Raw genomic sequence first — 107787 nt, 5'->3', positions numbered from 1 at the left:
CCCAGCAAACTCTAGAATTTATAGGTTCCAGTTATGGTGAAGCTTCGCGGTGCTCCGATCAGATTGGCATTATCCGTATAGCCAACGCTTTTGTAATAATACTTATCAAACACATTATACACGTTAAGCCTGAAATCGCTATTTTCCGTCGGGCTGTAAGCAACCACCAAATCTAGAAGACCATAGGCATCCTGCTTTGCGTTCACATAGCCATTTACGTTACCTTCGATTGAACTTTGAAAGCGACCAGACGCCCCCACACGCCAACGGTTGAAATCTTCGGGGAGCGTGTAAACCGTTGAAAGCGTGAGCAGATGCTGCGGTTTGTCTCTCCCATATCGGTCACCCGCTTTACCACCCGTTGAATCTTCAAGATATTTTGCGTTGATGTAGGTGTAACCAGCAAAGATGCGCCAGTCCTCTGTGATCAGACCAGAAACTTCAGCCTCAAATCCGCGACTACGAACCTTCCCAGCCGCAGAGTAACACTCAATGCCTCCGTCACAGGGCGGCAGCTGATCCGGCAAGTTTTTCTGGTCGATCTGAAATGCAGCTAAGCTCGCATTAAGTCTACCACCAAGAAATTCACCTTTGATACCTGCCTCATAATTCGTGCCGGTCACGGGATTAAGCAACGAACCATTTGTTCCCGTATAATTCTGCGGTTTAAAGATAGAGGTTACGCTGCCATAGACCGTGAATATATCGTTCAGATCATAGGTTGCAGCAACATAAGGTGTGAACCTATGTTCAGCCTCAAACGCTGTGGATTCTGTATAAGTGCCGCTACGGAAAAAAGTATTCGTTTCGTACCAGCTCAGTCGCCCCCCAACAAACACGTTAAGAGGATCAGTCACATTAAATTTGGCTGTTCCATAAAGACCATAGTTAACTTCTTTAGACTGTCGCTCCCACATATAATTGAAATCGGGCATAGGAACGTCAACTGATTGCTGCCAATTGAACGGATCAAATTGATATGGAAACTCGGATGGCCAGCCACCAGGGCCATCATCGTTGATATTACGCCTGTAGTTACCACCCAACGACAGTTCATGAGTGCGGCCAAGCAAGTCAAATGAACCTTGAGCATTTACATCAAAAGCAGTCTGCTTGTGATGATAATCGTATTTGCCAATATTGTATTGCAATTCGTCACTGGCGGGATCTAGGCGATACAGTGAAGCGCCAAGCATATCCATCTTAGCGTCAAGATAGCTTCCTTTGAGTTTAATCACCCAATCATTGTCGAGCTCATGCTTAATTTCACCGAAGACATTGGTGTTCGCCTTGTTCCAGTAGGTCCATGATGGGCTTGAACGAACAGAGCGATCAAAGTCGTAAAAACTGCCATCAGGACGGGTTGGTAAGCCATTCCAATCCGCACCCGGGCTTTTCTCACGGTTATAATAACCGCCCAATGTCAGCATCGTATCTTCAGTCAGATCAGCTTCAAGGATCCCGTAGTATAGCTGACGCTGTCGTTCGTAATCCTGCGTGAATGTATCCGAATCCTGCAGCGATGTGACCATACGCCCGCGGAGTGTGCCTTCAGCATTTAAGGAACCACCGGCATCAAGCGTCCCCATGTAGTTATTCCAGCTACCCGCTGTTCCCGTCACGATGATCTGTCGCTCTGCTGTCGGGCGCTTCCGAACCAGATTAATAGATGCCGATGGGTTTCCCGCTCCCTCAAGCAGACCTGTGGCCCCTCGTACAACCTCAACCCGATCATACATTGCAAGTGTTGAAGAGCCGACAACGTCTGAATCCTGGCTAATGGTAAGGCCATCGACCATGATATTGTCGACCTGAAATCCGCGCGCAAAATAATTGCTTCGCTCGCCACCCGTTGCGCCAACGGTGATGCCTGTCGTATTCGCTAAGGCATCTTCAACCGTGACCATACCCGCGTCCCGTATCCGCGCATTTGTCACCACACTGACTGACTGCGGCGTTTCTCGAATTGAGAGGTTTAGCCCCGTCGCCGTCGACATTTCGCCCGTTGTGTAAGAGCCGGAGCCTTCCGTAACTGATCCCTGTCCGACGACTGTAATGGTGTTCAGAACAGTCGTACCATCAGGCGCACTAACTACGCCCGATGATGTAGACGCTGGGTCAACGATTGTAACTGTATTCGCATTTGTAAATCGCCAGTTTAAGCCAGTTCCGGCCAAAGCTGTAGCGATTGCCTGAGACGTGGACATTGATCCACGGACTGTTTTGGCAACCTTGGACGCTAAGGCTGTCTCATTGAAAACCACGGCTACCCCGGAAATACGGCCAATATCATTCAGTGTCTGGCGAACAGATTTCGACTGAATATTGAAGTCATGAACTTTTTCAGCAGCCGCCTGAGCATATGCGTTCGTGAGAAACACTGAAGCATCAGTTGCCACTGACAGAACTGTTGTCGCAAGCAGCAACGCAAATCTGCGTGTCCCGGCGCTGATATTCATGATTATGCCTTTCCCGTATCCATTCTGGTGCGGGCGCATTGATTTCGCGCCCCTCTCAATGGACTTAACGGTCGGGATGACAAGCCACCCTCATAAAAAGATGAATTATTTTATCCTATTTATGAAATCGATCATCATGGCCCAATGACGACAAGGCGTTCGCTCAATTTGCGCATGTTGAAACCGACTGAGGTTTGCAACGACGACAAAGCTGCATCCGTATCTTTGAGCGAAAAACTACCGCTGATGCGTCGCGCACCCAAGGCTGACCCCATGACGATTATACGGCCATGACGATAACGCTCAATCTTTTGCAATACATCCTTCAGTGTCGCATCGTTGAATACAAATCGTCCCTCATGCCAAGAAAGCGCATCACCTATGTCAACATCATGCGGTGTGGATAGCCCTTTATCGCTATATCCGACAGCTTCACCGGGCTTAAGAACGACCTGATCCGACGAATTGATCACTTCTACGCGCAAGCTGCCATGTTCAAGTGTCACTTCGACACCAGCTTCATTGAGAGCGACGTCAAAGGCAGTGCCAAGAACGCGCGAGCGTCCATTTTCTGCCTCGACGATGAACGGCACACTGGAAGGTGTGACCTCAAAATAGGCCGTTCCGCGCAACAATTTCACCTGACGGGCGTGATCGTCAAGGCGAACGTCGATAGCAGTATCAGCATCAAGTAAGACCAACGAGCCGTCATCCAGCCGAACCTGGCGCGTTTCACCGCGTGCAGATACGTAATCTGCATTGAAGTCTTGCCAGAGATTGGGCTTTTCCAACCATATCCAGCCACTTCCAAGTGCAAACAGCAGGACTAGCATCCCTGCAACGCCTTTGTTGCCCGACTTTCTGCGTTTGCGTATATCTTTAATACGACTGAGAGGGCCGGCCAGCGACGATGCTTCTTCGCGGGCAATTTCCGCGCCGGGCGCAATACTGGATGACCAAAAAGCACTGATTGCGCGAAAAGCGGCTTCATTCTCTGGATTAAGCTTCTGCCACGCCAAGAAATTCTGTTTATCGGAACGCGACGGCTTACCATTCATACGCGTAAACCAAGCTATAGCCTCTTTTTCAGCTTGAGCTTGATCAGATATGTCAGCGTTATGCTCTTCCATGATCACCAAGTATCTCACGCGTATGAGGCAGCGCTCCGCATAGGGCCTCTCCGATATAACGATTATCCAGCACTCTACCCCTCAGCCTTTTATTCGGCAGCTTGTCGACAGGCAAGAATGGCCTTTGCCATATCTCGTTCTACCGTGCTGTACGAAATATTGAGCGCTTCAGCGATTTCGTCATAGGAACAGCCATGAATTCGATTGAGAAGGAATATATGTCTGACACGCTCGGGAAGTGAACGGATTGCCTTATCTATCTGGCGAACATCGTTGATCGCAATGACAATCTGCTCAGGCGTTGCGACAGGTGCAGCATATTGCTCTTCCGTCAACATTTCTGGCAGTTTTTTGTGTCGGTTTTCAACCCGTATCAAGTCGATTGCCGCATTGCGTACACACCGGCTAAGATATGCAGGCGTCAGAATGATATGCTCTCTGGTCTTACCCCAAAGACGAGCAAACACATCCTGAACAACATCGGATGCGTTCGGTGCGCCTATTTTTCGAATGACCATACGCTCAAGACGCTGACGCTCAGCCCTGTAAAGAGTATCTATCTCGTCAGACTTGGCGTCCATTAGAAGTTACAATCCGTAAACAAGCGACATTATCAATAAACCTTATCATTGCTCATATAAAACATGACCACAATAGGCAAGAATAGAAGCCAGTTTGGTTTTCTACAAATTGCGAGACGTATTCAAATTAGCGCCAATCTGTAAAATTTGCAGAAAAAGCCACTATTTGGCCACTTCACCAATTACCTCACCCAACTATCACATTCGCTCCCTTTTTAACGGGTGTTGCTAAAAAGCATCTACATTGTTCGAAACCGAGACAGCACGGTGGAAACACCACAAGCCACAGTTGAACGGAAAACAAAATGATATATTGAGCCAATCACTCAACTTTAGCCAGCAAGTCCCTTAGGCAAGCCAGCAAACGCGCAACGCTTATTTGGGGAATATCAAATGCTGCGGCCTTCAGTCTTCAAAATATCTGTCAATCGTAAATTGCTGGTAGCTCTTTCTGCCTCTGCCACTCTACTGGCTTATACCGATGCCCATGCTCAAATAGCACCTGAAACGCAAAAGCAGCAGCAGACCCAGAAAAAAGACGACGAAAGCCCAGAAACTATCCGGCTACAGACAATCACTCTCTCGGCAGAGCGTGCAGCCAAAAACCTGCTTGATGTACCAATGTCGATCAGCGTGATTGATCGCGACACGCTTGATCGACACCAAGTCCGCGATATTCAAGATCTGGTGCGTTATGAACCGGGTGTGAGCGTCGATCGTCAAACTTCGCTTACCAATCCTTTTGGTCAGCTTAATAGCTTCAACATTCGTGGCGTTGGCGGAAATCGGGTGCAAATTCTCGTTGATGGCGCACGCGTTCAGGAACGCATTACTGATGGCAGTCGCGATTTCGTAGACCCCTTCAACATGAAATCGGTTGAAATAACACGCGGCCCAAATTCAGTGCCCTGGGGTGCCGATGCCTTGGGTGGCGTTGTGTTCTTCAGAACGATGGATCCGGACGACTTGCTGGATGGCACCAAACCGTGGGCTGTCGAAACAAAGTTTAGTTATGACAGTTTTGACAAATCATTTCGCAAACAAATTACCGGTGCCGCAGAAGCAGGCGATTTCAAGGTTTTGGGTAGCTTCGGACACATCAATGCATCTGAACCAGATATGCGCAAGGCACGTGCTGATGGCGGCATATGGGGCTGCCCACGCGAGTCTATATGGCCATGCAACAAAGCATTCCCTATGGACACGGACTCTTATAACGGACTCATGAAGCTTCAGTGGAACCCATCGGCTGATCATGAATTCAAACTGACCGGGGAGTGGTTTGAACGCAACACGGATGTCGATCAGAAATATGATTCCGGCGCCGCCAATCCGGCCTATCTGAACATACCCAGCTTTTATTATGAAAATGAGAGTTGGGATCGATCTTTGAAAATGCAGCGGGCGCGCTTTGCGCTGGACCACCGCTGGACAGTCGGCGCTTCTTGGCTGGATGAAGTGAAGTGGAATATTTCCTATTCGCCGCAAAAGCGAGATACCACGAGCAACCAAATTCGTAACTACTCGCGTTATGCAACGCCGCGGCGTGAGGATCGCATTCAAATTCGCAATTACAGCGAAGACTTCTTGCAGGCCGATGTACAGTTGACATCGTCATTTGATATTGGCCAGACAAGCCATAAACTCATTTATGGTTTTGCAGGTGACATCACCAAGAGCAACTATGATGGCAAAAACATTACAACAAATCTGAATACCGGCATCACCACAGTTGCTTTGCGACAAGGGTTTAATTTCCCTAAGGTGGACACGGTTCGCGCAGATTTTTATGTACAAGATGAAATCAAGCTGCTGGACGATCGCTTGACCCTTACGCCGGGTTTGCGCCTTGCTACTTATTCCATCGATCCGACCAGCGATGACGATTACGTTCCGCTAGACGGCTTTGAGCCTGAGAAAATGGACAAGACCCGCCTGATCAAGCGCCTTGGCGGCATCTATAAACTGGACGACACTTATTCGCTTTTCGCTTCATACGGCGAAGGCTTCAAGATGCCAACTGCCCAGCAACTCTTTATTTCTTCATCGTCAATCGGTGCAACGGGCATGGTGGAAGTTATTCCAAATCCAAACCTCAAGCCTGAGTTTGTCCGCAGCTATGAAGCCGGTTTGCGTGGTGAGTATGATCGCGGATATTTCAGTGCCTCTGCATTCTATTCCGATTACAAGGACTTTATCCGCAGCTTACAGCGGGTTCCGGGTACAGCGGATAAATATACATCTGATAACGTTGAGAGCGTAAAGGTCTGGGGAATTGAGTTCGCTGGTGAGTATGAGGTCTATAATAACCTCTTTGCCAACGCTGCACTGTCTTACATGCGCGGCGACCAGCGTGTCGATGCAGGCTCGGAAAAGACCCCGTTTGATGGCGCTGTTCCACTAACGACAGTTCTGGGGCTACGATACATCATCCCGGATTGGAATCTTGAAACAGAATTTGTCGGCACTTTTGCATCTGGAGTGAAGCGCCGCGCGGATGAGAATGCTTTCAAGCCTTCAAACTACTCGGTATTTGATGCTTATGCCAAGTGGAAGCCGACCAAACATATCGACGTGAACTTCGGGGTCGAGAACATTTTCGACAAGCGCTATTTCCCGAATACACTCACCGGTTACGCCAATACTCCGGACTCTTCTTCGGTAGCGAACGTGAACCCACTGGAAATGCAGATCGCACCAGGCCGCTCCTTTAAAATCGGCGCAACAATGCGTTTCTAAACGTCTTCGATGATCAACATGCCGGAGGAGATTAAAAATCCCCTCCGGCTTTATCATGTCTGTGTGGGTTGTTAATGCTTACGGTACTTAAACAATTTTGGCAGTTACTCAAATATTGCAATTCGGGATCAGGCACCGTTCTGAATTTATCGCTGCTCGCTGTTATCTTCGCTCTACACCTTGTGGGCATCTACATGGGTCTGTGGCTTATCAGGTGGACAGCAGATTTTTATAATGCGCTGGAGCAGCGCAATATTTCGGTCACCATTAGCCAGATCGGCATTTTTGGTTTAATCGTGCTGATCAATACCTGTCTCACGCTCACAGGGCAGTATTTGCAAGGCGCCCTCAATATCCGCTGGCGCCAAAGACTCACCGAGACGGCCATAACCTTCTGGATGTCGAATAAGGCCTATTGGCATCTTTCCATAGGTCACAGCGACCCTGTGCCGGACAATCCTGATCAGCGTATTGCTGAAGACTGCGACCTCTTTGTCAAACACACATTAGAAGAGGGAATAGGGCTTATCACAAATATTATAGCTCTATTTTCCTACATTGTAGTGCTTTGGGGCCTCTCAACTTATGCGCTGAATTTTAGCCTCGCGGGAATAGAGTTTACGATACCGCGCTATATGCTGTGGGCTGCGTTTGTTTACGTGTTTATCTCTTCGTTCGTGACGCACCTGTTCGGACGGCGGCTGAAAGCCACATTTGTTGAGCAACAGAAGAAGGAAGCAGATTTCCGCTTTGCGATGGCGCATATTCGTCAGCATGCGGGTGATATTGCCATATTGAACGGCGAAAATCAGGAAAAAAGAATACTTTCAGACAAGTTTGCCAAAGTTCGTGAGAATTGGTTCCGACTGGTTTTTCGTCAGGTGCAACTCGGCATATTTACCTTTCCCTATCGTCACAGCATATTCAGAATTCCTACCTTTCTAGGGCTACCAGCATATTTTGCAGGTACTGTGACATTTGGCGGACTGATGCAACTCGGTCAGGCATTTACGCATGTGTCCACTAATCTCTCGTGGTTTATTTTCAACTACAAGACATTGGCGGAACTCGTATCGGCGGTTTCGCGCTTATCCGGATTTATAAATGCCACGCGGCGCATTCAGCCACCGACGCACACATCCATTTCTCAGCCGTCAGATGCACCGCTGCATTTGCGTGACATTGTATTGAATACGCCCGATGGACGAAACCTTATTGAGATTTCAAATCTCGAAATCAAGCTCGGTGAAACAGTTTGGCTGCGCGGTCGATCGGGCCTCGGCAAAACAACATTACTAAGACTTATCGCCGGTGCATGGAACTTTGCGAGCGGAACACTCCACCGACCAGATACCACCATGCTTGTGCTTTCACAAAAGCCATATATGCCGAATGTAAAGTTAAGCGAGGCGGTATCCTACCCGCTCGCAGCAGATCAATTTGATCATGACGAAATCCCGCGAGCACTGACAAATGTTGGACTGCCTGATATTTTGCGTCAACAGTTACGAGAAAAACAGGTTGCACTCGGAACTCTTTCCGGTGGAGAAATGCAACGATTTGCACTTGCCCGCGCGCTGCTCGTGAAGCCTGACTGGTTGTTTCTTGATGAAGCAACAAGTGCGCTGGATAAGGCGTCCGAAACAATGCTGCTTAATCTCTTGCGACGGGACCTGCCCGATACAACAATCGTCATTCTGACTCATCGTCAGCCAGGTAGCATTAAAATCGACCGTATAATCGATCTTGAAACGTCGGGCGTAGCTGACATACGCCCTAATAACACCATTCCACAAACTGCATGAGGAAACTATGAGCGACCAACCAATCCGAATAAAGCTTTTGGCTGATGCGGCAGACATTCTGAGTACACTACCCTTAATGGGCAAACTCATGATTAACTCCAAAAGCGGTGGTGCAACGCATGAACGTATCGGCGTGGTAGAGCACGTTGAGGTTCGGGAGGGTTGGATTCATTTTTCTGGTGCCGAACATCATTCGAGTATTGACCTCTCAGCAATCACTTCACTTATTGCGGACCGTAGTAGTGTGATGCAGGAAAAGGTTTATCCTCGTATTGATCTCATAGCATCAGACGAAACGATTATTGGCAGTGTGATTGGCTTCGACGGCGCTGCGCCATTTGACAAAGCTCTGGAGAGCTTCACTTTTACTGTGCTTGAACCAGCTAACAAAGATCGTGGCGCTGGTGAAGCGCTGGAGATTAGCGATGATGAGCCCGGTTTGAAGCCATTTGTAGCTGCGCAGCGCAATAAGGCCGAAGTACGGATATCGCTTGATCTTCCCGCTTTCAAACAAGAGTGGAGTGGCGAGATGCCGGACGTGCGCCCATCACGCGGCTTCATCAATGTCATGAAGCCAGATTTTCATCTGCATCTCAAAGCTGGTCATGTTGCATCATGGCGGGAGCTCGAGAACGCTGACGAGCATCAATTTTATGCGCTCAATGCAGCCGGCGAGGAAACAGGCCTGATCATTTCCGGAAAAAAGGAGGCGTTCCTATGAATTCAGCTCATGAAACGCTGCGAGCGGGACAATGGTTCGATCCAAATTCAGGCGAGATCAGAACGCATCAATCGCTTATGCAGGAGATGTCACAGAAGCGTGTTGTTCTATTGGGCGAACTGCATGACCGATATGATATTCACCGCTGGCAGGTAAATATTTCTGCTTCGCTCCTCGCTTACCGAGATAATCTTGCCATTGGCTTTGAAATGTTCCCAAGACGACTTCAGCCGGTTCTTGATGAATGGGTTGCTGGACAGTTGAATGCAGATCAATTTCTGGAGCGCGCTGAATGGGGCAAAGTATGGGGCTTTGCAGCAGACCTTTACTGGCCAATTTTTAACTTCTGTCGCGAATTCCATATCAAGATGCTGGCATTAAATTGTCGCCGTGACCTCGTAACACGTGTTGGAAAAGAGGGCTGGGAAGAGATTGCCGAAGAGGACCGCGACGGACTAACACCCGCACGCGCTGCAAGCCTGGCCCATCGGGAGCATCTTTTGCGCCTTACCAACGGCGGACCGCCAGCAATGCAGGGGAAGTCGGCCGATGCTCCCGAGTTTGATAGGTTTGTACGTGCCCAACAAACATGGGATCGTGCATTCGCCTGCAACATCGCGAACTATCTTGATGAAAAGCCCGATGCGCTTGTCCTAGGCATCATCGGTCGTGGTCATATGGAATACGGGTTTGGCACACCAGATCAACTGGATGACCTTGGCATTACTGATGTGGCGGTACTTTTGACTCAGGACTTAGGCAACACACCTGAAATACCACCCCGCTCCAATATTGCTAACGCCATCTTTGCATTAAACCCGTACTGATCGAGCGCGGAATGCGGCGGGCTAATCCGGTATATATGTCGCAAAACCTGAACTATCAGGCGACGCGTTAAAAGAAAGAACATACATGAAAGCCTGCCGCGTGATGAAATGCGGCAGTTCTTGGCTTTTAAGTACAAAAGCCCACTCGCAAAGATTGATGCAAGACGCCATATGCCGGAGGCTCTGGCTCGGGCTGGCAAACTGAGACAACCATATTCTGACCATTAGGATGGACAGGAACAACCGATTAGGTAGCGGCCTCATCACCATCATAGTGTGGAATTTGCCATCCCGTTTTCTATTAATCGTTCAATGAAGCGCCAAACCTGCCACTTGCAAAGATTACAATGAAAAGAATTGAGCCATCATTATAGATGGATTTTTGGAAAAAATACCCACCAAGCGCTCAAGCCGAGATATTCACCTATAAATACAAAATCAGAACCCAATTTTTGACCATCAAAAACTTGAAATAATTAATTTTAAATATATCGTAATATTAAGTTATGAAATGGAGGCAATCTTTGCGTATTACATATCATTAGCGAATTTGCATATGCTAAATAAAATTCATTATATATTTTATCATTAAAGTAAAAAATGAAGTAAATCATTTATCAGCACATTCGTCTGAATATAGTTGCATTAATTTTTCTAATTTACACGATATTCTAATCGGCATTCGCGGATTTATCGGAGATTTATAACTTGGGGGTCAGCAAATGAAACGCTATAATGAGAATAATTCGGATGAAGTTGGCGACAACAGTCCATCAAACGATAGGCATAATTGGCGGCAAATCATTAGCCCGCTATATGATGCCAATCGCGTAGGTGGTGGCATGGAAATTGATGGGCACGTCGAGACAAACTTCCTAGGAAGGTCTCTTATCGGTCGATCAAATTACCAACAACACACATGCTTGAGAACGAATAAATTAATAAATTTTGGCGGCATAAATCAAATACTTCTACAGATAATAACAAAAGGAGACTGTTCAGGGGATTGCAACGGAAATACGATAAATCTGAATAAAGGCGACATTATTATATTCGACTACAGTGCGCCATTTAATATTATGGTAAGCGATGGAAGTACGATATCTATAGCTTTTGACCGAGAATTAATATCACGAATAATTGACCCTAGAGCACTCAATGGCGCTGTCATAAAGGGCGAAACCTCACTTGGTATTCTATTAACGAGTACGGTAGTCTCTGCCTTAAAAATAACAGAAGAGAATGCATTCGACGACCCCCACGAATTCGAAGCCGACATACTTGAATATATAGCTAAAATTCTCAGTAGAAAATTTGACAACGTAGTCAATTTACATAACATCGAGAGACAGACAATCATTGATTTTATCGACAAGAATATTGCAAACCATAACTTAACACCAGATTTTCTTTATAATAATTTTAATATGTCACGCTCTCATATTTATAGAATATTTGAGAAAGATGGTGGAGTCGGCCAGGTTATCTGGGAGAGACGCCTAAAATTGGCTTGGAATGAGATGGCTAAATCAAATAGTGGACAGAAAATATCTCTTAAAAATATCGCTTGGCGATTTGGATGTAGCGACACAGCTATTTTTAGTAAAAGATTTAGATCAATTTTTGATTTTTCTCCCAAAGACTTTAAAAAAAATAATTTTGATAACTCCCATGACTTTAATACTCTGTCGAAAATCAGAAAACACTTCTCAAGCTTGGAATCCGACTAATTTTAATGATTTCATGTTCCGGAAGCATGATCCACTGGGAACTCTGGACTATCGCTTCTATTTCGAACCAAAAGGCGAAAGACCCTATCAAATCCATATGGAGAATCAATAATCTCATCAAATATGACTACACAACTCTTGTTATAGCGGCAGCATTCAGACTATATCAGCGATCACTGAAATGTTTGGTTTCCAACCTAGGCGCCCATAATCGTGATCACGTTCAAATCATTCCTAATTACTTCTACTTTAGCCGCTTCTTTGGCCTTCCAAATAGCGCCAGCATTCGCAGCACCGACACAATATCCGCTCACCATTGAAAACTGTGGCGTGAAGATTACGATCCCGAAAGCTCCGGAGCGTGCCGTTGGCCTTGGACAGAACAGCGCGGAAATCATGCTGCTTCTGGGGCTTGAAGAGAAAATGGCTGGTACTGCATTCTGGCCGAGTAAGGTGCTCCCGCAACTTGAAACTGCGAATGCGAAAGTCAAACTTCTGACTGTCGAATTTCCGACGTTTGAATCTATTCTCGCTGAAAATCCTGATTTTGTTGCTGCCGCCTTGCCAAGCTTGATCGGGCCGAGCAGTAAAGTCGCTAAGCGTGAGGACTTCGATAAGGTTGGCGTTCCAACTTATCTTTCGCCGAGCACTTGCCTGAGTACTGAACAGGTTAAGGATGAATATGGCAGCCGCGACAAACTCTGGAATATGGATCTTCTCTACCAAGAGATTGATGAGCTTTCGCAGATTTTCGACGTGGCGGATCGCGGTCAGGCAGTGATAGCTGATTTCAAAGCACGCGAAGCAGCACTACGGGCAACTGTGCCAGCCGATGAAAAGAAGCTTTCTTATGTCTTCTGGTTCTCTAGCCAATCACCTTCTGCAGATGCGTATTTGGGCGGCGGCAATGGCGCGTCTACATTTATCGCAGATGTTCTTGGTGGTGAAAATGCAATTAAGGCAGAAGCAGAATGGCCAACCCTGGGTTGGGAAAGCATTATCGCAGCTAATCCAGACGTGATCGTGGTCGCCAATCTTGATCGTAATCGCTGGGAACTCGACAAGCCAGAAGCGAAAATTCAGTTTTTGAATACAGATCCAGCAGTTAGCCAAATGCCTGCAGTCAAGAACAAGGCAATTGTCGTGATGGACGGACAGGCAATGAACCCTACCATTCGTACAATTTATGGTGCCGAGCAAGTTGCGGCTCAATTGAAAGAACTTGGTATTCTCAAGTGATTATTGAAAGCCATTCTTTGAGGCAATGGGGTGCATATAGCACGGTAATTTTGCTCTCCATTGCAACGATTGGATTGGTCATCGGGATCAGTGTGGGTATTGGTGATTTACCAATACCCCTCTCGACAACCTTTGCAGCCATCACCAATCGCTTAGGATGGACACATATTGATCTTAACCGTATTCATGAGACGGTGATCTGGGATTACCGTCTCAGTCGCGCGCTTGTGGCAGCATTTTGTGGCGCGGGTCTCGCACTCTCGGGTGCAATCATGCAGTCGCTGCTACGAAACCCTCTGGCAGAACCCTACGTGTTAGGCATCTCAGCAGGTGCTTCGACAGGTGCAGTGGCTATCGTCATTCTCGGTATTGGTGCAGGCGCAGTCTCGCTGTCAGCAGGTGCGTTCGTTGGCGCGTTTGCAGCCTTTTTCTTTGTTGCACTTCTTTCAAATGGAACGCGTGCGGGTGCCGATCGCACGATCCTCGCGGGTGTAGCTGCTTCACAACTTTTCAATGCCACAACATCTTACATCGTCACGACATCGGGCAATGCACAGCAAGCGCGCGATGTAATGTTTTGGCTGCTTGGTAGTTTTGGCGGTGTGCGATGGCCAGAATTTATACTGGTCTCTGTTGTCATTGGCTTTGGCCTGATCGCATGCTTGTTTTATTCGCGTGTTCTTGATGCTTTTGCTTTTGGCGATGAAGCGGCATCTTCGTTGGGTGTTAATGTGGGCCGCACACGCCTTGTACTGTTTGCGCTGACCGCAATGATGACGGCTACAATCGTTAGCATGGTTGGGTCTATCGGTTTTGTCGGTCTGGTAGTGCCGCATGCAGCCCGGTTCATCGTTGGCCCATTACACATAAGGTTGTTACCAGCCTGCGCGGTAATTGGCGCTATTTTTATGGTTCTGGCTGACATAACCTCGCGTGCGCTTATTCCTCAGCAGACGCTGCCAATCGGGGTCGTAACCGCTCTTGTTGGCGTTCCGGTCTTTTCCATTATCCTCTATCGGTTTCAGCGTACATCATGACGATTAAGGTAGAAAATCTATGCTGGAAAATTGGTAAGAGAACCATTTTGGATGATGTGTCTTTTGAAGCCACGCCTGGAAAAATGCTCGGGCTTCTTGGACCAAACGGTTCTGGTAAGACATCGCTACTGAGGTTAGTTGCCGGATTGCGAAAGCCGGATTCCGGTCAGGTTCTTCTTGATGGCAAAAATCTTCGATCGATTGCCCGCCGAACAATCGCTCAACGTGTTGCATTCATTGAACAGCATGCAACGACCAACGCCAATCTTAAAGTCATTGATGTCATCAGGCTTGGTCGTTTTCCCCACAGATCAATGTTTTCAGGCTGGCGCACTGCTGATGAAGCAGCGGTGGAGGAGGCAATCGAGCGCACAGGTATGAGAGCCAAGCGTAATGAAAGCTGGCAAAGCCTTTCAGGTGGTGAAAAGCAACGCGCACATATTGCAAGAGCACTATGTCAGGCACCAAAGGAATTGATCCTTGATGAGCCAACCAACCATCTGGATATTCAGCATCAGATGAGCTTGCTAAGGCTGGTTTCTGGCCTGCCAATCACAAGCGTCATAGCACTGCATGATCTCAATCATGCAGCTATGTTCTGTGACGAGCTGATTGTTATGCAGGCCGGGAAGATAGTTGCATCAGGCAGCCCGCAAGAGGTTATAACGCAGGACATTCTTAAGAATGTTTTTTGCGTTGATGCTCGAGTAGAAATACAAGCCGATACCGGACGCCCGCATATTTATTACACGCGGTGAAGCGTAGGCTGCAGATGCGCGAGAAGCTACACTGGCAGAATGACCATGATGGCGACAAACACTAATTCGCTATGCCTGTCGCCTATTTGCTCAATCTGAGCAAACGCGGTCAACATGATAATATGAAATTACGGGCCAGCGCAGATCTCGGCCTGACTTGTGGCTTCCTGCCCGACCTCAAAGCTATAAGCGCGTAATCCATGTTCATCGAGCTTTATGACGCGATAGCAAGGCAACCCGCCCGTCCACCAAGGATTTGGGCTATCCAGCTCCGTTATGAATCGATGTGAACAAGCCTGTCCCGAACTATAAGCAATGCCGTGTGCAGTGGTCCCCGATAACGGAACATGAATATGACCAAAGATAATGTGGCGAATGCCCGCCTTATGAGCATGAAGGCGCTGCATAATTGCACCATCGTCATGCATCCCGATATTATCGAAATGAGCAATACCCGCATCGAACGGTGGATGATGAATGAACACGGTCGCAGGAAATTCGCCTGCGCCACTCAGAGCTGTATCAAGCCACGTGAGGCGATCTTCATCGTAAATACCGCCAATGATCCCAGCCTGATGACTGTCAAGGAACAGCAGTCGGCCAAAACGGGTGTCGATGTACGACTGAATATAGCCGTTCTCATCGCGGGGATGGTCCGGAAAAGCAGCTATGAATTCTGGTCGGCGGTCGTGGTTGCCGAGCATCATGCGAACTTGGAATGGAACGGGAGCCAGAATATCGCGTAGCAATTCATATGCTTCCGGATCGCCATAATTGCAAAGATCGCCAGTAATCGTCAGCAGATCAGCGTCGCTATGTTTTTCGATAATATCGGCTATTGCGACACGCAGCTGCGTTTCGGGATCCACGCCATTGACCACGATGCCTGACGGCATCAAATGCGTGTCGGTAAGTTGGATGATTTTCATAATGCATCTTTCAGCCAATCAAGAAGGCTGCGAATAACCAGAATAGCGATTTCGCAGCCTTTTCGATAAAGCGGAGGTCTTATTTCATTAGCGCGTTTGTCTGTTCAACGAGCTGCTTAAGGCCGTCTTCTGGTGACACTTCACCACGCATCACTGCGCCAATGACGTCGCGCTGGGTGCGCCAGATACGAACGGAATCGCCGCCCGGATAGCCAGCCCATGGCAACGAACGATTAGCCTGTAGCGAAGCAGTTTTAACATTTGGATGCTCGGCATAATATGGCGCAAGATAGTCTTCACCTGTTGCGAGCTTGTTGGTTGGCAGATAGCCGGTAATGCGCACAATCACATTCTGTGCTTCAGGACCTGTGATCCACTTGAGATATTTCCAAGCAGCATCCTGCTTTTCCTTATCTTGTGTCAGGATAACAGCCGAATTGCCGCCGGTTGGAACACCACCTTTTTCGGCATTATCGAGCGGAAACGTGGACGTTACAAGTTTGAAGCGATCGCCAACGAGGCCTTCGATAGTCTGAACATGCGCAGGCGTTGAGAAGATGAAGCCGGTAAGGCCTGCACCAAACTGCTGGCGTGACTGATCCCAATCAAGCAGGTTTTGGCCGCCTTCAGTGACGAATTGACGGGTGAGTTTCAGCGCATTCAGACCGATCTCATTATCGAAAGCGACCTTCTTGGTTTCTTCATCAACCAGTTTGCCGCCCTGCTGGAATACCAACGACTGCCAGAGCCAATCATCCGGCCAGCCATTGATGTCATAGCCCATGCCGGCGATCTTCGGGTCAAGCGCATGAATTTTATTTGCCAGTTCAATGAGACCTGCAAATGTCTTCGGCATGTTTTCAGGATCACCACCAGCCTTTGTCACGAGATCGGCATTGATATAAATGATCGGGGACGATGCATTGACAGGAAGGCCATACTGCTTGCCGTCAACCTGACCAAGAGCTGCCATTTTCGGGCTGTAATTCTTGTCAAGGAAAGCCTGACCACCTTCTGCTTCAATGAACGGCGCAAGATCGGTAATCTGGTTGCGCGGTGCAAGTGTATGTACCAGCTCACCCGTGAGGTTGTAGCCGGAGAAATACACATCCGGCAGATTGCCCGTTACAGCTGCGCGCAAGACCTGCTGCTGACCTTCATTGTAGCCAACTGCGGGCGCAAGAAAGTTAATCTTGATATCCGGATTGTTCTTCATAAATTCATCGGCCAGCGGCTGATGGAACTTCGTGAAGCCCGGCAGATTGTAAAGCACGTTGAGCGTTACATCGGCAGCAGCGGCTACATTCGGCGTAATGAGCGAAACGGCTGCGAGGCCCATAAACATGCCGTTTAAGACAGTGCGTCGGCTGATAGTCATCATAGTCTCCAGAGGATTGTTGGGAGGAGGATGGAGGAGAGAGGCCGACCGGGATTATTTCACCCCGGTCATGGTGATACCCGCGATGAAATGTTTGCGTGCAAGGAGGAAGCAAACAACCATTGGTGCGGTGATTATGGTGGCGCCCGCCATAAGCGCACCGTAGTTGGCGCCAGATTCAATATCGGCGAAGAACAGCATCCCAAGTGGAGGCGGTGCGAGATTTGTGTCGGAAACAACCACCATCGGCCAATAAAGATCGTTCCAGTGGGCAACCAATGAGAACACCGAAAAAGCCGCAAGCGATGGGAGCGATCCGCGAAGGACGATGCCCCAACAGATTTCCATTTCAGAAAAGCCGTCCATGCGAGCCGCTTCGATGATCTCATCGGGATAACTGCGGAATGACTGGTGAAACAGAAAGATCGCGAACACCGAGAGGAAGAAAGGCGCCATCATTGCAAAATAGGTGTTCAGCAATTGCGCCTTGGCGAGGCCAACAAAAAGCGGGAGCGCCAAAGCCTGAATAGGAACGCAAAGAGCAGCGATTACCAAAGCGAGCATGATCTTGCGACCGGGGAAACGCAGTTTTGCAAGCGCGTAGGCAGCGGGAACGGCAGTCAAGACCTGCACGAACAGAATGCCGAAACAGACAATCACGCCATTGAGCATAAAGCGCAGCATTGGCACTTGTCCGGCTGCCCGGGTGTAATTCTCAACCGCGTCGAATTTTTCCGGAATGGGCCAGAGGGACACGTTGAAAACTTCGGCTGGAGAGCGGATTGATGTCAGTACCATCCAGTAGAATGGCAGCAGCATCACACATGCACCGAGAGCCAGAACAAGATGCGGGATATATTTGCGAAGTGCGGCCATTAGTAGTGCACTTTCTTGTCGAGATGGAGCGTCTGGCCAATTGAAAGCACCAGAACAATCGCAAGGAAAATCAGAGTCAGGGCCGCGGCATAACCGGTGTTGGAATATTCAAAGCCTTCAAGATACAGATCGAAAAGCAATGTCTCCGAACCAAAACGGCCTTTGGTTAACACCGCGACCGTTTCAAAGACCTTGAACGCCGAAATAGATGTGGTTACCACCACGAACATGGTAGTTGGCCCAAGCATCGGCCATGTCACGGTGAAAAAGCGATCAATCGGGTTCTTCGCGCCATCAAGGCGAGCGGCTTCATGAAGATCTTTCGAGATCGCTGTTAGACCAGCGAGAAACAACACCATATTGAAACCCAGCACCTGCCAGATGCCAATCAGCGCCATGGTGGGGATCAACAGGGCAGGGTTGGATAGAAATGCAATCGGCTCAAAGCCAAACCACTTGATAACGGCATTGATTGGCCCGATGGATGGATGGAGTAAGAACTGCCAAACCGTTGCCATGGCGACCAGCGTTGCAGTCACAGGCAGAAAATAGGCGACTTCCCAAAAACCACGGCTGCGCTTACGGCTATAAACAAGCAACGCGACACCGAGTGCCAGAAACACGCCAAACGGAATAACGATGAGTGCATAGATCACCGTGTTACGCAGAGCTCGCATAAAAACGGGATCACTGAACGCGTTGATAAAGTTATCTACCCCGATAAAGCGGGTGGAGAGCGCCCCAAGTTGGTAGTCAGTTACCGAAAATCCGGCCAGAACGATCATCGGAATGATATAGGTTGCAAGTAGCAGAAGCACTGCCGGTGCTGCAAACATCAGACCACGTATGATAAGGCGTCTTGTAGCTTTCGACTGCCGTGGCCGTGATGCCACCACACTGTCGGTTGTAAAATCTGCAGCCGTCATGCCAGCACCCGCTCACGCGTGCGCTCAATACGCAGACCGTTTTCGCCGAACAAATGAATACGATCAGGTGCGAACCCGATATGCAACAAACCGTCCGCATCAGCACCGAGAGTGTCTCCAGCGCGCTGGCGTAAAGTCAGTTCAATATTGTTATCTTTCGCAAGACGACACGTAACAAAACGATCTGCACCATGCGTTTCACTCCGCACGACATGTGCCGCCATGCCATTTTTGGCAACATGTAAATCTTCCGCACGCAAACCCAGCATGGCTGGCCCTGCTTGACCTGATGCGACCGCAATGCCTAGCGCTTCGCCTATGAAAGTCACATTGCCTTGCGCGTCGATCTCCACAGGCAGCAGATTAATTGATGGCGAGCCGATAAAACGGGCGACGGTTAGTGTGGCCGGACGGCTATAAAGTTCATCCGGTGTACCAAGCTGCTCAATCCTGCCTTCCGACATCAATGCGATGCGGTCGGACATGGTCATCGCTTCAATTTGATCGTGAGTTACGTAAACAAAGGTGGCACCCAAGCGGCGATGCAGACGTGCAAGCTCTTCGCGCATATGGGCGCGGAGCTTTGCATCCAAATTGGAAAGCGGCTCATCCATCAAAAATGCTGCCGGCGAACGCACCAAAGCACGGGCGAGTGCTACACGCTGCCGCTGTCCGCCTGAAAGCTGCGCCGGTTTGCGGTCAAGCAGATGGCCAATCTGCAATGTATCAGCGGCCCGAACAACTTCGGCGTCAATTTCTGCAAGGGTCTTGACTGATGAAAATAAGCGGCCGAACAAAGGGAGGCGAGCCGAAAGGCTCAGCTTTCGCATTCTGAGCGGCGTTGCGATATTCTGGCGCACATTCATATGCGGATAAAGGGCATAGGACTGAAAGACCATTGCAAGATTGCGGTCGCTTGGGTCGATGTCGGTAACATCCTGATCGCCGATGGACACGGTGCCGTTATCGGAAGCTTCAAGACCAGCGATGATACGTAAAAGGGTCGACTTACCGCACCCGGACATACCGACGAGAGAAATGAACTCGCCCGGACGAATGGAAAGGTCGATGCCTTTGAGGACATCATTTCCGCCAAAGGATTTTCCGATGTTCGTGAGTTCAATTGATTGAGGCATTACTGCGCACTCCTTTACTGAGGCGCGGATGCCTATGCGTCCTCAACTTAACAGTCGGACGTCAGATTTACGAAAGTTCAGTGACAATCGGTTATGTTTGCATCGTGCTCTTTTCAAAAATTGTTCACATATTTTTGAATAAACAGCTTCTTATAGAACGATCGTCTGGTTTATATGGTTGATTGTATACCAATTGAGATACAATGCGTGAACCAAACACTGGCTATGCGCAGCCAATTGAAATGCCTATATCTTGGCCATCGAAACGACGAGCACATCGCCGCTTCACACAAACCAAGGAGATTGAAAATGAAAAAGTTTGTTCTTGTTACTGTTGCTGTTGTTCTGAGCGCTGGCGCTGCTTTCGCTGAAAACCCAAATGTTGGCACCCCTGCTGATCTCTATGCAAATGACCGTACACCAGTTGCTGCTCAGCAGATTGACCGCACTGCAACTGCTTCGATCGGCAAGGTTTCGGTCATGGATGGCTCCGCTCATCGCTTTGGTGACGCATCGCCTTCAAGCTTCCAGAACTAAGATCCGCCAACCCGGTTATATTCAAAAAGGCGAAGCCTCTCGGCTCCGCCTTTTGTCTTTTGTGCCATATAAGGATGTGCGTCTGTCTGCTGATAAACGCTTCTATAGCAAAGGCGGTATTGTCGGCTTGATTGCAACAGGCTCCATCAGCAGCATTTCACGTGTCTGAATTCCGGCACCAATGATCAGCTGCGTTTTGTTCATAAAGGCCGTCAGAATATTACTAATTCCGTTACAAAGACCGGCAGATGTATGCACATTAACGATTGCGGGCGGCTTGCGCATAGTCATCAACCGCACCAACCGCGGAAAATTCTGTCAATATTACGCGGCGCTAGCTATAATTTGAAAGCATAATTGATATTATAAAGTTTTTCCATTGGGCAATGGCAGCGCTGTTTAATGTAATCGACAGAATATCAGAGTAAACCACCTACGTACGACTAGATAAAAAGCCAACTACATAAAAATTTAGCAGTGATTTTCAAGGAGCGTCTTACAGACACCAAAAGTGCATCCCGAGAAAAGTAAGACAGCTTGCGGGCAACGACGTGCATTTACTAGACTTTTAATCCCGCCGCTGAATTCTAAAAATCAGCTACCTTGCCCCATACGCTTCGGTTCAACCGTTCAGGCTTATAGGGATTGGGGTCAACGATTGGAGAGCGAGCCAAAATGACATCAGCAATCATGTGCCCTGCCCCAGGCCCAATTCCAAAGCCGTGCCCGCTGAAACCTGCAGCCAAAATAAACCCCGGGACCGTTTCAATCTCTCCAATAGCCGGGACACCGTCCGGCGTACTATCAATGTAACCAGCCCAACTATGCGCAATTGGTACACTTGTTAGTTCGGGTAGCAGATCGCGCGCTCTTTGATACGTTAATCTGATTTGCCCGCTATCTGGTTTTGGATCAAGAATGCGATTTCTCTCCATAGGAGTGACTTGATCCAACGACCACTTGCTCAATGTTTCATGACCCGCACCCCAACCTTGAAGCCCACCTGGCGCCAGACTGCGCCAGCGACGCATAAACATTGGTACAAACTCACGGCAAAAGCGCAATTGCTGTGGCGTCGTATCGACGCGCGCGCGCCCGCTGATCGCAAGCGTATAACCACCATCCATACGGCGCGTTAGAGAGACTTGTGACGTATGCAGTGCATCCGGCAAACCAGCGGCACCGGGCGCGACGGACAATATAGACGCACGCACGGCCGCCTGAGGAAACCTGATACCCAATTGGTGACAGAAGGATGAAGCCCAGGCACCGCCCGCCATTACAACTGTTTTGGTACGAATAGTGCCTGCTTCAGTCACCACGCCACTAACCCGGCCACCACTTAACTCCAGCCCGCGGGCTGCACAGTTTTGATGAACGGTACCACCGGCGGCCATAATGCCGCGTGCAACTACAGGAACAGCCCGCGAAGGATCTGCAACACCATCGCTCGGCGAAAACACACCACCTTTCCACGCACGCCCCGTGGCTTTCCCCCGCTCAGTTGCTTCAGCTGCGCTCAACATGTTTGTTGTAACGCCAACAGATTGCGCAAAATCACGCCAACGTGCCCAGCCCGCGATTTCAGCTTCATCTTGCGAGAGATAAAGGAGACCGCACCGACGAAAGCCAGTATCCTCGCCTGTTTCTTCAGCGAGCTTATCCCAGAGTTCTAAACTTTTGGTCGCCATCGGGAGTTCTCGCGCATCGCGATTTTGTTGGCGACACCATCCCCAGTTTCGGCTCGACTGTTCCGCTGCAATCCGTCCCTTTTCTATCAGCGCAACCTTTACGCCGCTTCGGGCGAGGTAATAGGCTGTAAAAACACCGACAACTCCACCACCAATAACAACAACATCAGCCTCGGACGGCAAAATTGAATTTGTCTCTATGCGCATTAAGGGTGCGGACATGTGCAGAACTCCAGTCTTTGACATATCCTAATCCGAGACATGTCTGGTCGCGCATCGGAGTTTGCATTTACACAGAATTTCATATTGTTTGAAGCTGGCTCAACAGGTGATTATTGCGCCGTGGCATAAACAGCCACTTCTGCACTGGCAGACAAAAGCTCGTTTTCAAATTGAGTATTCAAGCGCAGCAATTTTCCACGCATGAGGTTTTATTCAGGTAAACCCATTGGATATGGCTCAATTGCATCAGCATGAACCCAACCCTGGGGACAGGACTTATAGCCCTGTTTTGCCACATAACGGCAATCCTTCATCATCGTTTGAAAAGGCTCCGCGGGCATCGTAGATGCCGACAAGACGTGCCAGAACTATCACATTTTTCAGATGCCTGAGATGGAAGAGCCATGACAAAATATTCGGCATCGCTTGAACCTGACTTGGCCGTCGCTTTAATGCAAACTAATTGACCTTTAGCCAAAGCTTCCGCTGCACCGCTTTCCTTGTAACCTGTTGTCGCCACCCGCTTGCGCAGAACAACCGGCTTTTCAAATACCCCGCCATAATACGGAGCAATCTTACAATCGCTATGAATAGCGACATCATAGTAATCTCCAGTCGCCAAGTCTCCAGCTGTGCAATCAAACTTTCTCTCGGCAGAACAAGAAATACCTGCATCCTGCAAGAGTTGCGCAAGCTTTTCTCCCTCCAGATCGCCATCCTCTGTCGCAGCAAGAGCCGGAAACGCAGCTGCAAACGACATAGTTATAATGACTGAGAAAAGAACGTTCGTGCATTTTTTAAGTTTGATAAACGACATTAGCTTTTCCCAAAAAAATGAATTACCTGCGACAGTGCGTGGCAAATTGATAGTTTCCATGACGCAATTGTTCAATACCGATATGATATTCCGGCTTAAATTGATGGTTCAGACGACATCTGGCGCACGGAATGAAAATAGCTTGAAAGAATAGCTGCCAATATCCCAAGCAATGTCAGTTAAACAGGCAGGTGCGGCAGCGTTGCATCTGGAGCCACATTGCACCCGGCTCTTTAACTGCGCGTCAGCACATCATCAAGCAGATAACAGCCCTCACAACATGCTATATGAGCCTATGCAGGAAAAACCCAATCGATCTGCATTCCAATGAACGGACGGGTATATTCCGTCGGCGTGTAGTGCGGATTATCGTCGGTTCTTTACAGCCAAATTCAAACCATCGACGACTGTGTTATTTTATGACCGCATTCCATTCAAAAGTGCTGATAAAATGGAAAACCCGACGGCTTGCCTGCATAAACGTCAATGGATTTTAATATTTTTCAGAATTATTGTTGATCATACATTTTATTAGCAAATATGTTGTCGCTGAAACGAACGATTTTTTGTGGCGAAAATAAATGAACAATCGCCATCCCGCGAATGGTTTAGCTACTGTTAGGCCGACCTAAAATAGTAAGTAAGGATTGCATATGTCATTGTCAAAACTGCGTTATCTATTGGCTGGTGTTGTTGTCGCTGGTTATGTGTTGCCTGCCTCTTCACAGAACATCAAAAACACACACGAATTGAATTCGGCTGCCGGGCAGATAGCTACCGATGTTTTGACAAAACAGTCGCCTTACCAGCTTGAATTTGTTAATCTTCAAGCCTTTAGCAACGCGGGCATACCGCTCAACACACCCAATGGCGCACGCCGACTGGCATTTGGCTGGAACATCGACGGCATTCAGGCTTTTGGCGGCACGGACGACAAGAGTTGGGAAGAAAACTTTGGCGCTCCACGCGCTGAAATACGTTGGGTTGCCGGTAGCGGACCAGCGCCCGACACAAATACCCTTTGGGGATTAGTCGACAAAAATGCTCTTGAGAAGCTAACCGCCAACTTACCAACTCGCGGGTTTACGCCGGTGAGTGGGTCTTCAGCTCCAATCCTGGGCAATGGCGAAGCAGGAGCTTTTGATCCAACGCAAAACGATCCTAAAAATCCATGGCGCGGAACTATGGGAGCCGCACGTTTTGCACTTCCACTGGATACAGCCATTGCAAGCGCCCCTAAGCCAGAATTGCTCGCCGCCTTTGGCAAGGCAGATACCCTTAATCAATATGCGCCGATGAAAGCTGTAATTCAGGCGATTAACGAGCAAGAGGGCGTCCTCATGCAAGCAGCTTTGATTTCGCCAGTTTTCGGCATGCAAGCTTCCGATCTGCCTGCTAATTTTCTGTCCGGCAAGCCTGAAGAAATTCTCAATGCGTGGCAATCATCCGAAAAGCCAGAGACAGGTTCGCTACCAATTTATCAGGCTGGGGCAATCGTCGATCTGCAATCTGACACCAAACAGCCGAGTTTGGTCTTAGCTCTTGCATTTGCAGACTGTGAAACCGCAAAATCGGCTGTCGATGTTGTATCTGATCGTTGGAACAAATCAGAACTCGCACAGATTGCAACCGAGTTACAAGCCAGCACCGTAGAATCGGACAATGGACAATGTGTCAGCATTTTCCAGACAAACCCATCTGATCCTCAAGCGGTCGTTAATTCGGTTGCATCCGCGATCAATAACGCGGTTTTATCTCGATCGTTCAACCTGCTCACAATTGGAGCTGTTGCAAATTAAGTTAATTTTAGAGCGCATCCCGACAAACGTGAAACTGCCTGCGGGATGCGCTCATTAACAATAAAATCTACGGGATTGCTCTTGAGCCAAACAGTTTTTTGCCAAACCGCTTATTCTTGCACGCACATATCAAAAAAATAAATTCATGATTTATTTTATCAAGATATTTGATTGCGATAACTCTGAATGCTGTGATGCGTTCTTCATTCAACCTAAGTTGAACATGGTGCGGTATCTTGTCAGGTAGCCTTGATTGAGAGGCAAGAAAACCATAATAAACGGTCAGATTTACATTTCCGTTTGTAGGCTGCGTCTCCGTGCACTCTACAAGATGCACCATAGAATTGGGATTACGATGACCCTTTACCTGGATTACCTCGCTGAAATTAAAAGCAGAGAAACACAAGGGCTCGCTCCGAAGCCGATTGATGACGGCGCATTGACTGCGGAAATCACTGCTCTGATCGACGATAGCGCAAGCGAATATCGCGCAGATGCTCTGAATTTCTTCATCTACAATACACTGCCGGGCACAACGAGTGCGGCTGGCGTGAAAGCTGCGTATCTCAAGAAAGTCATTCTAGGCGAAGCTATCGTACCAGAAATAACCCCGGATTTTGCTCTCGAATTGCTTTCGCATATGAAGGGCGGACCATCGGTCGAAGTGCTACTTGATGTTGCGCTCGGTGATGACGCTTCGATTGCAGCGAAAGCTGGCGATGTCCTTAAGACTCAGGTTTTCCTTTACGACGCGGATATGTTCCGTCTGCGTGACGCCTACAAGGCAGGAAATCCAGTCGCGAAAGACGTTCTCGAGAGCTATGCCAAAGCAGAGTTCTTCACCAAGCTCCCTGATGTTGACGATGAAATCAAGGTTGTAACGTTCATCGCTGCAGAAGGCGATATTTCGACAGATCTTCTGTCGCCAGGCAATCAAGCGCATTCGCGCTCCGACCGTCAGCTGCATGGCCAGTGCATGATTACGCCAGAAGCACAGCAGGAAATCGTGGCGCTGCAAAAGCAGCATCCTGACAAACGCGTTATGATGATCGCCGAAAAGGGCACCATGGGCGTTGGCTCATCACGCATGTCGGGCGTGAACAACGTGGCATTGTGGACTGGAAAGCAGTCCAGCCCTTACGTGCCTTTTGTCAATTTTGCGCCGATTGTTGCAGGTACCAACGGCATCTCGCCAATTTTCGCGACGACCGTTGACGTGACCGGCGGCATCGGCATCAACCTGAAAAACTGGGTCAAAAAGACCGGTGAAGATGGCAAACCGATCCTCAACAATGACGGCAACCCTATTCTCGAACAGAAGTTCTCGGTTGAGACCGGCACTGTTCTAAAGATTGACGCCAAGAATAAAAAGCTGCGCGACGAAAGCGGCAATGAACTGGTTGATGTTGCGTCTTCCTTCACGCCACAAAAAATGGAATTCATGAAGGCTGGCAGCTCCTACGCTATCGTCTTCGGAAAGAAGCTCCAGACATTTGCAGCGCAGACACTGGGCATAGAGCCTACTCCAGTTTTCGCACCAAACAAAGAAATCGCGATTGAAGGTCAAGGCCTGACCGCTGTTGAAAAGATCTTCAATCGAAACGCCGTCGGCGTCACTCCGGGCAAAGTCTTGCATGCCGGTTCAGACGTGCGCGTGCAGGTCAATATCGTCGGCTCGCAGGATACGACTGGTCTGATGACCGCTCAGGAACTTGAGGCGATGGCAGCGACCGTCATTTCGCCTTTGGTGGATGGTGCTTATCAGTCTGGCTGCCATACGGCATCGGTTTGGGACAAGAAAGCTCAGGTAAACATCCCGAAGCTCATGTCCTTCATGAATAACTTTGGCGTCATCACCGCACGCGATCCAAAGGGCGCGTATCATTCGATGACCGACGTGATCCACAAGGTGTTGAACGACATCACCGTGGATGACTGGGATATCATCATCGGCGGCGACAGCCACACGCGCATGTCCAAGGGCGTGGCCTTTGGTGCGGACTCAGGCACCGTTGCACTGGCGCTTGCAACCGGCGAAGCCACTATGCCGATCCCGCAATCGGTTAAAGTGACTTTCAAGGGCACGATGCAGCCTTACATGGACTTCCGCGATGTCGTTCATGCGACACAGGCACAGATGCTTAAGCAGCATGGCGACAACGTCTTCCAGGGCCGTATCATCGAAGTTCACATCGGGACACTGTTGGCTGATCAGGCCTTCACCTTCACCGACTGGACTGCGGAAATGAAGGCGAAAGCATCGATTTGTATTTCGGAAGACGAAACGCTGATCGAGTCTCTCGAGATCGCCAAGTCGCGCATCCAGATCATGATCGACAAGGGCATGGACAATGCAGCACAGACCTTGCAAGGTCTTATCAACAAAGCCGACGCTCGTATTTTCGAAATTCGTTCCGGTGAAAAGCCTGCACTGAAGCCAGACGACAATGCGAAATATTTTGCTGAAGTCGTTGTTGATCTCGATGAAATCAACGAGCCAATGATTGCCGACCCTGACGTCAACAATGCCGACGTCTCGCGCCGCTATACCCACGACACGATCCGTCCAGTTTCCTACTATGGCGGCACCAAGAAAGTTGATCTTGGCTTTGTCGGTTCATGCATGGTGCACAAGGGCGATATTAAAATCGTCGCTCAGATGCTCAAGAACCTTGAAAAGGAACAGGGCAAGGTCGAATTCAAGGCGCCACTCGTTGTTGCTGCACCAACCTACAACATCATTGATGAGTTGAAGGCCGAGGGCGACTGGGAAATTCTCCAGAAGTATTCAGGTTTTGAATTTGATGATGCTCTGCCCAAGACGGCCAACCGCACCGAGTATGAGAATATTCTTTATCTGGAACGTCCGGGCTGCAATCTCTGCATGGGCAATCAGGAAAAGGCTGAAAAAGGCGATACGGTTCTTGCGACCTCAACCCGTCTTTTCCAGGGTCGTGTTGTTGAAGATACAGCAGAGAAAAAGGGCGAATCCTTGCTGGCATCTACGCCGCTGGTGGTTTTGTCCGCCATCCTTGGCCGTACACCAAGCATCGAAGAATATCGTTCGGCGGTTGAAGGTATCAATCTTACGAAGTTCGCTCCGCCAAAGACAACACCAATTGATTCATTATCAGTGCATTATTAATGAATCGGCAATGAACTCATCTGTCTAATATAAAATGATCGCGATCTAATATCTCTGCTCCGTATACGGTGCAGAGATATTTTTATTTTACTGATTTCTATACATCCTATATATTGGAAAAAGACATATATATCATTTACATACGAATTTACTCGCGCGAATCGCGGTCATCTGCTTTCTCCTGTAGTAATTATGCTTGCCTATGATTGCCGATGGTTCACGGATTAAAGGCTTTGTTCATATTGCTGCTCGGAATTTTACGCCAGAAAGTCAATTCTAAAGCTACTCACTTGCCAACCGAATTAAAGTTGATTAGTTGAATCATATTTATGGAAGAGCACAATCAAAATTCGGCTCTTGCTCAGATATGGTGGTGGTGTTGAGTTTCTGGCACTCGATGATATGGAATGCGGAAGGTATTCGCGTTGTTGCACCGGTGAAGTGGCGGGTCTTAGACGGACTCGTCAGTGTTTTCTGGGAAGCAGAAAGCCTTTCAGGAGCATCAGGCTATTTCCTGTCGCATGATCCACGCATCATGATTTTCTTCCAGGATGTCTCTTCAAAAATACAAATGTCCAGTGAAGATGGAGTAGGCGCTCTGCGCCATCGTCCCATGTCGCGCGCTATTTATATCCCGGCAGGCGTACCCCTCAGAACAAACACGGTATCATCGCATCGCTTCTCTCACCTGAACCTGCATTTTCATAAAGATCGTCTGTTAAAATATCTGCGCCCTTCCTTGGGGCCATCTATGGCAATGGCCGCTATTCAAAACCCAATCGAAATTCAAGACATCGGCACGTTGGAAGTTTTAGCAAAACTGATCGAGGATGAAGTTTCCAATCCATCACAACACGCATTATATATGGAGAACCTGATTGGTGCGATCCTTGCTCGTTTGCTTGTGCAGCCGGAGCAGGACATAAAACAGGATTATGGCCGCCTGACACAAGGCCAGATGAATAAGCTTAATGCGCGTTTAAACATATCCAGCGACGGTCGTTTAAGCGTTTCAGATATGGCAGCAACAGTTGGCTTATCGGAAAGCTGGTTTTCCAATGTTTTCAAGCAAACCACTGGTAAAACACCCCTGCAATGGCAGTTGGCAAAACGAATTGATCGTGCTTGTGATTTATTGAGTGCGAGCGATGCAACAGTTGCAGGTATTGCGGCCCAGCTCGGTTTTACCGATCAGGCTCATCTGACAAAGGCTTTTCGCCAGATTGTAGGTGAAACACCTGCTGCATGGCGTCGATTGCAGCAGGTGCGTTAATAATGTCAAGATCAATACCTGATCAATAAATCAAGCAACTACCAACTCCGACGCAAAGTTGCCGTTACTTCGCGACCAGGATTGTAGAAGTCCGCACCAAATCCACCATACGCAACGTATTTTTTATCGAAAAGATTGCTGACATTAACCTGAAGTGCGGTTTTATCGATAAACTCATATGTGTATGCGAGGTCAAGAACCACGTTATCGCCTGCTCCAAACGTGTTCGCACTGTCAAAATAGTAGGATCCGGTATAGCGCGCACCGAGACCGAAGGTCATATCACCGCGATTACCCCTGCCTTCCCACCGATACTGCCCCCACAGCGAAGCGGTATGTTCCGGAACAAGCGTCAGATGCTTGCCAGCTGTTCCGTTATTGGCATCCTCCAATATCTCATGGTTCATATAGGAATAAGCAGCCGTTACGCTAATATTATCGGTAATTTCGGCCTTGCCCTCCAGATCAAGCCCACGGACGCGTATCTTTCCGATTGCTGACTCTTCTCGCGTGATAGGATCTGTCTTTGTAATATTTGTTTTCTTCAGATCGTATATTGACGCACTGAAAAGCGCTGGAAAGCTATCCGGTCGATATTTCACGCCGATTTCATATTGCTCACCGCGCTCCGGCTCCGCATTGATGGATGCAGGTACGGCTGACTGGGCATAGCTTGTAAAGGCCATGAATTGATCAGTAAATTTATATGCCACACCAACGCGCGTGGTAAATTCACTTAGATTAGCGCTTAGCGACTTGTTGTTCAGCTTATCAAACTGGTCGATGTCCATCCAGTCATTGCGCAAGCCAAGCGTAACGATCAGCTTATTTGCAAATGTGACGTCCTGCTGGGCGTAAAGCGCTTTGGTTTCTTGATTATTGCGTCGATTACTGGTTGTGGGAAGGTTAAGCGGTGGCCCGGAATAAACCGGATTTTCCCAGTCAATGCCAACCCCATTTGCCCATTGGCCAAAACTGCTGCCGCGGTAATTATTATATTCAAATCCTACAAGACTGCGGCTTTCAATGTTGTCAAAGTTCGCTTCATATTGAAGATGGGTATCGACGATGAATTGCTTATTTGAACTGTCGCTCGTCATAAAGCCGCGTTCGGCGTAGGTCGAACCGTCGGTCGGCGTCTTTGAAATATAGGCGTATCCGTAGCTTTTGTCGCCTTTGCTATAGCGCGCATTGGCGTTGAACGTCAGACCATTGCCGAAATCGTGGTCAGCCAATACCGTCAGTGTGTCACGCTTTGTTTTGCCATAATTGAAGTCTGGCTCGCCAAAAAAACGCTTCCGACTAAAATCTATTCCAACAGGATAACCACCACTGTTAGGCGTATCCTTCAGATAAAGGTGATCATAAAGAACTGTTACGCTCGTCACATCAGTTGGACGCCATGTCAGACCTCCGAGAAAGAACTTCTCGTCGTCGCGTGAGTAATCATATTCACGCTCTGCCTTTTTGAGCTTGCCAGTAAGCCGATATGACAATGTGTCGTCTGCGGTAATATTGTCACCGAAATCAAAACCCGTTTCGACGTGATTGTATGATCCACCTGAAAGGTAGGCCTCGCCGAAACGCTCCGATTTCGGCTTTTTGCTTGTGAAATTTACTGAGCCACCAGGATCAGAAACACCAAACACACTGGAACTACCACCTTTGAGAACTTCAACGCGTTCAAATGCAAAAGGCTCTTCACGTATGCCTCCGAATGGCTTTCCAAGCGACAACCCATCGCGATACATATATGCATCGAAGCCACGAATTTTAAAATAATCGAAACGATCATCCGAGCCATAAAAAGTCGTCACAACACCAGCGGTATAGTTAAGAACCTGCTCAACATTGGTTGCGTTGCGCTCTTGAATTTCCTTAGCCGTGATTACGGAAACAGATGCGGGCGTATCCATCACATCAGTTGGGATTTTACCGCCGCTGGTGGTTTGAGTTGCGACAATTGAATTGCGATCGTCATCACCACGGGTCTTGCCGTCAACTGTAATTGTTTCCAGTACAAGCGGAGCCGATGGATTGCTTGATTGCTGGGCATAAGAGACATTTGGTATGAATACTGAGAGCGCAGAACAGCCAAGCAGAAAAACTAAACGCGTGCGCAAGGTGGGCTGACGGTCATTAACAATAGTCATGCTCATATTCATGATAAGGTTCCGCAATCTCTATATACAGTTACAAACGGAAGCATCCGTGGGTACAAAGCAATCGCGGGACGCTACAATCTGCATGCAGTGAACCTGCGATGAGCAACTTACCGTGATTGTTCACAAATGCCACTAACTTGAGATTGTTTATCCAGTATTGTAAAAATCATTTTTATTGTAAAAAGCCACGGTTAATTCATGGCAATTCCAACATGGATCAAGCACTCGCCCTTGACTGCCTCATTTTAACCTGAGACTGAGTGACCAGTTTTAATGTGTGCTCTGGCGGTCGTTTGTTCACCTTTTCAGTGTACCCCGCTCAATGGGAGAGTGTAACCATGCGCCATTTCATCCGCACATTTCTCATCATGATGGCTGTTATCCTGTTGCCAGAAACAGTCCGCGTCTCCCATGCAGAACAAGCATATCCGATTGTTATAAAACATGCTTTTGGAACAACAACGATCAATGAAAAACCAAAACGCATTGCAACGGTTGCATGGGCAAACCATGAAGTACCATTAGCACTTGGCGTTGTCCCTGTCGGAATGGCAGCGGCCAATTTTGGTGATGACGACGGCGACGGCATTCTGCCTTGGGTTTCACAACGTCTTAAGGAGCTCAATGCCGAAGCACCTGTTTTGTTTGATGAAGGTGACGGCATCGACTTTGAAGCCGTAGCAGCGACCAATCCTGATGTTATCTTGGCCTCATATTCAGGTCTTAGCCAGTCTGACTATGATACGTTGAGCCAGATTGCGCCTGTTGTTGCTTATCCTGAAGCCCCATGGTCAACCGATTGGCGTACCATGATCCGCCTTAACAGCCAGGGCATGGGAATGGCCGACGATGGCGACGCACTGATTAACAAAATCGATGCAGAGATTGCCGAAACCGTTCGCGCCCACCCTCACCTGAAAGACAAAACAGCCATGTTTGTCACGCATCTTGATGCCACAAACCTGAGCATGATCAATTTTTATACGACCAACGACACCCGCGTAAAATTCTTTCAGGATTTGGGCTTGGCTTCTCCTAAAAGTGTTGTGCAGGCATCCCAGCCCGGACAGTTTTCCGGCTCAATCAGTGCCGAACGCATCGATTTATTCGATGATGTTGATATCGTTGTCACTTACGGAGGTGAAGAACTTTCAAAGGCAATGCATGCCCATCCATTGCTATCAAAACTACCAGTTGTCACCAATGATGCTGTCGTGATGTTGGGACGCAATCCACTTGGAACGGCTGCAAACCCTACGCCTCTTTCGATCTCTTGGGTTCTCAAAGACTATGTTGCACTGCTTGCCGAAGCAGCGGACAAGAAAAAATGAAGCCGTTGAACATCACACGCGCAACAAAAGGGAGGCAAACAGGCAGGTCCAATACGATACGCCTCAGCTTTCTGTGCCTTGTGATGATCGCGTTGATTGTTCTTTGTTTCATGTCTGTGGCGCTTGGCACCAGAAGTGTAGAATGGGCAGATATTTGGGTTGCACTGAACGGATATAGTGACACAATCAGTCAGGCGGCAGTGACAACGCGTATCCCACGCACGCTTCTTGCCCTTCTGGCTGGTGCAGCTCTGGGACTAGCCGGCGCTGTCATGCAGGGAATAACCCGCAACCCACTTGCAGATCCCGGTATTTTAGGCGTCAATATCGGGGCATCACTGGCGATTGTGATCGCGATTGTCTGGTTCGGAATTGCAACACCAACCGCGTATATTTGGGTCGCCATATTAGGAGCGGGTGCCGCTTCGTTGTTTGTCTACACAATCGGATCGCTTGGGCGCGGCGGAGCAACACCTCTTAAACTGGCGCTTGCAGGAGCGGCAACATCAGTGGCATTTGCATCGCTGACAATTGCCATAGTCTTGCCGCGCGCTGATCTGGCAGGCGGCATTCGTTCGTGGCAGATAGGCGGTGTTGGTGGCGCCACAATGGATCGCATCACCTATGTATTGCCATTTCTGCTTGTCGGCTTTGCGATTAGCCTGCTTTCTGCACGCAAACTGAACTCTTTGGCACTCGGGGACGAGCTTGCCGCCGGTCTGGGAGAAAACGTTGTTGTTGCACGTGCCCTATCTGCGACAGGAGCAATCTTGTTATGCGGCGCGACAACTGCCATATGCGGCCCTATCGGATTTGTCGGGTTGATTGTGCCACATCTCTGCCGCTTACTTGTCGGTGTCGACCACAGGTGGCTGCTACCGCTTTCGGCTTTAACGGGTGCCTGTCTGCTGGTTGGTTCAGATATCGTCGGCCGCCTTATTGCGCGCCCTGCGGAAATCGATGTCGGCATTATCACGGCCTTTGTCGGCGCACCGTTTTTCATCTGGATTGTCAGACGCCAACGGGTGCGAGAGCTGTGACCGATATTTCTCCCATCTATGATCGTTTGCTCGCCACACGCAAGCATCAAACACGCAAGCGCAGATTGCTGATCTGTGTGCTTATGCTCGTTCTCGTAGCCTTCTTTGCCCTCACACTGATGCTGGGACAATCATACACGCCACCACAAGATGTCTTGCGCGTTTTGCTTGGTGAGAATGTAGCGGGTGCAAGTTTTACTGTCGGGCAATTACGTCTTCCCCGTGCGGTACTTTGCATTCTTGCAGGTTTAAGTTTCGGCCTTGGCGGCGTTGCATTCCAGACAATGCTTCGCAACCCGCTTGCCAGTCCCGACATTATCGGCATTAGCTCCGGTGCGAGTGCCGCCGCAGTTTTTGCCATTGTCGTTCTATCGATGAGCGGGCCTGCTGTTTCGATACTGGCAGTCACCAGCGGGCTTGGCGTCGCACTGCTTGTTTATGCGCTTGCTTATAAAAACGGTGTGGCAGGTACGCGCCTTATTCTGGTGGGAATTGGCATGTCCGCCATGCTGGAAAGCTTCATTGCTTATATTCTTTCAAGCGCTCCCGCATGGAACCTTCAGGAAGCTATGCGCTGGCTGACTGGGAGTGTGAATGGTGCACGGCTCGACCAGTTGCTGCCATTATTAATTGCACTGATTGTTTTTGGTGGCTTGTTACTAAGCCGCTCACGCGATCTCGAAACATTGCGCCTTGGTGATGATACCGCAGCAGCTTTGGGCACAAAGGTCGCGCAAACCCGTATTATTATTATTATTGCAGCAGTCGGCATAATCTCTTTTGCAACAGCCATTGCAGGCCCCATCTCTTTCGTGGCTTTCCTGTCAGGCCCCATTGCATCTCGCATTGTAAAAAACAACGGATCACTTCTCCTTCCTGCGGCTTTAATGGGGGCCATACTTGTACTGGTGGGCGATTATGTCGGGCAATTTATGTTACCAGGGCGCTATCCTGTCGGTGTCATCACTGGTGCACTTGGTGCACCCTACCTTATCTATCTCATTATACGGGTTAATCGCAGCGGAGGTTCGCTATGACAAACCACACACTGAAAGTCAGCCAGCTATCTTCGGGTTACGCAGACAAGGTGATCCTTGAAGGGCTGAATATGGATGTTGCGCCCGGCAAAATCACCGTCATTGTCGGTGCCAATGCATGTGGTAAATCAACATTACTGCGCAGCATGTCACGTTTGCTTAAACCAAGCCAAGGCCATGTTTTTCTGGATGGAAAGTCAATCCATAAAATCCCTTCACGTGCCCTTGCCCAGTCTCTTGGGTTGCTGCCGCAATCTCCCATAGCGCCGGACGGCATCACGGTTGCCGATTTGGTAAGCAGGGGACGCCACCCGTATCAGGGCATATTCTCGCGCTGGACAAAACAGGATGATGTAGCGGTTGCTGCCGCTCTTAGTGCCACCAAAACTGACGATCTGACAGATCGTGCGATTGATGAATTGTCCGGTGGTCAAAGACAACGCGTCTGGATTGCCATGGCGCTGGCACAAGAAACGGATATTTTGCTGCTTGATGAGCCAACGACCTTCCTTGATATCAGCCATCAGGTGGAAGTGCTTGATCTCCTGACCGATCTCAATCGGGAACGTGGCACAACAATCGTCATGGTGCTGCACGACATTAATCTGGCTGCGCGTTATGCTGACTTTCTGGTTGCTATGAAGTCCGGTCGTCTCTTTGTTTCAGGCAAACCGGAAGACGTTTTAAACGAAACGAATATGCGTGAAGTTTTCGACATCGCCAGCAGCGTTATAACCGATCCGACGACTGGTCGCCCCATGATGCTGCCGATAGGCCGTCACCATACAGTGTCCAAGCCGGATATATCTAACGCTGGCCCCATCAAATAACTATCGCTTTCACCTCAGAAAATCACGGAAACGGCGAAGCGCAAAGAAAAAGAGAACGCTGCCGATAACGATCATGGCCAGCAATTGCGGCCACACGACACTCAATCCTGCTCCCCGGAACAGCACCGATTGCGCGAGCATCACGAAATGCGTGTTCGGTGCTGCGAGCATAATATTCTGAATAATTTCCGGCATGCTTTCGCGTGGCGTTGTACCGCCTGAGAGAACCTGCAGCGGCAGCAGAACCAGCATCAGCAAAAGCCCGAACTGCGGCATGGAACCGGCAATCGTTGCAAGGAAAATACCAAGGCTTGTGGTTGCAAAGAGCTGCAAAGCAGCGCCCGCTAAAAACAGTGTCAGTGAACCGTTAATCGGCACTGCCAGAATGCCCTGCACAACCACGATCAGCGAGAAAGCAGTTGCCACCAGCACCACCATTCCCATCGACCAAACTTTCGACACCATGATCTCAAGTGGTGTGACGGGCATAACCAGCAGATGTTCTATCGTACCATGCTCACGCTCACGGATGAGAGCTGCACCTGTCAAAATGATAGAAAGCATCGTCACCGATGAGATGACATTTGTGATCGCACCAAACCAGCCTTTGTTTAAATCCTGATTGAACCGCGCGCGTAAGCCCAATCCGACGACCGATTCTGTTTCGCCGCGATAGCGATTAACAAACTCGTTGACTTCGCTCGAAACAATCGACTGCACATAACCGCCGCCCGTAAAGGCTTGGCTCATGCGGGTCGCATCGACATTCAACTGGATCGTTGGCGAACGTCCGGCAAGCAAATCGCGCTGGAAATTTGGCGGAATATTGAGCGCAAATGTATCGAGGCCCGAATCCATGCGCTTATCCATCTCATGAGATGAGATGAGCTTTGGCGGCACAAAATACGGCGGATAAAATGCTGTCGTGATGCGGCCAGAAACCGGCGATTGATCTTCATCGACAATAGCAATGGCCGCATTGTTGAGATTTTCCGGCATTGCCTTCGCAGCCGTGTAAATCGCAAGCGTGAAGGCATAGACGATCAGCAGCAGAAGCATCGGATCACGCGCTAACCCACGCAGTTCCTTCACACCAAGCTGGAATATGTTGGAAATCCGCATCTCAACCCGCCTGCTTCTTGAGAAGAACAATGCCGAGAATAGTCAGAACCGGAATGGCTATCAGCAGCGGTAGAAACGATCCTGCAAGATCGGAAAAATCGAGCGCCTTCGAGAAAGTCCCGCGCGAGATCGTTACGAAATAGGTCGTCGGATAAATCTTGCCGATAAACGCACCCGCCCCCTGCAAAGACGAGACCGGATCGATAATGCCGGAATATTGCACTGCGGGAATGAGTGTCAGCAATGCGGTGCCAAAGATCGCTGCAATCTGGCTGTTGATGAAAGTCGAAATCACCAAGCCCATACCGGTTGTGATGATCACATAGAGCAGCGCTGCCGTGGCATAAGTCAGGAAACTGCCCGTGAATGGCACACGGAAAATGAAAACTGCAAAGGCCGTTAGCATCAGGAAGTTGAGGAAGGCGAGCGCGATGTAAGGCAGCTGTTTACCCAGCAAAAACTCGAACTTAGTCACCGGCGTCACATAGAAATTAATGATCGAGCCAAGTTCTTTTTCGCGCACCACGCTCAGAACCGCCAGCATCGCCGGGATCATCAGCAAAAGTAGCGGAATGACTGCCGGCACCATCGCTACAAGGCTCTGGACGTCCGGATTATAGCGATAACGAATTTCGAGATTGAAATTCCCGACCGTGGCAGCGCTTCCGTAAAGCTCTCGCGCTTTTTGTGTCAGCCAATTGGCGTGCATGCCCTGCACATAGCCACGAACAGTTTCGGCACGTGTGGGCATTGAACCATCAATCCAGGCACCAATTTCAACAGGACGGCCACGCGCGACATTGCTGCCGAAGTTTGGCGGGATTTCAATCGCCAAACTAATTTCGCCCTCGCGCATACGTCGATCAAGATCGTTATAGTCGGCAATGGGCGCTTTTTGGGTGAAATAACGCGAACCAGCAAGTTGCTGCGTATAGTCCCGGCTGATCGTTGTGTCGTCGCGATCAATGACCGCAAATGTGAGATCTTCAACGTCCAGATTGATACCGTAACCAATCACGAACATCAGAATTACAGTGCCTAAAATGGCCAATGTTGCGCGGATCGGATCGCGCTTGAGTTCTAATGCTTCGCGGCGCGAGAAAGCCAGCACCCGCCGGGGATTTGGTAACCAACTGGAAGAAGGCTTTTTGCTCTTCGCAACCTTTTCAGGCTGAACCTCAACCACCTCCTGAACGTCTTTCTGAGGCTGAGTTTCGCCAATTGCTTCTTCGAGATATGCAATGAAAGCATCTTCAAGGGTTGCCGCATTGCGGCTTGCGGTAATGGCTTTGGGCGTGTCGCTGATCAGCACCTTCCCAGCATGCATCAAAGAAATACGGTCACACAGTTCCGCTTCATTCATGAAATGGGTTGAGACGAAAATCGTGACATTGTCATTGCGCGAAAGATCGGCCAAAATTTGCCAAAAGGCATCACGCGCCACCGGATCAACGCCCGAGGTTGGCTCATCAAGAATAAGAATATCCGGCGAATGGATCAGCGCTACTGCCAGCGACAAACGCTGACGAATGCCGAGCGGCATTGAGTCTGGCAAATCATCCATCACGCCAGCCAGATCAAACCTTTCGGCCAGTTCCTTGATTCTGCGTTTGGTGTCGTCTTCCGCCATGCCAAACAGTTTGGCGTGAAGCTCCAGATTTTGTTGAACGGTAAGCTCTGAATAGAGTGAGAATGCCTGCGACATGTAGCCAACATGACGGCGGATATCGATATCCTTTGTATCGACTTCGCGTCCAAACAGCCGAGCCGTGCCTTCACTTGCTGGCAATAAGCCGGTCAAGACCTTCATCGTCGTAGATTTGCCGCAGCCGTTAGAGCCAAGAAATCCGAAAATCTCGCCGCGTGGAATACGAAAACTTACATTGTCGACAGCGGTGAAATTGCCAAAGCGCACGGTGACATGCTCGGCTTCAATAGCGATGCCGGTATCTGCCTGCGTATCACGCGGTGGCATAACCACTTTGCGATGCCCTTTTGTGAGTTCTGCCGGCAGAAGCGCAATGAAGGCCGCATCAAGGTTGGGCGTCTTCGTCTTCTCAAGCAGCTCCTGCGGCGTACCCGTCGCCAAAATCTGGCCGTCATTCATCGCCACCAGCCAGTCGAAGCGCTCCGCTTCTTCCATATAGGCGGTGGCCACAATAACGCTCATGCCGGGGCGATCTTTACGGATATCGTCAATCAATTCCCAGAACTGACGACGGGATAGCGGATCGACGCCCGTTGTCGGCTCATCAAGGATCAGTAAATCGGGATCATGGATCAGCGAGCAACAAAGGCTGGTCTTTTGCTTCATGCCACCGGAAAGCTTGCCGGCAGGACGATCCGCAAAGGAAGACATGCCGGTTCGTGCCAGAAGGTCAGCGATACGGCGTTCCCGCTCCTGTTTGTCATGGCCAAATAGTCGTCCGAAAAATTCGATATTCTCGAAAACGGAGAGCGTCGGATACAAGTTCTTGCCCAAACCCTGAGGCATATAGGCAATGCGCGGAAAGGCAGACTGTCGATGGCGCTTATTGGCAATATCGCCGCCCAGAACGTCGATCTTACCTTTTTGCATGACGCGGGCACCCGCAATCAAAGACAGAAGGCTCGATTTACCAACGCCATCAGGGCCAATCAAGCCAACCATGCAACCGGCAGGAACATTGAGCGAAATATCGCGCAGCGCTTGGGTTGATCCATAAGACAGCTCCACGCTGTCCGCACGAACGACAAAGCTGCCGTCGCCCAGACCAGCTTTTATCGAAGCCTCACTCATTTTACGGTTTCCGCAAGGTTCTTCGGCCATTCAGCATTTGGATCTAGCTTCACATAAGCCATGCCCGGAAGACCCGTCTTGACCTGCTGAATATATTTCTGAAGCAAATCCTGCGGAATTTTTGCCTTCACACGGAACATGAGCTTCTGACGCTCTTCTTCCGTCTCAACCGATTTTGGCGTGAACTGCGCAACATCGGCCACGAAACTAATTTTGGCGGGGATCACATATTGCGGCGCTGCATCAAGCACGATACGAGCATCAGCACCAATCGCCACGCGTCCAGCCTGAGATGTTGGCAGGAAGAATGTCATATAGACATCGCTGACATCAACGAGATTAAGCACACGTCCACCAGCAGACAGCACTTCGCCGGGTTGCGCAACGCGGTATTGCACCCGGCCCGGCTTTGGCGAACGCAAGGTGGCATCGTTGATATCCGTATCGATTGTCGCAATCGCAGCCTTTGCAGCTTCCACTGATGCTTCGGCATCGACCACTTGCGCCTTCGCTGCACTGATCGCAGCCGCCGTGGCCGCCAATTGAGCTGTGGCGGCACCAACGGCTGCCTCAGCACCCTGCGCAGTTGCACGATCATCATCAAGAACCTGCTGAGAAACCGTGCGTGATTCAGAAAGTTGCTGCGAGCGAGCCAGACGGCGTTTTGCAGCATCGAGCTGTGCTTCGCGCTGCGCAACGGTTGCCTGTGCAGCTATTTGCTCGGCCTCGCGCTGAGCAACCAGACTTTTGGCTGTGTCTATGCTGATTTCAGCGCGGCGCAACTGCGCTTCCGCCTGTTTGCGCTGACTTTCAAGCTGAGCCGTATCCATCCGTGCCAGAACAGCATCTGCTTCAACAAACTGCCCTTCATCGGCAAGAATTTCGCGAATACGTCCGGGGCTTTTGGTTGAGACATCAATCTCGACAGCTTCGATGCGGCCATTACCACCTGCAATGCCTTCCGGCAATCCGGGGGCGCTGAGCGTTTTCCAAGCATAGTAGCCTCCGGCTGCCAAAGCCACGACTACACCCGTTACGATCCACTGCTTGCGATTAAAACCCATGCCGCCACAACCTCCGCATCAATCTCTTACCGAGTCGACAATCAATCTATGTCATCGTGAGAATATTAGTAATTCTACAGAAGCTGTATTTCAATTAAGATTGTATGCCTTGATCGAAATCAAATAATAGCAATCTGATCGGAGTTTAAAATCTAGATTTTTATTCAGTTGCGAGAACGTAAAATGATTTGAGATGCCTTTGATCAGCTTTCCAATATCCGCGTGTCGCAGCATTAGACACAATCTTGAAAATATAAAAATTGAATACGAACCAATTGATGCCGAAAACAATTCGGCATCAATAAATACGCAATCTATATTTTTATGAGTAAAACTCTGGCGCCTTTTTGAAACCTGCCCAAGCATCAGGATCATGACCAGTTACCACAATAGCACCAGTTTTCTCGGCAACTGTATGCATTTTTTGAACGGAGCGAACCGTATCAACAGTCGATGCCAAGAAGCCTGGAAGTGCTTTTTCTTCCCAATGATCAACCGTATATGCCGCATCAATTGTCAAAAGTAGGGGCTTACTATTTGGCAATCGAATGAGGAATGACTGATGTCCGGGTGCATGACCTGGAGTGAAAATAGTCGTTATTGTTCCATCACCGTAGATGTCATAAAAATCATCTTGTGTACCATTGAGGAACTGCCATTTAAGGCCCGGCTTATCAAAGTCTTTTCGGATGTACCCACCGCCTGCAAACCAGTCTGGCGTAAAGGCATATTCATATTCCGAACGCTGAACAATATGGGTCGCATTCGGGAAGCGGCCAATAGCACCTGTATGATCCAGATGAAGATGCGACTGCAATACATACTTTACATCGGCAGGATCGATACCCAGAGCCTTTACCTGATCAACACAGCCCTTATCTTTGTCTAAAACTGGCCAGTAAACGTCACAGATTCCACCCCAATAACCTCGTGGATCTGTCGCAACCTCAATGGCATTGCCACCATCAATAATAGTATGACCATCAGGGTGTGTGATCAAAAAGAATGGAACAGGAATTTCATAATCTGCACCATTCCCCTGGTTCATTTTGATATTATGTACTTTGCATTTCAAGGTGCCTGATTGGAGCATATAAAGCCGAATATCTGTCATGAATGTCCTCCTCATGATAACAATTTATATATTCTGGTGATCAAAATGCTTCGCGATAAAGCGCGAGTGCATCCTCTTCTTTAACTTCAATGGGATTGTTTACTAGCAGGCGACTTTGCTTCATCGCATCAGAAGCAAGCATCGCAAGGCTATTATCAGTAACCCCTACATCTCGGAGACGCCGTGGTGCACCACTTTCGTCCATAAGCCTTTGCATATGGGCCACAAATGCTTCCGATCGCGCATTCGTATCTCCTGCCCCACGAACGCCCATGACATCAGCAAGCTCTTCATAAAGAGGTGCCGCAGCAGTCGCATTAAATCGCAACACTGGCCCAAGCATGAGCGCATTCGAGAGACCATGCGGAATATGATAGTGCCCACCAAGAGGGTAAGCGAGAGCATGGACAGCGGCTACAGGCGAATTTGAGAAAGACTGCCCTGCCAGCGTTGCTCCCAATAACATTCCCTCTCTTGCACCCCTATCAGAGCCATCTTTACACGCCGTAATCAGATTAGCTCCGAGCAACCGCAGTGCTTCACGGGCAAGCGCATCAGATAATGGATTTTTCTTATGCTTGCTTGTGTAGGCTTCAATGGCATGTACCATCGCATCGATGCCAGTGGCAGCAGTATGCATCTGTGGCAGGCCGATAGTCAGCTCAGCATCCAGCAATACAAAATCCGCATAAAGCTGAGGTGAAACAACCCCCATCTTGGTAGTTTCACCAGTGGTTATGATTGAAATATTGGTGACTTCGGATCCTGTACCAGCCGTCGTCGGAATCAGCAGAAGCGGCACTCGCGCGTCTTGTACTTTTCCAATTCCATACATTTCAGAAAGAGGCTGATCAGATTTCACCAATACCGCGACGAGCTTAGCAATATCTAACGACGAGCCTCCACCAAGTCCTATCACAATATCAACTTGCGCTGTTCTTGCCTCATCAACACAATGATTAAGGACAGCCTCCGGCGGATCTGCAACGACCTTATCAAAAATCGTGATCTTGAAACCAACCTGGCGCAGATTTTCTGCAATAGGCCCAATAAGGCCGCTTTTGATTAGGCCTTCGTCGGTAACAAGCAACGCATTGCGCTGAGAAAAGCGTGCAGCAGCTATTTCACCCAAACGCTGCGCACCTCCCCATGCCATCTCAATTGATGGAACGGTCCGGAATTCAAACGGATTGATCGTCAAAGTTTCTCCTCCAAATAATTACGAGCGCTTTAAGAAAAACAGCAGTATGATCTAGTATGACACACAGTCCGTTCAATTAGTTGAACGCAATGCACTATATTGAACAATGAAACAGATTCCCGATTGCTGTCAAGCGGAATAGATTTGCTCACATCAAAATATCGCTTCAATCAGAATGGGATGATTCATCGGTTTGGGGTCCCAAAAGGGGAACCTCCGATAGACACAATGGTCAACAGTCAAACACTCGTCGCAAACGACCCGGGATTAGTTCCGCTCGCGCAAATAGAGGTAAAGCGGCAAAGCCAATGAGAGACCAACAAGGAAACTAGCTGGAAGAACGAGCCACCAGCGCCCAACTTGTTGTTTAGACGCATCGCGCCAAGACCAAATCAAGAATACAAAGATAGAAATAAAGACATCCACGGAGAAACCACCTGCTGCTCCGTTGATAAATAACGATCGCATAAATAAAGGAATATCAGGCCCATTCGTTAAGAAAAAAGACCCAAACATCAACCAAGGTAAAATCGTTCCCACCACAGCCATGACGAGATAGAAATTCTTAATTTTCATTTTTCCCTCAGCTCCGAAATTTCAGTATTCAATGCATTTTAAGTAGCCGATTATGGCGGCACTTATTATCTCTTTCGGATCGCAATTTGACTACCGTTAAACGTAAAGACGCGGAAAAACCCTCCGCAACATTTAATAACCCACCGAAACAAAAAACTTTAAATTGCGAAAGAGAATGAAATGTATTTTTAAAAATCTCATAACACAATTTAATTATTACGCACGGAACTGTTTCCCGTAAGATAGCACATCTGTAATAAGTGCCTCTATTGTATTTCGCAGGGTTAAATATATGCGTCTTCAGTCACCATGGTCACCCCGCCTATCAGAAAATGGTAACAGCCCTGCAAATCGCCTTGTAGAGGCCCTTTCAGAAGACATTCTATCAGGGAGACTACTCGGTGGCGACAGATTACCCGCACACCGCGATCTCGCTTGGAAGCTAAACCTCGGGGTTGGAACAGTCACAAAAGCCTATGCAATGCTGGAACGGCGCGGACTGGCAAAAAGCGTAAAAGGCAGCGGTACATTTGTTGCAGTATTTGAATCATGGAAGGGCCCAGCAATTGATTTCTCTGTAAACCGCTTGCCTGTTATGCTCAGTGATCGACTATTGGCTGGCACGCTGTCTACAATTTCCAGAAAAATAAATTCCGCGCATGTTAACCTCTACCCGCCACCTGCTGGCCACAATGAACATAGGCGTTTATTGGCACGTTGGCTTGAAACACTGGGCATCAAAGCGGAAGCAAAACGGATCATACTGGCCGGAAGCGGTCAACAGGCACTTTGGCTTGCTTTTGATATTCTGTGCGGTGGCAACGGACTGATTATCACAGAACGTCTTAGCTATTCGGGAGCTATCGCACTCGCGCGCTATCGCGGCCACCCTATGCGAAGCGTAAATATCGACGCAGAAGGTATGATGCCGGATGATCTTGATCGAGTTCTCGCTGAAGCAGAGAACAGTGGTCGTCGTCGGCTCGTTTATCTTACACCCATGCTGCACAACCCCACCACAATTTCTATGGGGGTTACCCGCAGAAAGCAAATCGTTGATATCTGCAAAAAGAGAAACGTTCCGATTGTTGAAGATGGTGTCTATACATTGGGCGCCAACCCGGACAATCCTCCGCTCGTCGCTCTGTCACCGGATCGCGTGTTTCATGTTACCAGTTTATCTAAGTCGATAAGTCCAGGGCTCCGCTTAGGCGTTTTGGTTTTACCATCAAGCTGGAAGGAACATGCGGAAGAAGCTTTACGAGCTCTGCCATTATCTTCTTCTCCAGTTGATTATGCCCTTCTCGAAGAGTGGTTCACCAGTGGTGTGATGGAAACAGTACGCGACACTTTGCGGGCCGAGGCTTTAAAAAGGGTCAAAATTGCCCGATCCTTTTTTGACGATAGAGTTATCATGACCAATGAAAACGCCTTTCATGCCTGGTTACCCATGTCCCATAAGGATGCAGAAGCATTCGAGACAGCTGCCACGGCACTCGGTGTTGTTGTTACCCAGCCAGACGCAATACGTGCTGATCGTAATGACGAGGAAACTGGGATCCGACTGTGTTTGGGCGGGCTCGGAATGGAAGACCTCACCGCAGGACTCACTTTGCTTTCACGGCTGAAAATTGGTGACAGTTCTTAGGCTGCATGTCTTTAATAGACTAGGCCCGATCACAGCGCTATCGATCAAACGGCGCGGCAAGGCTTTTATAGCCGGTTGCCGCGCCGATGTCCGATGATAGCTTTCACACCTGCCTTGGTGGCCATTCGTTGCAATCCTGACCTAACGCAAATGCGATCTGGTCAAAGCATATTGAAGGCCAACCAATGCCGTTTTAATAACCCTTATGCTAAAAACAATCAGAATTTAGCATTGAAAATGACTTCATCGAGACGGATATGCCAAACTACTAAGCAGCTTCTTTGGCCGACAATGTCTTCCACATAACACCGCCGAATACACCTCCAACAAGCGGAGCTACCCAGAACAGCCAAAGCTGATTAAGAGCAGCAACGGTTGCGAAGAGTGCAACGCCTGTTGAGCGCGCTGGATTGACAGATGTGTTAGCCACTGGTCCTGACATTAATATGATAGCCGTTAAACAAAGACCAATTGCAATAGGGGCGAAACCAGCAAGTGCCTCACTTGAGGTAACACTCAAAATCACAAAGATGAACCCTGCAGTCAAGACAGCTTCACTGATTAAAGCGGCAGCCATACTATAACCACCTGGCGATAAGTAACCGTAGCCATTACTGGCAAATCCACCTGCGACGAAGTCTGCTCTGCCTGATGCAATAAGATAAAGAACAAACTCAGCGACTATTGAGCCTGCTACCTGTGCTATCCAGTAACCTATTAGAATTTTAGGAGAGCACCGACCGGAAACAACAAAACCCAGTGTTACAGCGGGATTAAAATGTCCGCCAGAAACCCCACCAAGTGTATATGCCATTGACATTAAGGCTAAACCAAATGCCAGCGCAATGCCGATTATACCGATACCAAGTCCCGGGAACGCAGCGGAAATGACTGCAGCTCCACATCCAATAAATACTAACCAGAAAGTACCGATAAACTCGGCAGTTAATTTCTTAAACATTTTTTTCTCATAATAATAAAGTTGTAGTAATTGCACTGCCAACTATAATAGCAATGCAACTTTTTCTTCAGGGGTTAAGCCTGATATCCATGGGCGTTATGCAATGCCTTGCGAACACCGGCTTCATAGTCTGGATGAACCAGCTTGAAATGCGCCAACTGACGTTCAACGATAAAGCCAGGAACACCACCCATCGCTGCTGCAATGTTTGAGAACAGGCGCGCTTTCTGGCCGTCATCAAACAGATTGAACAAGGCACGCGGCTGCGAATAGTCGTCATTACCAATGCGATGATTGTAACGATCTGCATCACCGCCCAAACGCAGCGGCGGTTCTTTGGCAGAAGGCTGCTCAACCGGGCCGTTGAACGAATTTGGCTCGTAATAAGCATCCGGGTTGCCCGTTGCGATGCCGCCATAGGTGTTCATCTGACCATCACGGTGATAGTGATGCACAGGGCACTTTGGCTGATTGACCGGCAGGTTCTCATAATGTGTGCCAAGGCGATGACGGTGAGCGTCTGCATAGGAGAACAAGCGTCCCTGCAACATCTTGTCTGGCGAATAGCTGATACCCGGCACAATATTGGACGGTGAGAAAGCCGCATTTTCGATCTCAGTGAAATAGTTTTCCGCATTGCGGTTCAATTCCATCACGCCAATATCGATCGGCGGATAGTCCGCATGCGGCCAGACCTTGGTGAGATCAAACGGATTGTAGGGCGTCTTGTCCGCATCGAGTTCCGGCATGATCTGCACCTGAACTTTCCACTTTGGGAACTCACCCTTATCGATAGAGGTGAACAGGTCTTCCTGCGTGGATTCACGCGTACGACCAATCACACGTTCAGCCTCTTCATTGGTCCAATGCTTGTGGCCTTGCAGGGTCTTGAAGTGGAACTTCACCCAATAACGCTCGCCAGCATCATTCCAGAACGAATAGGTATGCGAACCATATCCATTGATGTGGCGAACATCTGTTGGAAGGCCGCGATCCGACATCAGGATCGTCACCTGATGCAAGCTTTCTGGCGAAAGCGACCAGAAATCCCACATGGCAGTTGCCGAACGCAGGTTTGTCTTAGGATGACGCTTCTGGGTATGGATGAAATCAGGGAACTTCACTGGATCACGCACAAAGAACACAGGCGTGTTGTTGCCAACAAGATCCCAGTTACCTTCTTCGGTGTAGAACTTCAGCGCAAAACCGCGAACATCGCGCTCGGCATCTGCGGCACCCTGCTCACCGGCAACGGTCGAAAAACGCGCCAGCATCGGTGTCTTTGCACCCGGCTGCAATGCTTTGGCTTTGGTATATTTCGAAATATCGCCAGTAATGGTGAGTGTGCCAAATGCACCCCAACCCTTGGCATGCACAACACGCTCAGGAATGCGTTCGCGGTTCTGATGCGTCAGCTTTTCGATCAGCTGGTAATCCTGCATTAAAACAGGTCCGCGCTCACCAGCGGTAAGGGAATTCTGGTTATCCGGAACAGGCGCACCAGCGCTTGTGGTCATAATCGGACGGTCTGCCATGGGAACTTCCCTCCTAAAAAATCTATTGGTCGATCCAGCATTCAGCCTGGCTTTTGTGTGTTGCTATTCATCGGGCTCACATACTGGCTGGGTAACGCACGCAGTTTAGACTTATTCCAAATATAATCTCCAATTGCTTTTTTTGTTATTATTGATAAGATTTTCTTATCATGTTTACGATCAGACAAATGCGCTATTTCGATGCGCTCGCCACCACACTGCATTTCAGAAAAGCGGCTGAACTCGTGCATATTTCGCAACCTGCGCTATCGGCACAGATTGCTGAAATGGAAGCTGTGGCGGGTGCGCCCCTATTCGAGCGCTCGCAACGTAAAGTCATTATGACGGAGCTTGGGCGCGACCTGCTGCCCGGCATTCGCACTATTCTGAAAGAGTTGCATGCGCTCGAAGAAATCTCCGCGCAGAGCAAAGGGCTTCTGCAAACTCAGCTACGGTTGGGAATCATCCCCACCGTAGCGCCCTATCTGGTGCCGCATCTCATTCCGCTATTACGAGCGAAGCACCCGTCATTTCGTCTGCAATTGCGTGAGAGTGTGACAGCAAAACTGCTAGATGAGTTAAATGCTGGCGAAATCGACGCCATCGTTGCGGCTTTGCCGATTGCAGATGATCGTCTCGCGCATCTCAAGCTGTTTGATGATCGTTTTCTGATCGCCACCTCAAGCAACGACCAGACGGTCCTCTCATCGCCTATGACGCAGGACAGTGCAGCACTCGACCGGCTATTATTGCTTGAAGAAGGTCATTGCATGCGAGATCAGGCGCTGGCGGTTTGCTCACTGCCATCACAGCGGCAACTGGTGCGGTACGGGGCAACTAGCATGACAACTTTGCTGCAAATGGTCAGCCACGGAATGGGGCTGACACTTATTCCCGAAATCGCCGTTCGCGCAGAAGCACGCAGCAATCATATGCGCATTATCCCTTTTGACGGTGAGCAGCCGAAGCGGGAAATTGCTCTTTTCTGGCGCAGACAGAGCAAACGCCGCAAAGACTTTCAGGCGCTGGCAGACTGCATCGTGGAAAGCGCAGAAACCCTTTTCGTTAATGATGTGGAGCTTGCAAGTCTTGCGTCATGAAAAAGGCGGCCATAAAGGCCGCCTTAATATGTTATAACAGAGGGTATGATATTACATACCGCCCGGATAGTTCGGGCTTTCGCGAGTGATTGCCACGCCATGCGAATGGCTTTCGCGCAGACCGGCATTGGAAATGCGCACGAAGGTTGCCTTCTCGCGGAACTCTTCCAGCGTCTTTGCGCCCACATAGCCCATTGAAGCACGCAAACCACCCGCAAGCTGATGCAGAACGGCGGAAATCGGGCCCTTATAAGCAACCTGACCTTCGATGCCTTCAGGAACGAGCTTCAGTTCATCGCGAACTTCTGCCTGGAAATAACGATCAGCAGAGCCACGTGCCATTGCACCAACCGAACCCATACCGCGATAAGATTTAAACGAACGCCCCTGATGCAGATAAACTTCGCCCGGGCTTTCTTCTGTGCCTGCCAGCAGCGAACCAGCCATGGCAGCAACTGCACCTGCGGCAAGTGCCTTGGCGAAATCGCCGGAGAATTTGATGCCGCCATCAGCAATCACCGGAATATTCTGCTTATGCGCTGCTTCAACCGCTGACATGATTGCCGAAAGCTGCGGAACACCAACGCCTGCAACGATACGCGTGGTGCAGATCGAACCTGGTCCGATACCGACCTTAACAGCATCCGCACCGGCATCAATCAATGCCTGTGTACCGCCAGCAGTCGCAACATTACCGGCCAGAATAGCGATATTTGGATAAGCCTTCTTGATACGAGCAACCGCATCGAGAACACGCTGCGAATGGCCATGGGCCGTATCAACAACCAGCAGGTCGACGCCAGCATCGATCAGACGCTCAGCGCGCTCATAACCATCTTCGCCAACACTCGTTGCAGCAGCGGCACGCAGACGGCCCTGCGCGTCCTTGGCAGCATTTGGATTGAGCTGCGACTTTTCCATATCTTTAACGGTAATCAGGCCAACGCAACGACCCTTATCGTCAACGACCAATAGCTTCTCAATGCGGTGCGCATGAAGCAGGCGCTTGGCTTCGTCCTGATTGACGTTTTCGCGAACCGTGATGAGATTCTCGCGGGTCATCAGCTCATAAATCTTCTGTGCCGGATCAGATGCGAAACGCACATCGCGGTTGGTCAGAATACCAACCAATCGACCCGGGCCTTTCGCACCATTTTCGACAACTGGAATACCGGAAATGCGATGCGCCTTCATAAGTGCCTGCGCATCAGCCAGTGTTGCATCCGGTCCGATGGTAACAGGGTTTACAACCATGCCGGATTCGAACTTCTTAACCTGACGGACTTCTTCGGCCTGACGTTCAGGGGTAAGATTGCGGTGAATAACACCGATGCCGCCCGACTGTGCCATTGCGATGGCAAGACGCGATTCTGTGACCGTATCCATAGCGGCCGAAAGAAGTGGGAGATTCAGTTCAATGTCTTTGGCAATACGGGTGCGCAGGTCAACCTGACCCGGCATAACCTCGGAATGACCGGGCTGCAAAAGCACATCATCGAAGGTGAGAGCGAGAGCGCCGGTGGAAGATTCCACGATTTTAGCCATTGCCAATTCCTTTACCGGTTTTACCGAATGAGAAAAGCCGCCTCCGCCGGAAAGGAATCCGGGAGCTGCGACTGCACTTCGTTACATGTTGAATTGGCACCGGCTGGTAACATGCTTATGACTGGTTGGAAAGTCTTTTGCGGACAAGTTTGAGTTACTGGCTGCAATTTTTATGATAATTCGCTGAGCGTAATTTTCATAATGAGCCCAAAAGGGGCCAAAATGCGTAAATCATATCGTCGATTACCGCTGCTTCGCCGTTCTCATGCAATGTGGATGAACCCACGCTTATGGAAGCCGCGTCTTGTATTCTGGTGCGGTGCTATCGCAATCGGCCTTATCAGCGTCGCCTTCGCCGAAGCTGCTGATATTGCTCAGAGCCTTTTCAAAAATCTGACCGACGGCACAGAAAGCGCATGGCGGGCATGGCTACCACTCATCATTACGCCACTTGGCTTCATGCTTTGCTCGTGTATTGCAATTACATGTTTCCCCGGCTCTGGCGGCAGCGGCATTCCACAAGCCATCGCAGCACGACACCTCAACAATCCCAAAGACCGCTCTCTCCTACTGTCACTCAGAATCGCATTCGGAAAAATCATTCTGACAATTGTTGGACTGTTCTCGGGTGCGTCAATCGGGCGTGAGGGACCAACCGTACAGGTTGGCGCTTCGATCATGTTGTTATCAGCCCGTATAGGTAGCATGGAACATGCGCGCGGTCTCATTCTCGCAGGTTCTGCTGCGGGGATCGCTGCGGCCTTCAACACGCCCCTCGCAGGCATTGTCTTCGCCATCGAAGAAATGGGGCGCGCCTATGCCGCGCGCACCAATGGCCTTGTGCTATCGGCAGTTATTCTCGCGGGGCTGGCCTCACTCGGACTTGTGGGGAATTATAATTATTTCGGCCTCACGACCGTTACGGTAACGACCAATACGGACTGGGTTCTGGTAGCAAGCTGCGGTGTGATTGGTGGCGCATTTGGTGCTGCTTTCAGTGCCTTTGCACTAAGCCTCACAAAGCGCGTAAGACGCCGCGTGCTAAAAGCACCGCTTCGCGGGACAGTGATGATTGCAGGCCTGTGCGGTCTCGCTGTCGCTGTGATCGGCATTGCATCCGGCGGAGCAACCTTTGGCACAGGTTACGATCAGGCACGCTCTGCGGTCGAAGGGCTTTCACTACCGCCCTTCTATTTCGTAGAAAAGCTCGTCGCCGGCCTTCTTTCGATGATTTCGGGCATTCCGGGCGGTATCTTTGCCCCTTCGCTTGCTGTGGGCGCTGGCCTTGGCAGCACCGTCGGACTGCTGCTCGGCACCAGTACAAGCCTCGCAGCGGTGCTTGGTATGGCAGGCTATTTTGCGGGTGTTGTTCAAGCCCCAATGACAGCCTTTGTGATTATTCTGGAAATGACCGGCAACCATAACAATGTTATCCCGCTAATGTGTGCGTCCATGCTCGGCTACGGAACCGCCCGATTGGTTTCTCATGAGCCACTTTATCATGCTCTTTCCCGCACTTTTGTCGCGGACGTCTTGCGTCTTCGTCGTTCACAAGAGAAGAATATTACGACGGATTAAAAGTCATCCGGGGGGACAAGCTATGGACAGACGAACATTTACGAAATCACTTGCAGGACTTGGGACAATACCGTTCATTGTCAGTCAGGCGAGAGCCGAAAGCGGGGGAGACACACAAATGCTGGAACTGATGGGCGGGAGCATCACCGATGTACCGGGAATAAAGCTTGGACATCACACAATGAGCAAGCGTCCGACCGGCTGCACAGTTTTGCTCTGCGAAGAAGGTGCGACAGCCGGTGTTGATGTGCGCGGCTCAGCGCCCGGCACCCGTGAAACTGACCTGCTCGACCCTATAAATCTCGTTGATCGGGTAAACGCAGTCATGCTCTCAGGTGGCAGCGCATACGGTCTGAACGCTGCAACCGGCGTAATGCGCTATCTGGAAGAAAACGGCCTAGGCTTCAAAATCGGCAAAGGCGTGGTCCCGATTGTTCCAGCCGCAGTGCTCATGGATTTGGGCGTTGGTGATTTTTCTGTCCGCCCTGATGATGAAGCAGGATACCTCGCGTGCAAAGCGGCCAAAGCAGAAGCTTCGAACGAAGGCAATATCGGCGCAGGTGCAGGTGCGACCGTCGGCAAAATGTTTGGCATGGACTATGCCATGAAAGGCGGACTAGGTACGGCAAGCTATAAGGTGCCCGGCACAGAGATCGTGATCGGTGCGATTGTTGCCGTTAATGCCGTGGGCGATGTTTATGCGCCCAATTCGCAGCAGATTCTCGCTGGTGCGCGCAATGAAGATGGCAAAGGCTTCCGCAACATTATGAATGCGATCATGCAGGGCCGGAATGTTGTGAAATCGGCAGGTGCCAATACAACTATTGGCGCAATTGCAACCAATGTCCCATTTAACAAAGCCGAGTTGAAAAAAATTGCTGGCATGGCGCATGATGGCTTTGCACGAACGATTAACCCGATCCACACAATGTGGGATGGCGATACTATCTTTGCGCTCTCGACAGGCAAGGCAACTGGGGTTGAAGCTGATGTAACTGCAATCGGTGCGATTGCGGCGACTGTTATGGCGCAGGCCGTGGCCCGTGCGGTCGTACAGGCCGAAAGTCTGCCGGATCTCAACCTGCCTGCCCACCGTGATTATACGTGAGTAGAAAGTTCTCGATAACCACGTAAACATGCAATGATTGAAACGGCCTAAAATATACGCGATAGGAGACGCGGCGCAGTATATTGATATTCATCTCTAAAACAGGTTTGAGCAAGATATGACAGGCAATTCTCTTAAATTCGGCACAAGCGGCCTGCGCGGCCTTGCAACCGAGCTTAACGGATTGCCCGCCTATGCCTATTCGCTGGCATTTGTTGAGATGCTTCGGGCTCGCGGAAGCCTGAACGCAGGCGACAAGGTTTTTGTCGGGCAGGATTTGCGCCCTTCAAGCCCGGATATTGCTGCCCTCGCGATAGGCGCTATCGAAGATGCAGGCTTCACACCGGTTAATTGCGGCGTCCTGCCGACACCAGCTCTAAGCTATTATGCTATGTCGCAAAATGCGCAATGTATCATGATCACCGGCAGTCACATTCCAGATGATCGCAATGGTCTAAAATTTTACCGTGCGGATGGGGAAATAGACAAAGATGATGAGGCGGCGATCAGCGCTGCTTATGCAGCCCTGCCCGATGATGTTGTTGCGCGCAAAGCTGAAAATTTGCCAATAAGCGATCGGGCAATCAATGCCTATGCCGAGCGCTATATCACGCTGTTCGGCGCAAACAGCCTCGCAGGTTTGAAAGTTGGCGTCTATCAGCACTCATCAGTAGCCCGTGACCTTCTCACGAAAGTGCTCGACGCTCTTGGCGCAAAAACTACCACCCTTGGCCGCTCTGATGTATTCGTGCCAGTCGATACCGAAGCGCTGCGACAGGAAGATGTATCCCTTCTCGCAACATGGGCAGGCGAGAATCACTTCGATGCTATCGTCTCAACCGATGGCGATGCTGATCGTCCGCTTATTGCCGATGAACATGGGCATTTTGTGCGTGGCGATCTTGTCGGTGCAATTACGGCAGCATGGGTAGGCGCTGATGTGATCGTCACTCCTGTTACCTCGAATACTGCTTTGGAAGAATGCGGAAAATTCACCCGCGTTTTGCGTACCCGTGTCGGTTCGCCCTATGTGATTGCTGGCATGCAGCAAGCGCTGAGCGAAAATGCCAATAGCGTCGTTGGGTTTGAAGCGAATGGCGGTGTGCTGCTTGGAAGCAGCATTGAGAAAAACGGACATGAACTCTCTGCGTTGCCAACCCGCGATGCGCTGCTGCCAATTCTCGCATGTCTGAGCACGATCAAGGAAACGCAGAAGCCACTCTCTGAAATCGCCCAGAGCTACGGTTTCCGCATTGCGCTTAGCGACCGCTTGCAAAACGTTGCTCAAGAAAAAACTGCCGCATTCCTTTCTGTCATCACGCAGGAGGAGGCACGCTTAAACCTGTTTCCTTTAACGGACGCAATTATTCGTTTGGAAACAATCGACGGTGTGAAACTGTTTTTTGCATCCGGCAACGCAATTCACTATCGCGCATCGGGTAACGCACCAGAACTGCGCTGCTACGTAGAAGCCGCGACTGAAGAGCAGGCCGCAGAACTTTTGACCATGGGACTTGAGATCGCCCGTAACGTAACGAAGGATGAGAACAGCAAATGAGCTTTATTCCGGTTATCATCAGCGGTGGCTCTGGTTCGAGACTTTGGCCGCTATCGCGCGACGCACACCCAAAGCCCTTTATTGAACTGCCTGACGGCGGCACACTCATTGGCAAAACCTATGCGCGCGCATCACATCTTGCAGGTGTCGATCAAATCCTGACTGTCACCAATCGAGATTTCCTGTTTTTGACGCTGGATGCCTATGCCGCAGCGAATGCACGCAAGATCGAAAACACATTCCTACTTGAACCACTTGGTCGCGATACAGCTCCAGCCGTAGCCCTTGCAGCGCTTCAGGCCGCATCGGCCTATGGCGCTGACGCAACCTTGCTGGTTATGCCCGCCGATCATCTGATTGAAGATGAGGACGCGTTTGGTGAAGCAGTGCTCAAAGCTCGCAAGCTTGCAGATACGGGCCGAATCGCCACGTTCGGCATTGTACCTGACCATCCGGAAACAGGCTTTGGCTATATCGAAGTCAATGGCGAAGACGTCCAGCGCTTTGTTGAAAAGCCGGATGCTGCAACGGCACAGAGCTATGTCGATAGCGGACGCTATTACTGGAACTCTGGCATGTTCTGCTTCAAGGCTGCAACCATGATCGACGCAATGCAGCTTCATGCGCCTGACGTTCTCAATGGTGCAAAAGCAGCCCTCGATGCTGCGCGTCGTGGCGTTAATGGCGAAACGAAAACGCTTGAGATTGCAAAAGACCAGTTCGCCGCAACACCCGCAATTTCAATCGACTATGCCGTTATGGAAAAGGCCGACAACATTGCCTGCGTTCCCGTATCTTGCGGCTGGTCGGACATTGGTTCATGGGCTGCAATGGCAGATCTGATTGAGCCTGACGCAGAAGGCAATCGATTGCGTGGTGAAACCGTTCTTGAGGACACCACCGATAGCTTTGTTCTTTCCGAAACCCGGCTTGTAAGTCTCGTAGGCGTTCATGATCTGCTGGTTGTCGATACACCGGATGCACTTCTGGTTGCCCATCGCGATAAGGCGCAAGACGTTCGCAAAGTGTTCAACAAGCTGCGTGCACAGGGTCATGAAGCAGCGAAGCTGCATCGCACCGCACACCGTCCATGGGGCACCTATACAGTCCTTGAAGAGGGCGATGGCTTCAAGATCAAGCGCATTGAAGTGAAGCCCGGCAGTCGTCTCAGCCTGCAGGCACATCACCATCGTTCGGAGCATTGGATCGTCGTTTCTGGAACGGCCAAGGTCGTCAATGGCGAACGCGAAATCCTGCTCACCAACAACCAGTCCACCTATATTCCATGCGGCTTCAAACATCGCTTGGAAAACCCCGGCATTCTGCCACTGGTTCTGATCGAAGTGCAGAGCGGCGAATATCTCGGCGAAGACGACATTGTTCGCTTCGACGATATTTATGGGCGCAGCTGATCAAGATGATGTCGAATTAGCGGTTCTTCGCGAAAGCGAATCCGCTATAATCGCAACATGACGATCCAGCATTTAAGCGAAACCATTATTAACCAGATCGCAGCTGGCGAGGTGATTGAACGCCCCGCCAGTGTGATCAAGGAACTTGTCGAAAACGCAATCGACGCGGGCGCAACCCGCATTGAGGTTGTGACGGCTGGTGGTGGCAAGACGTTACTGCGCGTGACAGATAACGGTTCGGGCATTCCATCGAATGAGCTTTCGCTTGCCGTTTCACGACATTGCACCTCGAAACTTACCGATGACGTGAACGATATTCGTGCCCTTGGCTTTCGTGGTGAAGCATTGCCCTCCATCGGCTCGGTTTCGAAACTATCGCTCAAATCCCGCCCGCAGGATGCAGAATCCGGCTTTGAGGTGACCGTGAGCGGCGGACATCTGGAAGGTCCACGTCCGGCAGCGCTTAATCGCGGCACGATTGCCGAAGTCCGCGATCTTTTCTACGCAACCCCGGCCCGTCTCAAATTCATGAAGACCGACCGCGCAGAAGCGACAGCGATCACCGATGTAATCAAACGAGTCGCAATCGCTTTTCCTCACGTACGCTTTTCACTTGCAGGCACCGACCGTACCCCACTTGAATTGCCCGCAACAGGCACCGGCGTCGATGCAACACTAGAACGTATCGGGCAAATTCTTGGCAAAGAATTTTCCGATAATGCACTGCATATTGATGCCGAACGCGACGGGGTACGACTGGCTGGTTTTGCTGGCATTCCATCATTTAATCGCGGCAATGCACTGCACCAGTTTGCCTATGTGAACGGGCGTCCTATCCGCGACAAGCAGATATTTGGTGCGCTGCGCGGTGCCTATGCCGACGTAATCGCGCGTGATCGCCATCCGGTAGCCGTGCTATTTCTGACAATTGATCCGGCATTAGTCGATGTGAATGTGCATCCGGCTAAAGCTGATGTTCGTTTCCGCGATCCGGGTCTGGTGCGTGGACTAATCGTTGGCTCGATCAAACAGGCGCTGGCACAATCTGGCATTCGTCCTGCAACCAGCGGTGCGGAAGCGATGTTACAGGCGTTTCGGGCTGAAGGTTTCCAACCACGCACAACGACCAACACTTACGCAACACCATCGTGGCGACCAGCAACCACGGCCACACCGCGTAGCGAATGGTCACCGCAGACCGCTCACCCTGCGCATAAGCCGCTTGATTTAGATAACCCACGCGCCTTTCGCGAAGACGAACAGGCTACGATTTCAACTTTTGCAGCGCCTGCTGCCGATGCGCGCGCCACGATCGCGGACGCCCCGGTCGAGTTGATGCAAAAGCCTTTGGGTGCTGCTCGTGCGCAGGTTCATGAGAATTATATCGTCGCGCAAACCGAAGACAGCCTTGTAATCGTGGATCAGCATGCCGCGCACGAACGTCTTGTTTATGAAGCGTTGAAAAATGCACTGCATTCGCGACCAATTCGCGGACAAATGCTGCTAATCCCCGAAATTGTCGATCTGCCAGAAGACGATGCCGAACGGCTCGCCACTCATGCGGAAACACTGGCGCGCTTCGGTCTAGGGATCGAACAGTTTGGTCCCGGCGCAATCGCCGTTCGCGAAACACCTGCAATGCTAGGTGAGATGAACGTGCAGCAACTCATCCGTGATCTGGCCGATGAAGTTGCTGACCATGATACATCCGATGGTCTTAAGGCCATGCTCAATCATGTAGCCGCAACCATGGCATGTCATGGCTCAGTGCGTTCGGGGCGCCGCCTGAAACCGGAAGAAATGAACGCGCTCTTGCGCGATATGGAATCAACACCCGGATCGGGCACCTGCAACCACGGTCGCCCGACCTTTATCGAGCTGAAGCTTACTGATATTGAACGCTTGTTCGGAAGGCGCTAAGACTTTTCTTGCATCAAGGAATTACACAATGAATAAATTTGAATCACCACGCTCTTCAGAAGCCGTCCTGCGCTATCTTGATGGCGATTTTGAAATCGTCAAACACGGCTCGTATGTTGTATGTGCGGTTTCGGCTGTGCAGATTCCGCTTGATGAGCTGAAATACTGGAGCGTTGCGCGACAGGAAGCCTATGCGTCCGGCCTTATTTCCTATGAGCGTGAGCTGGAACTTAATCCTGAACTGCGCAGCCGTAAGAAAGCTTAAACAACGCCTAATGAGCGGGCTTTGAACCGCTCAGCGGCTTTATCAAGAATCTGGCGCAGCGCGTCTTTGCGTTCAAACTCCAGATCGATATCAAATACGGCCAGTTTGCGCATAAAGTCGTCGGGCACGTCACGCATAGTTGCCAGTCGAACATGGTCCTTGGCGGTGGTAATCAGCCCAGTGCCAAGTTTTTCTGCGGTTTCGATTAGTCTACGAATATCGTCAGGCTGATAGCTGTAATGGTCCGGGAATGTCTGGCCTTCTACAACTTCACCACCAGCTTGCTTCACGCTTGCAAAAAACTTCGACGGATTGCCAATTCCTGCAAAAGCCAACCAGCGCTTGCCAGAAACTTCCCCTAATGATGAAGGTATCAACTGCGCGTCGTAGACAGGACGCCCGGCCCGCGATGCCTGTCGCACCGCATAATCAGCCTCACTGCCTTGACCTATACGCAAAAGCGCATCGGTCTTGCGCATCTGATCAATCAACGGTGCGCGCAGTGGGCCTGCAGGAATGACCTTGCCGTTCCCGATGCCGCGCGTGGAATCAACCACCAGCAGCGCAAAGTCAGGATGAAGACGCGCACTCTGAAAGCCATCATCCATAATGATGAAATCACAACCGCGTGCCAGCAATTCCTGCGCTGATTTTAGTCGGTCGGGGCAGAGTGCGACCGGCGCATGACGCGCCAGCAAAAGCGGCTCGTCACCAACGTGACGGGCACTATCATTTGACGGGTCAACAATATGCAGCCCTTTATAATCGCCGCCATAACCGCGTGAAACAATGCCCGGATTAAGGCCACGTTCTTTTGCAGCTTTTGCAAAAGCTATTGCAGTTGGCGTCTTGCCGGCACCGCCGACCGTAAAATTACCAATGCATAAAACAGGAGCTGCGATCTTTGGTGGCTCAGTTTTAAGAAGTCTGCGACCGGCAATGCCTCCATAAACCCACGCAAGCGGCGCGAGACTATGCGCACGCCAGTCAGGTTTTCCCCACCAGAAGGGGGGTGCCTCGCTCGCCATGCTCAGATGCCGCCATGGATGAAAGCCGCTTCATTGCGATTTCCCGGCAATTGCGCTTGCAGCACCAACGGCTGAATGAACGGTTCCAACGAATTGAGCGTGCGGTTAAGCGCACCGCGCATATCTTTAACCGTATCAGCACCCGCACGGATCATCGTGTTCAGGTGTTCGGGATTATTGAAGAGAAAATTGATTGCGCCTGCGAGCATATTGCGATCTTTCACAACACGCGCGCCACCATTCTTAATGAGGCGCTGGAAAGAATCACGGAAGTTCTGAACATTCTTGCCAGTAAGAACAGCAGTCCCCATCATCGCTGGTTCGAGCGGATTGTGACCGCCTTCTTTGGTCAGCGAATTGCCGATAAAGGCAACTTCCGTGAGTTGCAGATAAAGCCCCATTTCGCCGATCGTATCTCCCAGCAGAATATCGGTATCCGCTTCGATCACATCGCCACGGCTGCGCGCTGCAACCTTCAAACCTTTTTCAGCGAGCATGGCTTCAATAGCGGGCGCGCGGTTAGGGTGGCGCGGAACGATTATCGTCACCAAACGCGGATAACGTACTTTCAGCATCTGATGCACTTCGGCGGCGATTTCCTCCTCACCGTCATGTGTCGAGATCGCTGCCCAGGTGCGACGTCCACCAATCTGATGCTGGAATGCAGCCAGTGCCTGCGGATCGGCTGGAGCCGGAGCTGTATCAACCTTAAGATTGCCAGAAACACTGACAGGCCGTGCGCCAAGTGTCCGGAAACGCTCACCATCGAGTTCAGATTGCGCAATCACATGCGCGAAATTTTCAAACAAAGCCTCTGCCAGTTCCGGGCGCTTCTGCCATGACGCGAACGAGCGGTCAGAAAGGCGACCGTTGACGAGAACCTGCGGAATATGCCGCGTGCCAAGAGACAGCACAGTTGCTGGCCAGATTTCAGATTCGCAGCCAATCACCAGATCAGGTTTCCAGTGATCGAGAAAATTATTGACGGCTGGTTGCAGATCAAGCGGCGCATATTGATGAATGACCTGATTGCCGAGCTGATCCGCGACAAGCTTTGCAGAGGTAACTGTCCCGGTCGTCATGACAATATGGATACCCGTTGCAGCAATGCTTTCGATCAACGGTGCCATCGCGACCGATTCACCCACACTGGCAGCATGCGCCCAGATCACAGGTCCTTGCGGACGGGCAATCAATGTCTTGCCATAGCGCTCGCGACGACGCGAGCGTTCTTCTTTGCCACGCGAGGCACGGTAGGAAATGTAGGTGCCGATAAAGGGATAAGCGGCAGAGCCGAGCATACGATAGGCCGACAACATGTTTCGCGCCCATCGTTCACTCATTTACCTGCCTCCAATGCAGCATAGGCTCTGTTCGTCGCGTCATTCAGCTGTCGCGTCAGTTCCATGCGCTTTTCTTCCAGTTGTGCCTCATCGGCATTTTCATCCACCCAGACCGGCTCTCCGCACACAATCATCGAGCGTCCGAACGGTAATGGAATAGTGGTCTTATCCCATGTCTTATGCAAAACATGATTCCGCGAAAAAGCATATGCAAAAGGCATTATTGGCCGACCTGAAAGCTTGGCCAGCAAAATAATTCCCTCGCCAGCTTCCCGCGCCGCACCGTGAGCAATATCGGCAATCATCGATGCCGATTGTCCCTTTTTCAACGCATTTTTCAATGTCAGAAGTGCGCGCGCACCACCTTTTTTCGCTGAATTCCCTTCGCCGCGTCCACCAGAGCCGCGCACGGTGATAAAGCCGAACTTTTCAGCAATACGCGCGTTCAGCTCTGCATCTGCACTTTTAGAAAACATGGCAACGACAGCCAAATCATGCGGACGCACAACCGGAGCCATAATATGCTGGCCATGCCAGAAGGTTATGATCGACGGGCTATTCTCACGCAAAAGAACCTTGATATCCGCCGAGCCTTTGCGCGGCGGATTGGTCAAGCGTACGAATTTCAGATAGCCGGAAATCAACTGCACCAGCGCAGATTTCACGACAGCCGAACGCGCAAGCGGGCCGCGAATGCGGCGCCACAAGCGCTTGGCAAAGCCATCAGAACGGTCGCGTGAACCAGACAAGCGTTTATTCCGCTTTCAGATCAACGCCTTCCGGATCGAGCAAACGATGCAAATGCACGATGAAATAACGCATATGTGCGTTATCAACGGTCTGCTGCGCCTTGGACTTCCATGCAGTCTTGGCCGATTCATAATCCGGGTAGATACCGACAACGTCGAGATTATCGAGATCACGGAACTGAACGGTCCCAAGCTTTGTCAGCTCACCGCCAAACACCAGATGAAGAAGCTGCTTCTTGTCGCCTTCGACGCTCATTATAATATCCCTTGAAATTACTTGTTTTGCGGCATGATTAGCTTAATGGCCAGTCGGCTACAACACTCAACATTTCCTGCAAAAGGTTTCCGCTGGATGCCACCAATGCTCCGTGTTGCAACGTTGGTCCACCATAATGAAGCGGCTGAGCATCGTGATTTAGCAACGCCCCGCCCGACTCACTTAAGATCAGATCAGCTGCAGCCAAGTCCCAATCATGCGAATTTGGCCGAATGAAGGTGCCTGCAATATCGCCGCGTGCCACCATTGCAATCCGGTAAGCGAGGGATGGCACATATGGATGGACGATCACGCGGTCGCGCCAGCCTTCCGGCAGCACATCAACCATGCGTTTTGCCGAAGCCATCGAGATTTTTTCTCCGGGAGGCGGCAAGCGCGTCTGGATCGGCAATCCGTTTTGCGAAGCACCAAAACCTTTGCCAGCTTCAATGACCTCATTGAGCACCGGGCATTGCAGCACACCCGCAATCGGTTTGCCATCTTCGACAATTGCGAGACTCACGCACCACTGAGACTGGCCATTAATGAAACCACGCGTACCATCAATCGGATCAATCACAAAAGAACGTCGACGCACCGCATCCGCACGATCATCCGTTGTTTCTTCTGAAATCCAGCCGTAATCGGGCCGTGCTTCGAGCAAAACCTGCTTCAAATAGGTATCGACCGCGAAATCAGCTTCGCTAACCGGCGACTGCCCTTCTTTGAACCAGACTTCCGGCGACTGGCCGAAATAACGCATGGCAATGCGACCTGCCTCACGCGCTGCGTGACGCAGAAGTTCAAGTTCGTTCTGAATATCTTTTCGTTTCTCAATTTCCGGCAAGGGTCATGCCTTCAATCACGAGTGTCGGGGCGGTCATGCCAAAGTTCCGGTCTATATCGGAAGCGGGCGTCATGTTCAGGAACATATCTTTGAGATTGGACGCAATCGTTACCTCACTCACCGGATAAGCCAGTTCACCGTTTTCGATCCAGAAGCCCGACGCGCCACGGCTATATTGTCCAGTGATCATATCAACGCCCTGACCGAAGACTTCCGTCACGTAAAAGCCAGTTCCAAGCGCACGAATAAGCGCTTCCGGCGTCTTGAGACCCGGCTCAATCGCAAAATTGGTAGATGCAGGTGATACACCAGAACCAGAACGCACACCGCGCCCATTGCCGATGAGGCCAAGTTCACGTGCACTCGAACCCGACAGCAGCCAATGTGCCAGCACGCCATTCTCAACCATTGTGAGCGGCTGGCCTTCAATGCCCTCGCCATCAAACGGACGCGACGACGATCCGCGAATGCGCAAAGGATTATCGGTGACGTTGATGCCGGATTTCAGAACCTGCTTGCCGAGACTATCGCGCAAAAAGCTGGTCTTACGCGCGACAGACGCGCCATTGATCGCACTTGCAAGATGCCCTGCAATTCCGCGCGCCAAACGCGGATCGAACACAACATTGACTGGGCCTGTTTTGGCCTGCCGCGCTCCAAGACGACGAACAGCGCGTTCACCAGCGCTACGACCAATATTTTCCGGCGTATCAAGATCAGCAAAATGCAGGCGCGAACTGAAATCATAATCGCGCTCCATCTTTGTGCCTTCACCTGCAATCGCAGACACCGAGCGACCAAAACGCGTTGCCGCATATTCGCCAGAGAAGCCGGATGATGTGACAAGCACCAGACCGCCCATGCTGCGCGATGCGCCTGCGCCACCCGAATTGGTTACGCCAGCAACCGCACGTGCCGCCTCTTCAGTTGCAAGTGCATCGGCTGTCAACCGCGCGGTATCAATTTCGGTCGCGTCAAAGAGATCGAGATCACGTGGCTGCCTGACGAGCAAATCTGGATCAGCCAATTGCTCAAACGGATCTTCCGGTGCCACCCGCGCCATAGCGACAGCACGCTCTGCCAGTTGATCTGGATTGCTACCTGCATTGGCCGAAACACTGGCGATGCGGCGACCCACAAATACACGCAGAGAAAAATCATCGCTTTCGGACGATTCGGTTCCCTCGACCTTGCCAAGCCGAACAGAAACACTCACCGAGCGAGCGCGGATCACAACTGCGTCAGCATGATCTGCCCCGGCGCGCTTTGCAGCAGCCACCAGCTGCGCCGCGCGATCAACAAATTTACCCGATGAATTGTCTGAAATCATTGTATAATCCAAGATTGAAATTAACGTTGGGTCCAGTAGGAAACCACGCTATGTAACCAGCCGTAATCGGAATTTGCAAAAAACTTATGTCAAATTATTCGACATCGGACTGATTAGAGACATATCGTGTTTCTATATGGCTGAAATCAGATGGCTTCAAGGGAAGCCCTCACATTCTTCGAATTCCAAGAGCATATCATGGTCCCAACTGGCGGAAGTCTCTACTTACAAGCGCTGATGATTCTGGGCGGCGCGATTATCGCGGCTCCGCTGTTCAAACGGCTCGGCCTTGGGACTGTTCTCGGCTATCTCGCGGCGGGCATTGTGATCGGCCCGGTGGCACGTCTCATTTCTGATGGCGAAGATCTGCTGCATTTCTCAGAACTTGGCGTGGTGTTCCTGCTGTTCGTCATCGGGCTTGAATTAAAGCCTTCACGTCTTTGGGCTTTGCGTCATGCGATCTTCGGTTTAGGTGCGGCGCAAGTCATACTGACAGGTTCTGCCCTTGCCGCACTCGGCATCTATCTTGCAGGTTTGACCACTGAAGCGGCGATTATAATCGGCTTTGGTCTTGCTCTGTCATCGACAGCTTTTGCCATGCAGGTGCTGGAAGATCGTGCAGAAACCAACCAGAAACATGGTCAGCGCGCTTTCGCGATTCTGTTGTTTCAGGATCTCGCGATCGTGCCGATTCTGGCAATTATTCCGGCGCTTTCCCCAAATGAGCCGTCCCAAGCCAGCGCCGGGTTTCACCTTGCAACAGCTATCGCAGCAATCGCGGCGCTTGTTATCGCCGGACGTTATCTGATCAACCCGATGTTCCGGATCATCGCCAACACCGGCGCGCGCGAAGTCATGATCGCAGCCGCCTTGTTTGTGGTGTTGGGATCAGCAAGCCTGCTACAAGCCGCTGGACTCTCCATGGCTATGGGCGCGTTCATTGCAGGCGTGCTTCTCGCTGAATCATCCTATCGTCACGAACTTGAGGCTGATATCGAACCATTCCGCGGTATTTTCCTTGGTCTGTTCTTCGTAGCCGTGGGGCTTTCACTCAACCTCACAGTCATTTTGCAATATTGGCAGACAATCCTGATTGCTGTTCCGATTTTTATGATCGTTAAAGCGGCCATTACCTATGTTTTGTGCCGGATATTCCGCTCAAAGCACAATGATGCCATCCGGGTTGCGTTTCTGCTGCCACAGGGCGGCGAGTTTGCATTCGTGCTTTTTTCCGCAGCCGCCGCCGCAGCCGTCATTTCAAATGAGCTGAGCTCTGAACTCGTTGCGGCTGTCACCGTCTCAATGGCACTAACTCCGCTCTCCGTTCTCATCGGCTCGAAACTTCTCATCAAGGAGAAGACAGAGGAGGTTATCGAGGAGGATTTCGATGGTGCAGGCGCAGACGTTTTGATGATCGGCTTTTCGCGTTACGGCCAGATTTCGGCGCAGATATTGCTCGCAGGTGGCATCGACGTGACGGTGATCGATAACTCACCCAATCGCGTTCGTGCTGCCGGGAAATTCGGTTTCCGCATTTATTTTGGCGATGGCACCCGCAAGGATGTGTTGGAAGCTGCTGGCATACGCAAGGCGAAACTCGTCGCAGTTTGTACGCATAAGAAGGAAATCACTAACCGGATCGTTAATCTGATCCAGTCTGAATATCCAGATGTCCGTCTGTTTGTTCGTTCTTATGACCGTGAACACACGCTGCAACTGCGCGCGCAAGGCGTGGAATATGAACTGCGCGAAACTTTCGAATCGGGCCTTTTGTTTGGTCAGCGCACTTTGGAAGGATTGGGCGTATCGGAAGCCGAGGCCTATAATATTCGCGAAGATGTGCGCCAGCGCGACGAGGATCGTCTGCATGTGCAGGCATCAGAAGGAATCATGGCTGGGCGCCACCTGCTCTTCAACAAGCCAGTTACACCGGAACCATTGGTGAAGCCTGCACGCGAAGGTCAGCGCATCGACAAGGGCGGTCACGATATGGATGAAAGCACATCTTCAGCCGCTGTTGCGGCTGAATAAATCAGGAAGCGGCAGCGGCAGGCTTGCCGCTTAAAACTGTATCCAACGCCTGTTTGAGTTCTTCACGAATGGGTGCTGTTTGCGACAGTATCTGTTCGAATTTCAGGAAGTCCAACAGGCCAATCCGCTCGACATTCGGGCGCAAGAAAATATGCGGTGGACGGTTGCGGAACTTGTTCTCAATGATTGAACACATGGTGAGCTGATTGGCTCCCATGACAGCTTCCATCGTGGTCGGCATATAATCATCCGGGCCAACCGGCGCACCAACAACATCAATACCGATAACAATATCAGCCTTTTCGAAGAGCAGATCAAACGGAACCGGATTAAGCAGTCCGCCATCAACGAGAATGCGCCCATCGCGACGCACCGGCCTGAAAACAGGGGGGATAGCGCAGGACGCAGCAATTGCCGAACGCAGATCACCTTGTTCAATGTTGAGTTCTGTTGCGGCATGAAAATCTGAGGCAGTTATGCTCATCGGGATTTTCAATTGCTCGACATTTTCTGGCAATGATGCCGGAAGAAAGACGTCTAATATCTTTTCAAGATTGAACTGGCTGACGCGGAAGCCGCCTTTGAGCAGTTCCACCCAGCGTTCAGGACGCGCCTGCCACATACGACGGGCGACTTCGGAACGGCGATTAAAAATCGCCGCCATATATTCGCGTATTTCAGCGCCACTCATGCCATTGGCCATGCCAGCGCCAACGATCGAACCGATGGACGAACCAGCAATCGCCACTGGCTTGATGCCAAGTTCGTCAAGCACTTCGATAATATGGATATGGGCGATACCACGCGCACCACCGCCGCCAAAAGCGACGGCGATACGCGGAGATGTTGGTGGTGTCATATCCATAAAGCTTTTCTCTCGCCTTATGCGCTTAGGACTGCGCAGGTCCGAAAATCAGAATTGCAGGTTCTGCTTCTAAAAGCTTTTTGGCAATAGCTTTGACCTGATCAAGCGTCACCGCATCGATCAATTCATTGCGCTTGTCGATATAGTCCCGATCAAGGTCCGCTTCCTGAAGACCAACAAGCGTGTCGGCAATCGAGATAGAGGAATCAAGATTGTTCACAGCATAAGAACCCTTGAGGTAGCTTTTAGCAGCCGCAAGCTCAGCTTCCGTTGGTCCATCATTTGCCATCTTCGCAACCTGCTCGCGAATAATCTTGAGCGATTCCTGTGCTTTTTCAGGGCGCGTAGCCGTCGAAATGGTCAGCGCCGAAACATGATCGCGTAACGACATAGACGAGGATACCGAATAGGCGAGGCCACGCTTTTCGCGCACTTCCGCATAAAGGCGCGATGTAAAACCGCCACCCAGAATGTGATTCATAAGGTAAGAAGCGAAGAATTCATCATCTTTGCGCGGCACAGCCGGATAAACAAAGCTGATCGACGTCTGCGGCATGTCAAAGCTGAGGCTGGTCGTGGTGCCAAGCGCGAGCTTCGCATCCGGCACCGGAACCAGTTCCGCCGTTGCTGGCAAATCGCCAAAGACCTCATCAAGCATTTCGCCTAAGTCTTTCGCATTGATCGAACCGACCACGCCAACCGTCAGCTTATCGCGGGCGAAATTCTTACGATGGAAGTTTACAAGATCATCGCGTGTGATTGATTGCAGCGACTTGACTGTGCCTTCGTCCGGTCGAGCATAAGGATGATTGCCATAAAGCACATCTGCAAACTTGCGCGATGCGATGGTTGATGGATTACGCTGAGAGGCTTCAAGGCTTGCAACCACTTGCTGGCGGATACGATCAATCGCGTCCTGATCAAAACGCGGTTTGTTGACCGAAAGCGCCAGAAGATCGGTAACAGGCTTGCGGTTCTCAGCCAGCATACGAATGCTACCGGAAACAGAATCCGGTGAAGCTGAGAAGCTCATTTCTCCGCCGAGATTATCAATGCGTTCCTGAAAGCTATCGGAATCAAGATCGCCAGCGCCTTCATCGAAAAGCCCGGTCATCAGATTGGCCAGACCTTCCTTGCCGGATGGATCCTGTGAAGCCCCGCCCTTAAATGAAAAGCGCATAGAAACAAGCGGCACAGAATTATCTTCAACCAGCCAGGCCTTGATGCCTTTGGGTGAAACGACTTCCTGAATTTCGATAGCGTTTGCAGGCAGGCTAACAGCCACCAGCAACAACATCGAACCGACAACGGCAGCAACAGCATTTTTCGCACGCAGAATGCTCAATACAACAACCTTACTCACTGGATTGCTCCTTCTGCGCCTTGACCAACTGCATCGCCTGCGGCGGCATTAGGGTTTTCATGGGCGTTTTCTGGCTCGGTATCGGGTGGCAGCAGATAGCTCGTCACGGACTGATCTTTGACAAGATAACGACCCGCCGCATCCTTGATCTGATCAACAGTCACCGATTTAATGAGGTCCGGCCATTTCTGAATATCTTCGATATTCTGGCCAATCGATAAGGTCGAACCGTAAATACGGGCCATGCCGGACTGGCTGTCACGTGCAAAAGTAATCGCTTTCAGGAAGCGATTGCGCGCCTGATCAAGTTCGTCTTGCGTCACACCATCTTTGATGATCCGCGCAAGTTCAGCATCGACAGCCTTCTCCACATCGGCGAGTGTTTTGCCATTTTGTGGCGATCCATAGACTGAGAATGTACCATCATCGAGCGGATCGCCGTCGTAGCTCGCACCCGTATTGGACGCGATGCCCTTTTTGACGATCAATTCCTGATAAAGACGCGAACGCAGTGAACCGCCCAAAATTTCACCCAGCAGATCAAGCGCAGGCGCATCGCCCGCTTTTACATCGGGGAAACGCTTCTCATTGGCATAAGACGGCACAAGCCACGACATGCGGAACGAAGGCGTGCTGACGCGATCATCATGCAATGTCACGACGCGCGCTGCGTGCTTTTCCGGCTCCTGTGGGCGCTCACGCGGCAACACATCCGCACGCTTGGGGATTTTAGCCCAGGTTTGCATGACCAAATCACGCACGCGTTCCGGCGTCACATCACCAGCGATGATAAGGGTCGCATTGTTTGGTGTATAATATTGCTGATAGAAATCAACCGCATCCTTGAGGCTGAGTTTCTCCATTTCCTGCCGCCAGCCAATAACTGGCACGCGGTAAGGATGGTTATAGAAAAGCACGGAATCAGTGTTTTCCATCAGCATCGCTGCGGGATTTGAATCCACACGCATGCGACGCTCTTCAAGGATCACTTCACGCTCAGTCGTTACGGCTTCTTCATCCAGCACCAGATTGGCCATGCGGTCGGCTTCATAGCCCATCACCATTTCAAGCGCATCTGGCGCGACGCGCTGGAAATAGGCGGTATAATCATAGGAGGTGAAAGCATTTTCCTGACCGCCAATTGCCGCAATCTTTGCGGAAAATTCACCAGCCGGATAAGTCTTAGTGCCCTTAAACATCAGATGCTCAAGGAAATGGGCAATGCCGGATTTGCCGGGCGCTTCATCAGCGGAGCCCACATGATACCAGATCATCTGCGTAACGACTGGCGCACGATGATCGGGAATCACAACGACCTTCAAACCGTTTTCCAGCGTGAAGCTGCTGATGTCCTCGGACTTTGTTATTTCTGGAAGATTTTGTGCCGGCGGCACGGCTGCGGCTTCAGTGGATACAGCCGGAGCGGGCGACTGCGCCTGAACTGAACCGGCTGCTAATGGCAAAGCCAGTGCGAAACCGATTGCCGTAGACAACAATAAGCGCCGGAGTGAGGGGTTATGCACCAAACGACATCTCCAATCAGTTTTCATTTCGCCCATTCAAAAGATCGAAATGCTTAAAAATCAATATCAAATAATATTGCCTGTCCCCGTCTCCGGGGGCAGGCCGGTTTCAGCCTTGCTTCAACTGGATAAGGCGAATGATGGTGCCACCATAATTGCGCTCTTCATGCACGACGAATCGTTCATCCAGCTCAAGCGATGCTTCTGTTTCCTCTTCAAGCACGATAAGTGCGTCAGGATTAAGCCAACCGCCTTCCAGCGCCGATAAAAGTGCTTTCTCGCCCATACGGCGACCATAAGGAGGATCGGCAAAAATCAGATCGAACGGCTCCATTGTGCCAGCTTCACCGAGTTTGCAGGCATCACGGCGCAACACTTTGGTCTGCCCCTGCAAACCGAAAGCCTCAATGTTCTGCCGTAAAATTCCGCGACCTTCCGCCGATTCTTCGACAAAAACCGCGTAACGCGCACCACGCGAAAGTGCTTCGAGGCCCAGAGCGCCAGTCCCTGCAAACAGGTCGAGAACACGACCGCCGTCTACTTTTTCGGGGAAACTATGTGCGAGAATGTTGAAGAGGCTTTCACGGGTGCGATCCGTCGTGGGACGGATCGCATTTGTTGTCGGTGTAACGAGCGCGCGCCCGCGGAATTTACCGCCGACGATCCGCACCATTGCCTCCAGGCTTGCCACCGCGTGGCTTTCCATCGTTTGGCCTGTTGCCGCTCGGCTTTCCGCCCGAACCGCCACGATCTGGTCCCTTGCTGAAACCACCCGGACCCTTTGACGGGCCACGACCTTCGCCGGAACGTGGTGCACCGCTGCGCGGACCACGCTCAGCATTGCCACCACCGAAACGGCCTTCGCTGCGAGGACCAGAAGGCTTGCCGAAACTGCGGCCTTCATACCCACCCGATGATCTTTCGCCGCCGTCTGCCTTCAGTTCAGCGCGTTCGCGCTTACCCGGACGACGCTCTTGCTTGCGGTCATCGCTGCGACCCTCTGGGCGCGGTCTACGATCGTCGCGACCTTCTGGACGTGGTGTGCGAGGCTCATACCGACCTTCCGAACGCCCTTCTGGGCGACCTTCGGAACGGTTTTCAAAACGACGCGGGCGTTCTTCACGTCCTTCATCACGGCGCTGATCACCATCACCGAAACGGCGAGGGCGTGACTGGAAGTCACCTTCACTTCGCGGGCCACGGTGTGGCGGGCGGCTTTCCGAACGGCCCTCTGGACGGCCAGCTGGCTTGTCAAAACGGCGTGGACGATCCTCACGACCTTCTTCACGACGCTGATCGCCTTGCTCAAAACGACGCGGACGCGACTGCAAATCACCGTCAGAGCGGCTTGCACGTTCACCACGGGCTGTCGCACGCGCTGCTTTTTCGGCAGCCGCTTTTTCGCCCTGAGGGCGCGCGCCAGATGCCATCCAGACATTGGAATTGCCGCGACGACGCGGTTCAACCTTGTCTTCTTTGTTTTCTTTCGGCTTGCGACGTTCTGGCTGGCTGGAAATCCATTCGCGTTGCGGGCGGCGATATTCGCCTTCTGGCTCGCGCTGTTCCATTTCGCGTGCAGTACGTCCCTGCACAACATCGTTAGAGAATTCCGTCATAATTGGCGCATCAAAATCAGCGCCGGATTCTTCAACAAGCTTTTCACCAAGCTGGTCACGCAGAATACGGCCACGAATTTCTCGCACACTGCCTTCTTCAAGATCGCCAAGCTGGAAAGGACCAAAGGAAACACGGATCAGGCGACCAACCGTCAGACCAAGCGCGCCAAGAATATTCTTAACTTCGCGGTTCTTGCCTTCGCGCAAACCAATCGAAATCCAGACATTGGCCCCCTGCTCACGCTCAAGCGTCGCTTCAATACTGCCGTAGAAAATGCCCTCCACGGCGATACCCTCTTTGAGCGTATCAAGCTGCGCCTGTGTAACCTTGCCATGAGCGCGGACGCGATAACGACGCAACCAGCCCGTTGAAGGCAGTTCAAGAACGCGCGACAGACCACCATCATTGGTGAGCAACAGCAAGCCTTCGGTGTTGATATCGAGACGACCAACAGAAAGCACTCGTGGCATTTCTTCTGGCAGCGCTTCAAACACAGTCGGGCGACCTTCGGGATCGCGGTTGGTCGTCACAAGACCAGCAGGCTTGTGATACAGCCAGAGACGTGTGCGCTCAGCCTGTTTCAGCTGCTTGCCATCAACTGTGATGACGTCCGTGCGCTTGACGTTAACAGCCGGTGTCGAAAGCACTTTGCCATTTACGGTAATACGACCAGCCGCAATCATCGTCTCAGCTTCGCGACGCGAGGCAATGCCAGCACGCGCTAAGCGCTTAGCGATACGTTCACCGCTATCTTCACCGTCCTGTGCGTCGCGTGCTCCAAACTTGCGCGGAGCGCCGCGATCATCGTCACGACGTGGCCTATCATCACGGAAGCCACCTTCACGTGGCTTAGCATCACGAAAGCCACCTTCGCGTGGCTTGTCATCGCGAAAACCCGGACGACGCTCACCGCGTTCGCCACGCGTGCCATTAGGACGATCTCCGCGACCTTCGCCGCGTCCATCACGTCCATCACGTCCAAATGGAGGACGTCGACCGCCCTTATTGTCGTCTTCTGTACTCATCTGATATTAGCCTCTCAGCAGCGCCGCCGTGGTGTCTCTGGCCGCTGGGGAGCTGGCAAAGAACGGTCCGGTCAAGAGCGCTGTATAAATCCGTTCGTAAATCGGTTTTGATTTCGTGACTTATGCAGTAACAAATCGCTCATAAGCTTGCGAGCGAAATTTCCCTCTACCGGCCATGAAATGAGGTTGGATTGAAAAAAGTTGCAGATATTTCATCCCCGAACGGCGTTACGTTTATGGATATTGCGCTTGAAGAAGCAAAATCTGCGGCCCTTCGTGGTGAGGTGCCGATTGGTGCGGTACTCGTTCATGATGGCGAAATCATAGCACGCGCTGGCAACCGAACACGTGAATTGAACGATATCACCGCGCATGCAGAAGTGCTTGTGATCCGGCAGGCTGGTGAAACGCTCCAATCGGAAAGGCTTATCGACTGCGACCTCTATGTCACGCTTGAACCATGCGCGATGTGCGCGGCCGCGATCTCATTTGCACGTATTCGCCGTCTCTATTATGGGGCCGCAGACCCTAAGGGCGGCGGAGTTGAATATGGGCCGCGCTTTTATACGCAGCCCACATGTCATCACGTTCCTGAAATCTACACCGGTTTCTCGGAAGAAGAATCTCAGACCCTGCTCCGGGACTTCTTTCGCGAGAAACGCTGAACCAACTTAATTGGTTACGCGATGTCCTGTCATGTGTCGCAGCGTGTCATCACGCAGCACAAAATGATGAAGCAGCGCCATGGCCACATGACCAGCGATCACGGCCAACAACACCCAGCCCAACAGGCCATGCGCAGCATTGCCGGGAGCAGTTAAAGCCGCATCCTGAACACCGGTTTTCGCAAAAATCTCCATCCCGAGAAATGTAAACCCACGGCCATTGCCGTAAGTACGCAGCAGCGCAAGTGCTGGCACGACGAACATCAGCGCATAGATGACCAGATGCCCAAGACCTGCGAGCTTACCACTCACGCCCGCATAAGGCGGGCGCTTGGAAATATTAAGCAACCCCCACACGCCTCTGGCAAGAACCAGTAACAGTAGAGCAAAACCTACCTGATAATGCGTTGGCCAGATGAAATTATAAAGTGAAGTATCTTTGACGAATATACGAAGAATTGTTGAAGTGAATTGCCAGACGAAAATCATTGCCATCAGCCAATGAAGGCAACGACTGACCAGGCCGTAACCATTGGGAGAGTCCCATATACGGTTTAATTTATTCATAATAAGCACCTTACATCCCGAAAAGAAGCAGATTACGCTCTGCCAGAATATGTTCGTTGATTGAAATCAAATATTGTTCAGAATAATCAACATTAAAAATAATTAATATTATAAATCAAACCCATTAAATGTGTCACTTCGATGACGATGCTCCAGATATAAAAAATCAGCCGAAAGATTAATCTTTCGGCTGATAAAATATTCATCAAGAGTATTTTAGATAATCAATTCCAAGGCAGCATATCGCGCCAGCTCTTGCCGCCACCACCAGCGGCTTTCTTGCGCTCACGTTCTTTCTGCGCTTCATCCTGCCCCAGTTCACCTGTGGTCGCAGACGATGCTGGCTCACGATAAGCCAAAGGCGGCTCACTCAAATATTTACGCGTTGAAGAAGAACCCTGAGCCTGCTGCTCGCGCGCCTTCTTCAACTCTGCAATACGTACTGGATCGGCAGTCGGCGTGCGCGTTGCAAAATCTTCGCGACGGCTGTTGCCACCCGGAAGATGGCTGGCATTGCTTGCAATTGGCGCATCCTGCTCAATTGGCGACACGAAGTTCGGATTATCGCGATTTGCTGTAATCTCATCACGCAAACGCTTGCGGCGCTGCTCTGGCGATTCCGGCCAAGAGGGATCACCGGCACTGGCAAGGCTTTCCTGCGGCGCTGGCAGCGAACCCTTATCGCCCTCTGCAGGACGAACAAGATCAGGACGCGGTTTATAATCAATGCGGTCTTTTTTCTTGCCCTGACCGAAGCTTGCCATATTCGACATATCGTCGAGAAGCTGCGCACCTGCGGTTTTGTCGGTGCCATAGGTCGGCGACGACACGCAGCCAGACAGTGCGAGACCCGCAACTGCCGTCATCAAAACCAGAACTCGTCCTTCAATCTTCATTAGCGCCACTTCTTTTACGCCTGTCGATTTTCTCTTTGTCAGAGAAGCTTTCACTCCTCTGCCTCAGAAAACCGGCAACTCCAAGGCAGATTGCAAGTTTATCTTAAGGACAGCCTTTTACATGAGACCATCTCTACGGGCAATCGCGATATTAACCGCTATTTCACCATGTCCTCACATTATAAGGCAAGCGTTATAGCGAAAAAAGCCCGGAACCAATCGTGGTAACCGGGCTTTTTATTATTATGCAGAAAGCTTACCGAGAGCTTTCAGTTCATGCAGGGCAGCGGCATCACGGGCCGAAACTTCCGGAAATTCTGAGTCGGAACCCACATCAGTCGTATAACGCCACGAACGTGCACACTTCTCACCTTCAGCGCGAACAGGAACAACGGCCACGCCTTTAACGTCATCCAGCGTGAATGCGTCTTCAGGAACAGCTGCATCGCTCACCGAAATATCGCTCGTGATGCAGATCTCAGCGAAATCCAGACCTTCTAGCGAATCGGCAAGGCTATTGTCAGCGATATAAACAACCGGAGATGCTTCAAGCGACGACCCAATGCGCTTATCAGCGCGTTCGAGTTCGAGAGCGCCGGTAACAACGCGGCGGACATTGCGCACCTTGCGCCACTTCTCGGCCAGCACATCATCGCGCCATTCAGCCGGAATTGCCCGGAATTGTTCCAGATGCACGGAAGCTGCGTTCGGATAGCGATCAAGCCATGCTTCTTCCGTGGTGAAAGGCAGCATTGGCGCAAGCCAAGTCGTCACACGATCAAAGATCGCACGAACTGTCTGAAGTGCTGCCTTACGGCGAACGCTGGATGGCGCATCGCAATAAAGCGCATCTTTGCGGATATCGAAATAGAAAGCCGAGAGTTCGACATTCATGAAATCAATCAGTGCGCGGGCAATACGCTTGAAATCAAACGCGTCATAGCCGGAACGGACGACTTCATCGAGTTCCGCCAAGCGGTGCAGCATCAGACGCTCAAGCTCAGGCAGATCGGCATGCGGCAGCGTTTCGCCTTCATCATGGGCGAGCGTACCAAGCATCCAGCGGATTGTGTTACGCAGCTTGCGATAGGCATCGATATTGGTCTGGATGATGCTCTTACCGAGGCGCTGATCTTCCCAATAGTCGGTCGTCATAACCCAAAGACGCAGAATGTCGGCGCCGGAATCCTTGATGACGTCCTGTGGTGTCACAGTGTTTCCGAGCGACTTCGACATCTTCTTGCCGTTCTCATCCATGGTGAAACCATGAGTGACGACCGCATTGTAAGGCGCACGGCCACGCGTTCCGCAGCTTTCCAGCAGCGATGAATGAAACCAGCCGCGATGCTGATCCGAGCCTTCAAGGTAAACATCGGCAGGCCATTTCATGTCCGGGCGATCTTCGAGCGTAAAGGTGTGCGTCGAACCCGAATCGAACCAGACGTCGAGAATGTCGCGAACCTGCGTCCAGCTTTCACCGGCGCGATTGCCAAGGAAACGCTCACGCGCACCATCAGCGAACCATGCGTCAGCGCCTTCTTCCTCGAAAGCTTCGAGAATGCGCTTATTGACGGCATCGTCTTGCAAGATATTGCCTTCTTCATCGGCAAACACGCAGATCGGCACACCCCATGCGCGCTGACGCGACAGCACCCAATCCGGGCGGCCTTCGATCATGGCGCGCAGACGTGTCTGACCAGCGGCAGGCACGAAGCGGGTTTCTTCAATCGCTTTCAACGACCGCGAACGCAGCGTGGTGCCGTCGCCGAGGTTCTTGTCCATATAGACGAACCATTGCGGCGTGTTGCGATAGATGATCGGCTTCTTCGAGCGCCACGAATGCGGATAAGAATGCTTGATACGCCCGCGCGCGAACAGATTGTTATGCACAATCAGCTGCTTGATAACGGATTCGTTCGCATCGCCCTTTTTGCCGTTATCATCGATGACGCGTGCAGGACCACCTTCACGATCCGGGCCAAAGCCCGGCGTGTCCTTGGTGTAATAGCCATCATCGCCAACCGGGAACGGGATGCTTGGATCAATGCCGCGTGCTTCTAGTTCACGCGCTGCATCCATCCATGCCTCAAAGTCTTCGCGACCATGGCTTGGAGCTGTGTGAACGAAACCTGTACCCGCATCATCGGTAACGTGATCACCAGATATCAATGGAACAGTGAATTCGTAACCGCCGCCAAAGCCTTTAAGCGGATGGTTAAGTGTCACCGCGCCCAGCTCTTCAAACGACACATCACGCAGACGCTTGAATTCAAGCTTTGCCTTTTTCGCACATTCTTCAGCGAGCTTGTCACCGAAGATAAGCTTTTCACCAGCCTGCGGGCCGAAATCATTTTCAGCAGCAACGACTTCATAAAGGCCATAAGCAACGCGGTTTGAATAGGAAACTGCGCGGTTGCCCGGGATCGTCCATGGAGTCGTCGTCCAGATAACGACCGAGCTTCCGGAAAGATCACTCGCACCTGCAACAGGGAACTTTACCCAGATCATATCCGACTCAATGTCGTGATACTCAACTTCTGCTTCGGCTAGTGCTGTGCGCTCGACAACCGACCACATGACCGGCTTTGAACCACGATAAAGCTGACCGGAGGCTGCAAACTTAAGCAACTCGCCAGCAATGCGCGCTTCCGAATGGAAGTTCATCGTCGTGTATGGGTTTTCGAAATCACCACAGATTGCAAGGCGCTTGAATTCTTCCGCCTGAACCTTGATCCAGCTTCCGGCAAATTCGCGGCATTCCCTGCGGAATTCGTTGATTGCGACTTCGTCTTTGTTCTTGCCCTGCGCGCGATATTTTTCTTCGATCTTCCACTCGATCGGCAGGCCGTGGCAATCCCAACCCGGCACATAATTCGAGTTGAAACCGCGCATCTGGAACGAGCGCGTGATGACGTCCTTGAGGATTTTGTTTAGCGCGTGGCCGATATGGATATTGCCGTTTGCATAAGGAGGGCCGTCGTGCAGCACATACAGTGGACGGTCTTTCGCATCTTCGCGCAATTTCTTGTAAAGGTTCATTTCCTCCCAGCGCTGCACAAAAAGCGGCTCGCGCGCTGGCAAGCCTGCGCGCATCGGAAATTCGGTCTGCGGAAGATTGAGCGTCTTGGAATAATCGATCTTGGCGGTCGTGTCGGTCATTTTATCATTTGCCTGTAATCCCGCACGGCAATGTGGCGGGTGAAAATGCTTGAATATTTAGAAAGTTGCGAGGCATAGCCGGTCGTTCCCGGACCTTCCTGCCATGCATTGCAATTCACGCAACGCCATCAAGGCTTAGAGGAAGGCCGGGCCAATAATTCGTATGGCCGCAATAATATGCCGAAAATCCGTCATCATGGAGATGCTTTTAGCAATGACCTTCGCAGGAATAAAGAGGCAGGGCGCAATAAACTTGCAGCCCTGCCCCAATAAACTTTACAGATTGAAAACTTTACAGATTGGCTTGGTTTGATCAATCCAGCGAGAAATCGAAACGATAAGTTGCCGAAACGCCGACTGTGAACTGGTTTGCAGAACCATGTTCTTTCACGATGCTCGAATTTTTGGCTTTGTCCTGAAGACGGCTATATTCGCCAAAAAGACTTGTGTCGATTTTTTCAGTCGCACGCCACGTCACAGCACCTCCAACACCGACTGATTCCCAACCGCCGCCCGGACGATATTCTTTCAGACCAGAAGCCACGGATTCTTCAGCTGTCACACCATAATAAGTGCGCATATAATCTTTAGAAGCAAAGGTAGCGCGCGGGCCAGCCGAAACACGCACAACAGGTGTCACGTCATAAAAAGCATCTGCCGCGATATCAGCGACAACGCCCTTATGCGCACGGATACCGTGGCGCACTTCACCGCGAACACGCAGCCAATCGGTTGGATATACATCGACAAAACCACCGGCTTCACCACCGAATTTTGTTTCCTTGATGCCATCAATGTCTGTGTCGCGCTTGAACATCAGCTTGCCAACTGCACCTGCACGGAAACGATCCGTGTCGATGAAAGCAAAGGCCGCATTGTCATTGCGCGAGGAAAAACGCTCATATTCGCCCTGACGACCAAGCGAAATCAGCGGCTGTCCTGAAAAACGATACTTGTTTGATCCCTCAAACTTTGGCGCAATCATTCCGGCTGCGCCGACCTTTAGATACCAGTCGCCCGACCACGGATATTTGCGGGCAGGCTTCACTTCCTGAGTCGCATAAACATCTGTCTGCTGCATATCTGCGGCAATGACCGAAAGAGGACCAACGAACAATGCGGCGCCTGTAACAAAGGCGAGAGGGACAATACGCGTCACATGAAACTCCGAAAAACAGTTCCCCATAAAATTTAGGGATATTTATTACTGTTGAACGGAATATGTAAAATTAAACTTAAATCAGAGGTAGAAACATCAGCACATCTTTATCCAAGTGTTGCAAGTAAACACTAATATGCTGGAAATGACAGAAGTCGATCCAGTTCTGACAAGGGTTTTGCACCCGCCAAAATCGCTCGTGATTCTTCTTCGTCACGTTTCATCTGCGCAATCAGCGGATCAAGACCGTCGAATTTCACTTCGCCGCGCAGATAGCCGAAGAAAGAAACTTCAACGATTTCGCCATAGAGATCGCCGGTAAAATCAAAAACAAATGTTTCGAGCAGCGGCTTTCCATCACTTGCCACTGTTGGACGTCGGCCAAAGCTCGCAACACCATCATGCAGCACGCCATCTGCTCTGCGGAATCGAACGGCGTAAATACCGTGTTTCAGACTAACGTGATCGTCAATCACCATATTGGCGGTCGGAAAACCAAGGGTGCGACCAAGTTTCTGCCCGTGGATGACTTCGCCACTCACGCGATAGCGATAGCCAAGCAAGCCTGCCGCTTCCGCCACTTCACCAGCACATAAGAGCGAGCGAACACGCGTTGATGAAACGAGATTGCCACCTTCATCGCTAAATGCATCTACGAGGGACACACTAAAGCCTGATGATTGACCGGCCTCTTCCAGAAATTGCGGTGTGCCCCGGCGTCCTTTGCCGAAATGAAAATCATAGCCAGTCACGACGCGGCTGGCATGCAGCCGATCGACGAGGATATTACGCACAAAATCTTCAGCGGACTGGCCCGAGAATTCAGCCGTAAACGGCTGCTCGACCACGGCATCAAACCCCATCAACCGAAGGATTTCCGCTTTTTCGACCGCATCGGTGAGCCGTTCGATAGGCTCATCAGGTTTGAAGAAACTGCGCGGATGCGGCTCAAACGTCAAAACAACTGCGGGTAGATTATCCCGATCTGCTAATTCCAGCGCGCGCTCTAGCACAGCCTGATGACCGCGATGAACACCATCGAAGTTGCCAATCGCCACCACGCAATCACGCAGCGTAAGCGGCAATGCATCTGTTCCTGAAAGACGCTGAAAAGCAGATTTTGTCATGGTCGAAGCAGATTCTCGAAACAGGTATCAGACAAGAGCATAAAGCGAGGCGATGGGAGAATGTCCATGTTTTTGCAGGAAAGCAGTCATTCTGTCGAGATCAACATGACCATCCAACGCATAATCGGCTGCATGAACACCGCCCGAAATGTAAAGCACGTCGAGACCGTAATCCGCAGCGCCCTTCACATCCGTCAGCACGCCATCACCGATGCCAAGAATACGAGACTTATCAACGGCCTGTCCGCGAACTTCTTCAACGGCTTTCGATGCGGCTTCATAAATTGGGCGATGTGGCTTTCCGGCGATCAGCGTACGACCACCAAGCTGGCTATACTCGCGCGCAAGTGCACCACCACACCAGATCAGGCGCGGACCACGTTCAACCATAATGTCGGGATTGGCACAAATGAAAGGCAGATTGCGTGAGCGGATGCGCTGCAACAACTCAGCATAATTTTCAGGGGTCTCGGTTTCGTCGTCATAAAGCCCTGTGCAGACAACACCAGCGGCTTCAAATTCTTCAACCAGTTCGACATCGAGACCTTCATAGATCGCCAGTTCACGTTCACTGCCGATATGGAAAATCTTGCGCGGACCTTCAATGATCAAATCGCGGGTAACATCACCCGACGTAACAACGCGATCATAAGCGTCTTCTGGCACGCCTAGCAGCGTCATTTGCGCGATCACGCTACCAAACGGGCGCGGCGCATTGGTTACGAGAACAACAGTGATGCCCTTAGCTCGCGCACGTTTAAGTGCCGCGACCGCAGAGGCGAATGCAACTTCGCCATTATGCAAAACGCCCCAAACATCACAGAAGATCGCATCATATCCATCCGTCAGATCGTCAAGGCGTTCAGGCAGCTTCATTGTTTTCCTCAATACATTTCCTCCGGCCTATCACCGGTTAAATCGGAAGATGCGCAGTCGCACCATGCGGTCTCCTCTACAAGAATGAGCCCGCCATGTCACCCGGCTTGAAGCGCACGCGTCCAAATGAACAGCCCCATCAAGGAATAGTGTTAACCAAAAGCGCTATTTCCTGAATATAACCAAGCGCGCGACGTTATTTTTCCGTCCAGCTTGCCGAGGGGCTGTATATTCCCCACATGCTTAGCAAAGCACAGTTGTGCCGCAACAGCGCTTATCGGCGGATTTTATTTTCCGAACTGTCAAAAAACGGCAACGATCCTTGACAAATAATAGGTGCGCTTCTATCTCAGTGGCACGTTAGCACTCAACAAGAAGGAGTGCTAATAAGCGCGGATCGGGTCGATCCGTAACAGGGTTCAACGTCTATAACACCAAGGGTTATACCATGGCTGATATCAAGTTCCGCCCGCTTCATGACCGCGTCGTCGTTCGTCGCGTTGAATCGGAAGCTAAGACTGCTGGCGGCATCATTATCCCTGACACCGCTAAGGAAAAGCCACAGGAAGGCGAAATCGTCGCTGCAGGCGCTGGCGCCCGTGACGAAGCTGGCAAGCTGATCGCTCTTGAAGTGAAGGCTGGCGACAAGGTTCTGTTCGGCAAGTGGTCGGGCACCGAAGTCAAGATCGGCGGCGAAGACCTGCTGATCATGAAAGAATCCGACATTCTGGGTATTGTCGGCTAACGCCTCCGGCTGGGCATCGTAAGCTGATTCAGCCTTTAGAGCGGCTTCGCTCTTACCAGAAATCAATTCACCATAATCTGACCGGGATATTTCCCAGGAGAGTAAAATGGCTGCTAAAGAAGTAAAATTCGGCCGCACTGCGCGCGAAAAGATGCTGCGCGGCGTCGATATCCTCGCTGACGCTGTTAAGGTAACGCTCGGCCCTAAGGGTCGTAACGTTGTTATCGACAAGTCCTTCGGCGCTCCACGCATCACCAAGGACGGCGTATCGGTCGCTAAGGAAATCGAACTTGAAGACAAGTTCGAAAACATGGGCGCACAGATGCTGCGCGAAGTTGCTTCCAAGACCAACGACACTGCTGGTGACGGCACGACCACTGCGACCGTTCTCGGTCAGGCTATCGTTCAGGAAGGCGCAAAAGCTGTTGCTGCCGGCATGAACCCAATGGACCTGAAGCGCGGCATCGATCTGGCTGTGACTGAAGTTGTTGCAAACCTTCTCGGCAAGGCCAAGAAGATCAACACTTCGGAAGAAGTTGCACAGGTTGGCACAATCTCCGCTAACGGCGAAGCCGAAATCGGCAAGATGATCGCTGAAGCGATGCAGAAAGTCGGCAACGAAGGCGTTATCACGGTTGAAGAAGCCAAGACCGCTGAAACCGAACTCGAAGTCGTTGAAGGCATGCAGTTCGACCGCGGCTACCTGTCGCCATATTTCGTAACTAACCCAGAAAAGATGATTGCGGACCTCGAAGACGCATACATCCTTCTGCACGAAAAGAAGCTTTCGAACCTTCAGGCTCTTCTGCCAGTTCTCGAAGCTGTTGTTCAGACCTCGAAGCCACTCGTCATCATCGCTGAAGACGTAGAAGGCGAAGCGCTTGCAACTCTCGTTGTTAACAAGCTGCGTGGCGGCCTGAAGATTGCTGCTGTTAAGGCTCCTGGCTTCGGCGATCGTCGTAAGGCAATGCTCGAAGACATCGCAATCCTCACCGGCGGTCAGGTTATTTCCGAAGACCTCGGCATCAAGCTCGAAACCGTTACGCTCGACATGCTCGGCCGTGCAAAGAAGGTTTCGATCTCGAAGGAAAACACAACGATTGTTGACGGTGCAGGCCAGAAGGCTGAAATCGACGCACGCGTTGCACAGATCAAGCAGCAGGTTGAAGAAACCACTTCTGACTACGATCGTGAAAAGCTTCAGGAACGTCTTGCTAAGCTTGCTGGCGGCGTTGCAGTTATCCGCGTTGGCGGTGCAACTGAAATCGAAGTTAAGGAAAAGAAGGACCGCGTTGACGACGCCCTGAACGCAACCCGCGCTGCGGTTGAAGAAGGTATCGTTGCTGGTGGTGGTACTGCTCTGCTCCGCGCTTCGGCTCAGATCGTTGCTAAGGGTGCAAACGCTGATCAGGATGCTGGTATCAACATCGTTCGTCGCGCTCTGCAGGCTCCTGCTCGCCAGATCACGACCAATGCTGGTGAAGAAGCTTCGGTTATCGTTGGCAAGATCCTTGAAAACTCCTCAGAAAACTACGGCTACAACACAGCCAATGGTGAGTATGGCGATCTGATCAAGTCTGGCGTTGTTGATCCAGTTAAGGTTGTTCGTACTGCTCTGCAGAACGCAGCTTCGATTGCTGGTCTTCTGATCACCACTGAAGCCATGATCGCTGAACTGCCTAAGAAGGATGCAGCTCCTGCTGGCATGCCTGGCGGTATGGGCGGTATGGGCGGCATGGATTTCTAAGAAGTCTATAAAACACGCTCTGAACTATAGAAAAGGCGACCTTCGGGTCGCCTTTTTTACATTGCGTAACTCTTTGTGATTTATAGAAAATTCATCTAAATCGAGCTTTTCCGTAGATAGACCCCGTATTTTAGAATTTTCTGATTTACATTCCCCGGCTTTCATGGTCAATCGCGAGTGTAATACGAGATAGACTTCCTATTTGCCCCCGCACTTGGAAGTCTTGTCTCAGGCAACAGGAAAGGCAGGCGCAAGCCTGCCTTTCCACTTTTATGCCCCTCGCTTATTGATCCCTATTCAGCCGCTTCTGCCCGCACATCATCACCAGCCGCACGTGCGTCATAATGCACCCGCGCCATCATGACATGTGCTTCATTGGCAATGGCCCATTCACCCAAAGCACGGACAGGCTTCAGCAAATCACGGCCCAGATCGGTCAATTCATATTCCACCTTGGGCGGAATAGTCGGAAAAACGGTTCGCGATACGAACCCGTCACGTTCCAAATTGCGTACCGTCGTCGTGAGCATTTTCTGGGAAATACCATTCACCGTGCGACGCAGTTCATTAAAGCGCATCGGACCATTTCCAAGATAGCTCACCACCAGGACAGTCCACTTATCGCCGACGCGCGACAGAATATCAGTCACAGCCCTGCAAGCACTGGTTTCCTCGAAGTCACCGGGTTTCATAAAAGTGCCTCCTTGCGCCTGATCCAGTCACCAGTATAGCGTTAGTTTCCATTGGTTACCATCAAAAAGGAAACACCCATGAGCAAGCTAAAAGTCGCCGTGATTGTCGGCAGTACCCGCGAACAGCGTTTCTCGCCCGTATCGGCAGAATGGATTGCGAAGGTTGCCGCTCAACGCCCTGAGTTCGAGGTTGAAGTTCTGGATCTTGCCGATTACCCAATGGGCTTTTATGGCGATAGTGCAACGACAACCGCACAGGCAGAAACCGCCGATAAGTGGAAAACCAAGCTTCGCACGTTTGACGCTTACATCCTCACTGCGGCTGAATATAACCATGCCCCCACGGCTGTTTTGAAAAACGCCATCGACTATGGTGACTGGATTCAGAAGCCAATGGGCTTTGTCGGCCATGGTGGCGTTGGTGGTGCTCGCGCTGTTGAGCAGCTCCGCATGATTGCCGTTGAAATGTCGTCCATGTCGGTGAAGACTGGCGTCCATATCCTGTTCCCGGATTACCTTGCCGTTGTCAAAAAAGAGAACACGCTGGATGATTTCCCGCATCTCGCTGAAGCGGCAAAGAATATGCTCGACCAGTTGGCCTGGTGGGGCCACGCTTTGAAAGCCGCTCGCCTCGGATAAATAATTGGCGACAAGCTGGGTTCTCCCGGCTTGTCGCAATGCTGTTTCGCCCTATGATTATATTAAGTTAACGGAGATTGGATAATCATATGCGCAAAGAACTACCAATAGCGACGGCTCCGCAAGATGGTCGCAAAGTAACCGTGGTCTGGATCGATGACGACGATCAGCGCAATGAGTCGGTTGGCCAATATCGCTCGCTCGACAAGCTGAAAGCTGGCGGCGGTGATTGGGATGAAACGGACACTGGTTGGTGGATTTTCACCGATAGCAAGACCCAGCAAAAAGTCGAGCCGACTGCGTGGATTTCGGAAACCGATGACGGTGATGACGACAACGAAGATAACTAGGTTTTGATACCGTATAACGCTCAATAAAATTTGACTTTTATAATCATATTTTATCAAATGGTTACGCGATTTCGCGTTACCATGGACGCATGGCGTAGCCTATAATCGCCCAATGCTGTTATTCTCGAATCGATAGGCGGGCGTTTGCTGCCTGAAACCATAGCCGGAGACTGAAAATGACTGCCACGCGTACCGAAACAGATACGTTCGGACCGATTGACGTTGCCTCGGATCGTTACTGGGGTGCACAGACACAGCGCTCTTTGCACAATTTTAAGATCGGCGGCGAGCGTATGCCCCTGCCCCTCGTCCATGCATTGGGTGTGGTGAAGCGCGCGGCAGCAGAAACAAACATTGCGCTGGGCAAGCTTGATCCGGTTCTGGGACAGGTGATTGCCGTTGCGGCATCGGAAGTGATCGAAGGCAAGCTCGACGATCATTTCCCACTAGTTGTCTGGCAGACTGGCTCCGGCACGCAGTCGAACATGAATGCCAACGAGGTTATCTCAAACCGCGCGATTGAACTTCTCGGCGGTGAATTAGGCTCTAAGAAGCCAGTTCATCCGAACGATCACGTCAATATGAGCCAGTCGTCAAACGACAGTTTCCCGACGGCAATCCATATTGCAACGGCCGTTGAAGCCGTTAACCGCCTCTATCCAGCGCTTGAGCACCTGACCAAGGCACTCAAAGACAAGGAAGAAGCGTTCAAAAACATCATCAAGATTGGCCGCACCCATACACAGGATGCGACGCCAGTCACACTCGGACAGGAATTCTCCGGTTATCGTGCAGCACTCGAATATGCGCGTCATCGCATTGAACAGTCGCTTGCCGATGTCTTCCTGCTGGCGCAGGGTGGCACTGCTGTTGGCACGGGTCTCAACGCGCCGAAAGGCTTCGATACCGGCTTTGCCGATGCGGTGAGCGAAATCACTGGCCTCAGCTTCAAGACCGCACCGAACAAGTTTGAGGCGCTTGCAAGCCATGGCGCGCTCGCAAATTTCCACGGGAGCCTCAACTCGCTTGCCGCCGATCTCTTCAAGATCGCTAATGATATTCGTTTCCTTGGCTCAGGTCCGCGTTCGGGTCTTGGCGAACTCTCGCTGCCAGAAAACGAGCCCGGATCATCAATCATGCCCGGTAAGGTAAACCCGACACAGGCCGAAGCTCTGACAATGGTCGCCACGCAGGTCTTCGGCAATCAAACCACTGTGACGGTTGCTGCAAGCCAGGGTCATTTTGAGCTTAACGTCTTCAAGCCGGTTATTGCTTATAACGTGTTGCAGTCGATCCGAATCTTGAGTGATGCCATGGTTTCCTTCGCCGATCATTGCGTCGAAGGCATTGAGGCCAATGAAGATCGCATCAAAGATCTTCTGGAACGCTCGCTGATGCTCGTTACCGCTCTGGCGCCAGCCATCGGCTACGACAATGCTGCCAAGATCGCAAAGACCGCACACAAGAATGGTACGACCTTGCGTGAAGAAGCACTCAGCAGCGGCCACGTCTCTGAAGAAGACTATGAACGGCTTGTTCGCGCTGAGAAAATGATCGCTCCGGAATAACTGTTCACAAAAAACGAACAAACTGTCGAGGAATATCTATCTTTCCTTGACAGTTTGAGGCATGTATTTGGTAGCTCATATTAATTTGGAGATACCCCCTGATGTCCTCGATTACTCCTCAGAGCAATGGCGTTGCCACTCTCGTTGCACGCGTTTTCATTTCCATCCTGTTCATCCTTGCGGGCTTCGCAAAGCTGACAGCAATTTCCGGCACAGCCGGTTACTTTGCTGGCCTCGGCCTTCCAGCGCCAACCATCACCGCGATTGTTGTTGGCCTGATTGAATTTGTCGGCGGTCTCGCCATTCTCGTTGGTTTCCAGACACGCCTTGCTGCTGCAATCGTCGCTCTGTTCACCATTGGCGCAACTCTCGTTGCTCACATGAACTTCGCCGAAGGCATGAACGCTCTGATGGCACAGAAGAACCTTGCCATTGCTGGCGGTCTGATCCTTCTGACATTGCAGGGTGCAGGTTCTATCTCGATCGATGCCAAGCGCGGCTAATCAAAGCCTCTCCACGCAAATTCAAAAAGCCGTGCCTCATCAGCACGGCTTTTTTAGTATCTGCTTTATCAAGACACGCAACTGTTACTTATAAGGCGCAGAGATTGCATCGCGTTATCTTGTAAGTTAATGCAACTGCCTATTTTAATTTTGGAAAGACATATCGTCCTCCCAGACGTGTCTCATAACTTAGTTTGTAGAGAAAAAATGGCCGTTTCCCCGACAACGAACACTCAGCTTCGTGCTGACTCTCATTCGAGCAAAAACTACAGTTTTGCTCTTGCCAGCCTCACCATGCTGTTCTTCATGTGGGGCTTCATCACGTGTCTCAACGACATTCTGATCCCACACCTCAAGGGTGTCTTTCAGCTCAACTATTTCCAGTCGATGCTGATTCAGTTCTGCTTCTTCGGCGCATATTTCATTGTGTCGCTGCCTGCAGGTGCACTGGTTAAACGCATTTCTTATAAATGGGGCATCGTAACCGGTCTTGTGGTCGCTGCCATCGGCTGTGCGCTGTTTATCCCGGCTGCATCTTATCGCGTTTACGAACTCTTCCTTGGAGCTCTGTTCGTTCTGGCATCGGGCGTCACCATTCTTCAGGTGGCAGCAAACCCTTATGTCACCATTCTGGGCGCGCCTGAAACCGCTGCAAGCCGTCTAACCCTAACACAGGCTTTCAATTCGCTTGGCACGACCATTGCGCCAATCTTCGGTGCATTTCTCATTCTTTCAGCCGCAACGTCTGATGCCGCAAGTGCCGCAGACGCAGACGCTGTGCAGTTTCCATATCTTTTGCTTGCACTGGCTTTCGCAGTTCTCGCAATCGTTTTCGCGATTCTGAAACTTCCTGATGTGCAGGAAGAAGAAACGGATGTGATCACCAAGGAAGACGGTTCAGCCTGGCAATATCGTCATCTCGTGCTCGGCTCCATCGGCCTCTTCGTTTATGTTGGCGCAGAAGTCAGCGTTGGTAGCTTCCTCGTCAACTTCCTGAGCGACCCGAATGTCGCTGGCCTCGCTGAAGCTGAAGCCGCTCACTATGTTGCCTATTTCTGGGGCGGAGCCATGATTGGCCGCTTCATTGGTGCAGTTGCAATGCGCTATATAGATGACGGCAAGGCACTAACGTTTAACGCAGCCATGGCAATCATTCTGCTACTCATCACCGTTGCTACCACAGGCCACGTCGCCATGTGGTCGGTTCTGGCAATTGGTCTGTTCAATTCGATCATGTTCCCGACGATTTTCAGTCTGGCATTGCATGGTCTTGGCAAGCACACCAGTCAGGGTTCCGGCATTCTGTGTCTGGCAATTGTTGGCGGCGCGATCATCCCGCTTATTCAGGGTGCTTTAGCTGATAGCGTTGGTATTCATCTGGCATTCCTGATGCCAATCATCTGCTACATCTACATTGCTTATTATGGTCTTGTCGGTAGCAAGCCTAAAAACTAACAATAAAAAAAGCCGGTCTGAATTTCAGACCGGCTTTCTAAATTTGATATAATCTTTGCTAGCCAGCAAGACCCTTGCGGATACGCGAAACGACCTCTGCAACTTTTGCATTGGCTTCGTTGCGACGTGCTGAAACCAGACAAGCCTGCGAGCGCAGGATAATACCATCTTCAAGCACTTTGAGCTTGTTTGCAGTCAGCGTTGAGCCGGTCGATGTGATATCGACAATCATATCCGCCGAACCTGCCGCAGGTGCGCCTTCGGTAGCACCCAGACTTTCGACAATGCGATAGACCTGAATACCGTGCTTTTGCGAGAAGAACTGCTGCGTCAAGCGCCAGTATTTGGTGGCAATGCGCAAACGGCGACCGTGACGCTGGCGGAAATCTGCAGCAACATCATCCAGATCGGCCATTGTGGTCACATCGCGCCAGACTTCCGGCACCGCAACGACCACATCCGCATGACCAAAACCAAGCTCTGCTTCAATGGCCACACGCTCATCGGCATGAGCAAGCGTTTCGCGGATCAGGTCTTCACCCGTCACACCCAGATCAACGCTGCCATAGCCAAGCTCGCGTGCGATTTCCGATGCCGACAAAAACAGAATATCGAGATCATTCTCGCCTTCAACCCGCGCACGGTAATTGCGTGAGTCATCTGGTAGAATGACATTATATCCGGCCTTTTCCAGCACGGCGAGCGTCTGCTCTTTCAATCGTCCCTTGGACGGAAGTGCGAGCGTTACAGTCATGATTGTTCTCCGCTCAGCGCCTCAAGCCTGTCGAGCCAGATCGAAAAACCAACGCCCGGAATATTTTCGGATGCACCAAGCATAGTCAGCAAGCGGTCGTAACGACCGCCACCGGCCAGCACCATGTCTTTGTCGCCACCAGCCTGACGGATTTCATAAACGAGGCCCGTGTAATAATCGAGCGGCCGTCCAAAAGACGCATCGTAGACAATATCTTCGGCAGCAATTCCAGCAGCATAAATCGCATCGGTACGTGCTTCGAATTTTTGCAGGACAGCGCTCAGGTCAAGCGCATTGTCAGCGGCAAAAGCGCGAAGCGTGATGCCCGCAGTTTCAAGCGACACACGGATTGCGAGGAAGCGCTTTAGGACCTCAAGCGCAGATGAAGGGAACCGGGCCGCAGCCAGATCTTCCTTCTCGATCAGGCGGCGAGCGATTTCCGCAGGCGTGCGTCCAGCCCCCGGCGACATGCCGGCTTCGAGCATTTCTGCTTCCAGCATACGCGCCAAACCTGCCTCGTCACCTTGCGCCACGAGACCAGCCAGATTTTCCGGCAACGGGTCACTGCGCTGTTCGCCAGTCAGCTCGGCAAAAGCTGCTTCCATCGTATGTTCATCGCCAAAAGCACGCAGCAGCTTCTTGCGCCATCCTTGCGGAAGGCCCAAAGCTTTCAGCATGCCCGCAAAAACGGATTGATCGCCTAGCACGATTTCGAGCTTTGCATTGGGAGCAGCAGCATGAACACAGGACAGCGCATCAGCAATCGAACGCGCGTCGGATGCTGCCTCGTCCGTTGCACCAAGATCCTCGATACCGGCCTGAAGAAATTCAGCAGCACCATCACGACGCTGACGGAACACCTCCCCAAGATAGGCATAACGCTTTGGAGTTGCAGCATTCAGCGCAATATGATTGCGGCAGACCGGAATGGTAAATTCCGGGCGCAGGCAAAGACTGTCGCCATTTTCATTCTCAGTAAGAAAAATACGGCGGCGCAAATCTTCGCCCGCCATATCCAGAAACGGATCGGCAGGCTGGATCAGCGGAATATCGACAAGCTCGGCTTCGCTGGCACCAAGCTGCCCGCGAAGCGTCGTGAAGACCAAAGATGTACGTTGACCAGCCATGTTATCCGTCACTTCGTCTTCTGTGCGCGATCACGTGCTTGCGCATCAAGGATTTCGCGCACTGCCGCAACAATACCCTCTTCCTTGACCGTGACCTGCGCCGGGCGGCTTTCTCGCCAGGTTGCATTGTCTTCGATCTCGGCAGAGATACGCTTGCCTTCGATCAGATCCTTGATCTGAACTTCGCCCGCTTCACGTTCCTGCGAACCCTGAATGATGACGCATGGCGCATCACGACGGTCGGCATATTTCATCTGCGCTTTCATGCCGGAACCGCCGACATACATTTCAGCGCGGATACCAGCCTGGCGCAGCTGAGAAACCATCTTCTGATAGCCACCAAGGCTCTGCGCATCCTTGTCCATAACCAGCACGACGACTGGGCCAACGACATCGGACACATCCAGCTTGCCGAGGTTTTTCAGCGCCGTCATCAAACGCGAAACGCCGATGGAGAAGCCCGTTGCAGGAACCGGCTCGCCACGGAAACGTGACACCAAACCGTCATAACGACCGCCGCCGCCAACCGAACCGAACACGACCTTCTGGCCATCTTCGTTGGTGACATCAAACAGAAGCTCGGCTTCAAACACCGGACCAGTGTAATATTCGAGACCACGCACAACTGAAGGATCGATCTTCACGCGACCTTCATAGCCGCCAGCGTCAAACAAAGCTTCCATATCGGCAAGCTCTTTCACGCCTTCTTCACCCTTGGCGTTACCCGCAACAACGGCCTGCAAATTGGCGATGGTTTCAGCACCGGTTGCGCCACCGGCAGCGGTGAAGGCTAGAACCTTGTCGACCGCCGTATCATCAAGAAGAGCGCCCTTGGTGAAATCGCCGCTTTCATCCAGACGACCCTTGCCCAGCAGAAGACGCACGCCTTCAGCACCGAACTTGTCGAGCTTATCGATAGCACGCAACACATTTAGACGCTTGCCAGCATTGTCATCGCCTTCAAGGCCAATGGCTTCAAGCACGCCGTCGAGAACCTTACGGTTGTTGACGCGGATCACGTAATCGCCGCGCGCAATGCCAAGGCGTTCAACAGTATCGGCCATCATCATGCACATTTCAGCATCAGCCGAAACATTCGGCGCGCCAACTGTATCGGCATCGAACTGCATGAACTGACGGAAACGACCCGGGCCCGGCTTTTCGTTACGGAAAACCCAACCGTTACGATAGCTGCGATAAGGCTTCGGCAGGCTTTCGTAGTTTTCAGCCACGAAGCGCGCCAGCGGCGCAGTCAGATCATAGCGCAGCGACAGCCACTGTTCGTCATCATCCTGAAACGAGAACACGCCTTCATTCGGACGATCCTGATCCGGCAGGAACTTTCCGAGCGCATCGGTATATTCAATAAGCGGCGTTTCCACCGGCTCAAAACCATAAAGGTCGTAGACTTCGCGGATGGTCGCGGTCATCTTTTCGGTGGCACGCAGATCATCTGGCACCCGATCGACAAACCCGCGCGGCAACCGCGCCTTCATCTTGTCCGCTTTATCGGCCATTTTTCCCGCCTGATCACTGATTTTGTTCATATTACGCCAGAAAAAACCGGCAAATTCATTGCCGGTTTCCTAACGCATCAAACGGGGTGCGGCAAGTGCAGGAAGAGTTTTAAAAAGACGCGCTTAACGCGTGGCTATCGCAACTGCAGCGCCTGCCATCATCCCGGCACTTGTCCGATTGGCAATTCTCATAGCACGCGGACTGCGCAGAAAACGGCGCGCCTGTGCTGCAAGCACCACCCAAGCACTATCGACTGCAGCCAGAACCGCAAACATCACCAGCAGCAATTCGAGCCAGCCGACAACCGAAACATGCGTAATATCGATGACTGTCGGCAGGATCGCTATGTAAAACACCATGATTTTTGGATTGCCGAGCGTTACAGCCAGCGCGCTGAAAAACAGCTTTCTTGCTTCACCATAACTGGGAATTGCGCTTTCATCTGCTGTTGTTTCAACAGGTGCAATCCACATTTTCCATGCAAGATAGATCAGATATGCGACGCCGAGATATTTAAGAACAAGGAAAACAGTGTGGAAGCTGTTAGCAATTGCCGACAGGCCCCATACAGCCAGTGAGAGCCAGATAGCATCGCCGAGCCAAAGGCCAAACATGAATGGAAACACACCCTTGTGGCCACGGCTGATAACCCGCGCAACCAAAGCGCCAACATTCGGACCCGGCGTGCCTGCCGCAACAACCAGAATACCGGCAAAAACCACAAGCGATGTCAGATCCATTTTTTTCTCCTGTCGCGGCTTTCTGCCAGAAAAATAATGCAAACGCAATCAATGCCTAAGGGCGCGCAAACGACGTTCTTAGGTCTTCAATATGCGGGCGACAATGACAGCCTTCGATATGGTCATTCACCAGCCCCATGGCCTGCATGAACGCATAAACAGTGGTCGGCCCGACGAAAGACCAGCCACGCTTTTTCAGGTCTTTGGAAATACGCGTTGAAGTCGCCGTTGTGGGGTTGGCAATAAGGGTTGGGTAATCCACAACCTGCGGGCGATCCTCCGCCCCCGGCTCGAACGACCAGAAATAGGCGGCAAGCGAGCCTTTTTCTTTCACCAGCTCAATGGCTCGATTTGCATTGTTGATGGTGGAGACGATCTTACCGCGATGACGCACAATACCTTTGTCGCCAAGCAGCCGCTCAATATCCGTGTCATCGTAAAGTGCGACGCGATTGAAATCGAAGCCATCAAAGGCTGCGCGAAAGTTCTCACGCTTACGCAGGATCGTTAGCCATGACAGACCCGACTGAAAACCTTCGAGGCAGATCTTCTCAAACAGACGTCGATCATCTGTAACCGGCACGCCCCATTCATTGTCATGATAGGCGATATAATCAGGCAGCTCACCGGGCCAGAAACAACGCATTCTACCATCTGCATTTACGATCAAGCCGGTCTTTTCCTGCACTGCATCGCTCATGTCTGTCCCCTGAACTTTCATCAACTCTTAATCATGTCGCGCAACCTCGCGCTAACCACAACTACAATTTGAAGCCGTCTGTCGATCCAGGCGGCCCAAAATTTACCTTTATGATTCCATTGCCCGGCACAATAGCCTCATGAATTTCGGGTTCGTACTCCTGACAGGACATGTCAGGGATATGAAGGGCAACAGCGTCAGCGAGAATGCAGGACGCAGAATAGACGGATTTGGCTTATGAAACCACGTCATCTGCTTTTAATCGGATCAATTGCGGCAATCACCGTTTCTATCGTCACGACCAGCATGGCTTTTGCCAATGATCGTTATGCAACCCAGCCGCCGGTTCGGGTCGATAGTGAAACATCACAGCGCTGGCTCGCACAGCTTGGAGGCCCTGCTGTACGCGTATTACCACGAGCCGAGCCTGCACAGCCTCAGAAACGTACCATTGTTAAAAAGAAACAGCCGTCTGAAGCTCGCATTCAAAATGTGAGCCAGCAGCGTCCTGCCGGTAATCCGGCAAAGGTTGTGCGCAAGAAACAACAGCTTGACCCGATGTTCCTGCCGCAGGTTGTCTCCTATTCCGGTGGCGAAAAGCCCGGAACTCTCGTCATCGATACCGGAAAGCGCTTCCTTTATCTCGTCGAAGGAAATGGTCAGGCGCGTCGTTATGGTATTGGCGTTGGCAAACAAGGCTTCGGTTGGAAAGGCACCCAGAAAGTAAGCCGAAAGGCCGAATGGCCAACATGGACGCCCCCCAAGACGATGATCGAACGCGAACGCAAGAAGGGTCGTATTCTGCCAGCCCAAATGAAGGGCGGGGTAAACAATCCGCTTGGTGCACGCGCGCTTTATCTTGGCTCCACACTTTACCGCATTCACGGCACCAATCAGCCATGGACCATCGGCAAAGCCATGTCTTCGGGTTGTTTCCGTATGCGTAACGAAGATGTGAGCGATCTTTATGGTCGTGTCCCTGTCGGCACACGCGTTGTCGTTCGCTGAACAAAGCCCTTGATTGATCGCAAATTCAGGCCGTTGTCGCAAAACGCGACAACGGCTTTTTTGTCATCGAATTGAAATTTTTGGCGTTTTTGTAGGAAAAGCACTCGCCTTTACGCACAAAGGTAGACGAAAGGTCTTTCACTTTTCATGCGAACACCCATATGCTGTAAAAGCAAAATGAAGAGTATATATGTAAGAGGGAAGGACTGAACATGACCGTACCGGCGGTAAAACTGAACGACGGCAATCATATCCCGCAGCTCGGTTACGGTGTCTGGCAAGTTGGCAATGACGAAGCCATCGCGGCTGTCAGCGAAGCGCTGAAAGTGGGCTACCGGCACATTGATACTGCTGCCATTTATGGCAATGAAGAAGGCACCGGCAAGGCAATCAACGAGTCCGGCATCGCGCGCAGCGATATTTATCTCACGACAAAACTCTGGAATAAAGAGCAGGGTTATGAGTCAACGCTCAAGGCTTTTGACGCAAGTCTCAAGAAACTCGGCACGGATTATGTTGATCTCTATCTGATCCATTGGCCGTTGCCATCCAAAGACCTGTTCATGGACACATGGCGCGCTTTAATCAAGATTAAAGAAGAAGGCCGTGCCAAATCGATCGGCGTATCGAATTTCCAAACAGCTGATCTTGAGCGCATTCTCAAAGAAAGCGATGTTGTTCCGGTTATCAACCAGATCGAATTGCATCCGCAATTTCAGCAGGACGAGTTACGCCTGTTCCACAGCAAGCATGACATTGCAACCGAAGCTTGGAGCCCGCTTGGACAGGGCACGATTCTGGAAAACCCGACGCTGAAAACGATTGCTGAAAAGCACGGCAAATCGGTCGCTCAGGTCATCCTGCGCTGGCATATCGAAACCGGCAATATCGTTATTCCAAAGTCGGTTACGCCAGCACGCATCAAGGAAAACTTTGAAGTCTTCGACTTCAGCCTCAATGGCACCGACCATGATGCGATCACCAAGCTGGACAAGACAGACGGTCGTATCGGACCGAACCCTGCGACGTTCTCGGTGGTTTAATGGAAATGAAAAGCCCGGAGTTTTCTCCGGGCTTTTTTTATCGCAGCAGTTTCAAGCTGCCCGTTAGCGAGCGCACCCATTTCGATGGGCCTGCAATTCCCAGCCCGTCAATTACCTCGGTCGCAAGTTGTTTTTCAGGAAAAGCCGCTTCATATTCTGCATAAACATGCAGCGAACGCGCGAAGGCAGGGAAGGCAACAACAGCCTGTCGGTCTTCAAAACCCGCTGCTTTTAATGCGATGGTCCGAATAGTTTCCGCATCAGCCTGAAGAATTGGCACCGGACGATCAGAACTGATGTCGATTAAGACGCCCGTTTTATCGACCAGTTGTCGGGCGGCAATGAAGGGCAGCTTCGCACCCAGCCCAATGGAAATTGCGCCAACCGTATTGGCGAGCAGACCCAGCGGCAGTTCTGGATTAACAATGATAGCGAGGCGTAAATCTTCGTGCATAACGGCTCCTGAAACAGAAATCTCTCACCGAGAAGTACACCGCATCACGAGGTCAATCTTGCCTATCTGTCCCGCCTTACATAGATTTCTGGTAGGCTTTACCAGAAAGAGCCGATTCTGAGGTAAATCTACATGGGTACACTCGATACATCTGACATTAGGATTCTTGAAGCCTTGCAGGATGACGGTCGCCTCACAAATCAGGCGCTCGCTGATCAGGTCGGCATGTCTACGTCTCCAAGCTGGCGCAAAGTTCGCAAACTGGAGGAAGACGGCGTGATACAGGGTTATCGCGCTACGCTGGATCGAAAAGCCATTGGACTTGGCGTTCTGGCTTTCGTCCGCATCAAAATCGATAGTCACAGTGAAGCGGAAGCCGAACAATTTGCGGCTGAATTGATGAGCCTTGATGAAGTTATCACTTGTTACAGCATTGCCGGCGACGCCGATTTTCTGCTGCAAGTCGTATCGCACGATCTCGATACCTATGCCGATTTCGCAATGTCCACGCTGCGCCGCCTGCCCCGCATCAAGGAAATGCAGACGACTTTCGTGCTGAAGGAAACGAAAGGCTTCAAGGGCTTTCCACTCAAATATGCGCGGTCAGTGAAGACTGGAACCTGAAAGCACAACAGGCTTTGGCCCGCCATAGGCCCAGTCGAGCAATTCAACCGTGTGCACAATCGGCAGTTTGCTGCCTGTTGCGATCTGCGTCATACAACCAATATTGCCGGTCGCAATCAGATCGGCACCAGTCGCCTCAATATTCCTGACCTTACGATCGCGAAGTTTGGTCGCGATCTCCGGCTGCATAATATTATAGGTGCCCGCCGAACCGCAGCAGAGATGTCCTTCCAATGGCTCTTTCACCATGAACCCGGCTTTTGAAAGCAGGTCTTTCGGTTGACGCACAATCTTCTGGCCATGTTGCATGGAGCAAGCCGAATGATAGGCAACCGTCAGCACCTTCGGCTTTTCGGGTTGCGGCAGTTCGATGGTCGTCAGATATTCGGTAATATCCTTGGCGAGCGATGATACAAGCGCAGCTTTATCCTTATAGGCCGGATCGAGCCGCAGCATATAACCATAATCCTTGATCGTCGTTCCGCAGCCCGACGCTGTCACGATAATCGCATCAAGACCGCCCACCTCAATCTCCCGCGTCCAGACATCGACATTGTGCCGGGCCTGATCGAGCGCCTGCTCCTCGCGCCCCATGTGGTGAACGAGCGACCCACAGCAGCCTTCATCCTTTGGTGCCACCACTTCAATGCCAAACCGATTGAGCAATCTCAGTGTCGCGGCATTGATGCCGGGGTTAAGCACGGGTTGCGCGCAGCCATTCAAAATCGCAACACGCCCGCGCTTTTCGCCCTTGGCTACGCTGATTTGGATAGGATCCGCTTTGGCGGGAAGACTTTGCGGTGCGAGTTCCAGCATGACTGCAATGGGCTTTAAGCGCTCACTTTTGCGAAACAAGGGAGCCAAGGGACGCCCAAGTTTGGCAAGCTTGAGTGCAATACGAAACCGGCTCGGATAGGGCAGAACTTGCGCCAGCACTCCGCGCAGAAAGCGGTTCATAAATGGACGCTTATAGGTCTTTTCAATATGCGCACGCGCATGATCGACCAGATGCATATAATTGACACCCGACGGACAGGTGCTCATGCAGGAAAGGCAAGACAGACATCGATCAACGTGGCGCACAACTTCTTCATCCGCCGGACGTCCGTTTTCGAGCATATCCTTGATCAGATAAATGCGTCCGCGCGGACTATCGAGTTCATTGCCAAGCGTCACATAGGTCGGGCAGGTCGCCGTGCAGAAGCCACAATGCACGCATTTACGCAGAATTTTATCGGCTTCGTTGACACCGGGATCGAGCAATTGTTCGGGACTGAAATGGGTCTGCATGGCTTACGCTCCCGCCTGCTCAGGATACATACGTCCCGGATTAAGAATGTTCTCCGGATCAAACTGATGCTTCAGCCTCTGTGAAAGTGCTGCAAGCGCTGCCGGTTGCGGCTCAAAAACATCCATGTTGGCTCGCAAAAATTCCGGTGCGCGTATCAGCGTTGCATGACCACCGCCATATTTGGCAATCAGCTTCCGCAGCATACCTGCTTCCGGCTCGGCTTCCATCCGCATCCAGATCAAACCACCTTGCCAATCGTAATAGGCATCAACACCTGCATAGCGGCGAAACTCATCAATCATACGCCAGCCTTGCAACGGGGCCATCGAAACGCGCCAGACCGCGCGCGTATCACCTGCCTGCGCATAGGGCAGCACATCGCGAACTTCTGTCCAAAGCTTTGTCGATTGAGGCTCGTCAATTGTGTCAATTGTCCCTGCCCGGCCTAACAGAGCCTGTAATTGCCTGCTCCGATGCGCGACGGACGGCGCGAAACCTTCCAGCCTCAGAATGGTTGCCGCTTCCCAGCCGAGCTTGCCATCGAGAAAACGATTGGCGACAGTGGGCGGTAAATGCGCACTCGATGCCACTTCCTCGCGCGATCCCATCGCCATGGCCATGACGCGAGAAGCCTGCTCGTCATCCAGTCCCCGAACAGCAAGTGTCACAGAAGTCTCAGGCTTAGGCAGAACTTTGAATGTAACTTCGGTTGCCACGCCCAGCGTACCCCAGGAATTGGCCATACCCTTGGACAAATCATAGCCGGTGACGTTCTTGACAACGCGCCCACCGGATTTGAACAATTCCCCACGGCCCGAAACCACCCGCACACCCAGGATATGATCGCGCGCAGCGCCCGCCTTCAACCGACGCGGCCCCGACAGATTAGCAGCCAACACACCGCCAATTGTGCCGCAACCTGCTTCAACGCCAAGCAGCGGACCATAATCCATCGGTTCAAAATGAAAGCATTGGTGGCTTGCCGCCAGCAATTTTTCAATTTCGGCAATAGATGTACCCGCCTTTGCTGACAGCACCAGCTCGTCTGGCTCATAGAGTGTTATGCCTGAAAGCTGCGACACATCTAGAACATGCCCAGCCTGCACCGGGCGACCTATCCCACGCTTTGAGCCGTTGCCGATAATCTCCAGCGGCGTTGACGTGCCGAGCGCCCACTGGACCGCCTCGACGACACCCGATTCATCCTGCGGTATTAAGGTATTTGCATCAGTCATTTTCAAACCACAGATCAGAAACGCGGAAGGTCGGGGAAGGCCAGCTCGCCGCGATGCACATGCATACGACCAAGCTCGGCACAGCGGCGCAATTGCGGAAAAACCTTCCCCGGATTAAGCAGGTGCTTGGCATCAAACGCACATTTCACACGCATCTGCTGGTCGAGATCTATTTCGTTGAACATCACCGGCATCAGATCGCGCTTTTCGATACCCACGCCATGCTCGCCGGTCAGCACGCCGCCAACCTTCACGCAAAGACGCAAAATGTCGGCACCGAAATCTTCAGCAGCCTCCAGCTCTCCGGGAATATTTGCATCATAGAGGATAAGCGGATGCAGATTGCCATCGCCCGCATGAAACACATTAGCGACACGAAGCCCGTATTTTTCGGATAGCTCGCGCATACCAGACAAAACACGCGGCAATTCTTTGCGCGGAATAGTCCCATCCATGCAAAGATAATCCGGCGAAATACGCCCAACAGCCGGGAAAGCCGCCTTACGGCCCGCCCAGAATGCCAGTCGCTGTTCTTCGGAATGCGAGAGTGTACAGGTGGTCGAACCATTTTTGAGCGCGATTGCTTCAACTTGTCCAATCAAATGATCGACCTCAACCGGAGGACCATCAAGTTCGACGATCAGCAGCGCCTCGACATCAAGCGGATAACCAACACGAACAAAGTCTTCGGCTGCCCGAATTGCTGGTCGGTCCATCATTTCCATGCCACCCGGAATGATCCCTGCGCCGATAATATCGGCTACGCATTGCCCCGCCTGCTCACTCGATGGAAAGCCGACCATGACAGCACGCGCGGTTTCAGGCTTCTGCAGAATACGAACAGTGATTTCCGTCACCACTCCAAGCAGACCTTCGGAGCCAGTCATAAGCCCCAGTAGATCATAGCCTTCGCTATCAAGATGCTTGCCGCCAAGGCGCAGAACTTCGCCGGTGATCAGCACCATTTCGATGCCAAGAACGTTGTTGGCGGTGAGACCATATTTCAGGCAATGCACACCACCAGCATTCTCCGCAACATTACCGCCTATCGAGCAGGCAATCTGCGAGGATGGATCAGGCGCATAGTAAAAGCCCTCATGCTCAACAGCTTTGGTAATACCGAGATTGGTCACGCCGGGCTGCACAACAGCCACGCGATTGGGATAATCGATCTCTAGAATGCGATTGAAGCGCGACATGCTAAGAAGCACCGCATCGACCAGCGGCATAGAGCCACCGGAAAGCGATGTGCCAGCACCGCGCGGCACAACACGAATGCCATTGTCGTGACAATATCGCAGAACCTCTGAGACTTGATCGACGGTTTCCGGAAGGACAACGACCAGCGGCAAAGATCGATGCGCTGTCAGCCCATCGCTTTCGAACACGCGCATCGCATTGACGGTATCGACAACGCCCTCACCCGGCACGATATTGCGCAAGTCGGCAACGATGCTAGCCCGCCTTTGCAAGACGGCCGCATCCGGCTCTGGCATGATCAGTCCGCTCATATGCTCCTCCGCCTCCCAGCGACTTCACATAACTGGTAAACTAATTTTACCAATTGTGCCTATGGCGAAACAGTTTTAACGCTGCGGCATAATCGCCTTGCGATTTCTGCAGAGCCTCGGCTAGATGAGCGCATGCATATATCTGCCGGGGAGCATTTGAAACTAACATGATGAGCAGTCTGGCCGATATGGAGATTTTCGCGCGTGTTGTCGCAACCGGCAGCATGTCAGCCGCGGCACGCGATCTTGGGCTATCACCAGCCGTCGTTTCCAAACGTCTCGGCAGACTTGAAGAGCGCCTCGGCACTCGCCTTCTCCAGCGCACAACACGACAGATTGCACTCACAGAAGCCGGACAAGGCTATCACGAGCGCGTACTGGCCATTCTCGGCAACATCGAAGAAGCGGAAGCCTTTGTTGCACGACGGTCAGCCGATGCGCGCGGCACACTGAAAATCTCAGCCCCCACCACCTTCGGGCGCATGCATATCGCGCCTTATCTGGTACCATTCATGCGGGCCAATTCAGATCTCACCGTCAACATGCAGCTTTCGGACGAGATGGTAGATATTGTCGGCGACGGTTATGATCTTGCTATCCGCATTGGAGAATTGTCCGACTCAACCCTTGTGGCGCGCCGCCTCGCACCTGTGCGGCGTATTCTTGTGGCCTCGCCCGCTTATATTGCTGAGCGCGGCACACCACAGACAATCGAAGACCTCTCCGAACACATTTGTCTTGCACCCCATAACAACGATCCTTGGCGGCTTGAAGGTCCGAAAGGTCCGATCACTATTCGCCCGGTCGGCCCGCTTCAGACCAACTCGAGCGAACTGGTGCGCGAAGCCGTGCTTGCAGGTCTTGGTATTGCGCAACGCTCAACATGGGATGTCGGACCAGACCTCGCCGCCGGAAAGCTGGTGCAGGTATTGCCTGACTATGCAGCGTCCCGAAATGTCGCCGTTCATGCAGTTTATCCATCAAAGCAGTTTTTGCCCGCCAAGGTGAGACTCTTCATTGATTATCTGGCCGATCTTTATGGTCCCGTTCCTTATTGGGAAAGTGGCAGCACTCCACAAGGCATGTCTAAATAATAGACGGAGCGGACATGATTGCGTATGAACGCAGTCGGTCGGTAAGGCGTTAGCCCAAACCACGGCCATAGAAAATTAAGGAATGAAAATGAACACAGCTCCCCGCCTTATTCTCGCACTCGTCACCGCCGTTATCGTTGGCTGCGGCTTCATGTTTTACGACAAGTCGCGCGGCGCTGAGTGGGTTGTCTCCCCACAGCAGATCGAACAGGCAAAAGCTGAAGGCAAAACAGGCTTTGAAAGCCGTCCGGGTACTGTCACAGTCCTTCCAATCCGCAGCGAAACCGCCGATGTATTGCCCTTCAAATGGGCGATGTTTGGCCTCGTCGCTGGTTTGGTTGTTTTCGTAAGAACACGCAAGCGCAAGACGGCCTGATCAAGGCTTCAACGTTTTCAAACCCCGGATGCATCGCTTCCGGGGTTTTTGTTTACACATTTCAGAGACCCGTTGCCGTAACCTCCGCTTGGGGCTAGTTTGCGACCATGACCGAACCAGTGTTTTCCCGCATTCTCGCAAGCCGCACGGCAGATGATGTGGTCCATCAAATCGAGAGCCTGATCCTTGAAGGCGTCCTACGCGGCGGCGATAAGCTTCCGGGTGAACGTGATCTTGCATTACAACTCGATATTTCACGCCCTATCCTGCGTGACGCGCTTAAAAGACTGGAAAACGCGGGCCTTCTCACATCACGTCATGGTGGTGGAACATTTGTGGCCGATGTCATCGGACAGGTTTTCAGCCCACCCGTTGTAAAGCTTTTTGCTGAACACCGAAAAGCCACGACTGACTATCTCGAATATCGTCGTGAGATCGAAAGCATTGCCGCCGAATATGCGGCCCTGCGCGCAACATCTGCCGATAAAGCATTGCTCGCTGAAATCATGACGGCGATGGAAGACGCCAACAGCGCCAATGATCTTGATAAGGGTGCGCAGCTCGATGTTGAGTTTCACAATGCCATTGGCGAAGCCGCACACAACATCGTGCTGCTGCACACATTGCGCTCTTGTTATCAGTTGCTCAAAGACGGGGTTTTCTACAATCGAAGTCTGATTTACAGCTATCCCGGCGTGGCTGACATGCTGTTGTCACAGCATCGCGCCATTTACGACGCGGTGATTGCGGGCAACCCGCAAGCGGCACGCGAAGCGGTGCAAAAGCATATCCGCTTTGTCGAACAGGCAACCAACGACCGCGAACTCAACGACGAGCGTGAACGCGTATCGCGATTGCGCTATCGGCAGCGAGCTGGAAAAGACGTGAAAGAGAGCGGCGATTCATGAGTGGCATTACTCTAAAGGACGCAAAAGGCCCGGCAGGTATCCGGCTTTATGCCATTGGCGATGTGCATGGTCGCCTTGATCTTTTGCAGGATATGCATGGGCTGATCCGCGCCGATATCGACCGTAACCCAACGCATGACTGGCGCATCATTCACCTTGGCGATTACATAGACCGGGGACCGGATTCCAAAGGCGTACTGGATTTTCTGATCCATGCCTCAACGCATGATCCGCGCATTCTTTCACTGATCGGCAATCATGATGATGGATTTCTGCATTATCTTGCGACCGGCGATACAAATGGCATTTTTGCATTGCATGGCGGCAGCGACACTGCCCGATCATACGGCGTTGAGGTCGATTATACTGATCCCGCATCGGCGAAAGCCGCATACCCGCAACTGCTAAACGCAATTCCGCAAGCGCATATCGACTATATCCGCTCGATGCCGTCGTCAGTGAGTTTTGGAGATTTCTTCTTCTGCCATGCGGGCGTAAACCCGGTGGTGCCGCTTGATGCGCAGGACCGCGATGACCTGATGTGGATTAGAACCCTGTTTCTGAAATGGACTGATCCAATGGAGAAGGTCATCATCCACGGCCATACGCCGCAGAGCATTGTCGATGTTCAGCCCAACCGGGTTAATCTCGACACATATGCATGGAAAAACGGAAAGCTGTCGGCCATCGTCATCGACGGCCCGGAAAAGCGCTTTCTGGAAGCGACTGGTCCAGCCGCCAAACCAGTAATTTAGCGCGCGCTGGAAATGCCGTAGCCGTCGGTGGAAGTCATGCTGTTACCGGCATCGACGGTAAAAATGCCAACTGCCATGAACACGATCGCAGAAACCATCAGAACTGTGAGAAGTGCAGCATGCTTAGCGGTCATAATCGAAAACTCTTTGGACAGGTTACCGGACAGTCGGAGACCGAGCTTTCGTAATGGGCAAGGTTTGCACCTTGTCCGACCATTTGCCACCCGGAACGTGGCCTCAGTTACACCTGAAAAAAGTTACCCGCAACTGAACGTCACAGTTACAATTGTTGCTTTCAGGCTGAAAAACCCAAATGATTTTCACCTGTGGCAAAGTGGCAACGAATTGTCAGATCAGACTGACCCATGCCCGCGCAAGAGCAGCACCTGCTCTGTCAGCGACAACACCTGACAGTTGCACATTTCGAGGAAACTCAGCCGCCCATTGAGAATCGAAGCCGGCAATAATCTCTCGCAGAGATTCGCTCCATTCCGAGACCAGCTTGGTGTCAGCTTCAAAGTGAAACTGGGTGCCATAGGTCGCGCGCCCGATCCTATACGCCTGATTGACCGTCATATCGCTGGTTGCCATATGAACAGCCCCATCAGGCAACGAAAACGTATCACGATGCCAGTGGAAAATAGGGAACGTCGCTCCTGCTGCCGAAAGAACCGGATCCGTAGCACCTCGCTCTGTGAGCCGAACCTCATGCCAACCAAATTCCATCGGGCGGTTGAGAATATTCTCGCCGCCATAAGCGCGCGCGATAAGCTGGCTGCCAAGGCAAATGCCCAAAACTGCCTTATCGTGTTCCCCGAATGCTCGGATCAGATTAAGCAAATTCGGAAAGTAGGGAAACTCATCATCAGCAAGTGCGTTTTGGTCACCGCCCAGCACGATAAGCGCCTTATGATTGCTATCGTCTTCTGGAAGCGTTTCGCCATTATAGGCGTGTATGAGATCGATTGCGTATCCCGCTTCAATCAGGATTGGTTCAATCTGGCCAAGACCCGAGTCCGGATAATTTTGGATGACCAACACACGCATGGCTCAAGCCCCCGATTTTGCATGACCAATCGCTAACATGAAAAAAGCCCGGACAATAGCCGGGCTTTGCTTTCCAATTGACGCACTTTTATTCAACGACAGACACGCTGACGGTGCGACCAGCCACAAGATGTACGCCCGCTGGAATATCTTCCAGTTTCACACGTACTGGAACGCGCTGCGCCAAACGCACCCAGTTGAAGGTCGGTGAAACATTAGCAAGCAGGCTTGTGGAATCAGTGCGCTCACGATCCTCGATGCCACCAGCGATACCTTCAACCTTGCCTTTGAGTTGCACCTTGCTACCCATCACATCAATGACGACCGGATCGCCAATTTTGATGCGCTCAAGTTTGTTTTCCTCAAAATAGCCGGAGACATAAAATGAGTCTGTATCGACCAGCGCCGTCACTGCAGAACCTGCAGTTACATAATCGCCCGGCTGAAGCGAGAAGTTGGTGATGACACCATTCACCGGCGCTTTCACAGAAGAACGATCCAGATTGAGCGATGCCAGATCACGGTCGAGTTCGGCCTGACGATAGGTGGCTTCAGCCTGCATTGTCGTGGTTTCGATCTGCTCCATCTTCTGCTGTGTAACAGTCGTGTCATTGAGCTTGCGATAGCGTGTGAGGTCGCGATTGGCCATATCAAGCGCCGCCTTGCTGCTGGCGAGCTTTGCATCTGCCTGCTGGAGAGCGAGCTTGTAACGCGCCTGATCAATGCGGAAAATCACATCGCCCTTTTTGACGTCCTGATTGTCATGCACCAGAACCTCGGTCACGAGACCCGATACATCGGGCGCGAGACGCACAACGTCCGCGCGGATTTTGCCGTCACGCGTCCATGGCGCATTCATATAATAATCCCAGAGATGCCAGCCGAGGAGCCCTGCCATTGTAACCATGACGAGGGTTAGGAAGACCCGGCCGGAATGTGCAAAAAGCTTCTTCATAGTGGTATTCCGTTCAAGATAACGGCGCTTACGCCGAGAATGCAAAAATACATGGCGGCATCAAACAAAGGCCTGTGCCACACAAAACGATAAAAGCGCACACGCGCGAGCAAGCGTTGCATCAGCGAGTTTGCGAAATAGGCGCCCAATGCCAGAACCGCGAGGCTCGGCAAGTAGATTCCATAGATGTCGAATTCTGGTCTCATAACTTTAATTCCATTCGTCCAGTTCGTCTCAGGCGGCCTGCGGCAGTTCGAGTTGTGATTGTGGTGGCAACTCAAAAGGCGGCGCCTTCGGAAACAGGTTAAAACGCAAGCCAACAAGTGCTATGCGCGGTCTTTTGGATATAGCTGGCGATCCATTCTCAATAATTGCGCTGATCGCATCATCAATGGCCACAAGCAGTCGCACATCGATTTCCTGACGCACGCTTTCGCTTGCTTCACGCGACAACGCTTTATAATGCGCACCCACACCATCAAGCACACGGTCCACTGCCTCGCGTAGCGGCTCTGGCATCTTTGCGCGATACTGCTGCAAGTCGATGGTGTTCATGCCGTTTCGCAGATCACGCAGCAGATCGACCTTGGCTATGTCTGCAGCTGGTATCAGTGCAAGGCGTGGGGTCATCATGCCAATGCGATCGATCATTTTCAGCAGCAGACGGTTCATCCGCTGACGACGATGACGTCCGGGCTGACGTTCTGTTGCCAGAACAATATCGTTCCAGCCTGTTCTAACGAGACGACGCACACTCCATTCGGCACCCACCGAACGAACAATTGAGGTCACGACAGCGGCAATCACAATCCCAAGAACCGTTGCCAGATTGGCATTGGCGAAGCTGACGAAGTCATGGGTGAGATGCCCCTGCAACATCAGCATGTTTGGCAAGTTGACACAGAGCACCATGCCCAGCAAAAACTGCGATGGAATTGCCAGCAGCAGACCAGCCGGGATCAAAAACAGGCCCAGCACCAATACGAGCGGCAAGAAGCCATCGACCAGCGGCAACAACGCAAATTCAAAGATGAAGGCTGCAACGATCACGATCAGAAGTAACCAGCTGAACTTGCGCATAACCGGAACCGGATCATCCATCGCTGCAAAAATACAGCAGAAGATGCCAGCCATCATTGCTGCCGCACTGCCCTGTGACCAGCCGGTGGCAATCCAGAAAGCTGTTGCAATACAGGTCGCAAGCAGTGCCGAGAAGCCTGACAGGAAAGCCATGCCATAATCTCTATGCTGCGGACGTCCTTTCAGATGAGCATCATAACGACGCCAGCGCAGTGAATGCCGTGAGCCCGAAACTATATCCTGACGCAACGTGATACAGTCGCTCCAAATCTGCACAAGATCACGAACACGGGCTGCCAGATTGAACGGCAGCAATTCGTCCCAACTGTCAGCGTTCTTGCCGTGGCGTTCAATTTCTTCAACATAGCCAAGCAGAACTGCACGGCGCTGTTCAGTCAGACTTTCTCCGCTTTCAAGCCAGTCGCATGCCTCGTCCAGAAGCTTCTGAACTGCTGGATGCCAAGGCTTTTCGCCTTCATCGGGTTTAAGCACAAGCACATCATGCAAGCTTGAAACGATGGGCAAAAGGGCAACCATGCGCTGCTGCATGACATGAAGGAGCGTTCCGACATTGCGGATGGACGATGTATCATAAGCAACATGCGTTGTGAGATTGCGCAATTCGAGCGCATCGGCTGCAAGCCGCTGACGGTCGCGCAGAAATTCAGGGCTATCACCCTCTCCGCGCAATGTGGCAACCGCAAGCTTTGAACCATCGCGCAGCCAATTATCAATACGCGCAACGAGAACTGGGCCGCTGTGGCGTGGAAATACCAGACGATTGACCACTGCAGCACA

General features: G+C 51.3%; 93 protein-coding genes (1 of these 93 cut by a window edge). 40 read left to right on the top strand and 53 right to left on the bottom strand.

Going from position 1 to position 107787, the window contains the following annotated elements:
- Positions 1 to 11: 11 nt before the first annotated feature.
- The 3 genes from WH356_RS15520 to WH356_RS15510 all read right to left on the bottom strand — a co-directional run bounded on the left by WH356_RS15520 (position 12) and on the right by WH356_RS15510 (position 4170).
- Positions 12 to 2459, bottom strand: coding sequence for a TonB-dependent siderophore receptor (locus tag WH356_RS15520; protein WP_339512336.1), 2448 nt, complete (start codon positions 2457 to 2459; stop codon positions 12 to 14).
- A 134-nt stretch (positions 2460 to 2593) separates the two neighbouring features.
- Positions 2594 to 3589 carry a FecR family protein gene (locus WH356_RS15515; protein WP_339512334.1) on the bottom strand — a complete coding sequence of 332 codons (996 nt, stop codon included), beginning with the start codon at positions 3587 to 3589 and terminating at the stop codon, positions 2594 to 2596.
- A gap of 89 nt (positions 3590 to 3678) precedes the next feature.
- Positions 3679 to 4170 (bottom strand): RNA polymerase sigma factor, encoded by a 492-nt coding sequence (locus WH356_RS15510; RefSeq protein WP_339512332.1) that lies wholly within the window; start codon positions 4168 to 4170, stop codon positions 3679 to 3681.
- Between the two features lie 393 nt (positions 4171 to 4563).
- On the opposite strand from WH356_RS15510, the gene WH356_RS15505 reads away from it, so the two are divergent.
- From WH356_RS15505 to WH356_RS15470, 8 genes are all read left to right on the top strand, one after another.
- The gene (locus WH356_RS15505) at positions 4564 to 6909 is read left to right on the top strand and encodes a TonB-dependent hemoglobin/transferrin/lactoferrin family receptor (RefSeq protein ID WP_339512330.1); all 2346 of its coding nucleotides are present in this window, start codon (positions 4564 to 4566) and stop codon (positions 6907 to 6909) included.
- Positions 6910 to 6983: 74 nt separating this feature from the next.
- Positions 6984 to 8714: an ABC transporter ATP-binding protein/permease gene (locus tag WH356_RS15500; RefSeq protein WP_339512328.1), complete on the top strand. Its 1731-nt coding sequence runs from the start codon at positions 6984 to 6986 to the stop codon at positions 8712 to 8714.
- Between the two features lie 7 nt (positions 8715 to 8721).
- Entirely contained in the window at positions 8722 to 9435 is a 714-nt protein-coding gene (locus WH356_RS15495) for a hypothetical protein (protein WP_339512326.1), read from the top strand.
- Positions 9432 to 10262 (top strand): ChaN family lipoprotein, encoded by an 831-nt coding sequence (locus WH356_RS15490; RefSeq protein WP_339512324.1) that lies wholly within the window; start codon positions 9432 to 9434, stop codon positions 10260 to 10262. The genes WH356_RS15495 and WH356_RS15490 overlap by 4 nt, the downstream gene beginning before the upstream one ends.
- Positions 10263 to 10984: 722 nt before the next feature.
- A complete protein-coding gene (locus WH356_RS15485; protein WP_339512322.1) occupies positions 10985 to 11992 on the top strand; it encodes an AraC-like ligand-binding domain-containing protein in 1008 nt (335 codons plus the stop codon).
- A gap of 237 nt (positions 11993 to 12229) precedes the next feature.
- Positions 12230 to 13231, top strand: a complete 1002-nt coding sequence (locus WH356_RS15480) for an ABC transporter substrate-binding protein (RefSeq protein ID WP_421565694.1) — start codon at positions 12230 to 12232, stop codon at positions 13229 to 13231.
- Positions 13232 to 13248: 17 nt separating this feature from the next.
- Complete coding sequence (locus WH356_RS15475; protein WP_421565695.1) at positions 13249 to 14268, top strand: FecCD family ABC transporter permease; 1020 nt, start codon at positions 13249 to 13251, stop codon at positions 14266 to 14268.
- Positions 14265 to 15026, top strand: coding sequence for an ABC transporter ATP-binding protein (locus WH356_RS15470; protein WP_339512320.1), 762 nt, complete (start codon positions 14265 to 14267; stop codon positions 15024 to 15026). Before WH356_RS15475 ends, WH356_RS15470 begins: the two co-directional genes overlap by 4 nt.
- A gap of 128 nt (positions 15027 to 15154) precedes the next feature.
- Here WH356_RS15470 and WH356_RS15465 read toward each other — a convergent pair whose 3' ends face one another.
- The 5 genes from WH356_RS15465 to WH356_RS15445 form a co-directional block, all read right to left on the bottom strand.
- Complete coding sequence (locus tag WH356_RS15465; protein WP_339512318.1) at positions 15155 to 15955, bottom strand: phosphodiesterase; 801 nt, start codon at positions 15953 to 15955, stop codon at positions 15155 to 15157.
- Positions 15956 to 16034: 79 nt separating this feature from the next.
- Entirely contained in the window at positions 16035 to 17333 is a 1299-nt protein-coding gene (locus tag WH356_RS15460) for an ABC transporter substrate-binding protein (protein ID WP_339512316.1), read from the bottom strand.
- A 54-nt stretch (positions 17334 to 17387) separates the two neighbouring features.
- Positions 17388 to 18209, bottom strand: coding sequence for a carbohydrate ABC transporter permease (locus WH356_RS15455; protein ID WP_339512314.1), 822 nt, complete (start codon positions 18207 to 18209; stop codon positions 17388 to 17390).
- On the bottom strand, positions 18209 to 19135 hold the full coding sequence (locus tag WH356_RS15450) for a carbohydrate ABC transporter permease (protein WP_339512312.1): 927 nt from the start codon (positions 19133 to 19135) through the stop codon (positions 18209 to 18211). Before WH356_RS15450 ends, WH356_RS15455 begins: the two co-directional genes overlap by 1 nt.
- Positions 19132 to 20271: an ABC transporter ATP-binding protein gene (locus tag WH356_RS15445; protein ID WP_339512310.1), complete on the bottom strand. Its 1140-nt coding sequence runs from the start codon at positions 20269 to 20271 to the stop codon at positions 19132 to 19134. The genes WH356_RS15450 and WH356_RS15445 overlap by 4 nt, the downstream gene beginning before the upstream one ends.
- A gap of 309 nt (positions 20272 to 20580) precedes the next feature.
- On the opposite strand from WH356_RS15445, the gene WH356_RS15440 reads away from it, so the two are divergent.
- Entirely contained in the window at positions 20581 to 20808 is a 228-nt protein-coding gene (locus tag WH356_RS15440) for a hypothetical protein (RefSeq protein WP_339512308.1), read from the top strand.
- A 102-nt stretch (positions 20809 to 20910) separates the two neighbouring features.
- On the opposite strand, the gene WH356_RS15435 is transcribed toward WH356_RS15440, so the two are convergent.
- From WH356_RS15435 to WH356_RS15425, 3 genes are all read right to left on the bottom strand, one after another.
- Positions 20911 to 21099, bottom strand: a complete 189-nt coding sequence (locus tag WH356_RS15435) for a hypothetical protein (RefSeq protein WP_339512307.1) — start codon at positions 21097 to 21099, stop codon at positions 20911 to 20913.
- Between the two features lie 296 nt (positions 21100 to 21395).
- Positions 21396 to 22721 carry an NAD(P)/FAD-dependent oxidoreductase gene (locus tag WH356_RS15430; protein ID WP_339512305.1) on the bottom strand — a complete coding sequence of 442 codons (1326 nt, stop codon included), beginning with the start codon at positions 22719 to 22721 and terminating at the stop codon, positions 21396 to 21398.
- Positions 22722 to 23034: 313 nt separating this feature from the next.
- On the bottom strand, positions 23035 to 23538 hold the full coding sequence (locus tag WH356_RS15425; protein ID WP_339512303.1) for a hypothetical protein: 504 nt from the start codon (positions 23536 to 23538) through the stop codon (positions 23035 to 23037).
- A 653-nt stretch (positions 23539 to 24191) separates the two neighbouring features.
- On the opposite strand from WH356_RS15425, the gene WH356_RS15420 reads away from it, so the two are divergent.
- The 3 genes from WH356_RS15420 to WH356_RS15410 all read left to right on the top strand — a co-directional run bounded on the left by WH356_RS15420 (position 24192) and on the right by WH356_RS15410 (position 29755).
- Positions 24192 to 25337 (top strand): hypothetical protein, encoded by a 1146-nt coding sequence (locus WH356_RS15420; protein WP_339512301.1) that lies wholly within the window; start codon positions 24192 to 24194, stop codon positions 25335 to 25337.
- A gap of 355 nt (positions 25338 to 25692) precedes the next feature.
- Entirely contained in the window at positions 25693 to 28482 is a 2790-nt protein-coding gene (locus tag WH356_RS15415; RefSeq protein ID WP_339512299.1) for a bifunctional aconitate hydratase 2/2-methylisocitrate dehydratase, read from the top strand.
- 379 nt (positions 28483 to 28861) lie between these two features.
- Entirely contained in the window at positions 28862 to 29755 is an 894-nt protein-coding gene (locus WH356_RS15410; RefSeq protein ID WP_339512353.1) for a helix-turn-helix domain-containing protein, read from the top strand.
- 38 nt (positions 29756 to 29793) lie between these two features.
- Here WH356_RS15410 and WH356_RS15405 read toward each other — a convergent pair whose 3' ends face one another.
- Positions 29794 to 31908 (bottom strand): TonB-dependent siderophore receptor, encoded by a 2115-nt coding sequence (locus WH356_RS15405; RefSeq protein WP_339512297.1) that lies wholly within the window; start codon positions 31906 to 31908, stop codon positions 29794 to 29796.
- Between the two features lie 380 nt (positions 31909 to 32288).
- Between WH356_RS15405 and WH356_RS15400 the strand changes: the two genes are divergently transcribed.
- The 4 genes from WH356_RS15400 to WH356_RS15385 are packed head-to-tail and all read left to right on the top strand — an operon-like array spanning position 32289 to position 36158.
- Entirely contained in the window at positions 32289 to 33251 is a 963-nt protein-coding gene (locus tag WH356_RS15400) for an iron-siderophore ABC transporter substrate-binding protein (RefSeq protein ID WP_339512351.1), read from the top strand.
- Entirely contained in the window at positions 33248 to 34291 is a 1044-nt protein-coding gene (locus tag WH356_RS15395) for a FecCD family ABC transporter permease (RefSeq protein WP_339512295.1), read from the top strand. The genes WH356_RS15400 and WH356_RS15395 overlap by 4 nt, the downstream gene beginning before the upstream one ends.
- Positions 34292 to 34296: 5 nt before the next feature.
- Positions 34297 to 35328, top strand: a complete 1032-nt coding sequence (locus tag WH356_RS15390) for a FecCD family ABC transporter permease (protein ID WP_421565696.1) — start codon at positions 34297 to 34299, stop codon at positions 35326 to 35328.
- Positions 35325 to 36158 carry an ABC transporter ATP-binding protein gene (locus tag WH356_RS15385; RefSeq protein ID WP_339512291.1) on the top strand — a complete coding sequence of 278 codons (834 nt, stop codon included), beginning with the start codon at positions 35325 to 35327 and terminating at the stop codon, positions 36156 to 36158. Before WH356_RS15390 ends, WH356_RS15385 begins: the two co-directional genes overlap by 4 nt.
- 9 nt (positions 36159 to 36167) lie before the next feature.
- On the opposite strand, the gene WH356_RS15380 is transcribed toward WH356_RS15385, so the two are convergent.
- The 6 genes from WH356_RS15380 to WH356_RS15355 form a co-directional block, all read right to left on the bottom strand.
- Entirely contained in the window at positions 36168 to 37280 is a 1113-nt protein-coding gene (locus tag WH356_RS15380) for an ABC transporter permease (protein ID WP_339512289.1), read from the bottom strand.
- Between the two features lies 1 nt (position 37281).
- Positions 37282 to 40089: a ribosome-associated ATPase/putative transporter RbbA gene (gene rbbA / locus WH356_RS15375; protein WP_421565647.1), complete on the bottom strand. Its 2808-nt coding sequence runs from the start codon at positions 40087 to 40089 to the stop codon at positions 37282 to 37284.
- Complete coding sequence (locus WH356_RS15370) at positions 40056 to 41123, bottom strand: HlyD family secretion protein (RefSeq protein ID WP_339512286.1); 1068 nt, start codon at positions 41121 to 41123, stop codon at positions 40056 to 40058. The genes rbbA and WH356_RS15370 overlap by 34 nt, the downstream gene beginning before the upstream one ends.
- 322 nt (positions 41124 to 41445) lie before the next feature.
- Positions 41446 to 42237, bottom strand: a complete 792-nt coding sequence (gene attM, locus WH356_RS15365; RefSeq protein ID WP_339512284.1) for an AttM family quorum-quenching N-acyl homoserine lactonase — start codon at positions 42235 to 42237, stop codon at positions 41446 to 41448.
- Between the two features lie 40 nt (positions 42238 to 42277).
- On the bottom strand, positions 42278 to 43438 hold the full coding sequence (locus WH356_RS15360; protein WP_339512282.1) for an iron-containing alcohol dehydrogenase: 1161 nt from the start codon (positions 43436 to 43438) through the stop codon (positions 42278 to 42280).
- Positions 43439 to 43705: 267 nt separating this feature from the next.
- Positions 43706 to 44014 (bottom strand): DUF2834 domain-containing protein, encoded by a 309-nt coding sequence (locus WH356_RS15355; protein WP_339512280.1) that lies wholly within the window; start codon positions 44012 to 44014, stop codon positions 43706 to 43708.
- A 292-nt stretch (positions 44015 to 44306) separates the two neighbouring features.
- Here WH356_RS15355 and WH356_RS15350 point away from each other — a divergent pair, with 292 nt between their 5' ends.
- Positions 44307 to 45662 (top strand): aminotransferase-like domain-containing protein, encoded by a 1356-nt coding sequence (locus tag WH356_RS15350; RefSeq protein WP_339512278.1) that lies wholly within the window; start codon positions 44307 to 44309, stop codon positions 45660 to 45662.
- A 268-nt stretch (positions 45663 to 45930) separates the two neighbouring features.
- Here WH356_RS15350 and aqpZ read toward each other — a convergent pair whose 3' ends face one another.
- Positions 45931 to 46623, bottom strand: coding sequence for an aquaporin Z (gene aqpZ, locus WH356_RS15345; RefSeq protein ID WP_339512349.1), 693 nt, complete (start codon positions 46621 to 46623; stop codon positions 45931 to 45933).
- 74 nt (positions 46624 to 46697) lie between these two features.
- The gene (gene katA, locus WH356_RS15340; protein ID WP_339512276.1) at positions 46698 to 48158 is read right to left on the bottom strand and encodes a catalase KatA; all 1461 of its coding nucleotides are present in this window, start codon (positions 48156 to 48158) and stop codon (positions 46698 to 46700) included.
- Between the two features lie 170 nt (positions 48159 to 48328).
- Here katA and WH356_RS15335 point away from each other — a divergent pair, with 170 nt between their 5' ends.
- Positions 48329 to 49258: a hydrogen peroxide-inducible genes activator gene (locus tag WH356_RS15335; protein WP_339512274.1), complete on the top strand. Its 930-nt coding sequence runs from the start codon at positions 48329 to 48331 to the stop codon at positions 49256 to 49258.
- A gap of 51 nt (positions 49259 to 49309) precedes the next feature.
- Here the strand turns inward: WH356_RS15335 and guaB are convergent, their stop codons facing one another.
- Positions 49310 to 50803 (bottom strand): IMP dehydrogenase, encoded by a 1494-nt coding sequence (gene guaB, locus WH356_RS15330; protein WP_339512273.1) that lies wholly within the window; start codon positions 50801 to 50803, stop codon positions 49310 to 49312.
- 222 nt (positions 50804 to 51025) lie between these two features.
- On the opposite strand from guaB, the gene WH356_RS15325 reads away from it, so the two are divergent.
- From WH356_RS15325 to WH356_RS15300, 6 genes are all read left to right on the top strand, one after another.
- Positions 51026 to 52381 carry a chloride channel protein gene (locus tag WH356_RS15325; RefSeq protein WP_339512271.1) on the top strand — a complete coding sequence of 452 codons (1356 nt, stop codon included), beginning with the start codon at positions 51026 to 51028 and terminating at the stop codon, positions 52379 to 52381.
- 22 nt (positions 52382 to 52403) lie between these two features.
- Positions 52404 to 53489 carry a P1 family peptidase gene (locus WH356_RS15320; protein WP_339512269.1) on the top strand — a complete coding sequence of 362 codons (1086 nt, stop codon included), beginning with the start codon at positions 52404 to 52406 and terminating at the stop codon, positions 53487 to 53489.
- 118 nt (positions 53490 to 53607) lie between these two features.
- A complete protein-coding gene (locus WH356_RS15315) occupies positions 53608 to 55047 on the top strand; it encodes a phosphomannomutase (RefSeq protein WP_339512267.1) in 1440 nt (479 codons plus the stop codon).
- Entirely contained in the window at positions 55044 to 56459 is a 1416-nt protein-coding gene (locus tag WH356_RS15310; RefSeq protein ID WP_339512265.1) for a mannose-1-phosphate guanylyltransferase/mannose-6-phosphate isomerase, read from the top strand. The genes WH356_RS15315 and WH356_RS15310 overlap by 4 nt, the downstream gene beginning before the upstream one ends.
- Before the next feature lie 57 nt (positions 56460 to 56516).
- The gene (gene mutL / locus WH356_RS15305; RefSeq protein ID WP_339512263.1) at positions 56517 to 58379 is read left to right on the top strand and encodes a DNA mismatch repair endonuclease MutL; all 1863 of its coding nucleotides are present in this window, start codon (positions 56517 to 56519) and stop codon (positions 58377 to 58379) included.
- 28 nt (positions 58380 to 58407) lie between these two features.
- The gene (locus WH356_RS15300) at positions 58408 to 58644 is read left to right on the top strand and encodes a DUF2093 domain-containing protein (RefSeq protein ID WP_339512261.1); all 237 of its coding nucleotides are present in this window, start codon (positions 58408 to 58410) and stop codon (positions 58642 to 58644) included.
- Here the strand turns inward: WH356_RS15300 and lpxK are convergent.
- From lpxK to WH356_RS15270, 6 genes are read right to left on the bottom strand one after another with little or no spacing between them, the layout of a single operon-like run.
- Positions 58641 to 59672 (bottom strand): tetraacyldisaccharide 4'-kinase, encoded by a 1032-nt coding sequence (gene lpxK, locus WH356_RS15295; protein WP_339512259.1) that lies wholly within the window; start codon positions 59670 to 59672, stop codon positions 58641 to 58643. The genes WH356_RS15300 and lpxK overlap by 4 nt on opposite strands.
- Before the next feature lie 2 nt (positions 59673 to 59674).
- Positions 59675 to 61015 (bottom strand): lipid IV(A) 3-deoxy-D-manno-octulosonic acid transferase, encoded by a 1341-nt coding sequence (gene waaA, locus WH356_RS15290; protein ID WP_339512257.1) that lies wholly within the window; start codon positions 61013 to 61015, stop codon positions 59675 to 59677.
- Positions 61012 to 61764 carry a lysophospholipid acyltransferase family protein gene (locus tag WH356_RS15285; protein WP_339512255.1) on the bottom strand — a complete coding sequence of 251 codons (753 nt, stop codon included), beginning with the start codon at positions 61762 to 61764 and terminating at the stop codon, positions 61012 to 61014. The genes waaA and WH356_RS15285 overlap by 4 nt, the downstream gene beginning before the upstream one ends.
- A gap of 4 nt (positions 61765 to 61768) precedes the next feature.
- Positions 61769 to 62020 (bottom strand): DUF4170 domain-containing protein, encoded by a 252-nt coding sequence (locus WH356_RS15280; protein ID WP_339512253.1) that lies wholly within the window; start codon positions 62018 to 62020, stop codon positions 61769 to 61771.
- A gap of 37 nt (positions 62021 to 62057) precedes the next feature.
- A complete protein-coding gene (locus WH356_RS15275; protein WP_339512251.1) occupies positions 62058 to 62867 on the bottom strand; it encodes a 3'(2'),5'-bisphosphate nucleotidase CysQ in 810 nt (269 codons plus the stop codon).
- Positions 62854 to 64197 (bottom strand): TldD/PmbA family protein, encoded by a 1344-nt coding sequence (locus WH356_RS15270; protein ID WP_339512249.1) that lies wholly within the window; start codon positions 64195 to 64197, stop codon positions 62854 to 62856. The genes WH356_RS15275 and WH356_RS15270 overlap by 14 nt, the downstream gene beginning before the upstream one ends.
- A 198-nt stretch (positions 64198 to 64395) precedes the next feature.
- On the opposite strand from WH356_RS15270, the gene WH356_RS15265 reads away from it, so the two are divergent.
- Entirely contained in the window at positions 64396 to 66228 is a 1833-nt protein-coding gene (locus WH356_RS15265; RefSeq protein WP_339512247.1) for a monovalent cation:proton antiporter-2 (CPA2) family protein, read from the top strand.
- Position 66229: 1 nt separating this feature from the next.
- Here the strand turns inward: WH356_RS15265 and WH356_RS15260 are convergent, their stop codons facing one another.
- The 5 genes from WH356_RS15260 to WH356_RS15240 all read right to left on the bottom strand — a co-directional run bounded on the left by WH356_RS15260 (position 66230) and on the right by WH356_RS15240 (position 72621).
- Positions 66230 to 67093, bottom strand: coding sequence for a patatin-like phospholipase family protein (locus WH356_RS15260; protein ID WP_421566516.1), 864 nt, complete (start codon positions 67091 to 67093; stop codon positions 66230 to 66232).
- 25 nt (positions 67094 to 67118) lie between these two features.
- A complete protein-coding gene (locus tag WH356_RS15255; protein WP_339512347.1) occupies positions 67119 to 68390 on the bottom strand; it encodes a M16 family metallopeptidase in 1272 nt (423 codons plus the stop codon).
- A 62-nt stretch (positions 68391 to 68452) separates the two neighbouring features.
- Positions 68453 to 69979 (bottom strand): M16 family metallopeptidase, encoded by a 1527-nt coding sequence (locus WH356_RS15250; protein ID WP_339512245.1) that lies wholly within the window; start codon positions 69977 to 69979, stop codon positions 68453 to 68455.
- Positions 69980 to 70088: 109 nt separating this feature from the next.
- Complete coding sequence (gene rsmD / locus WH356_RS15245) at positions 70089 to 70649, bottom strand: 16S rRNA (guanine(966)-N(2))-methyltransferase RsmD (protein WP_310015998.1); 561 nt, start codon at positions 70647 to 70649, stop codon at positions 70089 to 70091.
- The gene (locus tag WH356_RS15240) at positions 70630 to 72621 is read right to left on the bottom strand and encodes a pseudouridine synthase (RefSeq protein WP_339512243.1); all 1992 of its coding nucleotides are present in this window, start codon (positions 72619 to 72621) and stop codon (positions 70630 to 70632) included. Before WH356_RS15240 ends, rsmD begins: the two co-directional genes overlap by 20 nt.
- 236 nt (positions 72622 to 72857) lie before the next feature.
- On the opposite strand from WH356_RS15240, the gene WH356_RS15235 reads away from it, so the two are divergent.
- Positions 72858 to 73286 carry a nucleoside deaminase gene (locus WH356_RS15235; protein ID WP_421566529.1) on the top strand — a complete coding sequence of 143 codons (429 nt, stop codon included), beginning with the start codon at positions 72858 to 72860 and terminating at the stop codon, positions 73284 to 73286.
- A gap of 6 nt (positions 73287 to 73292) precedes the next feature.
- On the opposite strand, the gene WH356_RS15230 is transcribed toward WH356_RS15235, so the two are convergent.
- From WH356_RS15230 to WH356_RS15205, 6 genes are all read right to left on the bottom strand, one after another.
- The gene (locus tag WH356_RS15230) at positions 73293 to 73853 is read right to left on the bottom strand and encodes a cytochrome b (protein ID WP_339512239.1); all 561 of its coding nucleotides are present in this window, start codon (positions 73851 to 73853) and stop codon (positions 73293 to 73295) included.
- 224 nt (positions 73854 to 74077) lie between these two features.
- Positions 74078 to 74749, bottom strand: a complete 672-nt coding sequence (locus WH356_RS15225; protein WP_339512344.1) for a hypothetical protein — start codon at positions 74747 to 74749, stop codon at positions 74078 to 74080.
- Positions 74750 to 74992: 243 nt separating this feature from the next.
- A complete protein-coding gene (gene ileS / locus WH356_RS15220; protein WP_339512237.1) occupies positions 74993 to 77908 on the bottom strand; it encodes an isoleucine--tRNA ligase in 2916 nt (971 codons plus the stop codon).
- A 313-nt stretch (positions 77909 to 78221) separates the two neighbouring features.
- Complete coding sequence (locus WH356_RS15215) at positions 78222 to 79067, bottom strand: MipA/OmpV family protein (RefSeq protein WP_339512235.1); 846 nt, start codon at positions 79065 to 79067, stop codon at positions 78222 to 78224.
- Between the two features lie 131 nt (positions 79068 to 79198).
- Positions 79199 to 80194 (bottom strand): bifunctional riboflavin kinase/FAD synthetase, encoded by a 996-nt coding sequence (locus WH356_RS15210; RefSeq protein ID WP_310015898.1) that lies wholly within the window; start codon positions 80192 to 80194, stop codon positions 79199 to 79201.
- A gap of 27 nt (positions 80195 to 80221) precedes the next feature.
- Entirely contained in the window at positions 80222 to 81070 is an 849-nt protein-coding gene (locus tag WH356_RS15205) for a TIGR01459 family HAD-type hydrolase (RefSeq protein ID WP_339512231.1), read from the bottom strand.
- A 448-nt stretch (positions 81071 to 81518) separates the two neighbouring features.
- On the opposite strand from WH356_RS15205, the gene groES reads away from it, so the two are divergent.
- The gene (gene groES / locus WH356_RS15200) at positions 81519 to 81815 is read left to right on the top strand and encodes a co-chaperone GroES (RefSeq protein ID WP_105545271.1); all 297 of its coding nucleotides are present in this window, start codon (positions 81519 to 81521) and stop codon (positions 81813 to 81815) included.
- A gap of 106 nt (positions 81816 to 81921) precedes the next feature.
- Complete coding sequence (gene groL, locus WH356_RS15195; protein ID WP_339512228.1) at positions 81922 to 83562, top strand: chaperonin GroEL; 1641 nt, start codon at positions 81922 to 81924, stop codon at positions 83560 to 83562.
- Positions 83563 to 83855: 293 nt separating this feature from the next.
- Here groL and WH356_RS15190 read toward each other — a convergent pair whose 3' ends face one another.
- Entirely contained in the window at positions 83856 to 84254 is a 399-nt protein-coding gene (locus WH356_RS15190) for a winged helix-turn-helix transcriptional regulator (protein WP_339512227.1), read from the bottom strand.
- A 78-nt stretch (positions 84255 to 84332) separates the two neighbouring features.
- Between WH356_RS15190 and WH356_RS15185 the strand changes: the two genes are divergently transcribed.
- From WH356_RS15185 to WH356_RS15165, 5 genes are all read left to right on the top strand, one after another.
- Complete coding sequence (locus tag WH356_RS15185) at positions 84333 to 84893, top strand: NADPH-dependent FMN reductase (protein WP_339512226.1); 561 nt, start codon at positions 84333 to 84335, stop codon at positions 84891 to 84893.
- A gap of 89 nt (positions 84894 to 84982) precedes the next feature.
- Positions 84983 to 85243 carry a hypothetical protein gene (locus WH356_RS15180; RefSeq protein WP_339512225.1) on the top strand — a complete coding sequence of 87 codons (261 nt, stop codon included), beginning with the start codon at positions 84983 to 84985 and terminating at the stop codon, positions 85241 to 85243.
- A gap of 176 nt (positions 85244 to 85419) precedes the next feature.
- Positions 85420 to 86811, top strand: coding sequence for a class II fumarate hydratase (fumC, locus tag WH356_RS15175; protein WP_339512223.1), 1392 nt, complete (start codon positions 85420 to 85422; stop codon positions 86809 to 86811).
- A gap of 101 nt (positions 86812 to 86912) precedes the next feature.
- Entirely contained in the window at positions 86913 to 87314 is a 402-nt protein-coding gene (locus WH356_RS15170) for a DoxX family protein (RefSeq protein WP_339512221.1), read from the top strand.
- A 207-nt stretch (positions 87315 to 87521) separates the two neighbouring features.
- Positions 87522 to 88769, top strand: coding sequence for a sugar MFS transporter (locus tag WH356_RS15165; protein ID WP_339512219.1), 1248 nt, complete (start codon positions 87522 to 87524; stop codon positions 88767 to 88769).
- 58 nt (positions 88770 to 88827) lie between these two features.
- On the opposite strand, the gene hisG is transcribed toward WH356_RS15165, so the two are convergent.
- The 5 genes from hisG to WH356_RS15140 form a co-directional block, all read right to left on the bottom strand.
- Positions 88828 to 89523, bottom strand: coding sequence for an ATP phosphoribosyltransferase (hisG, locus tag WH356_RS15160; protein ID WP_339512217.1), 696 nt, complete (start codon positions 89521 to 89523; stop codon positions 88828 to 88830).
- Positions 89520 to 90650, bottom strand: a complete 1131-nt coding sequence (locus WH356_RS15155) for an ATP phosphoribosyltransferase regulatory subunit (protein WP_339512215.1) — start codon at positions 90648 to 90650, stop codon at positions 89520 to 89522. Before WH356_RS15155 ends, hisG begins: the two co-directional genes overlap by 4 nt.
- Positions 90651 to 90658: 8 nt before the next feature.
- Complete coding sequence (gene hisS, locus WH356_RS15150) at positions 90659 to 92167, bottom strand: histidine--tRNA ligase (protein ID WP_339512213.1); 1509 nt, start codon at positions 92165 to 92167, stop codon at positions 90659 to 90661.
- 123 nt (positions 92168 to 92290) lie between these two features.
- Positions 92291 to 92908, bottom strand: coding sequence for a LysE family translocator (locus WH356_RS15145; protein WP_310015919.1), 618 nt, complete (start codon positions 92906 to 92908; stop codon positions 92291 to 92293).
- 55 nt (positions 92909 to 92963) lie between these two features.
- Entirely contained in the window at positions 92964 to 93608 is a 645-nt protein-coding gene (locus WH356_RS15140) for a DNA-3-methyladenine glycosylase I (RefSeq protein WP_339512211.1), read from the bottom strand.
- Positions 93609 to 93845: 237 nt separating this feature from the next.
- Between WH356_RS15140 and WH356_RS15135 the strand changes: the two genes are divergently transcribed.
- On the top strand, positions 93846 to 94616 hold the full coding sequence (locus WH356_RS15135; RefSeq protein WP_339512209.1) for a L,D-transpeptidase: 771 nt from the start codon (positions 93846 to 93848) through the stop codon (positions 94614 to 94616).
- 212 nt (positions 94617 to 94828) lie between these two features.
- Positions 94829 to 95659, top strand: a complete 831-nt coding sequence (locus WH356_RS15130) for an aldo/keto reductase (protein ID WP_339512207.1) — start codon at positions 94829 to 94831, stop codon at positions 95657 to 95659.
- A gap of 37 nt (positions 95660 to 95696) precedes the next feature.
- Here the strand turns inward: WH356_RS15130 and WH356_RS15125 are convergent, their stop codons facing one another.
- The gene (locus WH356_RS15125; protein ID WP_339512205.1) at positions 95697 to 96113 is read right to left on the bottom strand and encodes a DUF2000 domain-containing protein; all 417 of its coding nucleotides are present in this window, start codon (positions 96111 to 96113) and stop codon (positions 95697 to 95699) included.
- A gap of 132 nt (positions 96114 to 96245) precedes the next feature.
- Between WH356_RS15125 and WH356_RS15120 the strand changes: the two genes are divergently transcribed.
- Positions 96246 to 96737 (top strand): Lrp/AsnC family transcriptional regulator, encoded by a 492-nt coding sequence (locus WH356_RS15120; RefSeq protein ID WP_339512203.1) that lies wholly within the window; start codon positions 96246 to 96248, stop codon positions 96735 to 96737.
- On the opposite strand, the gene glcF is transcribed toward WH356_RS15120, so the two are convergent.
- Genes glcF through WH356_RS15105 form a run of 3 tightly spaced genes read right to left on the bottom strand, consistent with a single transcriptional unit; the run spans position 96717 to position 100774 of the window.
- Positions 96717 to 98027: a glycolate oxidase subunit GlcF gene (glcF, locus tag WH356_RS15115; protein ID WP_339512201.1), complete on the bottom strand. Its 1311-nt coding sequence runs from the start codon at positions 98025 to 98027 to the stop codon at positions 96717 to 96719. The genes WH356_RS15120 and glcF overlap by 21 nt on opposite strands.
- A 3-nt stretch (positions 98028 to 98030) precedes the next feature.
- Entirely contained in the window at positions 98031 to 99263 is a 1233-nt protein-coding gene (gene glcE / locus WH356_RS15110) for a glycolate oxidase subunit GlcE (protein WP_339512199.1), read from the bottom strand.
- Between the two features lie 14 nt (positions 99264 to 99277).
- On the bottom strand, positions 99278 to 100774 hold the full coding sequence (locus WH356_RS15105) for an FAD-linked oxidase C-terminal domain-containing protein (protein WP_339512197.1): 1497 nt from the start codon (positions 100772 to 100774) through the stop codon (positions 99278 to 99280).
- A 167-nt stretch (positions 100775 to 100941) separates the two neighbouring features.
- Here WH356_RS15105 and WH356_RS15100 point away from each other — a divergent pair, with 167 nt between their 5' ends.
- The 4 genes from WH356_RS15100 (at position 100942) to WH356_RS15085 (ending at position 103907) form a co-directional block, all read left to right on the top strand.
- Positions 100942 to 101868, top strand: a complete 927-nt coding sequence (locus WH356_RS15100) for a LysR family transcriptional regulator (protein WP_250043212.1) — start codon at positions 100942 to 100944, stop codon at positions 101866 to 101868.
- A gap of 88 nt (positions 101869 to 101956) precedes the next feature.
- On the top strand, positions 101957 to 102244 hold the full coding sequence (locus WH356_RS15095) for a hypothetical protein (protein WP_339512194.1): 288 nt from the start codon (positions 101957 to 101959) through the stop codon (positions 102242 to 102244).
- A gap of 107 nt (positions 102245 to 102351) precedes the next feature.
- Positions 102352 to 103152 carry an FCD domain-containing protein gene (locus WH356_RS15090; protein ID WP_310015930.1) on the top strand — a complete coding sequence of 267 codons (801 nt, stop codon included), beginning with the start codon at positions 102352 to 102354 and terminating at the stop codon, positions 103150 to 103152.
- The gene (locus WH356_RS15085) at positions 103149 to 103907 is read left to right on the top strand and encodes a metallophosphoesterase (RefSeq protein ID WP_339512190.1); all 759 of its coding nucleotides are present in this window, start codon (positions 103149 to 103151) and stop codon (positions 103905 to 103907) included. Before WH356_RS15090 ends, WH356_RS15085 begins: the two co-directional genes overlap by 4 nt.
- On the opposite strand, the gene WH356_RS15080 is transcribed toward WH356_RS15085, so the two are convergent.
- The 5 genes from WH356_RS15080 to WH356_RS15060 form a co-directional block, all read right to left on the bottom strand.
- Positions 103904 to 104041 (bottom strand): hypothetical protein, encoded by a 138-nt coding sequence (locus tag WH356_RS15080; RefSeq protein ID WP_250043203.1) that lies wholly within the window; start codon positions 104039 to 104041, stop codon positions 103904 to 103906. The two genes, WH356_RS15085 and WH356_RS15080, sit on opposite strands and share 4 nt — an antisense overlap.
- Before the next feature lie 214 nt (positions 104042 to 104255).
- On the bottom strand, positions 104256 to 104954 hold the full coding sequence (locus WH356_RS15075) for a type 1 glutamine amidotransferase (protein WP_339512187.1): 699 nt from the start codon (positions 104952 to 104954) through the stop codon (positions 104256 to 104258).
- Between the two features lie 88 nt (positions 104955 to 105042).
- Positions 105043 to 105909, bottom strand: a complete 867-nt coding sequence (locus WH356_RS15070; protein ID WP_250043198.1) for an efflux RND transporter periplasmic adaptor subunit — start codon at positions 105907 to 105909, stop codon at positions 105043 to 105045.
- Positions 105906 to 106115 (bottom strand): DUF1656 domain-containing protein, encoded by a 210-nt coding sequence (locus tag WH356_RS15065; RefSeq protein WP_250043196.1) that lies wholly within the window; start codon positions 106113 to 106115, stop codon positions 105906 to 105908. Before WH356_RS15065 ends, WH356_RS15070 begins: the two co-directional genes overlap by 4 nt.
- Positions 106116 to 106143: 28 nt before the next feature.
- Positions 106144 to 107787, bottom strand: the 3' portion of a protein-coding gene (locus tag WH356_RS15060) for an FUSC family protein (RefSeq protein ID WP_339512183.1). The gene runs 456 nt beyond the window's last position; only the last 1644 of its 2100 coding nucleotides appear in the window; its start codon lies beyond the right edge, outside the window; it ends in the stop codon at positions 106144 to 106146.

The sequence above is a fragment of the Ochrobactrum sp. MYb379 genome, assembly GCF_037479515.1.
Lineage (GTDB): Bacteria > Pseudomonadota > Alphaproteobacteria > Rhizobiales > Rhizobiaceae > Brucella.
Note: the sequence above shows the minus strand (reverse complement) of the source record. Positions and strands in the feature narration are given on the sequence as shown.

Bases quoted from the DNA above. Each gene is read 5' to 3' on its own strand.
- WH356_RS15510 (WP_339512332.1), bottom strand. From the start codon at position 4,170: ATGGACGCCAAGTCTGACGAGATAGATACTCTTTACAGGGCTGAGCGT.
- WH356_RS15335 (WP_339512274.1), top strand. From the start codon at position 48,329: ATGTTTACGATCAGACAAATGCGCTATTTCGATGCGCTCGCCACCACA.
- WH356_RS15315 (WP_339512267.1), top strand. From the start codon at position 53,608: ATGACAGGCAATTCTCTTAAATTCGGCACAAGCGGCCTGCGCGGCCTT.
- WH356_RS15270 (WP_339512249.1), bottom strand. From the start codon at position 64,197: ATGATTTCAGACAATTCATCGGGTAAATTTGTTGATCGCGCGGCGCAG.
- WH356_RS15180 (WP_339512225.1), top strand. From the start codon at position 84,983: ATGCGCAAAGAACTACCAATAGCGACGGCTCCGCAAGATGGTCGCAAA.
- WH356_RS15255 (WP_339512347.1), bottom strand. From the start codon at position 68,390: ATGTTGTTGCTGGTGGCTGTTAGCCTGCCTGCAAACGCTATCGAAATT.
- waaA (WP_339512257.1), bottom strand. From the start codon at position 61,015: ATGAGTGAACGATGGGCGCGAAACATGTTGTCGGCCTATCGTATGCTC.
- WH356_RS15320 (WP_339512269.1), top strand. From the start codon at position 52,404: ATGGACAGACGAACATTTACGAAATCACTTGCAGGACTTGGGACAATA.
- WH356_RS15495 (WP_339512326.1), top strand. From the start codon at position 8,722: ATGAGCGACCAACCAATCCGAATAAAGCTTTTGGCTGATGCGGCAGAC.
- WH356_RS15065 (WP_250043196.1), bottom strand. From the start codon at position 106,115: ATGAGACCAGAATTCGACATCTATGGAATCTACTTGCCGAGCCTCGCG.
- WH356_RS15280 (WP_339512253.1), bottom strand. From the start codon at position 62,020: ATGAGCGTCGAAGGCGACAAGAAGCAGCTTCTTCATCTGGTGTTTGGC.
- WH356_RS15420 (WP_339512301.1), top strand. From the start codon at position 24,192: ATGTCATTGTCAAAACTGCGTTATCTATTGGCTGGTGTTGTTGTCGCT.
- WH356_RS15460 (WP_339512316.1), bottom strand. From the start codon at position 17,333: ATGACTATCAGCCGACGCACTGTCTTAAACGGCATGTTTATGGGCCTC.
- WH356_RS15210 (WP_310015898.1), bottom strand. From the start codon at position 80,194: ATGACAAAATCTGCTTTTCAGCGTCTTTCAGGAACAGATGCATTGCCG.
- lpxK (WP_339512259.1), bottom strand. From the start codon at position 59,672: ATGGCGAGCGAGGCACCCCCCTTCTGGTGGGGAAAACCTGACTGGCGT.
- groL (WP_339512228.1), top strand. From the start codon at position 81,922: ATGGCTGCTAAAGAAGTAAAATTCGGCCGCACTGCGCGCGAAAAGATG.
- rbbA (WP_421565647.1), bottom strand. From the start codon at position 40,089: ATGGCCGAAGAACCTTGCGGAAACCGTAAAATGAGTGAGGCTTCGATA.
- mutL (WP_339512263.1), top strand. From the start codon at position 56,517: ATGACGATCCAGCATTTAAGCGAAACCATTATTAACCAGATCGCAGCT.
- groES (WP_105545271.1), top strand. From the start codon at position 81,519: ATGGCTGATATCAAGTTCCGCCCGCTTCATGACCGCGTCGTCGTTCGT.
- hisS (WP_339512213.1), bottom strand. From the start codon at position 92,167: ATGGCCGATAAAGCGGACAAGATGAAGGCGCGGTTGCCGCGCGGGTTT.
- attM (WP_339512284.1), bottom strand. From the start codon at position 42,237: ATGACAGATATTCGGCTTTATATGCTCCAATCAGGCACCTTGAAATGC.
- WH356_RS15440 (WP_339512308.1), top strand. From the start codon at position 20,581: ATGAAAAAGTTTGTTCTTGTTACTGTTGCTGTTGTTCTGAGCGCTGGC.
- WH356_RS15085 (WP_339512190.1), top strand. From the start codon at position 103,149: ATGAGTGGCATTACTCTAAAGGACGCAAAAGGCCCGGCAGGTATCCGG.
- WH356_RS15355 (WP_339512280.1), bottom strand. From the start codon at position 44,014: ATGAAAATTAAGAATTTCTATCTCGTCATGGCTGTGGTGGGAACGATT.
- WH356_RS15455 (WP_339512314.1), bottom strand. From the start codon at position 18,209: ATGGCCGCACTTCGCAAATATATCCCGCATCTTGTTCTGGCTCTCGGT.
- WH356_RS15300 (WP_339512261.1), top strand. From the start codon at position 58,408: ATGAATAAATTTGAATCACCACGCTCTTCAGAAGCCGTCCTGCGCTAT.
- WH356_RS15165 (WP_339512219.1), top strand. From the start codon at position 87,522: ATGGCCGTTTCCCCGACAACGAACACTCAGCTTCGTGCTGACTCTCAT.
- WH356_RS15450 (WP_339512312.1), bottom strand. From the start codon at position 19,135: ATGACGGCTGCAGATTTTACAACCGACAGTGTGGTGGCATCACGGCCA.
- WH356_RS15515 (WP_339512334.1), bottom strand. From the start codon at position 3,589: ATGGAAGAGCATAACGCTGACATATCTGATCAAGCTCAAGCTGAAAAA.
- WH356_RS15505 (WP_339512330.1), top strand. From the start codon at position 4,564: ATGCTGCGGCCTTCAGTCTTCAAAATATCTGTCAATCGTAAATTGCTG.
- guaB (WP_339512273.1), bottom strand. From the start codon at position 50,803: ATGGCTAAAATCGTGGAATCTTCCACCGGCGCTCTCGCTCTCACCTTC.
- aqpZ (WP_339512349.1), bottom strand. From the start codon at position 46,623: ATGTTTAAGAAATTAACTGCCGAGTTTATCGGTACTTTCTGGTTAGTA.
- WH356_RS15370 (WP_339512286.1), bottom strand. From the start codon at position 41,123: ATGGGTTTTAATCGCAAGCAGTGGATCGTAACGGGTGTAGTCGTGGCT.
- glcF (WP_339512201.1), bottom strand. From the start codon at position 98,027: ATGCAGACCCATTTCAGTCCCGAACAATTGCTCGATCCCGGTGTCAAC.
- WH356_RS15075 (WP_339512187.1), bottom strand. From the start codon at position 104,954: ATGCGTGTGTTGGTCATCCAAAATTATCCGGACTCGGGTCTTGGCCAG.
- ileS (WP_339512237.1), bottom strand. From the start codon at position 77,908: ATGACCGACACGACCGCCAAGATCGATTATTCCAAGACGCTCAATCTT.
- WH356_RS15465 (WP_339512318.1), bottom strand. From the start codon at position 15,955: ATGAAAATCATCCAACTTACCGACACGCATTTGATGCCGTCAGGCATC.
- WH356_RS15235 (WP_421566529.1), top strand. From the start codon at position 72,858: ATGGATATTGCGCTTGAAGAAGCAAAATCTGCGGCCCTTCGTGGTGAG.
- WH356_RS15090 (WP_310015930.1), top strand. From the start codon at position 102,352: ATGACCGAACCAGTGTTTTCCCGCATTCTCGCAAGCCGCACGGCAGAT.
- WH356_RS15490 (WP_339512324.1), top strand. From the start codon at position 9,432: ATGAATTCAGCTCATGAAACGCTGCGAGCGGGACAATGGTTCGATCCA.
- WH356_RS15145 (WP_310015919.1), bottom strand. From the start codon at position 92,908: ATGGATCTGACATCGCTTGTGGTTTTTGCCGGTATTCTGGTTGTTGCG.
- WH356_RS15485 (WP_339512322.1), top strand. From the start codon at position 10,985: ATGAAACGCTATAATGAGAATAATTCGGATGAAGTTGGCGACAACAGT.
- hisG (WP_339512217.1), bottom strand. From the start codon at position 89,523: ATGACTGTAACGCTCGCACTTCCGTCCAAGGGACGATTGAAAGAGCAG.
- WH356_RS15105 (WP_339512197.1), bottom strand. From the start codon at position 100,774: ATGAGCGGACTGATCATGCCAGAGCCGGATGCGGCCGTCTTGCAAAGG.
- WH356_RS15260 (WP_421566516.1), bottom strand. From the start codon at position 67,093: ATGGATATGACACCACCAACATCTCCGCGTATCGCCGTCGCTTTTGGC.
- WH356_RS15445 (WP_339512310.1), bottom strand. From the start codon at position 20,271: ATGCCTCAATCAATTGAACTCACGAACATCGGAAAATCCTTTGGCGGA.
- WH356_RS15185 (WP_339512226.1), top strand. From the start codon at position 84,333: ATGAGCAAGCTAAAAGTCGCCGTGATTGTCGGCAGTACCCGCGAACAG.
- WH356_RS15400 (WP_339512351.1), top strand. From the start codon at position 32,289: ATGATGGCTGTTATCCTGTTGCCAGAAACAGTCCGCGTCTCCCATGCA.
- WH356_RS15100 (WP_250043212.1), top strand. From the start codon at position 100,942: ATGATGAGCAGTCTGGCCGATATGGAGATTTTCGCGCGTGTTGTCGCA.
- WH356_RS15190 (WP_339512227.1), bottom strand. From the start codon at position 84,254: ATGAAACCCGGTGACTTCGAGGAAACCAGTGCTTGCAGGGCTGTGACT.
- WH356_RS15500 (WP_339512328.1), top strand. From the start codon at position 6,984: ATGCTTACGGTACTTAAACAATTTTGGCAGTTACTCAAATATTGCAAT.
- WH356_RS15130 (WP_339512207.1), top strand. From the start codon at position 94,829: ATGACCGTACCGGCGGTAAAACTGAACGACGGCAATCATATCCCGCAG.
- WH356_RS15225 (WP_339512344.1), bottom strand. From the start codon at position 74,749: ATGAAGATTGAAGGACGAGTTCTGGTTTTGATGACGGCAGTTGCGGGT.
- WH356_RS15070 (WP_250043198.1), bottom strand. From the start codon at position 105,909: ATGAAGAAGCTTTTTGCACATTCCGGCCGGGTCTTCCTAACCCTCGTC.
- WH356_RS15170 (WP_339512221.1), top strand. From the start codon at position 86,913: ATGTCCTCGATTACTCCTCAGAGCAATGGCGTTGCCACTCTCGTTGCA.
- WH356_RS15380 (WP_339512289.1), bottom strand. From the start codon at position 37,280: ATGCGGATTTCCAACATATTCCAGCTTGGTGTGAAGGAACTGCGTGGG.
- WH356_RS15120 (WP_339512203.1), top strand. From the start codon at position 96,246: ATGGGTACACTCGATACATCTGACATTAGGATTCTTGAAGCCTTGCAG.
- WH356_RS15240 (WP_339512243.1), bottom strand. From the start codon at position 72,621: ATGAGTACAGAAGACGACAATAAGGGCGGTCGACGTCCTCCATTTGGA.
- WH356_RS15095 (WP_339512194.1), top strand. From the start codon at position 101,957: ATGAACACAGCTCCCCGCCTTATTCTCGCACTCGTCACCGCCGTTATC.
- WH356_RS15325 (WP_339512271.1), top strand. From the start codon at position 51,026: ATGCGTAAATCATATCGTCGATTACCGCTGCTTCGCCGTTCTCATGCA.
- katA (WP_339512276.1), bottom strand. From the start codon at position 48,158: ATGGCAGACCGTCCGATTATGACCACAAGCGCTGGTGCGCCTGTTCCG.
- WH356_RS15520 (WP_339512336.1), bottom strand. From the start codon at position 2,459: ATGAATATCAGCGCCGGGACACGCAGATTTGCGTTGCTGCTTGCGACA.
- WH356_RS15350 (WP_339512278.1), top strand. From the start codon at position 44,307: ATGCGTCTTCAGTCACCATGGTCACCCCGCCTATCAGAAAATGGTAAC.
- WH356_RS15425 (WP_339512303.1), bottom strand. From the start codon at position 23,538: ATGTCGTTTATCAAACTTAAAAAATGCACGAACGTTCTTTTCTCAGTC.
- WH356_RS15155 (WP_339512215.1), bottom strand. From the start codon at position 90,650: ATGGCTGGTCAACGTACATCTTTGGTCTTCACGACGCTTCGCGGGCAG.
- WH356_RS15205 (WP_339512231.1), bottom strand. From the start codon at position 81,070: ATGAAGCTGCCTGAACGCCTTGACGATCTGACGGATGGATATGATGCG.
- glcE (WP_339512199.1), bottom strand. From the start codon at position 99,263: ATGACTGATGCAAATACCTTAATACCGCAGGATGAATCGGGTGTCGTC.
- WH356_RS15230 (WP_339512239.1), bottom strand. From the start codon at position 73,853: ATGAATAAATTAAACCGTATATGGGACTCTCCCAATGGTTACGGCCTG.
- WH356_RS15435 (WP_339512307.1), bottom strand. From the start codon at position 21,099: ATGACTATGCGCAAGCCGCCCGCAATCGTTAATGTGCATACATCTGCC.
- WH356_RS15430 (WP_339512305.1), bottom strand. From the start codon at position 22,721: ATGTCCGCACCCTTAATGCGCATAGAGACAAATTCAATTTTGCCGTCC.
- WH356_RS15385 (WP_339512291.1), top strand. From the start codon at position 35,325: ATGACAAACCACACACTGAAAGTCAGCCAGCTATCTTCGGGTTACGCA.
- WH356_RS15470 (WP_339512320.1), top strand. From the start codon at position 14,265: ATGACGATTAAGGTAGAAAATCTATGCTGGAAAATTGGTAAGAGAACC.
- WH356_RS15405 (WP_339512297.1), bottom strand. From the start codon at position 31,908: ATGACTATTGTTAATGACCGTCAGCCCACCTTGCGCACGCGTTTAGTT.
- WH356_RS15310 (WP_339512265.1), top strand. From the start codon at position 55,044: ATGAGCTTTATTCCGGTTATCATCAGCGGTGGCTCTGGTTCGAGACTT.
- WH356_RS15415 (WP_339512299.1), top strand. From the start codon at position 25,693: ATGACCCTTTACCTGGATTACCTCGCTGAAATTAAAAGCAGAGAAACA.
- WH356_RS15135 (WP_339512209.1), top strand. From the start codon at position 93,846: ATGAAACCACGTCATCTGCTTTTAATCGGATCAATTGCGGCAATCACC.
- WH356_RS15395 (WP_339512295.1), top strand. From the start codon at position 33,248: ATGAAGCCGTTGAACATCACACGCGCAACAAAAGGGAGGCAAACAGGC.
- WH356_RS15140 (WP_339512211.1), bottom strand. From the start codon at position 93,608: ATGAGCGATGCAGTGCAGGAAAAGACCGGCTTGATCGTAAATGCAGAT.
- WH356_RS15080 (WP_250043203.1), bottom strand. From the start codon at position 104,041: ATGACCGCTAAGCATGCTGCACTTCTCACAGTTCTGATGGTTTCTGCG.
- WH356_RS15125 (WP_339512205.1), bottom strand. From the start codon at position 96,113: ATGCACGAAGATTTACGCCTCGCTATCATTGTTAATCCAGAACTGCCG.
- WH356_RS15265 (WP_339512247.1), top strand. From the start codon at position 64,396: ATGGTCCCAACTGGCGGAAGTCTCTACTTACAAGCGCTGATGATTCTG.
- fumC (WP_339512223.1), top strand. From the start codon at position 85,420: ATGACTGCCACGCGTACCGAAACAGATACGTTCGGACCGATTGACGTT.